The organism is Rhizobium sp. LC145, from assembly GCF_001005825.1.
Lineage (GTDB): Bacteria > Pseudomonadota > Alphaproteobacteria > Rhizobiales > Rhizobiaceae > Neorhizobium.
Genome location: NZ_LBHV01000012.1, coordinates 1 through 112,713, shown reverse-complemented (window position 1 = coordinate 112,713; position 112,713 = coordinate 1). Strand labels below are relative to the sequence as shown.

The following is a 112,713-nucleotide window of genomic DNA, read 5'->3' as shown; positions in this document are numbered from 1 at the left end:
ACCAAGCTTGCCGCAGCGATTGAAAATGCCCTCGCGCTCGAACCGGCAAACAGCATTTCGTTGAAACTGAATGGCGCGCGACAGACCGCCGCCACCGTTCGGCAACTTCTTGCAATGCGTGGATGACGCTTGGCCGGCAGCCATTCAGGAATGGGACAGGCCACCTTTGACGATCGAAAGGTGGTCACCGTGAATTCGGCTGAGGCTGCGATCGACGATATCGCAGATGTTCGACAGCCCATCAAGCCGCATATCGGGGGCAGTGACGGAGGGAGGGGCCCGCTCGAGGAGTTTCTTGAGCGAGTCAGCCAAGCGCACCCCGTCTATCGCGTGATCGGGATGCAGCATGTCGATCAAGCCGAGCTCACTTGCGCGCATGGCACGGATTAGTTGTTCTTTGCGCGGCAGTGTCCGTGGAATAATCAGCGCCGGTTTATCGAAAGACAGGATCTCGCAATAGGTATTGTAGCCACCCATCGCCACCACTGCTCTTGCCCCTGCGATCAGGTCTTCCATGCGATTGTCGAACTCGATGATCTCCAGCCATGGGATTTGCTCACCCTCCTGCCGGAAGTGTTGCCTCTGATCAGAGGGCATGTATGGTCCAAGCACGACGAGCGCTCGCTGGGTCAATGCCGGGTCGGCCTGGTAGGCATTGATGATGTCACGGATGAGCTCGCTGCCGTCGCCTCCGCCCCCCGTTGTGACGAGAACATAGTCATCCCGTTCCCGGATGTCTGCCCGGGGTTCTTTTGAAGCCTGCCTTTGTAGGAAGCCCACGAAGCTCATTTTCGCTCGTAATGTGGAAGGCACGTCAAGACCGATCAGCGGATCGTAAAAGTCGGGTGGCCCGTAGACCCAGATCTCGTCATAGAGCTGATCGACCTTGCGAATGACGTCGTTGCGCTCCCACTCGGATTTAAGAAGGTGGGGTGCGTCCATGACGTCGCGCAGGCCAAGCACAAGGCGCGTGCCGCGCGTCTTTAGATAGATGAGCGTGTCTTCCACCTCGCGCCGCAACCCCAATGGTTCCTTGTCGACGATGAAAATATCCGGCTCAAAGGTTTCAGCGGTATGCCGAATGATCGATTCGCGCATCTTCAGCGTGTCCTGAAAGGACACGTCCCCGTTCATGGACGTATAGTCGCCGTTCCGCAATTTGATGACACTCGGGATTTTGACGAAATCAACCCGCGCCCGATAATCGAAGGCGCCTGCAATGGTAGCTCCCGACATGATCAACACGTTTGCCTCATCAAAGCCGTCGACCAATGCATGCGCGATCGTCCTGCACCGGCGAAGATGGCCAAGACCGAAGGTATCATGGCTGTACATGAGAATTCTTGCGTCTTTGGGCTGCTGCGACATGCTCGAAGCTCTCCGGGTTGACCTTCATTTGATTGCTTCTCTTCCGGCTGCCGCCTGTGGCCGTAGCGAGATGGGAAGTCTGGGCGTTCTCACATAGTGATTCTTGGGTGCGTTGGGAGGGAGCTTATACTCGATTTATTTGCAATTTCTGCTCGACCACGCACCTCAGGCGACCGAACGGGACGCGGCCAGAATTCGTTGAGAACCGTGGTTGTGCCGAGATGTAGCGTTCTCCATAATGAGCTACAGGCTGGAGGTGATTTTTCGCAAACGGCAGAGCGGCAACGCCGGTAATGATGCGCCCACGCAGCCTATAAGCGCCTGAAACGCACCATGACGGCCAAAGCGCTGTGGAAAGAGGCGTGACCCTCAACGCGCTTGCCGACCACCTCGAACCGGCAAGGTTTAATTCTGGCGTTGCCGAACTGGATTACTAACTGCATCGCCGTGCCCGCCAATCAGGCAGCCGGCGCATCGCGCACCTTAGCCGTATCCGAGCACAGTCGCCTCCTCGCCTACTATGCACTCGCCTCCAGAAGCGGTGAAGCAGCCGGAAGCACCTGGCCATTTCCGGTGCAACATGCCGATGGTCGGCTTGCACGACCTCAAAACAGGTGTTGATCTCCTAAACGCTTGACACGTTCCGCCGACGTGGCATTGTAAAGCGGTTTAGTAAATCGCTTTACTCAACTGCGACTGCCACAGGGACATCATGTCTAGCAAGCGTGCCACAAGCCTGAAGGATGTCGCCGATGCGGCTGGCGTTTCAGTGGCGACCGTGTCGCGCCTTCTCAACGGCTCGCTGCAATTGCCCGCCGAAACCAAGCAGCGTATCGTCAAGGCCATCCAGGATCTCAAATACGAGCCGAACCCGCATGCTCGCAGCCTGAGTCGCGGACGCTCAGACACAATCGGGCTCGTCGTGCCCGATATCGGCAATCCGTTCTTCGCCACGCTCGTATCGGCGGTGGAGGAAGAGGCGGACAAACGCGGCCTTGCGCTCTCGCTCCACGTCACCCTCAACCGACCCGGGCGTGAGATTTCCTATGTGACCGCACTTGCCCGCAACCATGTCGACGGGCTGATCTTTATCACCAACCATCCCGATGACGGGGAACTGGCCGCGTTGATCAACCAGACGGGCAAGGTTGTCATTGTTGATGAAGACGTGCCGCATGCGATGGTTCCAAAGCTTTTTTCCGACAATGAGCAGGGCGGCTATCTCGCAGGTCGGCATCTTGTCGATCACGGGCATCGGCGTGTCCTTTATATCGGCGGTCCGCAGGAGATGATCAGCACCCGCCGTCGATCCCAGGGATTGGAGCGCGCACTTAAGGAACGGGGGGAGCCGTTTCAGATCATCCGCTACGAAGGCAGTTTTACGGTGGAGTTCGGCCGCGAGGCTGCGCGGCGCTTTCTCGATGAAGGCAAGCAGGCGACGGCGATCTTCGCCAGTTCGGACGAGATCGCGATCGGGCTGATCGAAGTGCTGCTGGCCGAGGGCGTCTCCATTCCCGATGAAGTCTCCGTCATCGGCTTTGACGACGTCGGGCCGCTGCATCTTTTCGCACCGCCTCTGACCGCGATACGTCAGCCCGTGCGGGCGCTCGGCGAACGCGGCCTGGCGCTGCTTCTGGAAACAAACTGGCAGGAAACCGAAAGCCTCAGGACCGAGGAACTGCTGCCGGTCGAAATCGTCGTGCGGAACTCCGTTGCACCGCCGTCGAAAATAAAAAAGCAACGACCATGAACCAAACCAGAGGACGAACACATGACTATTCTCACACGCAGGATGTTGACTGCCCTGGCCGCGACTGCCTTTGCCGGCATGTCCCTCGGAGCCATGGCCCAGGCCGCTGAAAAGACTTTCGCTCTTGTCCAGATCAACCAGCAGGCGCTGTTCTTCAACCAGATGAACGAGGGAGCCCAGAAGGCGGCTGACGCGGCCGGCGCCAAACTGGTCATCTTCAACGCCAACAACGATCCGGCCGCGCAGAACAGCGCGATCGAAACCTATATCCAGCAGAAGGTCGACGGCCTCGCCGTTGTGGCGATCGACGTCAACGGCATCATGCCGGCCGTGCAGCAGGCAGCAGCCGCCGGGATTCCGGTTGTCGCGATCGATGCCATCCTGCCGGAAGGCCCACAGAAGGCGCAGATCGGCGTCGATAACGCCAAGGCCGGCGCCGACATGGGCAAGTTTTTCCTAAATTACGTGAAGAGCGATATGGGCGGTAAGGTGAAGTACGGCGTCGTCGGAGCCTTGAACTCCTTCATCCAAAACGTCCGCCAGGAAGGTTTCGAGAAGACCGTCAAGGGCGCCGAGGGTGTCGAGACCGCGGGCGTCGTCGATGGCCAGAACATCCAGGACAACGCACTCGCGGCCGCCGAAAACCTGATCACCGGTAACCCTGACATGACCGCAGTCTACGCCACCGGCGAACCGGCGCTGATGGGTGCGATCGCCGCTGTCGAAAGCCAGGGCAAGCAGTCCGACATCAAGGTCTTCGGCTGGGACCTCACGGCGCAGGCCATTGCCGGCATCGACGCCGGTTACGTCACAGCCGTCATCCAGCAGGATCCGGCCGCCATGGGTGCGGCCGCAGTCGACGCGTTGAAGAAGATCTCGGACGGCGGTAGCGTCGAAAAGACGATCTCCGTGCCGATCACCATCGTAACCAAGGAGAATGTCGAACCCTACCGGGCCGTATTCAAATGATCTCTGACCGACAGCTCCCAACCGCTGTCGCAGGGGCCGGGGGAGGAGAAACTCTCCCCCGGCAGTCCGGCGAGAGCGACATTCGCCAGCCCAGAATTTCATTGAAGGGCATTCGCAAGAGTTTCGGTTCGCATCAGGCACTGCGCGGCGTCGACCTCGACATCTATCCGGGTGAATGCCTGGGGCTGGTGGGTGACAATGCAGCCGGCAAGTCGACGCTCACCAAGATCATTTCCGGTACCTATATTCCCGATGACGGCACGATCTCGATCGATGGACATGAGGTTCGGTTGGGTGGACCAGCCGATGCCCGTGAGCGCAATATAGAGATGGTGTTTCAGGACCTGAGCCTGTGCGACCATGTCGATGTGGTCGGCAATCTTTTCCTCGGCCGTGAATTGACCAGGGGACCGTTCCTCGATCGTCCGCGCATGGTGACCGAAGCTCGGGCCATGCTGGATGCGCTTGAAATCCGCATCCCACGCCTCGGCGCCAAGGTGGAAAAGCTCTCGGGTGGCCAGCGTCAGGCGATCGCGATCGCGCGTGCCGCCTCCTTCAATCCGAAGGTCCTGATCATGGACGAGCCGACGTCTGCTCTGGCAGTTGCCGAGGTGGAAGCCGTGCTCAACCTGATCAATCGGGTCAAGGCAAACGGCGTCTCTGTCATCCTGATTACCCATCGCCTGCAGGATCTCTTCCGCGTCTGCGACCGCATCGCCGTCATGTATGAAGGCACCAAGGTTGCCGAGCGCGATATCGGCAAAACCGACCTGCAGGACCTCGTGCAGCTTATCGTCGGAGGCAGACATTGAGCGCCTATACCGAACGCGCGGCCGGCTCCCCGGTCGCCGACTTCCTTTCCGAACATGCGCAGGTCCTGTCGATCACGGCGTTCTTCCTCGCCTGCCTCGTGTTCTTCTCCGCCACCACAGACACGTTCCTGACCCTGGGCAACATTCTCAACGTGCTGCGCCAGGCCGCCCCGATCCTTGTCGTGGCAGTGGCGATGACGTTCGTCATCATCACCGGTGGCATCGACCTTTCGGTCGGCTCGCAGGTGGCGCTGGTCAATGCGGTCGCCGCAATTATCCTCGCCATGGGCTATCCCTGGCCGACTGTGGTAATCGGCATGATCGCCTTCGGCGCACTCATGGGCATCGCGCAAGGGTGGTTTGTCGCCTATCAGGGCATCCCGGCCTTCATCGTGACACTTGCAGGTCTGTCGATCCTGCGTGGTTTCGCGCTCTGGCTGACACAGGGTTATTCGATCCCGATCAACGACGTGCCGGGGTTTTTCTGGCTCGGCCGCGGCGAACTTCTCGGGCTTCCGGTTCCGGCGGTAATTGCAGTGCTCGTGGCGGCGATCGGTTACGTGGTCATCGCCTATACGAAATACGGCCGTCAGGTCGTGGCCGTCGGTTCTAACCTTGAGGCTGCCCGCCGCGTCGGCATGCCGGCCAAGTGGATCGTCGCGTCGGTCTATATGGTGTCCGGCATTGCCTGTGCCCTGGCCGGTCTGCTGATCGCGGCACGCCTCGGCTCCGGCTCGTCCAACGCAGCCGTTGGCTTCGAACTACAGGTCATCGCGGCGGTTGTGCTCGGCGGTACGTCGCTGATGGGAGGCCGGGGCAGCATTCTCGGGACCGTGCTCGGCACACTGACCATCGCGGTCATCGGCAATGGGCTGATCCTGATGCATATCTCGCCCTTCTTCACGCAGATCGTAACCGGCGCGATCATCCTCGTGGCGATCTGGCTCAACACCAAGATCTTCACCACCAATTTCCGCTTCGGCGGCAAGAGGTGAGGGCGGAAATGAGTGAGCTTTCGCAAGCGCATATTCGCTCTGGCAAGGTAATGACGGTAGCGGGGGCAATCCCCGTCTCCGAGCTCGGTGTCACGCTCATGCACGAGCACATCCTCAACGACTGCCGCTGCTGGTGGCATGCGCCGAAGACGCCGGAGCGGCAGTATCTCGCCGACAGTTTCGTCTGCATCGAGATCTTGGGCGAGTTGCACCAAGATCCATTCATCAACAAGCACAATATCACGCTGGACGACGAGCCGCTGGCGATCATCGAACTCAAGGATTTCGCCAGGCATGGCGGGAATACCGTCGTCGAGCCGACCTGTCAGGGGATCGGCCGCGATCCGCGGGCGCTGAAGCGCATATCGCAGGGCTCGGGACTCAACATTGTCATGGGTGCCGGCTACTACCTCGGCTCTTCCCATCCGGCCAAGGTCGCCGGGATGACGATCGACGAGATCGCCGACGAGATCGTGGCCGAGGCGACCGTCGGTGTCGATGGCACCGACATCAAGGTCGGGCTGATCGGCGAGATCGGCGTCTCGTCGGATTTCACCGACCAGGAAGAAAAGTCGCTGAGGGCTGCAGCGCGGGCGCAGGCGCGCACGGGCCTGCCGCTGATGGTGCATCTGCCCGGCTGGCTCCGGCTTGGCAACAAGGTTCTGGACATCGCGGAACAGGAGGGGGCGGAGCTTGGTCATACGGTGCTCTGCCACATGAATCCGTCGCATGACGATCTCGCCTATCAGGCGGAGCTCGCTTCACGCGGCGCCTTCCTGGAATACGACATGATCGGTATGGACTTCTTCTATGCCGATCAGCAGGTGCAGTGTCCGAGCGACGAAGAGGCGGCGCGCGCGATCGTCAAGCTGATCGAGCGCGGCCATATCGGCCGCATCCTGCTCTCCCACGATGTGTTCTTGAAGATGATGCTGACCAGATACGGCGGCAATGGCTACGCCTACATACTCAAGCACTTTCTGCCGCGATTGAAGCGGCATGGGGTAACTGACGCGCAACTCGACATTCTCATGCGCGGCAATCCGAGATCGGTGTTCGAGGCGAAGGCCTGATCACCCAAGCAATGACAGAAATGGAACGATCATGACCAAAAAAGTCCTCCTCGTCGGCGAGAGCTGGATCAGCTCCGCCACCCATTACAAAGGCTTCGACCAGTTCGGCAGCGTTACCTTTCATCTCGGTGCCGAGCCGCTGGTAAAGGCGCTGGAAGGCAGCGAATACGAGCTGACCTACATGCCGGCCCACGAGGCGGTAGAGAAGTTTCCATTCGATATGGAGGGTCTTGATGCCTATGACGTGATTATCCTGTCGGATATCGGGGCGAATTCGCTTCTTCTGCCGCCCGCCGTCTGGCTGCATTCCAAGACGGTACCCAACCGTCTGAAGCTGATCAAAACCTGGGTGGAAAAGGGCGGCGGGCTACTGATGGTCGGCGGCTACTTCTCCTTCCAAGGCATCGATGGAAAAGCTCGCTGGCGCCGCACGGCGGTCGAAGACGTGCTGCCTGTCACTTGCCTTCCCTATGACGACCGCGTCGAGATTCCGGAGGGCGCAAAGGCCGTCGTCACCATGGCGGATCATCCGACGGTCGCCGGCATGTCCGGCGAATGGCCGCTGCTGCTCGGCGTCAACGAAGTTGAAGTGCGCGACCGAGCCGATGTCGAAGTCGTCGCCCGACTGCCGGATGATCAGGGCGGTCATCCGCTGCTCGTTACCGGCAGCTTCGGCAAGGGACGCAGCGCCGCCTGGACCTCGGATATCGGCCCGCACTGGCTCTCCCCGGCATTTTGCGAGTGGGACGGCTATGGCCGACTGTGGAAGAACGTTCTCGGCTGGCTGAGCGACACACGATGAGGTCCGGGCTCAGGCGAGCATCAGCGCGCTAGGACCGCCTGCAGCTCGTCACCGGTCGGGAAGGCTGACCGGGTACCACGGCGGCTGACGGTAAGCGCGGAGGCAGCAGTGGCATGGCCGATCGCGCGGATGTCCAGTTCGACGCCGCGCAAAGCGGCTGAAGCGAGCGCCACCGCCATGAACGTGTCCCCGGCACCGGTCGTGTCGATTGCGGTGGTGGCGGCAGCCGGAACGGTGGCGATCTCTGCATCCCGGCTTGCGAGCATCGCTCCGTCGCCACCGAGTGTCAGCACGACGTGGCGGACGCCAGATTGCAGTAGCTTTGCGGTCGCGGCGGTGTCTGACGAGCCTGTGAGACTTTGCGCTTCGCCCCGGTTCAAGAAGGCGATGTCTACCAGCGGCCAGAAGTCCGCGAAGTAAGGACGGAGCGGCGAAGGGTTGAACGCGGTGACGAGGCCGCGGCGTCGGGCTTCCTCGAGCAGGCTAAGGGTCGTCACCTGGCTGAGATTGCCCTGCAGGACCATGAGGTCGCCGGCAGCGGCTGTGTCGATTGCCGCGATCGCCTCGCCCGGCTCAAGCGAGCCGGCGGAATCGGTGGTCGTGACGATGGCATTTTCGCCGTCGGGCGTGGTGAAGATGATGGAGAAGTCGCTGGAGCGGCCGGCAAGAGCGATGAGCTTCGCCTTGACCGGTTCTGGCGCCAGTTGATCGCGAATGGTCTGGGCGCGGAAATCCTCGCCCACGGCCGCGACGAGGGTGGTGGCAAGGCCGGTTCTGGCCATGACCACGGCTTGGTTCGCACCCTTGCCGCCGAGGTCGCGGGTTTCCTCGCGACCAAGGATCGAAGCTCCGGCTTCCGGCATGGTCGAAACAGATATGGTTTCGTCGACGGCGACGTTACCGATGACATGAGCACGAACACGGGCAGGCATGGCAGGCCTTTGAAAGGAACAGACAATGCAGACGATATCGGATAATAATTCCAGCGCCATAAGGGAAATATTCGGCACTGACAAGGCGCTGATCGGGATGATCCATTGCTCGCCCTTTCCCGGCGCACCGCGCTATCGAGGGGCGGCGATGGACGCGATTTACGACGCTGCGATGCGCGATGCCGAAGCCCTGATCGATGGTGGCATGCATGGGCTGATCGTCGAAAACCATGGCGATATTCCTTTCTCCAAGCCGGATGATATTGGCCCGGAAACCTCCGCCTTCATGTCCGTCGTCACCGACCGGATCGTCCGCTCAGTCGGTCTCCCTACCGGCATCAATGTATTGGCTAACGCGCCGATCCCGGCCTTTGCCATCGCCATGGCCGGCGGCGCCAAATTCATCCGCGTCAACCAATGGGCCAACGCCTATGTCGCCAACGAGGGTTTCATGGAAGGCCGGGCGGCCGAAGCAATGCGCTACCGTTCGGCTCTCCGTGCCGAGCACATCAAGGTGTTCGCCGACAGTCATGTAAAGCACGGGGCACACGCGATCACAGCCGACCGGACGATCGAGGAACTGACCCGCGATCTCGCCTTCTTCGATGCCGACGCGGTGATCGCCACCGGCCAGCGCACGGGCAATTCGGCGACCGTCGAAGAGATCGAGACGATTGCTGCCGCGACCCATCTGCCGCTGCTCGTCGGCTCCGGTGTCACCAAAGAGAATATTGTCGAGATTCTCAAGCGCACCAACGGCGTCATCGTTGCCTCGTCGCTCAAGGAGGGTGGTGTCTGGTGGAACCCGGTCGAGCCCGCCCGTGTGAAGGCGTTCGTCGAGGCTGCGCGCCCAGCATTGGCTGCCTGAGATGAGTGAGATGCTTTCCGAGCAGATCCTGCGCGAGAACAAGGTCGTCCTCGATGCGATGGTGGGACACCGCTTCGTCGAGGACATCAAGGGCGATCGGCTGCCGAAGCATGTCTTCGAGCGCTACCTCGTGTTCGAAGGCGCCTTCGTCGACACGGCGATCTCGATCTTCGCCTTCGCCGCTGCGAAGGCTGAGACGATCGAGCAGAAACGCTGGCTGATCGGCGTGCTGGACGCACTTGCTAACCAGCAGATCGCCTATTTTGAGAAGACCTTTGCCGAACGCGGGATTGACCCTGCTGCCTTCGACACGTCCATTCCCGAAGTCGCGGCCTTCCGCGACGGTATGCTGGCGATCTCCCGTGATGGCGGTTATCTCGATACGGTCGCGGCAATGTTTGCCGCCGAGTGGATGTATTGGACGTGGTCGAAAGAGGCCGCCCGGCAGCCGATGAGTGACCCACTGCTGAAGGAATGGGTCGATCTGCATGCACATGAGGATTTCGCCGCGCAGGCACTGTGGTTGAAAGCGGAGCTCGACGCGGCCGGCCGGGTTATGAGCCCGCAGGAACGGTCCCGCCTGAGCGGCATATTCGGCCATGCGCAGGCTCTCGAGATCGCCTTCCACGACGCTCCTTATCTGTGAGGAAAACGCATGATCGAGATCGACGGCATCCGTCTCAATGGCAGACTTGAGACCTTTGCGACAATCGGCGCCACGCAAAAGGGCGGCGTCAATCGTCAGGCACTGACGGAAGGGGATCGTCGTGCCCGGCAGCTTCTTGCGGAACTCGCCTGGACGCGAGGCTTTTCAGTCTTTCAGGATCCGATGGCGAACCTTTTCATCCGACGTGCCGGGCGAGACGAAGGCCTGCCACCGCTGGTGATCGGCAGCCACCTCGACAGCCAGCCGGCCGGCGGCCGGTTCGACGGAGCACTCGGCACGCTGTCGGCCTTCGAGGTACTGGAAAGTCTGGAAGATGCCGGTATTGAGACCGAGCGTCCCGTGGTGGTCGTGGCATGGACCAATGAAGAGGGTTGCCGCTTTGCGCCGGGCTGCATGGGATCCATGGCGTTTTCCGCGGGCGAGATTCCTGGTGAATGGCGAAAGAAGCTTGCGACCGATGGTGCACCGTTAACCGACGAGTTGACGGCGACGATCGAAAGCCTGCCGAGGGCAACGATGATCCCCCTCGGCTTCCCGATCCATGCCTATCTCGAGGTACATATCGAGCAGGGTCCGTCACTTGAGGCGGATAATATCCCGATCGGCGTCGTCGGCGGCATCCAGGGGACGCGGTGGCTGGACGTTACCGTGACGGGGCAGACCGCACATGCCGGCACAACGGGCCTGGCATACCGGAGAGACCCGTTACGGGCGCTGACTGCAGCACTTTCCAGCCTCCATGAAACGATCATGCCGTCAGATCCTGACGCACGGTTCACCGTCGGGCGCATTTCGGTCGAGCCGGGCTCAGTGAACGCCATTCCCGACGTGGCACACTGCACGGTCGATATCCGCCATCCAAATCCGGGCCGGCTGGACGAACTCGAAGACCTGGTTGCTGCGACCATCACCAGTCAGTCCGAGCGGCAGCGCTGCTTGGTTGCAATTTCGCGATCCTTTGACATGCCGCCCTGTACATTTTCTACAGATCTGCAGGACGCGGTCGAACGGGCCGCAGCGGCGAAAGGCTTCAACAGCGTACGGATGCTGTCGGGAGCCTTCCACGATGCGCTGTTTGTCAATCGTGTCGCGCCCGCTGCCATGATCTTCGTTCCGTGCCGTGACGGATTGAGCCACAACGAGGAGGAATCCGTCGAACCACGACATGCCGTCGCTGGTTGCCAGGTGCTGGCGCAGGCCACCCTATTTCTCGTCAGATAAACTCACACCTGGCCGCTTCTGGCCAGTATCACCCGGTTACCTGATCATCCTGGTCAGTGTGACTGTCATCGATTTTCTGAGCGAGCGCCTGCGTCACCGTATCATCGGCATTTCGGAGCATGGGATATGAGCCACGCTGATTTTCAAACCGAAACGAATGCCGTTCATGATGCCAAGGTCCGTCTGCGCGGCGCATTCGAACGACCGCTTGTTGGCCGGCTGATGCCGTGGGCTATCGCTATCATTCTTTTGATCCCGCTTATCCTTGGTGCATTCGCTTTTGGTGCCACGCCAACAAGGTTTGCGGAAGGGTTATCGCGACTTGCTGGCATCATTGCCTTTATGTTCCCGCCGCACATTTGGACAACCTGGATGGAGTGGCAGGAGGTTCTGGAGGGACTTGGTCAGACGATCGTCATGGCCTTCCTTGGTACGTTGCTCGGTGCCGCCGCTTTACTTCCGCTCGCGCTGCTCGGCGCGAAAAACATCATCCCGTTCGGGTGACTCAGGCTTTTCTCGCGCCGAAGCTTCGACGCGCTGCGCGCGGTCGAACAGATATTCTTGCTTTGGTGTTCATTCGCGCTTTCGGGCTTGGTCCTTTGGCTGGTATCCTTGCCATCGCGGTTTCCGAGATAGGCACGTTTGCCAAGCTCTTTGCCGAGGCAATCGAAAATACGTCACGCAAGCCGGTCGATGGCGTGAAGGTCTCCGGCGGCAGCAACATGCAGGCGATCCGCTATGGGATCGTGCCGCAGGTTTTACCGGTGATCCTCTCGATCATTCTCTACAATTTCGAATCCAATGTTCGCTCCGGCACCATTATCGGGGTTGTCGGGGCCGGCGGCGTCGGGTTCCTTCTCGCCGACCGCATGCATGCCTTCCGATGGCCAGAAGCCTGGTCAATCATCTTTCTGATCGTTGCCATGGTCTATGTGATTGACTCCGCATCGGCTTCACTACGACGTCGGCTGATCCTGTAAACATTTCTAACGTGCGCGCTGAGCGAAAAATGGTTCCGAGGCGACGCGCTTGCCGCCGTGCTGGCTTTCATTCCTCTCACCCATTCGGTGTTCTGGGATCGATGGCCTACACGTTGATCGGCGGTACCGCAGTTGGAACGGTGATGATCTTGCTCTTCCTTCCTGCGCTCTATGCCGCATGGTTCCGCATCAAGCCGACCGAATACGAAAGCCAAGGGAAGCCGGCGGAGCAACTGGAGTTTCAAACTGTAATGGCTGCCGAATAGACGCTTGTAGCGTGGTGAGCGAAAAGGCGAACTCGTTAGTCGCCGAGGATTCTAATCGATTTTCGATATGATGGATATTTTATAAGCATTTTTCTATAAGAATAATTGATTTCCGATGTAATCAGTTTTCGATATGATAGGCCAAAAATAACTATCTTTCGATGATGTAACTTGTTTCTCGATGAGAAAGGAAGTCGGCATGCCAGCCAGCCTTGCAAATCCGGCGGTCTTCCAAGAGCGTATCGTGCCAACGGATACGGTTCCCGTCGGATTTGCCGCACTCGTCCAGAAATACGGGATCGCAGCCCCTGTTCGTCTCCCCTCGTGTGTCGCCAAAGGCTTCGTCTATGGCTCGAGGAGAGCACATGAGGATTGGACGATCTTTGACAAGCGCTTCACTCCAGAGGACAACCTACTCGGACATCTGTCTTTCGCGCTCAGGCACGAGACAATCGACCTGTTGATTTTGAAAAAGCTGTTTAACATCGTCCCGGCAAGTGAGATCGTTGCGCTGATCAAAGCCGAGCCGACAAGCAGTGCTACGCGCCGGATCTGGTTCTTCTATGAATGGCTGATCGGTACGCGCCTCGACATTCCAGATGCGGAACGGGGGAACTATGTTGAAGCGCTTGATACTGGGAGCTACTTTACATCCACCCCTGTGAACTCGCCCCGCCACCGCGTGCGGGACAATCTTCTCGGCACACCCAAATTTTGCCCCGTTTTAAGGCGCACCGAATACCTTGTCGAAACGGTCACCCGCCGCTGGGACGCTGAAGCCAAGGAACTCATCGGAAAAATCGGAAAAGGGCTCATCGCCCGTACGGCAAGTTTCCTCCTTCTGTCGGACAGCCAAGCATCCTATCAGATTGAAGGCGAACGCCCGCCGCGAAGCCGCCTCGAGCGGTGGATGCGGGCCGTCGCCCAAGCTGGAAAGCGGCCAATCACAGTGGATGAGCTCGTGCGCCTCCAGCACCTCGTCATCGAGGAGAACCGATTCATCAAGCACGGGCTGCGAGACGCCGGCGGCTTTATTGGTGATCGCAACTGGAACGGCGATCCTCTCCCAGAATTCGTTTCAGCCCGGCACGAAGACATTAACGGTCTTCTCGGAGGCATCATAGCCGGAGGAAACAGGATGGCGGAGAGTGGGGTTGACGCCGTGCTTCAAGCTTCCGTCATGGCCTTCGCCTTCCTGTTCGTCCATCCCTTCGAAGACGGAAACGGTCGCCTGCACAGATACCTCATACACCATGTCCTGTCCGAACGCGGATACACGCCTCCTGGCATGATCTTTCCTGTTTCTTCCGTACTTCTTGAACGTCAAGAGGAGTATAGCGCGCGTCTGCGCGGCTATACTGTACCGTTACTAACCTTTATCGAATGGGTGCCGACAGCGGAGAAAAACGTGCGTGTAGTCAACGAAACCGCCGATCTCTACAGGTTCGGAGACTACACGGAGTTGACGGAATTTCTTTATGCTTGCGTCGTACAGACGATCAGGCAGGACCTGCCAAACGAGATCGACCACCTCGCGCGCTTCGACGACGCGAAGGGACGCATTCAGAATTTTCTTGAGATGCCGGACGCGATGATCTCTAGCCTCGTTAACCTCATCCGTCAGAACGATGGTACGCTTTCCAAGAAGCGGCGAAGCCGCGAGTTCGAAAAGATGACCGACGAGGAGGTAAAGTCAGCGGAAGCGGTGGTTCGTGACGCTTTCGATATCGGTCGATCAGACGAGAACGGCGATCTTGAAATGGAGTGAGGTCGATGAGACTGGAAACGCAATCTATATTCTGTTCAACACAGGAGCTTCTGATGGCTGCGCAAACAAGGACTGCCGCAGAAAGCGAAGCAAAGGTTGCAGCGGCAACAAGCTCGTGCTTGAGCAAGCGAAAGCTGCCGGGCTCCTCGGTGCCGCAAAGAACACTCGTCTTTCAGGACGGGTGTCTTCGGAGTTGATCGAGGCGGCCAAGAAGCGCGCCCAAGTCACGTCGGACACGGAGTTGTTGGAACTGGCACTGTCGCGCTTGGCCATCGAAGATGACTTCGGCGCCCGCTTGGTCGGCCGGAAGGGCAGCATCCCAGCGGATATAGATCTTGGGATTTGATCTTTCCGGAACCCTCCGGTTGTTAAGCCCCAAAAGCACACGAGAACACTTAAGGGCCGCGCCGATAAGGATCTCCCTTGGGTTGCTGACGAACCCGCAATCGGGGGGCGCTGTTTCTGGATACCAGTGTCTACCTGGATGTGCTGCAGGGTAGATCGCCGGTTGAGGTCGATAGGCTGCTTACCTATCGTCTGTGCCACCATTCCTCTGTCTGTTTGTCCGAACTGACTCACGCCCTTGGCCGGCTCGGCCCAAAGAATGGATCGACGAAGGGAGTCCGCCAAACACTCGAGGCGACGGTAGAGGACATACCAGAGCACCGGCTTCATGCACCCGACGCTGCGACCTGGGGCAGGCCGGTGTGTTGGCGGGCCTCCTGTTTCGACTGAGCAATCTACCCAGGGGGACGGGCACGAGCGTCGATTCGTCAATGACGCCCTCGTGTTCCTGCAGGCACGTCAGTTGGGTGCGATTGTACTGACCGGCGACGTTCGCGATTTCGATTTCCTTACTCAGCTTCTGCCAACCAGGCGGATCATCCTCTTTCGAACTCCACCAGCGCGACCGCGATCACCATGAGCGTCACGGCTGACCCTGCTGACCAGGACGCGTTCGCCTATCGCTCTCAGACAAAAGCAGCCGCCGCCCGGACGTCATAGCGGATTAGGCGATGAACTCGCAGCCCCCGTCCCGCAGCGCTTTGTCCACCCATTCGCGATTGACCGTACCTGCCTCGGTCTCCGCCATCTGACGGGTTTCGGATTCGTGCTTCTTGATCGCAGCCTTCAGGATCTCCGCGGTATTCGCCTTGGGTACGGAAACGACGCCGTCGAGATCACCAAGGATCAGGTCGCCCGGCTCTATGACCGTGCCATTGATTGCGATCGGGAAACCGATTTCGCCCGGTCCCGTGCGGTACGGACCGCGATGTGTTGCGCCGCAGGCGAAGACCGGCAGGTTGCGCTCCAGGAATGCCTCGGCGTCGCGGATCGCCCCGTTTATCACGAAGCCGGCAACGCCACGGCGGATCGCATGGGCTAGCATCAGCTCGCCCATCAGCGAATTCGCCGTTTCGCCCGCAGCATCCACGACGATCACGTCGCCGGGTTTTGCCATGTCGATCGCCTTGTGTAACATCAGATTGTCGCCGGGGCGTGTTCTGACAGTCAGCGCCGGACCGGCGAGATTGCCGGATCGATGCATCGGCCTCAGATCGGCGCCGAGCGCGCAGATGCGCGACATGGAATCGCTGACATTGGCGACCGGAAGATTGCGGAACGATTCCACCAGTTCCGGCGCGGTACGATCCCAGCTCAGTTTGACTCTAAATCCGTATGTCATGGAAAACCTCAGGCAGACAGTTCGATAGGGCGGGCGAGCGAGCGTTCGTCGGGAGCATTTCCGTCGAGCACGCTGATGATGTGACGGGCAGCGATTTCGGCCATGCTGTCGGCCGAACCATGGGTAACTCCACCGATATGCGGCGTTGCGATCAGCGTGTTCAGCGCCCAGAGCGGACTGTCGGCCGGGGGAGGCTCTATGGAAAAACTGTCGAGCGCGGCGCCAGCGATTGTCCCTGCCGAGAGAGCTTCGGCTAAGGCCTGCTCGTTGATGATGCCGCCGCGTGCCGTGTTCACGATGACGGCTGATGGCTTCATCAAGGCAAGACGGCGCGCGTCGATCAGGTCGCGACTTACAGCCGTCAGCGGGCAGTGAATGCTGAGAATGTCGAGCGCCGGCAACATGGCGTCGATGTCGTCCGCCGATGCGAAGCCATCGGCTTCGGCGGCGCCGGGAGCGAACGGATCATGGACGACAACTTCCATGCCGAGCGCTTCGGCCATGCGGGCCGTCTCCCGGCCAATCCCGCCATAGCCGATGAGACCTATGGTGGCCCCGAGGATGTCTTTGCCCACGAAGGTCGGCTTTGGCCAGCCGCCATTCTTCACCGCTCTGTCGAGCGGCAGGATTTCCTTCACCAGCGCGAGAGCGAGCGCAATCGTATGTTCGGCGACGGCGCGGGAATTCGACCCCATCGCCCTGAGCACGGGTATCCCGCGTTTGGCCGCAGCAGCGATATCGACATTGTCGACGCCGACGCCATGCTTGGCGATGACCTTGAGATTGGGGGATGCGGCAATCACCTCCTGGGTAATGCGCCCCTGGCGCACCATCAGCCCATCGATCATAAGTTCGGCGGCGCGTTTCGCCACCACGTCGGACGGATCGTAGGGTGGCGAGAAGAACACGTCGACATCATGCTCGTTCAAGAGCCGGATCGCCTTTTCGGCGATCTTGTTATGGGTCACTAGAATGCGCCGTCGGCGTTCGCCGTGTTGCTTGTTTTGAATCATCAGGTGGCCCGTCCTTTCTCAAATCGCGCAAGAAGATTCCGGGCGCGCGTCACGATCGGCGCATCGATGAACTTTCCTTCCAGCATGAAGGCGCCGCGGCCTGCAGCGGCGTTCTCGCCATTGGCTGCGAGGACCTTACGTGCCCATTCGACCTCTTCCGGATTTGGCGCGAAGCATTCGTTGAGGATCGGCACGACAGAGGGATGAATGCAGCTCGCGCCGTCGAAACCGAAATCGCGCGCCTCCAGCGCGGCGGCCCGCAGCGCATCCTTGTCGGCGAAATCGACCGTGGTCCTAAGCATGCCGAAGGAGAGAACGCCAGCTTCCTTGGCGGCATAGTGGATCATCAGTTTGGGATAGCGCAGCACTTCAGGTGTCGGTTTGGCACCCATGGCGGTCGCCAGATCCTCGCCGCCGGCAGTCAAAGCGATGACACGCGGCCCCTGCGCGATGGCGCGGACCTCGAACAGGCCCTTCATGTCCTCGATCAGCGGCACGAAGGAGATCGGTGTGCGGTCGCCTTCATGCGCCGTCAGGGTTTTGTCCAAGCCCGCAAGAATATCCGGGCTGTCGACTTTCGGGATATAGACCGCGTCGGCGCCTGCAAGGGTCGCAGCGATAGCATCCTCTATGAGGCGATCCGACTGGTTGACGCGCACGAAGACCTGGCAACCGCCCCGTTTGATTTCCTGCACCCACTTCGCCAGACCATCGCGGGCCTCGGTTTTCGCCGCTTCCGGCACGGCATCCTCAAGGTCGACAATGACGACATCGGCGCCGCGCTGCCCCGCCTTTTCCAGGAAGCGGGGCGCATTGCCAGGTACATAGAGAAGCGAAGAGATCATTCCTCACCCCCCAGATCGCCCAAGGTCATGCCGATTTCCGCAAGGATCGCCTCGGTCTGCTCGCCGACTGCCGGCGCCGGGTGGCGGAAGACGCCGGGTGTCGCGGAAAAGCGCGGGAAGATATTGTGTTGCGGGATACTGCCGAGATCGGCATCCTCGACCTCCACCACGATCTCGCGCTCGGCGAAATGCCGGTCGTTGCTGATGTCGGCAATGTCATAGACTGGCCCGACCGTGGCGCCCGCCGCACGCATTCCGGCCAGAGCCTCGTCGCGTGTGCGGGTCGCGAACCATTCGCCGAGCGCGGCATCCACGAGTTCGCGATGCCTGACGCGCTCAATATTGGTGGAGAAGCGCGGGTCGTCCTTCATGTCGGGACGGCCGATGATGTCGAAGATCCGCATCGCGATCACTTGGGTGGATCCGGAAAGCGCGACATATTTGCCGTCGCTGCAGAGATAGACGTTGCGCGGCGAGACCGTGTTGGACCCGGAGCCCGACCTTTGCTTGACCTTGCCGGTCACGCGGTAGATCGAAGCTTCCGGCCCGAGCGAGGCGAAGATCGGCTCCAAAAGCGAAAGGTCGATAATCTGGCCGGCCGCATCTCCGCGCTCTCGGGCGAAGAGCGCCATCATCACCGCGTTCGCCCCGGTCAGCCCCGAGATCATGTCGGCCAAGGCCAAAGGGGGAAGGACCGGCTCGCGATCCGGAAAACCGGTGCGTGAGGCAAAGCCGCTCATCGCCTCGACCAGCGTGCCGAAGCCCGGAAGCTTGGCATAGGGACCGGTCTGGCCGAAGCCGGATATCCGCACGATGATGAGCTGCGGATTGAGCTCGAGCAGGCCTTCGGGTGAAAGGCCCATTTCCTCCAGCGTTCCGGGTCGGAAGTTCTCGATGAAGACGTCGGCCTTTTCGATGAGTTTCTTCAAGGCCTCCAGCGCTTTCGGCTGGCGCAGGTTGAGCGCGACCGAGCGCTTGTTGCGGCCATAGGTCTTCCAGTGCAGCGAATGGCCATTGTCGCGCCACTCCCGCAATGCATCTCCTTGCGGAGGCTCGACCTTGATGACGTCGGCGCCGAAATCGCCAAGCTGCAGGGAGAGCATGTTGCCGGCGACCACACGGCTCAGATCGACGACGCGGATGCCGTGCAGCGGGCCCTTCTGTTCCGGCTGGAAACGGATGGTTTTCTTAGTCTCTGCCATGTAAACCTCAATTCGCGCCGGGTTTTTCGGGGAAAACGGCGCAGTGTTCCTGAGGAATGCGCACGAGGATAGAATTCTCCTTCAGCTCCGAAGGCGTCTGGATGCGGAAATCCACTGCACCCGAACGCACCGCGTATTGCCAGACGGAGCCGAGATAGGTTCGCTGTTCGATCGAAACCCGCATCGTGTTGGGGCCGGTCTCGCCGGTGAGCTCGATCTTTTCCGGACGGATGGCGACGACGACGCTGCCATCCTTGCCGGCCGGGCCGGGCGGAGTGACGATCTCGCTGCCGTCCGCCAGCCGGATACGGGCCTTTTCCGTGCCGCTCTCGATCATCGTGCCGTCGAAGAAGTTGGACGAGCCGATGAAATCGGCGACGAAGCTGTCGGCCGGCCGCTCGTAGATATCGCGCGGCGTTCCGAGTTGCCGCATCCGGCCCATGCTCATCACCGCGATCCGATCGGAAACGGCGAGTGCTTCGGCCTGGTCGTGGGTGACGTAGATAGTGGTGACGTTCAGCCTTTCCTGCAGTTCGCGCAGCCAGACGCGAGCGCGTTCGCGCAGTTTCGCATCAAGGTTCGAAAGCGGTTCGTCGAGGAGCAGGAGCGGCGGGCGATAGACGAGCGCGCGGGCGAGCGCCACGCGCTGCTGCTGGCCACCGGAAAGCTCGAACGGATAGCGATCGGCATAGGGCAGCATCTCGACGAGACCGAGGGCTTCCTTGATGCGCTCGTCGCGCTCCGCCCTGCCGATCTTCCTGAGGATCAGCGGGAAAGCCAGATTCTCCGCCACCGTCTTGTGCGGCCAGAGCGCGTATGACTGGAAGACGAGACCGATATTGCGTTTTTCCGGCGGCACCGTGTTGTTCGGATTGCCGTCGAACAGCACCCGGTCGCCGATGCGGATCGTGCCCGAAGTCGCATGGTTGAGGCCGGCGACCGCAAACAGCGAGGTTGACTTGCCGCAGCCGGACGGTCCGAGCAGCGTCAGGAACTCACCCGATGCGACATGGATATTGAGGTTGTCGACGGCCGTGACGGAGCCGTATTTGATCGTGAGATTCTGGAGGACGAGATCAGCCATAGATTTTGGCTCCCATGACGCGGCGTGCGAGAATGACGAACGCGGCGGTTATGACGACTTGGATGGTTGCGAGGGCGGAGACCGGGCCATTGTCACCCTGGGCGACGAGCTGCAGCATGGTGGTGCCGATGATTTCGGAGCCGGGCTGGTAGAGGAAGGCCGCCGTCACGTACTCCTTGAAAAAGTGGATGAACAGCAGCGCGTAGCAGCTGAACAGCGCGGGTTTCAGGATCGGCACGATGATGCGGGTCACCGTCGTCCACCAGTCGGCGCCGGAGATGCGCGCACCGCGGTCGAGCTCTTCTCCGACCTGGGCAAGCGCCGGCGCAATGGCGCCGAAACCGACCGGGATATAGCGGATCATGAAGGCGAGGATCAGCACGGCAACGGTGCCGCGGATGATATCTGCCCCGGGAAGCCAGATCACCGCGTAGAAGAAGCCAAGGCCAGCGATGATACCCGGCAGCGAACGCGGGAAGAGCGCAATGTATTCCAGCGCCCGGCTGTGGCGGAAATCCGAACGCCGAGAGACGAGCGCGATCACCAGAATGAAGAACGTACCGATGGCAGCCCCGATCGTCGCGACGACGACGGAATTGACGATCGACCGCACATAGGTCGCCGATCCGAGCACATTCTCGAAATTCGCTGTCGTCATCACCTTCCAGAAGGGAATGAGCGGCGTCAGGAAGCTCACCGCCGAGCGCATGAAGATGCCGCCGAAGATCGAGATGATCGTCAGGAAGGCGAAGGCGAAGACGAAGAAAAAGGCCGGCCAGCGCCAGGCTCCGAGATCGAGCGTCGAAGGACGGCTTGCCTTGCCACGCACGGTGACGAAGCGGCCGGAGGATTTCATCAGGAAACCCTGCAGCCAGACGAGCAGCGCAACCACGATCAGCAGAATGACGGCCGCCGCGCCAACGATGCCGTATTCCGGCCGAACGGCGGCGTTGATGCCGGCATTATAGAGGAAGGTCGTGACCGTCTGAATGCCGGAGGGGCCGCCGAAGAGCAGCGGGATCGCCAGCATCTCGATGCCGACGACGAAGTTCAGCACCGCCGAATAGATGATCGCTGGGCGGATCATCGGAATGGTGACCGAGAACAGCGCCCGGAACGGCCCGGCACCGGTCGAGCGCGCCGCGTCTTCCAGCAGCGGGTCGGCCTTGGTGACGGCTGCAAGGCACATCAGATAAGTCAGCGGCGCCTGGCTGAGGCCCGCGACCACGCCCATGCCGGTGACGCTGTAGAGGTTCCATGGCGCGCCGCCGAGATAGGTCTTAGCGGCCAACGTCATGAAGCCGGAAGGGCCGTACATGGTGAACCAGCCAAATGCGATCACGAGGTTCGAGACGAAGAGCGGCCAAATGAAGATCTCGCCCAGCCACTTGCGGCCGGGAAGATTGGTGCGCCCGACAAGAACCGCCATGATCGTGCCGAACACCTGGGCGACGAGCATCGTCAAAGCGCCGAAGTAGAGCGTGTTGAAGAAGACGCCGGCCATGCCCGGTTCGCTGATGAGGCGGCTGAAATTGCCAAGCGTCAGGACCGCTGTATCGTCATAGAGGGGCTTGTCGAGAAAGGCCTGAAAGATGATCGGGGTGATCGGGCCGAACACGAGGATCGTCGTCAGCGCCGCAACGCCCCAGTAGATCGCACGCGATCGGTCTATTCCCCGTCCGGCCGTGCCGGCGTGGCTGATATCCGTCATCGAATTTTCCTGTCAGGGTTAGTGGGAGGGCTGCGTTGGCAGCCCTCCGTCACGGCTCAACGGCCGGCAATTGCAGCGTTCCACTTCTCCACGAAGGGACCCGCTTCGGTGATCAGGCGCTGGTCGAAACCGGCGATGATCATGTTTTCGTTTCCGATCTGACTGCCGATCTCCTGGAATGTGTAGCGGGCCTGATCTTCGGCAACGTCCTCGCGATAGGGAACGAGCCCGCCTTTGCCGACCTGCGTCTGGCCATCCTGGCTCAGCGCGTAGTCGACGAACAGCTTGGCCGAATTCGGGTTGGCTGCACCCTTGGGAATGCCCATGCCGCGCAGCATCATGATGGTGCCGTCGTCGGGGAAGGCAAAGCCGAGGATCTCGCCGCCCGGCTGTTCCAGGCGCGGGAAGATGGTGATGCCGGAAACGGCGATCCCCATCAGATATTCGCCGGTCGCGATCTTCTCGTTCATCGGGCCGCCGGAAGTCTCGCCGCGGATCATCGGGCCGATCTTGCGAAGCCCTTCCCAGGCCGTATCACCTTCCTTGTCCATATAGCTCCACCACGCGGCAAGGCCGAAGCTGTTGCGGGCCGCATCATAGGTCGTGATCTTGCCCTGGAAAGTGTCGGGGTCGGCGCTCGCAGCCTCCACCAGAGAGGCGAAACCCTTCGGACGCTGGTCTTCCGGCAGCAGCGCTGCGTTATAGGTGATGACCAGTGGATCGGTCGAAAGCACGTTCACGCCGGGGTAGGGATGGGCGAAATCCGGCAGATGGGCGACCTCGGGGCTCTTGTAATCCTCCATCGCGCCGTCCTTGCCGTAGGCGGCCCAGCGGTCGTTTGCGCCGGAAACCAGCACGTCGGCGGTGCGCGCGCTCGATCCTTTTTCGGCCTCCCAGCGCGAATGGACGGTGCCCGATCCGAGATCGACGGTCTCGACCTTTATCCACGGATATTTGGCATTGAACCCCTTGAGGATAGGCTGCCAATTGTTGTCGGCCATGTTGGAATAGATCATCAGGCCAGCTTCCGAGCGCGACCCTTCGATGATCTTGGAATAATCGGCCGGATAGTAGGACGGCACCTCCTGTGCCTGGGCGAAACCGGCAATGCCGGCAAACAATCCGGCCATGGCCGAAAGCGTGAAGAGTTTCATCAATTACCTCCCTTTCGATAGACGACGACTGCGCCGCGCCAGCTCCTCGCTGATTGCGACCGCAGTTTCCCGGACCACTTCGCATATGCGGTCGGAATGGGTGACGAACCGGACCTGGGGCCCGGAGATGTTAAGTGCGGCGATTGCCTTGCCGCCGACTCCGACGATGGGAGCAGCGGCGCCGGCCGCACCTTCGACGACGCCCATGGCGTTCAGGTAGAAGCCCGCTGTCCTGGCACTTTCGACGGCCTTGCGAAGGGTCGAATGTTCGGCGTCGGAAAGAGAAGCCGATGCGGCATAGGCATCGACTTCGGCATCGCTGCCGGCGGCCAGAAGAACGATCCCGCTTGCGACCTTGTGTGCCGGACGCGTCGGCCCGATGTCGCGGTCGTAGAGAATCTCCCGCTTCGGCAATACCTTGTTGAGATAGCGGATCGACTGGCTTTCCAGCACGGCGATGAAGCCGCTCTCTCCCGTCTCCTCAACGGCATTGGAGAGATAAGGGGACACCAGCGCGATCAGGGCGCCGTAGTTGCGCCCGTCTGCGGAGATTTCGCCGGGAAGTCTCAGAAGCTGGTACGTCCCGGTCGGCGTTCGATGGATATAACCGCGCTCGGTCAGCGATTGCAGCATGAGAAGCGCGCTCGACTTCGGCATCGCAAGTGCTGCAGCGATCTCCGAAAGGCTTGCACCCTCCGGTGAAGCCCCAAACCACTCGATCATATCCAAAACACGCTCGACGCCGCGTCCGCTCATCATGTATCCTTTGTTCAGTATATTGAACTAGTATAAGATACTGAAAATGGAAGGAGGGGTCAAGAGAAGTCGCAAATCTCAATCCCAGGAGAATGGAGCTCCCGTGCAAGCCTTGCCTTGCCAAGGACGGAACGATCGTGAAGGTAGCTGACACCGATCCGAGGCGAGATGGGGATGAATAGGGGCGGTCCGGGCTTGGGTCGCACGGTCAAATTCGCCAAGGACAACCTTCGCTCTGCGGCGAGGCATCATCAAACCTACGCTTGAGAATGTTGGCCATAGCCATGTAGCTGCTGGCATTACCGGATTACCGACGAGGTGGCAGATCGGTGCTTTCGCTACATGGCTTCACATTCGGTGGGAGGAAACTCCCGAGGTTATTTCAACATGATCGATAGCTTGCGTGGCAGCCCAGCGAAGGCCATCGAAAATACTGGCACGTCGCGAAGAGGCCAAACAGGGCACGATCCGTTATTGTATGATCGGCAGTTGTTTCAGGGGATTGGCGAGCGGCACACCGAGCGGCTCGAAATGACGCTCATTGGCCGTCAGAACAGTGAGGCGGTGCGCCGCGGCGGTGGCGGCAATGGCAATGTCCTCAAAGCCGGGGTTGTGAGCTCGCGCCTGGTCGAGGATCAGACCAGCGTGCCTCGCCTCCTCGATGCCGAACGACAGGATCCGCCCCTCATAGAAGTGTTCGACCGTGGCGAGCCAGCGGCGCAAGTTCTGCGCCTTCGTCGTCGCCCCGGTCCTTTCCGCGCGGGCAATGCCGGCCTCAATCTCGGCTATGGTAACGGCCGAAAGGTGGAGGCGGTCGCTATGCGCCCGTATCCACGCCGCGAAGGCCTCGATGCCAACCTGGCGCTTGGTCGGCGCGTCGGCCGACACGATATTTGTGTCCAGAAGATACAAGATCAGAAACCATTTTCGCGCAACGCACGGGCAGGCTTGCGCGACCGTTCGGGAATGTCTGCCGGCTCACCGGGAAAGGCCAGAAGCAGGTCGGCGAAATCCGGCACCCTGGAGACCCGTTGCCATTCGTCGAAGGAAACCAGCACAGCTTCCTTGCGGCCATGACGAGTGATAACGGTGGGCTCTCCGGCCACGGCCTGATCAACCACTGCAGAAAGCTTCGCCTTGGCGTCCTTGAGCTGGATTTCCTTCATGTCGCCTCTCCATATGACTATCAGTAGTCATATATGAGCCCGCTGGCCTGAATCAAGCGACGACCATAATCTCAAAGGGTTCCTTCCGATCGACGGGGGATATCTCATCGCCTGAGGCAGAACCTTGCTTCGGGTGCGGTAGGGCATCGCAGGAACCATCACCGGCCTCAATACAATCGATATCGTAAGCGCGGCAGTCCGTGGCGCGCGGCGCTTGCAACTGAGCCGGGACTGGGCAGGCGCACCGAAGGCATGCGGAGATTTCTACGGTTCAGTCTCGTTAAGCTGCGGTGGAGGCCAGCTGTCCACCACCGTAAGAGGCTACGCCAGTCGGTGCATCGTTACGGCCTATCTGACAAGGAGAGCGGCACGCTGATTGGCCGGCCAAAAATGATCCTCAAAACCATCGAACCAGCGCCGGACTCCTCAAAAGCTCAAGTAGGTTCCGTCGAGCACGGAAGGGCGTAAAGTTTCGAGTTGTCCGAGATATTCACAAGATCGGACCTCGAAAATCGCGGGCTCTCGATGTCAATATGGTTGACCTGCTTGTGTCATTGGAACGCGACAGATATCGAAACAGGAAAATTTCCACTGATCCAAAGCTGGTCGGATGCGTGCTCCATCAAATCCCCTCGTCCTGATCGGGCCTGTCATCCTCCTTCTTTTCGCGGCTACATTCCTCTGGGTCTGGGCCGGGGATCGCCGGCGCCGCCACCTTCTGTTTTTTGCCTTAGCCGCCGTTCTGTTTTGTTTCGGAAGTCTATCGCAGATGCTGGCGATTCCCGAGGGAGCAGGCCCAAACGCCATAGTGTCAGCATTGCTTTACACATCAAGCGTGTTGGTCCTGTGCGACGGTTTGCTAAGACGATCCGGGAAGCAGTTGCGCTGGTCAGAGTATGCCGCCAGCATCCTCCTCATCGTGGGCGGAATCGCCTACTTCTTCTATGTCGATCGCCAGCTCATTACCCGCATCTACCTGCTGAACTTCGGTTTTGGGCTGATTTGCCTCGCAACTTCCTGGCGTTTGCGCAGCCTTCGCCTTGGTCAAACGGCTGAACGTATCCTGTTCTGGATCTTACTATCCTTCTCGCTTCATTTCTTCCCAAGGACCATTTTGACAGTTGGTGTGGCTGCACCGGCCGCGAATGAGTTTGCGTCCTCGTCCTTTTGGCTGGCGCTGCAATTCTCGCTCGCGGTTTTGGGGGCGGCTCTCGCCCTGGCTCTTCTCCTGGTGGCTGCAAGCGATACGATCGAGGATCTGCGCCGCGAGCGGTCCCTGGATCCACTCACCGGTTTGCTGAACCGGCGGGGCTTCGACGAGATCGCAATAGAGCACTTGCATGTTTCGCGAACATGGCCAGTTAGCCTGATCGTGATCGACATTGATCATTTCAAGAAGGTCAACGATTCATTCGGACATCCTGTCGGCGACACTGTTCTCACGACCTTCAGCAGATTGTTGCTTGCGGCAGCAAGGCACGCTGACGTCTGTGGCCGACTGGGAGGCGAAGAATTCCTGCTACTTCTTCCAGATTGCGATGCCATGGGTGCGCGAACCATTGCTGAACGCCTGCGCACCAAAGTTAGGCTGACCTCGTTCAACGATTTGCCGAGGGATTGGCGGGTGACGGTGAGTATAGGAATAGCGGAGGCTCGTCGGGGAGAAGCTCTGTCGGATCTGATCGCTCGAGCAGACGAAGCCTTGTATGAAGCAAAGCGAGCCGGACGAGATCGCGTTCGCCTGTACAGAAAGATGGCCACCAGCGTCTAGGACGCTACCCGGGGAAACTCTCCAACCACAGTACGGACGGTTCGCTTCCCATTCTGGCTAATGTCAACGACTGGCGCACACTCAAGCGGAGCCACATCGCGACCTGACCTTGGATTCTGCCGCTTTGCGGTTCGCTAAAAATGATCAAGGCGGAACTGAACCAGCGGAAACGGCGGTCCTTAAAATTCAGCACCTCTTCCCCCAAACGCGCTGAAAAGGTCGCCTCGCGGTGAATGTTGGTGACTTATCCTCGGCGCCGCCCGAACCCAAACGATGCAGGAGAAAGCAGGAGTTGACCGCACCCATAGATACGAAACATACCTAAAAGGCAGGTCAGAACTTGAAGGAAACTCCAGGTCAGTTCCTCGCGAAAAATCAGCCTGAGCGCTGTTTGGCGCCTGACGGGCGAATAGGGGCCGCGCTCGGGCAGTCAGGATGTGGAAGACAGAGTTTGCCAACAGCAACGCCGATGGTGGAGGAGAATTTGCATGACGGTGGATGGAGAGAAGGCTGCTCGTGAAGTCCTGCTGGTCACAGGAGGGTCGCGCGGGATCGGCGCAGCGATCGTACGCGAAGCGGTGTCATTGGGTTATGACGTATGCTTCAGTTTCCTGCATGATCGAAAGGCAGCGGAAGAGCTCGTCTCATCGCTCTTGGTCAAAGACAATCGGGTACTTGCGTTCCAAGGCGATGTCGCGAATCCAGATTTCGGGGAAGCCTTTTTTCGCGAGGCGGAAATACAGCTTGGCCGACCGACTGCTGTCGTGAACAATGCCGGCATCACGGGAAAAATCGGCCACTTTGTAGACCTACCCTTCGAGATACTTCGGCAGACACTGGATGTGAATGTCGTCGGGACAATGCTTCTGTCTCAGGTGGCAGTCAGGCGTTGGCAAGCAGCAGGCTCCAAAGGCAGAATCGTTAATATCTCGTCGGTCGCCAGTACTATTGGGGCTCCTTCGGAATACGTCCATTATGCGGCCAGCAAAGCTGCCGTCGAAGCGTTCACCGTTGGCCTAGCGAAGGAGATCGCCGCAACTGGCATAAGGATCAATGCAGTGGCTCCCGGAACGACATTCACCGATATTCACGCCACCGGCGGAGACCCCGATCGTCCCCACCGTGTTGCTTCAAAGATACCGCTTGGTCGCTCTGCTGAGCCAGAGGAGATAGCGCGATGCGTTCTGTGGCTCCTGTCCCCGCACGCCTCCTACGTGACCGCAGCGGTGTTGCGAGCTGGCGGTGGACTTTGAAGGGCCATGGATCGGGAGCGAGCGGACAGCGGACCGTTCACGAGCTCGCGAGTATCGATAGCAATACTGGAGAAGCAATCGGTATCAGTCTGAGCATCGGCTCACCCCTCGGATCACTCGCGATCGCAGGAGCCGAAGGTAGAACGCCATAGTCACTGGAACGATTGATGCTAGAACAGCAACGCTTAGCGCGAATGCGCGCGCGAGCCGATCGCGAAGGACCGGGTACGAAGCAATCCGTCCTGTTAGACAAGGTTGAGTTCGTGGATCAGCGTTCAGCCTATAACCATATCAGCGAAGCACGAGGCGATCATCTTGTTTGCGCCTAGGGCTGTTGCCCACTTCGTAATCTCTGGTTCTTCACTCTTGTCAGCAACGCCACCCCAGACGTCCTTAAAGACGGGGAGACCCGACGAAGAGTCAAAGAAAAAGTAGCCTGGGTCTGCCACCGGGACATCGGCGTACACAACCGTCCAGGTTCCGGCCTGCATAAATTTCATGACGCTGATCTTCGATGGCTTAACGTTCTGTCTGAGGCTCTTGGCAACAAGCTTGGAGTAGTCTGCTTTGCGCTGCGCACTGAGGTTGGTGTCGACGCCTTTGCAGGGGTCAGCCGCCAATGCGGCATGGTGCGGGAGTAGGAGGACAGCAGTTAGACCGAATACGAGAAGCTGCCTTAAAAAGATGGCCATCTTGTTTTCCTCGCTCCATAACCTCTCGCAGGTAACCACAGAGGGCGTTCACCTGCAAGCTGCGCGGGAAGCCATCGCCGTTCTATATCGGAAGATGCTGTTGGATATAGGCGATATCCTCGCGGATGAGGATGTTGCCAGCCGCGGTGATCAATGTGGTAAATGGGCCGTCGTCCTGCCGAAAGATGGCGATGACTTGCTCGAAATTGACCACGATATTTACACCGTCCGATCGTGTGACTTTGAGCCATAAAGCCTGATTGTTCATCGGCACCTTCCACACAACTGCGCGGCACGCGCGAACCTTAAGGAACTGCGCGCTCAACGTCGCGCTGTTGGACGTAAACGCTCGCCATCTTCTGGCTGTCGGATTCGTACATGATCAGTGCCAGGCCTCCACATATGAAGACGATCATCAAGCCGACAATCGGCAGGAACGATTCATTGCTCTCGTGGTGGTGGTGTCGTGCTCTCGTTCGCATCAGAGTCCTCCCAGTTCTCGACTTGGGAAAACATGGATTGGTGGTAGTGGTTCCATTTTGGCTGTAGAAGCCGGACCGCCGCTACGGGTTAAACACTCCCTATATGGCGCAAGCCGGTAGAACATTCACATCGCAAAATGCGAATACCTCACAGGTCGGTAGAATGATTTTGCGTAAATTTCGGCTTTCGGCGCGGACCAGCGCATACTGCGATAAGAAATAAGCGTACGTCTCCGCCTGATGAAGGCCGCTCTCGAGGTTTTGTTGGCGTCGTCCGTCCCTATGGTGCAGACGCAGCCAATGTTCGATCTCTGGTAGATGCCGCGAGCCAGCCGCGGACATATCCCGGGCCAGTATCGGTCATGCATGCGGGACGTTGCATGTCGCCTGAAACCTCACGGCTCCTCGGTGGCAACTGGAAGATCCGGGAAGCAGGAACAGCTCATCCAGGAGAACGCAGAAGGCCCGCCAGATGACGCAAGGGCGAAAGGGACAAACGCGGGCTGGTTGACTTCACACGATCAGCCACGCCGCTTTGCCTCGCTTTCGGTCTTCCTCGTTGTAATATGACGCAGCCTGGGTGACCGATTTGTGCTGCGACTGCTGCATAGCTTCCTGCAGCGGGATGCCGCGATTGGCGGCTTCGGTTAGATAGCCGGAGCGCAGACCATGCGCGGAAAACTTCGCCGGATCGAGCCCGGCTTTCGCGCAACGGGATTTCAGGATCAGGTTGATCGATTGCGGGGTGAGGGGGCGGTGATCGACATTGCCCCATTGGTCGATCGGCCGGAACACGGGCCCGCTGGTGATCTTCGCCGCCGCCAGCCATTGTTTCAGCGCCGTGACCGGGCGGCCGATGATCAGCGACTGCGCGTCGTCGTCGGCCACGGTCGTCTTGGTACGGCCGAGCCGGATCACAAGGCAGGGCAGGGCAGAGGAAGCCGCGTCCTGCGGATCGGCTCGCACCGGTTCCTCGTCGACGAGATCCTCGACCCGCAGATTGGCGAGTTCCGAGCGGCGGCGGCCGCCGGAGGCGAAGGCGGTCAGCAGGATGGCGCGATCGCGGACCTCGGCCAGACCGGAACCAGCGCAGCTGGCCAGCAGCCTCGCCAGCACATCGCCGGTGACCGCCGCCTTGCTCTTGCGCTGCCGCGGCCGGCCGGTGGCCCGCACCGCCAGCCGAAGCGCGCTTTTCAGGGACGGCTCGGAAAAGAATCCGCCCAAGCCGCGCCAGCGGGTGAGGATCGACCAGGAGGTGAGGCGGCGCCGCACTGTGGAGGGCGCATGCGGCCCGGCGGCCTTCAACAGGCCTTGCGATCGCAGGCTGCTCTCGACCTCGGGCGGCATGCCATGCGTCGGGTCGTCTTGCCGCTTGACCGGATCCCACAGATGATGAGCCACGAACTTTAGGAGCAGCGATACCGGCGCCGGCCAGGGGAGGGGGCTGCCGGTCGCCAACCGGCACCAGGCCTGCAGATAGGCGAGGTCGGAGGTCAGCGCCCGCAGTGTATTGGCGCCCATGCCCTCATTGACAAGATGGCGCAGCGTCTCGATGTCCTGGTCGGTGAGGAGCTCGGCTAGTTCGTCCCGCCGCTCGATCGGCAGGACCGCGGCGAAGGTGTCGAGTTCCTGGGCGCGGCGATCGACGACACTCATTTCGGCGGGCCGTGCTCGTCGTAAAGATCGTCGTGTGCGGAGGTGGTGCCGGCCGGTACGCTGACCCGGCCCTCGGCCGCGAGTTTCAGGAACTCCTCCATCGTTCCTGCTTTTTTTGCGATAAAGGTCAAGGTTGCTATCGGCCTCTCATCGCCACAGATGATGATTTGGTCGCCGCGAGCTGCGAACTCGATCAACTCCTCAAGCCGCTCCGCCGCCTCGGCTATCTCTACTAAAATCCTCATTTGCAGCGCCCTTCACCAGACACGCTCATGGAGGACCGCATCGAACACCACATCCGTCGAGATGAAGGTGCAATGCTCGAGCCGCGCTTGGGCTGCCAGAATCCGATCCCACGGATCCCGGTGCTCCCAATCAAACGCGGCGGCCAGTTCGGCATGCAGATCGCTGATGGCGAGTGTCTGCAGCCCGCTGGCCGTCACAGCGGCCCGCAATTCCTGCGGCTTCAGGTCGAGCTTCTTCAGCCGCATCTTGTTATCCAGCTCGTAGAAGGACACGGCGCTGACCAGAATGGTGTTCGCCTTATCCTCGATCAGTGATCGGGCGGTCGCCGAAAGCCGATCGCTGCCGATCGTCCACCAGTAAACGGCGTGGCTGTCGAGCAGCAGCTTCATGCCTGGGGCTCGCGGCCTGCCGGCGCGCCCCGCCAGACGCCGGCATCGTCGTTCCAGTCGCCGGCGTCAATGGCGGCCTGCTCGGCGTCGACCGCATCGAACAGGTCGTCGGGTAGGCCGCGCTGCCGCAGCAGGCCGAAAGGACGTTTGCCGCCGGGGTCGGCCGGGCCGATGCGGGCATAGACCTCGTTGCCGCGCATGATGACAATTTCTTCGCCCTGGTGAGCCCGTTCGAGCACCTGCGCGAAATTCCTGCGCGCCTCGCTGATCTTGTAGCTAGTCTGCGGCATGATCGCCTCCGCTGTTGCCGTTGCGGCGAGAGTATCAGGCGGTTAGCTCTGGTACAACACATATGTACGCATCACTATCGATACATGGTTCCTATCGGTAGTGATGCGTGACGCAACCAGTCTGCGTAGTGAAGCCGAGAGGCCCAGAAGAGCGGTTGCCCTGAGGCATGTGCCGGACGAGATAATCGAGATTGCATGCACGCAATGCGAATTTCGGCAGGATCTGTCGAAAGCGGAGGTTCTCAAGACGTCCTCACCCGACGTGCTGCTCGAAATCCTTGTCAGGAACGCAACAAAGGACTGCGAGCATCGACGCGTTCAGTCACCATAAAATGCGCTTCCCTTAAGAATTCGGGAGCAACAGCCAAAATTAGAGTGAGGTAGCCGGCCGCATGGGAACTATCCTAATTGCAGGTTGTTCGGGGGGCTTCTTTCAACGAAAGGATTCCCCCATGTTTCTGAGAGTGGATAAACTGCAGGTGGATCTACCTGCTCCCGCCAGGGCTGACCCCAATGCGGCCGCTGCACTTCAAGAACTCCTTGGCGGCAAATACGGGGAGATGTCGACGCTCGGCAACTATATGTTCCAGAGCTTCAATTTTAGATCCAAAGAAAAATTGCGGCCTTTCTACAGCCTTGTCGCGAGCATAACCGCCGAAGAACTGGGCCACGTCGAGTTGGTCAGCAACGGCGTTGCAATGCTGGCAAACGGCCCAGACGTGCCTGACGGGGATGCCGGCGACGGCGGCGACATCTCCACCGCCCCTTTCGAGGACATGACAGACATACGTCTCGCCGCCAGCTTCCTCTCCGGTGGTGGTGGTGCCATGCCGATCAACAGCAATGGAGCCTCGTGGAACAACGACTTCATTACCACTACCGGCAACGTCATTCTCGACCTGCTTCATAACTTCCATCTGGAATGTGGCGCCCGGCTTCACAAACTCAGGGTCTACGAAACACTGTCGGATCCGACCGGCCGCGAGGTCTGCGGCTATTTGCTGGTGCGGGGATCTGTCCATGCCCATTCGTATGCGCTCGCGCTGAAGAAGATAACCGGAGTAGAAATTGAGAAGTTTCTGCCCGTCCCCAACATTCCGCTCGCCAATATCCCGGAATCACAAAAGTACCTCGAGGAGGGATCGCACCGGCGCCTTTATACCTTCAGCCCCAATGACTACAAAGAAATGGCGGGTATCTGGGCCAATGGTGAAGTGGCTCTGCCGGATGATCCACCTGGCGAATTAGAGGTCGTGGACGGCATGCCGGAAGGCGGCAAAATCCATCAGCTTGTTGGCGTTCCATCGGCCTTTACACCAGACTATGCTCCCGAGGAGATGTTCGAGATCGCAGAGAAACTCTACAAAGCGTCGCGATGAACAAGCTTGGCTGGCAAGCGTTAAGCAGCACCCGCGTCCAGCTTCTCCGACAGAGATCAAATGGCGCTTGGCGAAGCGTATGAGCGGCTGATAACGCTGCTCATATGCGGTGACACTCAATTACCTCCTGCACCCGGCATCCTGCCGGCACTGATCGTTGTTGGAGGCGATCGCCGGGCCGGCCGTGGCATCCTGCGAGGCGAGCCGCGCCGCCTGAGCGTCGGAAAAGCGCACGATCTGATAACTGGAGCCGTCAGCCGCATTACCGCTCTGGCAAGCCGCTGTCACGCATGAAGACAAGGCAACGATCGCGATCCGAAAGCTTGCGGAAATTCGCATTGTTCTTCTCCACGTTCTCGATGCGATTGAGTGCGTTCTTGGCCGCCTCGGTTCGCTTCTGCCGGCCGTAGAAATAGGCGGGAGCGGCTCCCCCCGGCTATGTCGGGCCTCTTGGATCGCACCAGTTTGCGATCGTGTAGCAGCTGCGAGGTTGATGGCCGCCGGTCCTATGAGGGGTTACTATCCCTGGCACTCTTTTCATTCATAACCTGTGGCAAGGAGCTTCACGGCAGTTTCGTCGTTCTCGTGAGCCGCGCTGGCATCTCCCAACCCGCACCGCGCGGTCATAGGGCCGGCGGTAGTGGCATGTCGCCGGCCCTATGCTTCCAATTCAATCTAGATCGCTTGTGCAATATGCTGCCGCCGCAATGCTGATAAACCGCCTGCGGCACAGAGACCCGGAAGGATTTCACTGCACGACTGGCCTCTCGGCTGCCCTGCCCACCAGGAGTCCTCGGCCGATGACGTCGGATCGCTCGCTGAAGCAGCAACGATCTCGCAAAGGCATGTGGATTTGCTGGCTCGTGCGTCCAGGTTTGCACGCAGTTTTGAGCCGAAATCGACATCTAATCTGATTCCCGAGGTGACTGGCTGACGAGTCCCGCTTGCTGATGGAATCGGGTAACTGGCGCTGGGGAAATATGGACTGCCCTATGCTTAGTAAGCTAGTATCCTTTGGGAACATAGTAGGGATCCTCCTTGCTTCCGTTGGCCGGAGCTGCTGGCTGGCCGGCTACCCAGAACGCAAGTTCCCATCTTGGTTCGCACACTGCCTGACCTCGAGCTACGGCTTTGCTAAATGAAGGCCGATCGCGCCTGTGCCTATGGTCAAAAGCTGGCCCGTAATCTTGCAATTGGCTATCGTGGGATTTGAAGACCAGCAGTGTTCTGGGAGCGAGGGTGGGTAACCTCAGAGTTTGCCTCCGCGAGCGGCTGCCGCCACGAAGGCCGATGTGAAGAGCAGATGGATAACCAGAAATAGCTTGGCAATGTCCCGCGCTTCACCGCTGACGACGCCCCAAATGTCGTTTGCCGCGACGGCGCCGAAGCCGACGATGTTCGCGAGCATGACGACGCGGAGCGTGGAGGGTTCGGCATTTCTCGAGAGCCAGTTCAGCACGGCGATGCCGAGGAACGGTCCGCCGAGAAGTCGTAGCAGCGCCAGCAATTCGGGTGCAGCATCCGTCGGCACGGCATCGCGGCCAAACTGTATCGGAAAGAACATCAGTGCAAGGCCGACAAGGCCAAGGTAAGCCGCGGATAGAGTAAGCGTCAGGTTGATCATGGTGCCTCCCGACCGGACAGGACGAGCCTAGTGGATTTGGCAGGGCTCGAATACCATTGGTGGAATTTTCGTGCCTGTGGTTCCAAAATCAGTCCGATCCAGCAGTACGCAGTTATTGCTTTCGTCTGGGGCACACCTCGTATGGAGCCTCCGGCAGTGGAATTACTCCGCCGAACGCAAAACGCTTTTCGCTAAGGTAAGTAGCGTAAAACGTGGCCGCAGGTGACCGGGCATCGGAGAACAATTTCCTGCTTTCCAAAACTTGTGTCCTGGGGGAAGTGACCGATACGGTATCCCACGAAAGGCACATCCCCCGAGATCTTGTCATCTCTCCTACGAGGTTGCGAGAATTCGGATGTTTCCGCTGCGCTCGAGCACGTCGACAACCACATTTTGGCCAGAGCGCCTTATCGCCACATCCGCGACTTCGCCGCCCACAAGCAGATGTCGCAAGGTGATTTCGTCCACGAATGCGGGAAGTTGCGGCTCGTTGAAGCTGATCTGCAGCGCCTGCGGGTCAAATTCCAATCCCAGACAGGCCTGTATCAGCGACAGGGGAGCTGCGGCAGCCCACGCCTGTGGCGAGCAAGCCACCGGATAAAAGGTCGGCCCTCGCGCTCGCTGGCGCGGCATGCCGCAGAAGAGCTCAGGAAGACGGCGCAGGTCGATGTAGGTCGAAGCTGTGAACAGGCCTTCGAAAATCCGTGCTGCGTCGCCACGAAAACCGTATCTGGCAAGACCACTGGCGATCAGGGCATTGTCATGGGGCCAGATTGATCCATTGTGATAGCTCATCGGATTGTAGCGTGCTTCGGTGGACGGAATGGTGCGAATTCCCCACCCGCAGAAGGACGAGCCCGTCATGAGCGTGCGTGCCACCACTCCGGCTCGTTCCGGATAGGCTATGCCGGTGAACAAAGCATGGCCGGCATTTGAAGAGCGGACGCGACATGGCCGCTTGTCTCCGTCGAGAGCGAGCACATAAGTGCCGATTTCCCCGTCAAAAAAACTGGTGTCGAATTTTTGACGGAAACTCTCGGCTTGGGCAAAAAGGCTGGCGGCGCGTTCTGTCTGGTCGAGCCGGCGGAATGTCTCCGCGGCCGCTTGCCAGGCGCCGTAGACATAGGCTTGAACCTCTGCGATCGCGATCGGACCTTTTGCCAAAGTGCCGTCAGCATGGAAGACGGAGTCCTGACTGTCCTTCCAGCCCTGATTCAACAGACCTTCCTCTGTCAGCCGGCCGTATTCGACGAAGCCATCGCCGTCGCGATCGCCATATTCTTCAATCCACACAAGTGCGGCCTCTATGTGCGGCAGGAGCCTGGCTATGGTCGCCAGGTCATCGGTTCGCCGCAGGTACGCTCCCGCCAGCATCACAAAGAGCGGTGTGGAGTCGATACTGCCGTAGTAGCGCCGAAACGGTACCTCACCGAGTTCGGCCATCTCGCCGCAACGGAGCTCGTGGAGAATTTTTCCCGGTTCCGCGTCCGAAGAAGGATCGAGCTCGGTTGCTTGGTTCGCCGCCAGATAGCCCAGAACACCGCGTGCGATCGCTGGATCGAGCCAGAGTGTTTCCATTGCTGTGATCAGCGCGTCGCGGCCGAAGACCGTGCTGAACCACGGAACACCTGCGTAAGGGTAGGGACCTTCCGGCGTATCGGTCATCAGCATGTACAGGTCCGAGACGCTGCGTCGCGCAACCTCGTTGAAGATCTCGTTCGAGGTGACGATCGAGGCTGCGCGCGAGGAGGAAGCTCGTAGTGCGCGGCGAGCATCCCGCAGGGCGAAAAAGAAAGAACGATAGCTCGGCTTGCTGCTGCCGGCTGGATCACACGCAATCTCCATGAAAAGCGATCGCGTTTCGTGCGGCGCGAGCTGCAGATCATAGATCACGTGGCCACTGCCAAGTTCGTCAGGCAATGGATCGAACGAGAGCCTTGTCGATCGTCTCATACGGTCGAGGCCGACATAGGCAAGGTCGATATGCCCGCGACCGATGACGGCGGGCAGGTGCTGCCCCTTCCTTGTTCTTTTGGTGCCCCTGACCTCAAAAAGGTCATCGAAGTCGGCTGCGAAGGAAATCTCGAGCCTGACATGCCGAGGCTGCTCGTCATAGTTCTTCACAGTCAACCGCTCGTGGCATGCGCCGTTCCACAGAAAACGTGAGCGACGCAAATGGATGAGATCATGGCTGAGAATCAGCTTCCCGTTCTCGTCGAAGAGGTCGGGGTTGGTAAGATCACAGGTGAGCATCGCGTTATCGTCGCGCAATGTCGACGACAGCAGCATCGGCCGCTTGCCATTGATGGTCAGGTAGAGATGAGAGAGATATCGCGTGTCGCGGTGGAAGATGCCCTCGGGGCTCCCCGGTCCAGAGAGCACGTCGGCATTGTGGTCAAAAACTGCGAAGGTATCACCGTGCTTCAAGGTTCTTGGCCGCCGCTCCTGGAGCGATGCCGTGGCCGGAATGAAAAACTGCGCAACCGCCGCGCCTTGTGCGGCGGCAGCCGGCGCGAGCGGGCCGTTGTAGAATACGGTAGACATGATCTGTTACCTCTTCTTATGCGACGACCTGTAGGTCCACGGCATGGCCGCTCGAACGGCGCAGCCGCGCCGCCCTAGTCCGAGTGCCTGGTAGTTGCCGGTAGATGTCCAAGTAGTCGCTTGCCATCCGCTCGGCAGTGAAGCGACGTTCAAATGTTGCGCGCACCTTTCGGCGGTCAAGCCGCAGCGCCCATTCGACATTCTCCGACGCTTCGATAATGCTGTCGACGAGAATACCCGATTGTCCGTTGTCGATCACCTCTGGCACCGAGCCGCAGCGGAAGGCGATGACAGGTGTGCCGCAAGCCATGGCCTCAATCATGACCAGTCCAAACGGTTCTGGCCAATCTATCGGAAACAGAAGGGCGCCTGCATTGCCAAGAAAGCTCGCTTTTTGATGCTCATTGATCTCGCCAACGAATTCGACATTCGGGTAACTTTTGACCATGGGCTCGATTACCGTCTCCCAATAGGCCTTGTCCGCATTGTCGACCTTAGCGGCGATCTTCAAGGGCATTCCGGCACGTGAAGCGATCTCGATGGCGCGATCCGGTCGCTTTTCTGGAGAAATGCGGCCGAGGAAGGCAAGGTAGTGTCCTTCCGGTTTTTCGGTAAAGGAAAGAACGTCGTCGGGAAGCCCGTGATAGACCGTGCCTCTCCAATTCACCGGCGGCATCGGCCGGCGTTGATCGTTGGAGATGGATACAACGGGTATGTCCGGGAAGGTCTGATAGAAAGGATGCAGGTCCGGCAGGTCGAGGCGGCCGTGCAATGTCGTTACTGTGCGATCGGCAAACTCGCGAATGAGCGGGAAGTGCAGGAGATCGATGTGGAAATGCAGGACATCGAATTCATGCGCCCGCCTGCGGATCTCCTCCAATAGCACGACATGATGCGGCAGATGATCTTTGACGGCCGGGTTCAACCTCAGGGCAACGTCCGAACAGCGTACCAGTTTGGCATTGGTGACCGAATCCCCGCTAGCGAAAAGGGTCACATCGTGGCCTTGGGCGACGAGTTCTTCAGTAAGATATGAAACGATGCGCTCGGTGCCACCATAGAGTTTGGGCGGTACGCGTTCTGCAAGTGGAGCAATCTGGGCGATCTTCATCGGCAAAACCTCCTCGAATGAGCAAAGCGTCGTCGGCAAAAATCAGGCCGCATCCTCAGCGAGGCATACGGCAGATCGGATGATTTCTAGAGCTTGATGATTGTCTGTAATGCCTTCCCTTCCGGTGGAAGCCGCTAAGGCGGCGCACCTGCCGCTGCAACCTGTCTTGGCATCCGAAAAGCGGCAGGTTCTGCGTTGGCGTGGATTGTCCGTCGCCGTCCAGCGCCTTCAGAGCGGCAAGCACCTCGTCATAGGAGGCGATCCGGCCGCTGCCAGGATGGCGTCGCCAGGCTGGCATCGATTCGACCGCGCAACTGTCCGAGGCCCAGGAGGCAAGAATGGCTCGCTTCTCATCGTTGGTGATGTTGTCGGCCATCAGCACGTCATGCGGATGTTCGAGATCTTGCGAATGCACGATGTGCGCAGTGCCGATCGCTTCGGTTTTATTCGTCGTGATATTTTGTTCGGTTTCCTCTCTCATCGTTTGGCTCCGGTGTTCGTCTGCCGGCGGGTGTCACCAGACCCGCCGGCGTCACATTCAATGCGATTTTTCGAACAGGCCGCGCGCGGCCGCCACCAACGTCTCGAGATGATCGGGATCGCGAACACCCTGTCGGTAGAGTTCGACTGTAATTGCTGCGATGCGTTCGGCCTCTTCGCAGTCTTTGGCGATATTGATTTTCGTTCTGATACTGTCGAATACGCGCTGACAAATCTGCAGATCGCGGCTCTCGAAGGGAGCTGACGATCTTTCCGCTACCGTCTGTCTCACGTCGACCTCCTTGGAGAAGGGGCCCGTCTTTTAAAAGAGACGGGCCGGATCGGTCACTTAGAAGTCCATTCCGCCGGTCGGAGGAAGCGCCTGTGCGGCGTCCTTCTTCGGCTTTTCGGCGATCATGGCTTCTGTGGTCACCAGAAGGCCGGCAACCGAAGCGGCGTCCTGAAGGGCGGCGCGGACGACCTTGACGGGGTCGATGACCCCCATCGCGTATAGGTCGCCATATTCGCTCGTCTGGGCGTTCCAGCCATAGGAGAAATCGGCTTTCTCACGAAGCTTGCCAACGATGATCGAACCTTCCGCGCCGGCATTTTCGGCAATCTGGCGGACTGGAGCCTCGATTGCGCGGCGGACGATGTCGATGCCGACACGCTGGTCTTCGTTCGGCGCCTGAAGATTTTCGAGGGCTTTGATCGCCCGAAGCAGGGCGACGCCACCGCCAGGCAGAATACCTTCTTCGACGGCAGCGCGCGTGGCATGCAGCGCATCGTCGACACGGTCCTTGCGCTCCTTCACCTCGACTTCCGTTGAACCACCGACGCGGATCACGGCAACGCCACCAGCGAGCTTGGCAAGACGCTCCTGCAGCTTTTCGCGGTCGTAGTCGGAGGTGGTCTCCTCGATCTGGGCACGGATCTGGGCCGTGCGGCCGTCGATCTCGGCTTTCGAACCGGCACCATCGATGATCGTGGTGTTCTCCTTCTCGATCGTGACCTTCTTGGAACGGCCAAGCATGTTGAGGGTGACGTTTTCGAGCTTGATGCCGAGGTCCTCGGAGATGACCGTGCCGCCCGTCAGGATGGCGATGTCTTCGAGCATGGCCTTGCGGCGGTCGCCGAAGCCGGGAGCCTTGACGGCGGCAACCTTGAGGCCGCCGCGCAGCTTGTTGACGACCAGGGTGGCGAGAGCCTCGCCTTCGACGTCTTCAGCGATGATGAGGAGCGGCTTGCCCGATTGCACGACAGCTTCCAGAACCGGCAGCATGGACTGGAGGTTGGAGAGCTTCTTCTCGTGAATCAGGATGTAGGGATCTTCGAGTTCGACCCGCATCTTGTCCTGGTTGGTGACGAAATACGGGCTGAGATAGCCGCGGTCGAACTGCATGCCTTCGACGACTTCGAGTTCGGTCTCGGCGGTCTTGGCTTCTTCGACGGTGATGACGCCTTCGTTGCCGACCTTCTGCATGGCTTCGGCGAGATAGCGCCCGATCTCAGTGTCGCCGTTGGCGGAAATGGTGCCGACCTGGGCGATTTCGGAATTGTTGGAGATCTTGCGGGCGTTGGCCTTCAGTTCCTTGACGACGGCGTCGACGGCAAGATCTATGCCGCGCTTCAGGTCCATCGGGTTCATGCCGGAGGCAATGGCCTTGGCGCCTTCCTTGACGATGGCCTGGGCGAGAACCGTCGCAGTCGTGGTGCCGTCACCGGCGACGTCGCTGGTCTTCGAAGCGACTTCGCGGACCATCTGGGCGCCCATGTTCTCGAACTTGTCTTCCAGTTCGATTTCCTTGGCGACCGATACGCCGTCCTTGGTGATGCGCGGAGCGCCGAAGGACTTGTCGATCACGACGTTGCGACCCTTAGGGCCAAGCGTGACCTTCACCGCATTGGCCAGTACATCGACCCCACGCAGCATACGTTCACGGGCATCGGTGCGGAATTTGACTTCTTTCGCAGCCATTTTTTCACTCCTTCAATAGGCAGCTTACTTTGACTGGTGGACGGAGCCTCAGGCGGCTTGTTTCTGCTCAGTCTGGGCTTCGATGACACCCATGACATCGCTTTCCTTCATGATCAGCATGTCCTCACCATCGATCTTGATCTCGGTGCCGGACCATTTGCCGAACAGAATTCGATCGCCGACCTTCACATCCAGCGCGACGACCTGGCCCTGGTCGTTGCGCGCGCCCGGGCCGATGGCAATCACCTCGCCTTGATGCGGCTTCTCTTTTGCGGTGTCGGGAATGATGATGCCGCCTTTGGTCTTCTCCTCAGATTCGAGGCGGCGGACGAGAATACGGTCATGAAGCGGTCGGAACGCCATGTCTTCCTCCTGGACAAACATTGATGATCACGCTCCCTGCCGGACCGGATGACCAGTCCGGGCGGGCGCCGATCCTCTTCTTCAAAGCAATCGGCGCGATCGATTTGGTTTTGCTGAATTTCGGTTTCAAGAGGTTGGATAAGAAAAATTAGCACTCGCCTGGCGCGGCTGCTAATGCTCTGGAAAGGAACAAGAAACTTGTTTCATGCGTTCCGTACCCGTTAGTTGCTGTGAAGTTTTGAGCAGCAATTTCCAACTGTCACGAAGCGGAGATGAAGCATGCGTTTTTCATCTGACCTGGGTCGTCAGCTCGACGGATATGGGCTGACCACCGCACATATCCTCTATCGCATTCCAGATTTCGAATCCGTCCTGCAGACCTATGTCTGGCAGGATTACGATCTCGCGCCCGACTTTCCCGAGATGCGGAGGTTTCTTGACTTTTGGCAGGAGAACCTCGACGGACCGCTACATTCCGTCCGCTATACCCACCAGCGTCTCATTGGCCCCAGCGAATGGCGCCGCGTCGATGGCGAGTTCAAGCTGCAATGAGACCTGAAGCGGGTTCTAAGCGAGCCACTGGAGGGGAGAGGCAGGCCAGCACCATGCCGCTGCCTCGGACGCGACTGTCTGCGCTGATGTCTAGCCTCTTTCCGAGACTTAGTGGCGTCGACATGGCCAATGTTTTGATCATCGGCACGACAAGTTTCCTGCGACAGCCCTGAAAGGTCGTAGCCCTGCGCGTTGGAAACTCAGGAAGAGCGCCAAGCCAAATTTTCCTCCGTCCCCTGCATCCGAAAAGTCTTTTGCAGGGGCTCGGCAATTTGATCGTCAAGAATTTCGCGCGAGTTTGGCGAGGGTCGATTTCATAGGCACTGAAAATGAAACGTACTTTATCGTGGCATCAGGCCGATAGAACGCACCTACCTGCAGTCCGTCCTTCATCCAATGATCCCATTCGAACTCTTCATCATCTTGTTCGGTATGGAACGGTACCGCTAGTTTGCGCAGCGCATCATCGCGATTGTGGATTGGTCCATCGGTGAAAGGGATAGGACCGGTGTAGGCGCGCCGCTTCGCTGCGGGTCTGTCATAGGCGAAAATACCCGACAAGATCGCCTTTCCTCCGTCTTTCGGCGGTCCATAGGCGTCGGTATAATTGGTGTGGAACTCGAATGTGAGTTCGATGCCGAAGGCGCTCAGCTCATAACCGGCGGTTCCATAGCCTCGCTGGGTTTTCCCTGGCATTTTGCCGACATCAAAACCGAGGGATGCAAGCAGGCCAGACAAACCGTCATGTTGTTCGGAATGCCCTAGATAGGGGAAAAAATCGCTCACATTCATATCAGCAGCTCCTGACAGCACTTTCTTTGGACCGGATCACAGATCGCTTCAGGGCAAGGCCTGGAATGAGTAATTGCGTAGGTGGGCTCCAGGACTAATGCGCGTTATTGAGGACATCTGAGAGAGATACGCACAGTAGTGCGAATTCGCTTGGCGCGCGCTCGGCGATGATACGCGGTAAGCGCGTGTCAGCCGTGACGAACCTTGATCCAGATTTTTGCGCTGCCAGTAGATAGGCGCAGTCATAAGCGGGGTGTGAAAGCGCAATGGAAAGCGCTGTCGTTTCCTCCAACAGTCCACTCATCGAAAGGAAATCGATGCCGGCGCGTTCGAGCAGCCTTGCGGCAAGCACCGCTTCGTCGCGCGAAAGCTCGCCACGCTGAACTTTCTTCCAGAGAATGTTGGCGCATTCTGGAATGATAAGTTCCGGGGCAACAAACCGGAAACGCGATCGCAAGCTGACGGCGTCATCGGTTCCTTCCTCCTCCACCACCCACTTGATGGCGATGCTGGCGTCAAGGACGAGCGTTTCCATCAGCGCTCGTCTCGGCCTTCTCGTAGCAGGGCCTCAGAGGGTGTCTGCTTACGGGATGCTGTCAGCTTCCGTAACTCCGCGGCAAGATCGTCGAAATCGGATCCGTCCTCGTTCGCCAGGGCTTGGCGCAGGATCTCGCGATGCTCTGCTTCTGCCGATCGCCCATGCCGGGCTGCCCGGATCTTAAGTCTTGAAATAAGTTCGTCGTCCAAATTACGGACGTGCAGGTTTCCGGGCATCGATTTGCCTCCGGTGATCTCATTGAGAGCAATGATAGCAAATCGGGCGAGATATTGCAAGAATGTCGCCCTTGCACTGCACCCGTTCCTTGTTGCCTCAGACAATCAACGGTCGGGATGGAAGTTGAGCGTCACCAAGTCGAACGCCCAGGGGTTAGATGGGTTTGGCCGGTGTGGATCGTCAGCCACGTGTTCATCGCAGTGCGGCTTAAAATAGATGAGAAAAGCTTTTCTCATCTTGACAACTGGTTTGCGCAAAGGTTTTCTCAATCAAAATTGAACGGGAGGACAAGCTGAGCATTCAACGCACCAGAATGGGACGGACAACAATCCATGATGTCGCTCGCGCAGCAGGCGTTAGTGTCTCCACCGTCTCCAAGGCGCTGAACGATAATGGCCGCATGGCGGTCGAGACACGCGCCCGGATCAAGCAGGTGGCGGAGGATATCGGGTTTCGCCCGAATGCGCTTGCTCGCGGCTTGCTCTTCAATCGTTCTTTCACGATCGGCCTTTTGACGAACGATACCTACGGCCGTTTCACCCTGCCCGTAATGGCTGGCGTGTCCGAGGCATTGGTGGACAAAGGCGTCTCGGTCTTTCTGTGTGCGATCGAAGACGACCCGGCTCTCGGCAAGATCCATGTCGATGCGATGCTGGACAAACAGGTGGATGGCATCATCGCCACCGGCAAGCGCATCGATCGTTCACTTCCTGTCGACCTGTCCGGGCTTCCCGTCCCGGTCGTCTACGCTTTCACCGAAGGCGCGCCGGACAGTGTCACCTTGACTTCGGACGATGCACAAGGGGCGGGGATTGCGACCGATTGGCTGCTTGGCCTCGGTCGCCAGCGGCTGGTGCATGTCACCGGCCCCCAGGACTTCGCCTCGGTGCGTGAGCGCGCCATGGCTTTCCGCATGCATGCCGGCGCTGAAGCCGAGGTGCTTTGCGGTGTCTGGGCGGAGCGTTGGGGGCATGAGGCCGTGGCCCAGCTCTGGGGAAGGGTTGGGGAAAAGCCGGATGGCATCTTCTGTGGCAACGACCAGATCGCACGCGGCGTGATCGATGCATTGCGTGAGCGTGGCGTGCGGGTGCCGGAGGATGTCTCGGTCATCGGCTTCGACAACTGGGAGATCATGGCCGATCAGGCGCGTCCGCCGCTGACTTCGGTCGATATGAACCTGAAGGAACTCGGCAGGGAGGCGGGACGCACCGTGCTGGCGCTCGCGGAGGGGAAAATCATCGAACCGGGCCTGCGCAAGCTGCCGTGCCGGCTGGCCGTGCGGCAATCCTGCGGAGGTGGGAGCGCCTGATTTGAGGTGAGGAGACGGGAGCGTCGTGGACGCCCCGAAATGAGGAGGAAATCATGCTCAAGAAACTGTTGTCTGTGACATGCCTGTTTTCTGTCGCAATGTGGTCCACCGCTTCGGCGGAAACGATTTCCATGTGGGTGCGCTCCGGCATCGGGGATTCCTTCAAGGAAGTGGTCAAGGCTTACAATGCCAAGGGTGGCGATACAGTCGAACTGACCGAAGTGCCCTTCGCCGAACTGGTTCAGAAGTATGCGACCGCCATTGCCGGCGGCCAGGCGCCTGACGCGCTCTCCCTCGACTTGATCTATACGCCGGCCTTTGCCGCGGCCGACCAGCTCGAGGATATGACCGACTGGGCGAAGTCGCTCCCCTATTTCAATTCGCTTGCGCCGGCCCATGTGAAGCTTGGCACCTACGATGACAGGATCTATGGCCTGCCCCTATCGGTGGAGACATCGATCTTCGCCTGGAACAAGGAACTCTACAGGAAAGCCGGGCTCGATCCGGAAAAGGCGCCGGCGACCTGGGAGGAGATCACCGCCAATGCGGAAAAGATCCGCGCGCTTGGCGGTGACACATATGGCTTCTATTTCTCCGGCGGCGGTTGCGGCGGCTGCATGATCTTCACCTTCACGCCGCTCGTCTGGGGGGCAGGTGCCGACATCCTGTCGGAAGACGGCAAGACGGCGACACTCGATACGCCTGAGATGCGCAAGGCGGTCGATTTCTATCGAAATCTCGTCGCCAAGGACACGGTTCCGGCGGGTTCGGCAAGCGACAACGGCGTCAACTTCCTGTCGATCACCAATGGCAAGATCGGCCAGCAGAGCCTTGGTGCCTTTGCCATCGGTACGCTGGTCACGCAGCACCCCGAAATCGATTTCGGCGTGACGCTGATCCCGGGGGTGGACGGCAATCCGTCCTCCTTCGCCGGCGGCGATAATTTCGTCGTGACCAAGGGGACCGCGCGGCTCGACAACGTGAAGTCCTTCCTGGAGTACATCTATTCCGTCGAGGGGCAGAAGATCATGGCCAAGTTCGGCAGTCTGCCGACGCGTTCGGATATCGCCGAGGAGGTGCTTGCCGGCCTCGATCCCCGGCTTGGCGTTGCCATGAAAGCGGTTTCGGTCGCCAAAACGCCCTATACGTTGCAGTTCAACGACCTCATCAATTCGGCGAACGGTCCGTGGGCCACCTTCATCAACGCCGCGATCTACGGCGACGATGTCGATGGCGCGTTCGCGAATGCCCAGTCGGAAATGCAGTCGATCATTGACACAGCGCAATAAGCGCCGACGCGGGGCGGGTCTCTCCCGCCCGAACCGCGGGAGGAGCCGCAAGGCTCCTCCCGCATCACCCAATCGAAAGCAAACCTACCATGACGATGCCCCCTGTCGCGTCCAGGCCGCCTCGTGCACGGCGCAGACGAAACAAATCGAGTTTGGCCGGCCTCATCTATATCGCGCCGGCCATGGCCCTGGTCACGGTGTTCTTCGTGATCCCCGTGTTGTTCACGCTCTGGATGAGCCTTCACCGTTGGCCGCTACTCGGTGCGCCGCGCTGGATCGGCCTGGGGAACTACGCCCGGATGCTGACGGACGCGCGTTTCTTTACCGCCCTTAGCTTCACGGCGCACTATACGGTGGTGGTCACGATCGCCATCTTCGCGGTCGCTTTTCCTCTCGCCTTTTTCGTGGAGAAGCAGAAGCCGTTTATTTCGGCCTATCGGACCGTCATCTTCCTGCCCGTTGTCGTCGGCCTTGCTTCGGCTTCGCTGCTGTGGGTGTGGCTCGCCAATGTCGACAGCGGACTCTTTGCGCCGTTGTTCCAGGCGCTCGGCCTGACGGCCGGGCGGGTAAACCTGCTCGCGACCTTCGACATAGCCTTCCTCACCATCATCATCATGGTGGTCTGGAAGATTGCGGGCTTCACCATGATCATTCTTCTGACCGGTCTACAGGCAATCCCGGCCGAACTGACGGAGGCGGCACGAATCGACGGTGCGCGCCGCTGGCAGCGCTTCCGGCACCTGACGCTGCCGCTGATGCGCCGCACGCTGGCGCTCGCCCTGATCCTGTCGATCACCGGCTCCATTCTCGCTTTCGACCAGTTCTACATCATGACGTCAGGCGGACCGCAGAACCGGATGATCTCGGTGGTCTACTATATCTTCAACCAGTCTTTCGTGTCCTTCAATCTCGGTTATGGCGCAGCGCTGTCCATCGCGCTTCTGGCTATCCTGGTCGCCATCAGCGTCGCGCAGCTCTGGCTGCTCAAAGTGGGAGAGGACCGCCCATGACGACTCGTCGGGAGATCCGCGCCCGCAAGACGTTCTGGAACCGCATCGCCTACCACGGGGTCGGCATTGGAACTGCGTTCTTCTTCCTTGCGCCATTCCTCGTCGGCTTTCTCGCTTCGTTCCGGTCGAACAGCGAAAACAGGCAGCCGCCGCTGCCGCCATGGCCAACCTCCGGCATCAGCATCGACGCCTACCGGGCACTGGACGGGTTCGGCTCCGGTGTCTGGCAGCATACTGTCAATTCGCTCATCGTATCGTTGGGCACCGTCGTCCTGACCGTGGTGGTCAGCGTACTCGCCGGCTACGGCTTCTCGCGCTACCGCTTCCCGCTCAAGAACGCGCTCTTCGTGCTGATCATCGCCACGCTGATGATCCCGTTCCAGTCGATCCTGACGCCGCTTTTCATCATCTTGGCGAAGCTCGGACTCAACAATTCGCTGTTCGGGCTGATGCTGATCTATGTGACGCTGCAATTGCCGTTCTCGGTCTTCATGATGCGCAACGCCTTCGATGCGGTGCCCAAGGAGATCGAGGAAGCTGCTCGGATCGACGGCGCGCGTGATCTGAGGCTGCTTGTCCGTGTGCTGATACCGCTTGTCATGCCAGGCGTTGCGACGGTGTCGATCTTTGCCTTCCTCAATGCCTGGAACGAGTTCCTGGCCGCCCTCGTGCTCTTGTCCAGCAATGAGAACTATACGCTTCCGGTTCTAATGACGGCAGTGCGTGCTGGACGGCTCGGCGCCATCAACTGGGGCGCCGTGCAGGCCGGCGTCACGGTGATGGTCGTGCCCTGCCTCTTCGTCTTCCTCCTCCTGCAACGCTACTACATGCGCGGTCTGATGGCCGGCGCGGTGAAATGAAGGAAAGTGAGCCTATGAGCAAGACCCGCAAAGACCGCCAGTTCCGCCCCGTCGCCGTCCCGGATGTCAAGGTTGCAGGATTCTGGGGCACATGGCAGGACGCCGTCTGCGATTCCACCGCCGAGACGCTGCTCGACCGCTGCGTGGAAGCCGGCATGGTCCGTGCCATCGATGTCGATCAGCCAAGTCCCGGGATCGTCATCCCGATCCTGGACTGGGGCGGAACGACACAGATGTTCTGGGACTCCGACCTCGGCAAGTCGATCGAGACCATCGCCTATTCCCTCTACCGCAAGCCGAACGCCCGGCTTGAGGCGCGGGCGGATGCGATCATCGATCTTTACGAGAAGCTACAGGACAATGACGGCTACCTGAACGCCTGGTTCCAGCGCGTGCAGCCGGACCGGCGCTGGACGAACCTGCGCGACCACCACGAACTCTACTGCGCCGGCCATCTGATCGAGGCGGCGGTCGCCTATTTCCAGGCGACGGGCAAACGCAAGCTGCTCGACATCATGTGCCGCTACGCCGATTACATGATCGAGGTTTTCGGCCATGGCCCGAGGCAAATCCCAGGCTATGATGGCCATGAGGAGATCGAGCTGGCGCTGGTCAAGCTCGCTCGCGTGACCGGCGAGAAGAAATATCTCGACCTTTCCAAGTTCTTCGTCGACGAGCGTGGGACCGAGCCGCACTTTTTCACCGCGGAGGCCGAACGCGACGGCCGGGACCCGAAGGACTATATCCAGAAGACCTACGAATACGGCCAGGCGCACCTTCCTGTTCGCGAGCAGAGGAAGGTTGTGGGGCATGCCGTGCGCGCCATGTACCTCTATTCCGGCATGGCGGACATCGCCACCGAATACAAGGACGACAGCCTGACGGACGCGTTGGACGCGCTCTGGGACGACGTGGTGACCAAGCAGATGTACGTTACCGGCGGGATTGGCCCGGCGGCCTCCAACGAGGGCTTCACTGATTACTACGATCTGCCCAACGACACGGCCTATGCGGAGACCTGCGCCTCGGTCGGGCTGGTCTTCTGGGCAAATCGGATGCTCGGCCGCGGGCCGGACCGGCGCTATGCCGACATCATGGAGCAGGCTCTCTACAACGGCGCTCTCCCGGGTCTGTCCATCGACGGCAAGACCTTCTTCTATGACAATCCCCTTGAATCGACGGGCAAACACCATCGCTGGAAGTGGCATCATTGCCCCTGCTGCCCGCCAAACATCGCGCGGCTCGTCACGTCGATCGGCTCCTATATGTATGCGGTGGCCGATGATGAAATCGCCGTGCATCTCTACGGCGAAAGCACATTGCGCTGCGAGCTTGCCAACGGCGCCAGGGTGTCGCTGAAGCAAACCACCAACTATCCCTGGGAGGGAAGCATCGCCATCAACGCCGAACTCGCAGAACCGGCGCATTTCGCGCTCTCGCTACGCATTCCGGAGTGGGCAGAGGGTGCGACGCTCAGCGTCAATGGGGAGATGCTGGACCTCTCGAAGATTACGGTCGACGGTTATGCTCGCATCGAGCGCGAATGGGGGGAGGGCGACAGGGTGGCCTTGTTCCTGCCGCTCTCGCTGCGGCCACAATATGCCAATCCGAAGGTCCGACAGGACGTTGGCCGTGTCGCGCTGATGCGCGGGCCGCTTGTCTATTGTGTGGAGGAGACCGATAACGGCAGCGACCTGAATGCCATCGTCGTTCCGAAGAGCCTGTCGCAGGCACAAACCGAGGTGCTGCCCACTCTCAACGGAGCGATTGCTATCGATCTGGCGGTTGAACGGGAGGATACGACCGCGTGGGGCGATGCACTCTATCGCACGGCGCCGGCAGGCCGCAAACCGGCCTCGATACGCCTCGTGCCCTACCATCTCTGGGACAATCGCGAGCCGGGCAGCATGCTCGTCTGGCTGCAGGCCGAGAAATAGGAACGGGTAATGACGAACCAAGCACACCCCACAAGTCTGACCTTGAGCGATGTGCGCAAGAGTTACGGCAGCCTTGCAGTCATCCACGGGATCGATCTGACGATTGGCGAGGGCGAGTTCGTCGTTTTCGTGGGGCCGTCCGGATGCGGCAAGTCGACGCTGCTGCGTATGATCGCCGGGCTAGAGGAAGTCACCGATGGAGAGGTTACCATCAAAGGGCGCGATGTCACCGACCTTGATCCTTCGGACCGAGGCATTGCCATGGTCTTCCAGTCCTATGCGCTTTACCCGCATATGACCGTCCGTGACAATCTGGCGTTCGGTCTGAAGATGTCGCGGACCGCCACGGCGGAAATCGATGGCCGCGTCGCGCAGGCGGCGTCGATCCTGAAGATTGAGCATCTGCTGGACCGGCGACCGGGACAGCTTTCCGGTGGTCAGCGACAACGCGTGGCGATCGGCCGGGCCATCGTGCGCAAACCGGATGTCTTTCTCTTCGATGAGCCGCTGTCCAATCTCGACGCGGAACTGCGCGTCTCGATGCGTATCGAGATCGCCCGTCTGCACCGTGACCTCGGCAATACGATGATTTACGTCACCCATGACCAGACGGAAGCCATGACGCTCGCCGACCGCATCGTCATCCTGCGTGACGGCCGAATCGAGCAGGTCGGCACGCCGCGACAGGTGTACGAGGATCCGGCCAATATCTTTGTCGCCGGCTTCATCGGCTCCCCACGTATGAACCTGCTGGAAGGGGTTTGGACTGAGGGCCGTATTCGGATAGGCGAGGCGCTATTGCCAGCCCCGATGCTTCAGAACAAACCCTCCGAGGGAACGACCCTGAAATTCGGCATCCGGCCTGAGCATATTGAGATCGCGGTGAGCGACAAGGACGGACCGCCAGCAATTGTGGAGTTCACCGAATATCTTGGCGGCACCTGTTACGTCTATTGCCGCTTGGCGGACGGGCAAAGCGTCACCATTGAAAGCCGGGGCGATAGGCAGCCTGCAAACGGCGATTTTGTAAAGCTTGCGTTCCCTGCCGCCCGAAGCTTTGTCTTCAATGATAATGGCATGCGCATGAGGTGATTTGTTGCCTGGAGAATGCCGCCACCGCCACTAACGGTGGCCCGTCCGAGACACAATCTTGGAGCCACGAGCGCGTCACATACCAGAGACGGTTCTGAGATAGGTGCATCCTGTCAAATTTAAATCGGCCGGGCTTTCGATTTAAATTGGACGGATAACCAGTTAAAATGGCCGTAGTATTGTCTAGCGGCAGGGCACACACATAGGCGGCAATTCTTTTCTGGGCGCAGGATCAGGCCCGAGGAGGCTTAGGTGGAGGACTGAGGGTTGTTCACCGGCCATGGGAACAAGGCGAAGGCATCCGCCGTTAAGATCACAGATCAAGAAAAGGAGGTTGCATATCATGGCTCAGGAGGCTCGACCTAACAATCGCAAGGAAGGCGAAGGCCGAGATAGTACCAAACCGGGTACTATTGTTGCCGGTCCCGACGCACATGAGCGGGAACGTGTCGGTAAGGCACCGACGAACCATCGTGATGGGCTGAAGAAGGACGGCCTGGCTGAGGGCAACCCCAAAATCGTCCGTGATCGTTCCTGATAACGTGCGTATAAAACAGTGATCCACCCCGGCTGCCGGGATGGATCACTATGATGATGTTTCGAAGCCCTTATGCGGCGAGGTCGAAACGATCCGCGTTCATGACCTTGGTCCACGCGGCGACGAAATCCCTGACGAACTTCTCCTTGTTGTCATCCTGGGCATAAACTTCCGCATAGGCCCGCAGAATGGAGTTCGAGCCGAAGACGAGGTCAACGCGCGTGGCGGTGAACCTGGTCGCTCCGGTCTTGCGATCGCGGATTTCGTAGAGGTTGTTGTCCACGGGCACCCAGGAATAGGCCATGTCCGTCAGCGTGACGAAGAAATCGGTCGTCAGTGCGCCGACGCGATCGGTAAAGACGCCTTGCGAGGTACCACCGTGATTGGTGCCCATCACCCGCATGCCCCCGATCAGTGCCGTCATTTCCGGCGCGGTCAGCCCCATGAGCTGAGCGCGGTCGAGCAACAGTTCTTCGGGACTGACCAAGTAGTCCTTCTTCTGCCAGTTGCGGAAACCGTCCGCGAGCGGTTCCAGCGGCGCAAAGCTTGACGCATCGGTCTGCTCAGCAGTCGCGTCGCCGCGACCGGCAACGAAGGGTACTTCGATGTCGAAGCCGGCCGCCTTGGCGGCCTGTTCCACGCCGTAATTGCCTGCCAGCACGATCACGTCGGCAAGGCTGGCGCCGAACTCGCCCGCAATCGGCTCGAGCACCGAGAGAACTCGGGCCAGACGTTCCGGCTCATTGCCTTCCCAGTCCTTCTGCGGAGCCAGACGGATACGCGCTCCGTTTGCGCCACCGCGGAAATCCGAACCACGATAGGTGCGAGCGCTGTCCCATGCGGTGGAGACCAGGTCGGACGCCGAAAGACCCGAAGCAGCGATCCTCGTCTTGACGGCGTTGACGTCGTAGTCCTTGCGGCCAGCCGGAACCGGATCCTGCCAGATAAGATCCTCGCTAGGCGCGTCGGGCCCGTAATAGCGCGTCTTGGGGCCCATGTCGCGATGAGTGAGCTTAAACCAGGCGCGGGCGAAGGCATCCGAGAATGCCTCGAAATCATTCATGAAACGCAGTGAGATTTCGCGATAGATCGGGTCTACCTTCAACGCCATGTCCGCATCGGTCATCATCGGATTGTGGCGGATCGAAGAATCTTCCACGTCGACCGGCTTGTCCTGTTCGGTGATTGAAACCGGCTCCCATTGGGTCGCGCCGGCCGGGCTTTTCACCAGATGCCAGTCGTGTTCGAACAGCATCTTGAAGAAGCCGTTGTCCCATTTGGTCGGCTCCGAGGTCCAGGCGCCTTCAAGACCCGAAACAACGGTGTTGCGGCCGATGCCACGGCCCTTCGTGTTCATCCATCCCAAGCCTTGGAATTCCGGGCCGGCAGCTTCTGGATCGGGGCTGAGATCGAGCGGGTTGCCGTTCCCGTGGGTCTTGCCGATCGTATGGCCGCCAGCGGTCAGCGCTACCGTCTCTTCGTCGTTCATACCCATGCGTGCGAAGGTTTCGCGCATTTGGGCGGCAGTCGCAAGCGGATCGGATTTACCGTTAACGCCTTCGGGATTGACATAGATGAGGCCCATCTGCACGGCCGCAAGCGGGTTTGCCAGCGTGTCGGGCTTGGCAACGTCTCCATAGCGGCCGTCGCTGGGGGCCAGCCATTCCTTCTCGTCGCCCCAATAGGTATCCTTTTCCGGATGCCAGATGTCCTCGCGACCGAAGGCGAAGCCGAACGTCTTCAGGCCTGCAACGTCATAGGCGATCGTGCCTGCGAGCGCGATCAGGTCGGCCCAGGAAATCTTGTTTCCGTACTTCTTCTTGATCGGCCACAGCAGGCGGCGACCCTTGTCGGTATTGACGTTGTCTGGCCAGGAATTGAGCGGAGCGAAACGCTGGTTGCCGGTATTGGCACCGCCACGCCCGTCGGACGTGCGGTAGGAGCCTGCGGCATGCCAGGTGACGCGCGCCATCATGCCGACATAGCTGCCCCAATCCGCCGGCCACCAGTCCTGGCTGTCGGTCATCAGGGCACGCAGGTCGGCCTTCAGCGCCTCCACATCGAGCTTCTTGAGCTCTTCCCGGTAATTGAAGGTCTTGCCGAGCGGGTTGGACTTGGTGTCATGCTGGTGCAGAATGTCGAGATTCAGCGCGTTGGGCCACCATTCCGTGACGGATTTGCCAAGGGCGGTATTGCCGCCGTGCATGACCGGACACTTGCCGGCTGACTTCGTTGTTGCGTCCATGTTGTTCTCCGATGGATTGCCCGAGATGGAAAGCCGCGGCTGAACGTGGCTCGCAGGCTCCGCGCTTTCCAAAGCGACGATAGCCGTTGAGATTCACCAGCTGCCCGACTGCGATAATCGACCCTTGCTATAATTTCCAATTGTATCTTCTAAAAACCCCGATATGACAGGATTATGATTGGAGTGACGATAAAGCACCTGCGCTACTTCGAAGCCTTGGCGAAACTGGGCCATTTCGGACGTGCGGCTGAGGCATGCACTGTTTCCCAGCCGGCCTTGTCCGTACAAATTAAGGATCTCGAAGAGCTGATCGGTGCTCCCCTGGTGGAACGAGGAGGGCGGCAGATCCGCCTCACGAGCCTTGGCGAACAGTTTGCACAGAGGGTTCGGGAAATTCTTCGCTCGGTCGATGAACTTGAGGAGTTGGCCCGTGCGGCGGATGGCCCGCTGACTGGCCAGCTTCGCATCGGTGTCATCCCCACGGTTGCCCCTTATCTCCTGCCTGGCGTTATCAAGGCACTTATCCAGAGTTACCCCGGCCTGGAACCCAGACCGCGCGAGGCAACCACGCACAAGCTGATCGGCAATCTCCTGGAAGCCCGGCTCGATCTCGCGATCGTCGCGTTACCCGTTTCGGAGGCCGCGTTGACGGAAATGCCGCTTTTCGATGAAGAGTTCGTCCTGGTGCGGCCCTTGGAGGACGCCGGCAAGCCGGTGCCCAGTTCCAACAAGCTTCATGAGATGAAGCTGCTATTGTTGGAGGAGGGCCACTGTTTCAGGGAGCAGGCTCTTTCTGTCTGCAATATCACGGATCCTTCGCCGCGTGAGTTGATGGAGGGCAGTTCGCTGTCCACTCTCGTCCAGATGGTCGGCGCCGGGATCGGGGTTACACTCATCCCGCAAATGGCGGTCGCTGCGGAGAGCCGATCTTCCAACGTCTGCATGTTTCGCCTGCGTGAACCGCGTCCGTCCCGAACGATTGGTATTGTTTGGCGAAAGACCAACCCATTGGCGTCGCAGTTCGCTCAAATCGCCGATATCGTTCGCGAGGTCGGGTTGCACAAACAACGCGAGATGCACGATCTTCTCCGCGCTTGAACTGGAAGAGGCCGAGCCGATTTGCCGCAATGGGGCCACTTTTGAACGGTCCGTTTCGGGCGCCAAGGATGACATAGCCGCCGTAGAGCGCAGGCTTATCTCAGTGACCGCTTCCGGCCGAGGCTGTGTGGAAACTTTGATTGGAGTTTTATCCGACCGAACCGTAGCGCCGTGTTCCCCGCTCTCAGTGGAAATCAACACTCCATAGCCTCTAAGACCCTCCTTTTGCCGGAGAAGACGCTTGCAGCTCTCCGGTCACGGCATTGGTCAGCTTTCCCTCGTTCATATCTCTTTTCAAACGCAAACCATCAAAATGCTGGCCGCCACCGTGGCACAGTCAGCCCTCGTGCCTTGGCCCAAACTCGACGTTTGCAACCGCCCTGTCAATAACATTAAGATTGCACAATAACGCTATCGTGGTTAGTGTGCGAAACAATGTTAAAAAGAGACATCAGCATCAACGATTCGCAGTTTTCGGAAGCGCTCGAGCGCTATCTGGGAGAACTGCTTCATGAGCGCATCGATGTTCGCCCGTTCGAGGGTACGCGCAGCTTGCCATCCTTTATCGGACGAACCTACACCCTCTATGAAGCCCGCATTCTAGGCCGGCATTGCATCATCGTCGCGAGGCTCGAAGACACGGGCACTCCCGCCGACATCGCCAAGCACATCGACATCGTCCGTAATGCCACCAATGCGACGGTGGCTTTCGCCACCACGACTATCAGTGCGCACAACCGGTCGCGGCTCATCGGTCAAGGTGTCCCCTTTATCGTTCCCGGCAACCAGCTCTACATGCCCGATCTAGCGCTCGATCTGCGCGAGCATTTCCGTGCGCCACGCCACCGGCAGGCGGACGACCTGTCCCCTGCCGCCCAAACCGTCCTTTTTCATCACATCCTGCACCCCAACAGGAGCGTGACAACACCATCACTCCTGGCTGAACGTCTGCATTACTCGGCTATGTCGATCGGCCGAGCGTTCGACGATCTGGTCGCCGCCGGCCTCGCTGAAACCATCAGGCACGGAAAAGAGAGACGCATTCACTTCAAGGCAGAAGGGCGACACCTCCTGGAGGAAGCCACACCACTTCTGCGCAGTCCGGTTCGATCATTGAAATGCGTGCGCGGAGACGCCTCCGGCGCGCACCTGAAGTTGGCCGGGGAAACGGCACTATCCCACCTAACGGAACTGGCTAGCCCACGTATCGACACTTTCGCCGTCGCTGCCAGCGACTGGAAAGCGATTTCGCAAACTGCGAACCTGGCCGAAACAAACCGCGACGAAGCTAACTGCATCATCGAGACATGGTCCTACAATCCGGCCGCCTTGTCCGACACCCATACAGTGGACGTCCTGTCCTTGTACGCACAATTCCGGGGTCATCGCGACGAGCGTGTCGCCATGGCTGCGGATCGACTTTTGGAGAACCTGACTTGGTAACCGGCATCGATAAATTTCAAAAATACTTCGCTGGCCATGAGGACCACTACGCCATCATCGGTGGCGCGGCCTGTGACCTCCTGTTTGATGAAGCTGGCCTCGATTTCAGGGCCACCAAGGATATCGACATGGTGCTCTGTGTTGAGGTGGTCGATGCCGCCTTCGGCACTGCTTTCAAAGAATTTCTGGATGCTGGCGGCTACCAGGCACGCGAGCGTAGCACTGGCGAAAAGGAATTCTACCGCTTCCACAAGCCTACGGACCAGGGCTTCCCCTTCATGATCGAGCTGTTTTCCCGCAAGTCCGGCACGCTCGACCTTTCGGAAAATGCAGAACTCACCCCCATTCCGGTCGAGGAAGACATCGTCAGCCTCTCGGCCATTCTGCTCGACGACGGATATTATGAAGCGTTGCAGTCCGCGAAGCGAAAGATCGAGGGCGTGACAGTCATCGACGAAACACTCCTCATTCCCTTCAAAGCGCGGGCATTTCTCGATCTGTCCGCAAGAGCCGAAGCCGGGGAGAAGATCGACAGCAAAAACATCAAGAAGCACCGCAATGATGTGGTACGCCTGACCCAGCTTCTGCCCGGAGATTCATCGATTACTTTGCCCGATCAAATTCTCGACGACATGCGCCGCTTCCTTGATCTGGCCGAGGCCGACGCAACTCTCGACCCGAAAACTCTCAACGTACCGTTTACCCGTGACGAGGCGATCGCCCTTCTCAGGTCAGCCTATAAGCTGGCAGCTGCATGAGCCGAACCCTCATCTACAGCTTTACTCCGCCATCGCTGGGTCCAGCGCCTGACGCGACCATAGAGTTGAACGTCTCGAGATCGAAGACGCCGGCATTTGCGAGGTGCTTCAAACGCCGGGCGCCGCTTACGGAGCAAGTCGATCCTAGATGCTCTGCTGTCGCCGACCGGCGTAGGTATGACCGATTTAAGGACGCAAAGCGGTCACCGCGTATGATCACCGGCTGTGACATTTGCTACATCATCCCGGATTTTTACAATAGGGTAGGAACGGCATAGTGGTGGAGAGCAGACCAAACGCGAATGGAGGTGCGATGCGACTGATGGAATTCGTAGCTGTTGTCGGGATGATGCTTGCATCGTCCAGCGCCGCAGCATTCGCCGAGGGATTTGAAACTCATGATCTCACGACGATGGAGAAAACCGTCGCAGCCAAATTTGACAAGCAGGCATACCATTGGGCGACCCCTGCTAATATGAGCATCTCCTGCTGCGGGGCGAATGAAGATGAAATCGTTTCGGTGACTGTCGATCGACAAACAGACGAGATCGGCAAGGCGAACCGGACTGATGAAGCCTACATCGCCGAACTCGAGAACGTCTGTGCGAACGGGATTTGCAGGATCGAGAAGATCGACGCAGGAACAGCCATCGCCAGGCAGATCACCCTCCGAAACCTTGGTGGCGGCCAATCAGGGGTAAACATTTTCGCGGTGAAAGGTGGCGACAGGCTGATAATCAAGTCCTCCGCAAAGACCACAGAGGCAGCCAGGAACAACGCTGCGAAGGTTTTGGAGGTCCTAAAGATGCCGCTCATAGGGCAGTGACTTCTTCTTCAGAATGGCTCATCGTCCCTTAAGTGACAGCGCTCGGAGGGTGGCGCGTGAATTCGGACGGATTTGACAGCGTTTCAATAGCTTGACGCCTTCAGCGTCGAAATGAAACGTCCGGTCGCCAGTTCGTATCACATAAATGCGAATTATGTGCTCGAGCTATCGGTAAGCCAATCGGCGAACCGTTTGGCGAGGCGGCGCTGAGTGCCGCTCTTGGGATAGGCGAGGTAGTGGCCGATATAACGACTGTCCCGACAGCTGGCGAAGGGTCGAACCAGCCGACCGTTCTCCAACTCGCGTCTTGCAAGAGATGTTGATTCCAATGCGACGCCAAGTCCGTTCGCCGCAGCATCGACCGCGAGGAAACTTCTATCGAAGCTCATCGCCGGAAGAGGAGGAGGGCCGAGATTGTTCAACTCGAACCAGTCTATCCATTGAATGCGTTTCAGGTCGCTCCGTATGAGTGGCACGCGCGCGAGGTCGCGAGGAGACGAGAGCCGCTCTGCCATTTCGGGAGAGCAGACAGGGGAAATGACCTCCTCTCCGAGTGGCACGACGATCAGGTCCTCGCGATTCGAGGGTTCGCCGTACACGATGTCGACGTCGAAGAGCCCGTCGACGAAACGAGCATAGTTCGTACTTGCGGCGACCCTGACCTCCACCCCTTCATTGTGCTTGAGAAAATCCGGAAGCCGAGCCGAGAGCACTTGGGCCGCATAGCTGGGGGCGCAGTGAACGCGAAGAAGATGTGTCTTGTTGGATGAAATCATCTCAACACCGCGACGCAGCTCCTCGAACGCGGCTGAGGCATGGCCCTGCAAGGTCTGACCCGCTAGCGTCAAGATTACCTTTCTGGTGCTCCGCTCGAACAAGGACGTCCCAAGGTCTCTCTCTAGCTTTGAAATCGCGTGGCTCACCGCGCTCGGCGAAAGATGAAGTTCCTCTGCAGCAGCCCGGAACGACGCCAGCCGAGCAGCGGCCTCGAAGATGCGGACAGCGGAAAGAGAGGCCATCTGTAACATCGGATTAGTGAAGCAGATTCACCTACCGTTGTAAACTTCGCGTTTGTCGAACCCCGGCAAGTGCGTCAGGTTCGAGCCCGCGAAGCCAATTGGCTCGTTTTGATTTGCCAGATGCATGGGAAGCATCGGGAGGAGATTACATGCTTTTAAAAGGGAAGACCGCGGTCATTTCTGGCGGCGCGAGCAGGCGCGGTATCGGCCGCGCGACCGCACAGCTATTCGCCGAACATGGCGCTCGGGTCGCCATCCTTGACATTGACGCGGACGCCGCGGCGGACGCCGCCTCCAACCTGCCGGGCGTCGAAGCGGGCCGCCACATCGGGCTCCACTGCGACGTCGCCAACAGGGCATCCTGCGGAGAGGCCGCAGCGAACGTTATCGAGGCGTTCGGGTCGGTCGGTTCTCTGATCAACAACGCCGGCATCACCCAGCCCGTCACCACGCTCGATATCACGGAAGCCGACTGGAACCGTATCGTGGCCGTCAACATGACCGGCGTCCTCTTCCTCAGCCAGGCGTTCATACCGCACATGCGCGACAACGGCGGCGGCTCGATCGCCTGCATGTCCTCGGTCTCCGCGCAGCGCGGCGGCGGCATCTTCGGCGGGCCGCATTATTCCGCTGCCAAGGCCGGCGTGCTCGGTCTCGCCAAGGCCATGGCGAGAGAATTCGGCCCCGCCGGCATCCGCGTCAATTCCGTCACTCCCGGTCTCATCCAGACCGATATCACCGGCGGCAAGCTCACCGATCAGATGCGAACGGATATCATCAAGGGCATCCCCTTGAGCCGGCTTGGTGAAGCGAGCGATGTCGCGAACATCTACCTGTTCCTCGCATCGGATCTTTCGGCCTATGTCACGGGCGCCGTGATCGACGTCAACGGCGGCATGCTGATCCATTGAGCGGCTTTGCCGATTACCGTGCCTGAGTGGAGGATATTCCGGCGATGAACCAGATGGGTCACAACATCAGCCTGAGCGAGCGTGCTCGACGCATCAGGCGCCACGCATTGAGGATGGGCGAGGTCCAGGGGCAGGGCTACATTGCTCAGGCGCTCGGCGTCGCCGACGTGCTGGCGGTCTCTTACTTTCATGCCACCAATTACCGGCCGGAAGATCCGGAATGGGAGGGCCGCGACCGTTTTCTCCTGTCGATCGGCCACTATGCCATCGCTCTCTACGCAGCGCTAATCGAAGCGAAAATCATTCCCGAAGACGAACTCGAAACCTATGGCACGGACGACAGCCGTCTGCCGATGTCCGGCATGGCGGCGTATACGCCTGGAATGGAGATCACCGGCGGCTCGCTCGGCCACGGCCTCGGGATAGCCGTCGGCATGGCGCTGGCGCTGAAGCGAAAGAAGTCGCAGGCCTTTGTCTATAACCTATTCTCCGACGGCGAGCTCGACGAGGGCTCAACCTGGGAGGCGGCGATGTCGGCGGGGTCCTACAAGCTGGACAACCTTATCGGCATCGTAGACGTCAACCAGATGCAGGCCGACGGCCCATCGGTCGGCGTTCTTAACTTCGAGCCGCTCGGACCGAAATTTGAAGCCTTCGGCTGGTTCGTCCAGCGCGTTGATGGCAACGACATCGAGGGGCTCGTGAAGGCCTTTGATGCAGCCCGTAATCATGCGGAGGCCAAGCCTCGCATTATCATCTGCGACACCACAATGGCCAAGGGCGTCCCATTCCTCGAAGCGCGCGACCGCAACCACTTCCTGCGCGTCGAGCCGCATGAATGGGCGGAAGCCATCAGTGTCATCGATGCGGGAGTGGAAGCATGAGACGCTCGAAATACATCCGTCCGTCACACCTGGAAAATGGCGGCGGCCGCCCAAGACTGACCACGTCAGCGATGATCGCCTCCATCGCCGGCCCCGATCAGCCGACCAGGGCCGCGCCGTTCGGTCACGCATTGGTGGCGCTCGCGCAGAAGGACGACCGGATTGTCGGCATGTCTGCCGATCTGGCGAAATATACCGACCTTCATATCTTCCGGGCGGCCCACCCGGACCGCTTCTACCAGATGGGCATGGCCGAGCAGCTTCTGATGATGTCGGCCGCGGGGATGGCGCGGGAAGGGTTTCAGCCCTGGGTCACGACCTATGCCGTCTTTGCGTCGCGTCGCGCCTATGACTTCATCTGCCTTGCCATCGCCGAGGAAATGCTCGACGTGAAGATCGTCTGTGCCCTTCCGGGGCTGACGACCGGATACGGACCAAGCCATCAGGCGACCGAAGACCTCGCGATGTTCCGCGGAATGCCCAACCTCACCATCATCGATCCGTGTGACGCGAGCGAGATCGAACAGGCCGTTCCGGCGATCGGCGCCCATAAAGGCCCGGTCTACATGCGGCTGCTCCGGGGCAATGTGCCGCTCGTCCTCGATGAGTACGGCTATAAGTTTGAACTCGGCAAAGCCAAGCTGATCCGCGACGGACGGGACACGCTGATCATCTCGTCGGGGCTCATGACGATGCGTGCGCTCGAAGCTGCCAAGCAGCTTCAGAAGGATGGCGTGGACGTCGCCGTGCTGCATGTCCCGACAATAAAGCCGCTCGATGAGGAAACGATCATTGCCGAATGCCGCAGAGGCGGCCGTCTTGTGGTCGTCGCGGAGAACCACACGGTGATCGGCGGCCTCGGAGAAGCCGTCGCCGGCACGCTGATGCGCGCCCGTGTCGCACCGCCGGCTTTTCGCCAGATCGGTTTGCCGGACCAGTTCCTGGAGGCAGGGGCCTTGCCCACGCTTCACGACCAATATGGTCTTTCGACCGAGAAGGTCACAAGTGCGGTCAAGGACTGGCTGTTGACTTAGAAGACGACCGATCCGCTGAGGAGAACGGATCGCAAGCACAACCAAGCTTACGATGGAGGATAAGATGAGCTTGCAGATGAACAGAAGACTTTTCCTGACCACCACCGTCTGTGCTCTCGCCGCTCCTGCGGTGGTATTGTCGAGCCGGTCGGCAAATGCAGCCACGACTACGCTGACGCTCGGCCATGGCGCAGCGCCTGGAAACCCCAGAACCGTCGCGGCCGACAAGTTCGCCGAACTGGTCAAGCAGAAGACCGAGGGACGCGTCCAGATCAATGTCGCGGGGGCGGAAACGCTCGGAAGCGACTCGGCGATGCTGACCAGCCTTCGCACCGGTGCGCTCGATTTCACGGCCAATAGCCAGGGAGCCGCCTCGGCCATCGTGCCGGAACTGAACGCGCTTGGCCTGCCGTTCCTGTTCGAGAATACGGACAAGGCGATGGCCGTGCTGGGCGGCCCGGTAGGCGCTGAACTCAACAAGCGCTTCGAGGCGGTCGGTGTCGTGCCGCTGGACTGGTGGGACAACGGGATCCGGCACCTCACCAACTCCAAGCGAACGGTCACCTCTCCAGCGGATCTGGCCGGCATGAAGATACGGACGCCGGCTGACCCGATGACGATCGACATCTTCCAGGCTCTCGGAGCGGGCACCGAGCAGATCGCGTTCGGCGAGCTGTATATCGCCCTGCAGCAGGGCGTGGTGGATGGTCAGGAAAACCCTCTCGCGAACATCGAAAGCTCCAAGCTTCAGGAGGTCAACAAGTTCATCAGTCTGACCGCCCACAAGTGGGAGGCGACGCCATTCCTCATGTCGAAAATCGCCGAAGCTCGACTTGGCAAGGATTTGGAGGCCGTCCGGGCGGCTGCGAAGGAAGCCGGCGAACTGCAGCGGAAACTCTCGAACGAGAAAGCCGCCGAGGTGCTCGACAAGTTCAAGACCAATTCCGCGGTAGAAGTGGTGGAGGTCGATCACGCCGCCTTCGTAAAGGCGACCGCTTCGGTAGCTGATGCTTGGAAGAAGAAGCCGTTTGGCGATTTCGTCGCCCAGGTGGAAGCCGCAGCGAGGGGCTGAGGCCCTCCTTTCGATCCGGAGGCCTCATGAGCAGGATATATTCAGCCGTCGATGCAGTCGCCGGCGCCATCGTCGCATTCTCACGCCTTGTCATCATCGTCAGCGGCATCGCCCTGACGGTGGTCACTACTGCAAACGTGCTCTTTCGATATCTGTCGGCTAGCGGCGGTCTCTCGTTCGCGCAGGAACTACCCATGCTGATCTTCCCGTGGTTCATCATCGCGGGCATCGTTATTGCCGCGCACGCGGGTGGCCATATGGCGGTCGAATGGTTGTACGACAAGCTTGACGGCAAGGCGCGGAAGGCTGCTTTAATCCTGGCCAACACGATCAGCGTCGTCGCCTTCCTGACACTCGCATACCAGGCCACGGTCGTCGCCGAGATCGCAGGCGCAGAAAGAAGCCCCGTCCTGCAACTTCCAAACAGCATCGGCTATTACTCGCTTTCGATAGGCGCGGTCCTGGTTTCCATCGTCACCATCGCGGCCACGACGCGCGTGCTTCGCTTGGGGTGGGACTATCGCCTTCAAATCAAGCCGGAGGAGATCGTGCTTTGACCCTCGTCATGATCGTCTCCTTCTGCGTCCTCATGGTGCTTGCAGTCCCCGTCGGCTACGCTCTCATCATCGCCGCCGGATTCGGTGTCCTTTTCAACGGATATGTGCCGCTTTCCGTGGTCGCCCAGCAGGTCTACGACCAGACACAGTCGTTTCCGATGCTGGCGCTGCCGTTCTTCATGCTGGCGGGCACCCTGATGCTCGGGGGCGAGTTGGGCCGTCAGCTTCTGGAACTCGCATCCCGTATCATGCAGCGCTGGAGGGGTGGGCCGCTATCGACCACGGCCGTATCTTCGGTCGTGTTCGGCGGGGTTTCCGGTTCCGCGGTCGCAAACGCCAGTGCACTCGGTTCCGTCCTGATCCCCTGGCAGAAGAAGCACGGCTTTCCCCCGGCACTATGCGCGGCCAATAACGCGACCTCCGCGGTTATCGACGTGCTCATTCCTCCGTCGATCCCCATGATCCTCTACGCGCTGATCAGCGGAGTAAGCGTCGGCGACCTGTTCATTTCAGGCATAGTGCCCGGTTTGATCATGGCGGCGAGTTTTGCTTTCGTTTGCTGGTTCATCTCGGTTCGCCGCGGCTACTCGGCGCAATCTGCAAAGGTCAGAAAACGTGACCTCGCCAGGCTTGCACTGCAGAGCTTTCCGGCGATCCTCCTGCCGATCCTGATCATCGTCTTCCTTCGCTTCGGCTTTGCCACGCCGACCGAGGTGTCGGTGCTCTCGGTTGTCTACTCGCTGCTGCTCAGCCTCCTGTTCTACCGGGATCTGACATGGAAGCGCTTCTGCGAAAACATGGTTGAGGCAGGCGTCGCGACCGGGGTGGTCATGCTCGTCATCATGGGGAGTGCTGCGGTCGGCTGGGTGCTGACTTTCGACCAGACGCCTCAGCACATGGCGGAATGGGTCGCGGCGCATATCTCCAGCCCGATCGCCATCATTCTCATGATGAACGTGATCATGCTGGTTGTCGGCATGCCGCTCGACATGCCCCCTGCGATCCTGCTTCTCGGGCCGGTCTTCCTGCCGCTTGCCGATGCTATTGGTCTCGACCGGGTCCAGCTTGGCCTCATGATGGTGATCAACCTGGGGATTGGGCTCTACACGCCCCCGATCGGCACGACCCTGTTCATCTCGTCGTCCATTGCGAAGGCCCCTCTGGGAACGACGACGAAGGAGCTGTGGCCTTATTTCGGCATGGCCATGCTTCTCCTTCTTGCGGTCAGCTTCATTCCCGCATTGACGATTTATTAGGGCCTGTACGGTGAGCGAAGTATCTCTGTTCCCGGGTGCCGGCACTCTTTAAGGCCGATCTGTTACATGTGCGCCCGGGACGATTTATCGGCTGTCCTTCCCGAAAATGGAATCATTGCTCAAGATTTTTACGAGGTTGAAATCGGAGCCAAAGTTCTCTTCTGCTTTGCAGTGGCTTTACGGACTTGATGTCCGAATAATGAACATCTATAGATTGGCTGAGCCGTGGACGGTCCTCATAAGTCCACATCATGTCGCGCAAGCAGCTAGAGCCCATTTATATGAAAAAGCTACTCAACTCGCCCACCTCCTATGTCGATGATGTCCTTGAAGGTTTGGTGGCGGCCAATCCTGGTTTTGTTCTGGATGGACAGAGTCTAAGGGTGATCCGCCGCGCATCCGGTGCGGTCAAGGGTAAGGTCGGCATCGCCTCGGGCGGCGGCTCGGGCCACCTTCCTCTTTTTACCGGTTACGTAGGCCAGGGGCTGCTATCAACATGTGCTATCGGCAACGTGTTCGAAGGACCCAATCTGCAATCATGCATGGACGCCATCTCGCTTGCAGAAGGCGGTGAAGGCGTCCTGCTGTTGTTTGGAAATTACGGCGGTGACAAAATGAACTTTGCAATGGCGAGCGAGATGCTCGAAGAGGAAGGCATCCGGACCCGCACGGTTCTCGCGACTGACGATATAGCCAGCGCCGCACCAGACGAGGCAGCCAAGCGGCGAGGAGTTGCCGGTCTGATCTACGCTTACAAGATCGCGGGAGCGGCCGCGGAGGCTGGCCACGATCTGGATAGCGTGGCGGCGTTCGCGCAAAAGACCGTCGAGGCAACTCGTACCATTGGATTGGCCCTGAACTCATGCATCGTGCCCGGTTCTGTTGGTCCAACATTTCAGATCGCAGATGATGAAATCGAAATGGGAATGGGTATCCACGGAGAGCCGGGCATTTGGCGCGGCAAGCTGAAGCCGGCGGGCGAGCTGGTTGAGGAGATGCTTGAGCGTCTTCTGGCGGAGCTTCCGGTAAACGAGGGCAAACGCGTGTCCATCCTCGTCAACGGTCTCGGCGCGACACCTCTCGATGAACTCTACATCATTTTTGCCGAGGCGAAGAAGCGACTGGATGCTTCGGGTTACACGATCGTTCAGCCGATGGTCGGCAATTACGTGACGTCGATGGAAATGGCCGGTGTCTCGATCAGTCTTTTGGCGCTTGATGACGAACTGGCACATTTTCTGGCGGCTCCGGCCGACTCCCCTTTCTGGAAGATCTGAACCATGGACATGAACCAAACACATCTGAAGGGCGCATTAGACAGAATCATCGCCGACCTGCCCGCGATTGAACAGGAGCTCAATGCCGCCGATGCCAAGCTGGGAGACGGCGACACAGGTGGCATGTTCGCGCGCGTTATCGGAGCAATGCACGCAGCGGAGGTGCCCTCAAATAGTGACCTCGGAGCGACACTCTCGGCCTACGCCCGGGCAACGGCTGCCGCCACGGGCTCCAGCCTCGGCACGCTTATCGCGACCGCAATGCTTACCATTGCGAAGCAGACCAAGGGCCGGATGGAAATCGAATGGTCTGAACTTGGCCCGTTGCTCGAGCAGGCACGTGATGCCATGTCGGCCCGGGGCGGAGCCACTTTGGGAGATAAAACAGTTCTGGATGCTCTTGACGCCGTTGCTCGCGCGATCAAGGGGTTAAGCGATCCAGCAACAGTTCATTCGGCGGCGCAGGCTGCCGCTGTCGCAACCCTTGAGGACTTTCGCAATCGTCCCAATAAGATTGGAAGGGCACGAATGTTTGCTGAGGCTTCAATCGGACACGACGATCCGGGTATGTTGGCTGTGGTCAGGGTGATCCAAGCGATAGGGAGATAGGTTGTGAAGAACAACGAGATAGGCGCGACAGACATGGCTCATGCAGAGGCGACCGGCCAAATGCTGTCGTACTTCAAAATGATGGCGGTGCTGGAGTGCTTCTCTCGTAGTGACAAGGCTCTGACGGTTTTGCAGATCTCCAAGCGCACGGAACTGCCAAGGACGACCGTGCATCGTTTGGTCAGTTCCCTCAAGACATTGGGGCTTCTGGAGCAGGATAGGGATAGAGAGCGCTACCGCCTGGGGCTGAAGCTGTTTGAGCTGGGCAATACGGTGCTTGCGAATATGGACGTTCAGCGCGAGGCCGAAGAAAGCATCAATACGCTGTCTAATAAGACAGGGCTCGCGGTGCATCTCGGCGTCTTCGATGGTCACGGGATTATCATGGTGAGCCGCAAGGATTCCAAAGGGCTCAACAATATCATAACTCTGGAAAGTGCTGCTGCGCACTGTAGTGCGACCGGGAAGGCTGTTCTGGCGCATCAGAGTGAAGCGGTCATCAAGCGTGTGATCAGCGAAGGGCTTCCGGCCTTCACCACCCATACGATCACCGATCCCGACGCCTTGCGCTCCGAATTGCGCAAAACGTTGGAACGCGGTTATTCGATTGATGATTGCGAGTATGAAGATTGGCGGCGCTGTGTGGGGGCGCCAATCTGGAACGCGAGTGGACGCATCTTCGCCGCGATCAGTGTCACAGGTGAGAAGGAACGGTTTACCGAGACCTCGATCCCCGAATTCGCAGCCCTGATCAAACAGCAAACGCGACTGATCGCGCAACGTCTGGGCGCTGATCCCGATCTATATGATTGATGACGAAAATTCGATATCGGTCGCTTCTTTCTCTTGACCGTGAACAACATGTCCATTATTCAGACATTGTGTTCATTTAATGAGGAAGCGATGTCGACCGATCAGTTCTTCGGGGTAATCCCGCCCACTACCACTCCCTTTAGCGCGGAAGGCGAAATCCTGTACAACCAGCTGGGCGCACAGATCGACTGGATGGTCGGTTCCGGTGTCCATGGGATCTGCGTCGGAGGATCGTCTGCAGAGGGGCACACCCTGGACGCCAACGAATTGCAGCGACTGCTTGAAACGTCTCGTGACGTTCTTGCCGGCCGGGTGCCGCTCATCGCCGGCATCATCATCAACTCCACTCGTCAGGCCGTCGATCGCTCAAAAATGGCTCGTGAGGCCGGCGCTGTGGCGCTTCAGGTTACGCCACCACACTATGTTTTTAGGCCTTCCGACGATGCGCTGGTCGACCATTTTCGAGCAATCGCCGACGAAAGCGGCCTCCCGGTGCTCATCTACAACGTTGTGCCGTGGTGCTATCTCGGTCCGGCGCTCCTCAAGCGGATCATGACCGAGGTTCCGGGTGTCATCGGTGTGAAGCAATCCAACAGCGATCTCAAACTGACGGCCGATCTGATGCTCGATCTGCCAGAAGGCAAGCTCGTCTTCACGGCGGTTGACGCTCTTCTTTATCCGAGCTTCGCGCTTGGCGTACATGGTACCATTGCAGCTAATCCCGCTGCTGCACCGAAGGCCGTCGTGAAGCTTTGGGACTTGGTCAAGGAAGGCAAGCACACCGAAGCAAAGGCACTCCACGCCGATCTGCTGCGTTTCTGGAATGCCCTCATTACCGATGATCTTCCCGCAAACATAAAGTACGCGCAATCGCTTCAGGGCGTCCCTTTTGCTCTGCCGCGCGCTCCTATGAAGGCGCCTGACGAAGCTCGCAAGGCGCTGATCGCTGACGCCCTGAAGGCGATCCCTCACTAAGGCTGATTTGAATGAAATAGTGTCCCCGCCCAGGGCGGGGACAGATAATCGATAAGACACGAACTGGGAGGATCCTTGATGAACAAACTGCTTATTTCGACACTCGTCGCCACAGGGCTCATCAGCAGCACAGCTACGCAAGCCCAGGACTGGCCAACACGTCCTGTGCAGATGGTCGTGGTCGCGGGAGCCGGTGGAGGTTCGGACTATACGTTCAGGCTTCTGGCGGCTGAACTCGAGGCTGCGCTTGGTCAACCAGTCCCGGTGATCAATCAGGCTCAAGCGTCCGGTATCGTCGGCTATACCACCTACACGTCTGCTGCACCTGATGGCTATACGCTGGGCCAGCTTTCACCGATCGCGCAGTTCACCTTGCTGGGACAAGCCAACTTCCGGCCTGAGAATTTCACCGCGATTGCCCAGTTCAATGCCGACCCGTCGGCGATCCATGTTTCTGCGGACAGCGAGTATCAGGATCTGGGCGCTCTTATCGCCGGCATCAAGGCTGATCCCGGATCATTCAACATTTCCTGTGGCGGCACGTGCAATGCCAGCTGGGATATTCCATTTGTTTCGATGCTCCTGGGAGAGGGTGTCGATGTCACGAAGCTCAACTTGATCCCGGCTCAGGGATCGGCGGCAGCGCTGCAGGAGCTGGCTTCGGGCGGTCTTGACATTGTGCTGTGCTCTGTGCCCGAGACCACCGCTCTCGCAGACGCTGGCGTGGTGAAGACGTTGGCAGTGATGAGCGATGAACGCGTTGCCATCAATGACTCGATTCCGACGGTGAAGGAAAGCATAGGCACGTCCTACGTTGGCGGAACGTGGCGCGGCGTTGGCGGGCCTGCTGGAATGGACCCAGCGGTAGTCGCTCGGATCGAAGAGGCAGTTGCCGCGGCCGTCAAGAAGGAGAGTTTTGTGAAGGGTATGCGTGATCGTGGCTTCGGTATCGCCTATCGCAACCATGAGGATTTCACCAGATTCCTGACCGAGCACTTTACCGAAACGGAACGCGTTCTCAACGCAATGTCAGGTAAGTAAACGCTTTTGGCGGCGGGGCAGTCGTTCTGCGCCCCCGCCGCCTCCGACCAGGCCAATATCATACAGTATGACTTTGGTGCCTGTGCAATGAGGTTCATCATGACCAATCGATTTCTTGGGCTAGGCTTCGTCGCGGTCGGTGCAGTGATCCTGTTCTTGTCCCTGCAACTCCCTCAGCCCATGGCTGCGACCCGTATTGCGTATGGACCCGGTTTCTTTCCCACGATCCTCGGTGCGGTCGTGACGATTGCGGGCCTGCTGATGGCGATCATCAACCCAGCTGATGCCTTCGAAGAAGACGAAGAACACGATGCCTTCGCCTGGAGACAGTACATCCGGCCGGCTATCGTGGCAGCAGCTGCGCTTGTCTATATTTTGTTCTCTACACAGCTCGGCTTTCTGATCCTCGCACCTATTATCCTAACGATGCTGTTGGTCATGGGCCGCGTGGTTCTTTGGCAAGCGTTTCTGATCGGCATTGCGGGGCCGGTTATCATCTACATCCTGTTCGCCAAGCTGCTCCTTGTACCGCTACCACTTGGCTTGCTTGCGCCTATCGGAGCATATCTATGATAGAGAACATCACGGCGGGTCTCGCCCTGCTTTTCGATCCTTTTGTGCTGTTGGTCATGGTCGCAAGTGCCGCATTCGGTTTGTTCATGGGCGCGCTCCCAGGACTGACGGCGACAATGGCGGTTGCCTTGCTCGTTCCAGTTACTTTCTACATGGATCCCGTGCCGGCCGTCGCGGCGATGGTCACCGCCTCTGCGATGGCAATGTTTTCGGGAGATATTCCATCCGTTCTTTTGCGGATGCCGGGAACACCAGCATCCGCAGCCTACACAAACGACGCCTTTTCGCTGACAAAGAAGGGGCAGGCCCATGTTGCCATGGGCATTTGCTTGCTGACCTCTGCAATAGGGGGGCTATTTGGTGCGATCGTTCTGGCAACCTTAGCGCCACCGCTAGCAAGTGTAGCCCTCAGATTCTCATCATACGAATATTTCTGGCTCTGCCTTCTTGGTCTGACAACGGCAGCTTTCATGATCAGCACGTCAAGGCTGAAGGGCGCAATTTCGCTGGCGCTTGGCCTTTTCACTGCTACCGTTGGTATCGATCCGGTCAGTGGCGTTCCACGCTTTACGTTCGGCAGCACTGCGATCATCGGTGGCTTGTCGTTAGTGCCTGTGATGATCGGCCTCTTTGCGTTCGCAGAAATCTTTCGCTTCTATTCGCGACGAAATCAGCCGGTTAAGCTGGAGCAGAACAAGATAAAAGGCGTATTTGAAGGACAGGCAGGGATCCTTTGGAAGGAGCGGCGCGCTATCGCACAGGGCAATCTCCTGGGAACGCTGCTAGGCATTCTTCCTGGTGCCGGCGCGGATATCGCCGCTTGGATTTCCTATTCCGTCGCCAAAAGGTTCTCCCGCAATCCGGAGGAGTTCGGCCGAGGCTCGAAGGAAGGCTTGGCCGCGGCAGGAGCTGCCAATAATGCAGCCGTCAGCGGTGGGTTCATCCCATCACTGGTATTTGGAATTCCAGGTGATGCCATTGCCGCAATCATCATCGGTGTTTTGTTCATGAAAGGGGTGAACCCCGGCCCGACAATCTTTCTTAACAACCCGTCCGTTGTTTATGCGATCGTCGGCACGTTCTTCATGGCAAACATTCTGATGATTCCGTTGGGCTGGGTCGCCATCCGCCTGAGCCGGCTCATGCTGTCCGTAAGGCTGAACATTCTCATGCCGATCATCTTCATCTTTTGCCTGATCGGCGCCTTCGCGATGGAGAATTCCATTGCGGCGGTGGGCGTAGCGCTTGCTTTCGGTGTGATTGGTTTCGCGATGGAGGCTAACCGTTTCCCCTTGGCGCCATTCGTGCTGGGCATCGTGCTGGGACCACTGTTGGAGCAGAATTTTCTGACGTCGATGATGAAATCGAACGGAAACCTAGTTGCGTTTTTCGATCGCCCGATTGCTGCAAGCTTGGCCGCGCTAACCATACTGATTTGGGTATGGCCCCTCGTGAACCTGTTCCGCGCTCGTCGATCGGCGCCGCAAATGTGAAGAGGCGATGAACGCCATGTCCTGTTGGCGTTCGGACAAACGTCAACCGGATCTGGATTCCGAACAGGATGTTCGGACCGGCAGTGAGGCACAGGGCCCATGCTCCAAGCTTTCCGTCCACGCGTGGATTTGTCAAACAGTCCACCTAAAACGTGATCTTGGCGTAGGCACCTCCGTCAGGGTTATTTCCTACTTCCAACCGCGCATTGTGCCCTTCCGCAATGGCCTTAACGACCGTGAGACCAAGCCCGGAACCGCTTAGACCACGATCGTTAAGCCTCTCGCTTCTCCAGAACATATCGAAAGAGGAGTGCTGCACATAGTCCGGTAGTCCCGGACCTTTGTCTCGAACGGAAATGAATGACTGCCCGGCTTCATCCAAACCGGTATGAACATCGATTGGACCGCAATCCCCCGCGTATCTACGCGCGTTTTCGAGCAGAGCAAGGAGAGCCTGGCGGAAACGGTCCGGATCGATTTTCGCCGGTGCGGGTTGGAGGTATGTTCGGAAATCGAGGGCGTCGCCTGCGGAGGCCTGAAACAAACTCACCGTCTCCAAAACATGCAACGCCAAGTCTGTTGTCGTAGTTGCTGTGACAAAGCTGGTCGTGCCTGCCAAAGAAAGCGTGTTCAGCTGGTCTACGAGACGGGACATGCCCTGTGCTTGCACCAGCAGAGCTCGCAATCGTTCCTCGCTGGCAGGAAACACACCGTCGGACATGCCCTGTAGATTACCCTGCAACACGGTAAGCGGCGTGCGCAATTCATGGGCGACAGCCCGCGTATTGAATTTCAAGCGCGTTTCCAACGCGAGCAATTCGCTGGCCATGCTATTGATCGTTACAGCAAGCGCTGCCACCTCTTTGGTTGCGCCGGGTTCTACAGTGACCTGGAAATCGCCTTGTCGAATCTTTTCCGCGGCCGCAGTCAATCGCGTTAGCGGCGCCACGATCCTGTAAGCCAAGACTACCCCGATTACACTTGAGATAACGATCAGTGCAAAGCCGAAACCCAAAACACCCTCGACAGGCGATGCCTCTGTTGCCTCCTCTAACTGCGGGTAAAGGGGCGCAAGCGCCGCAAGGGCCTTTGGATCGGGAACCTCGCCCATATTTAGGCTCACCCAAGCCGATCTTGCATCTTGAGGTAGTCCGTCGAGGGCAGTTACCTCAGCGTGATCAATGTACCAATCAACTGCGACGTAAAGCGCCGCTATAGTTGCAAGTTGAATGACTGACGTTAATGCAGCTGTTGTGATTGAGAGGGTCGGCCTAGACACCTGTCGACCTCGCGAAACGATACCCGATACCGCGGACTGTGGTTATGTACCCCTCTTGGCCAAATTCTGCGAGCTTCCGCCGCAGATTGCCAATATGCGTGTCAATGGTGCGATCAAGGGCGTCGCTTTCGGGTAAACACGCGTCCAGTAAAGATGCTCTTTCGAACGTCTTAAAGGGAGACCTTAACAAACAGACCAAAAGGCGGAATTCTGTTGCGGTCAGCGGCAGTTCAACCCGTCCTTTCTCCGTTGATGCAATCGCGATGTGCGAATCCAGTTGGACTTCGATGTCGTCGTGCCGGATAACCTCGCTAGCGGCAACGCCTCTGGTTCGCTTTAATACGGCCCCCACACGTGCCACGACTTCCTGTGGGTTGAATGGTTTCGTGACGTAGTCGTCAGCGCCGAGCTTCAGACCGAGCAATTTGTCCGTACTGTCATCCATCGCCGACAAGAATATCACCGGCACGGTGGAATTCCCTCGAACCTTTGTCAGAAGATCGAAGCCGTCAATATCTGGCAGGCCGATGTCGAGCAAGATCAGGTCCGGCTGTAATCTCTGTACATGGGTGAGAGCCGAAAGGCCTGTTGATGCTTTGGTCGTCCTATAGCCAGCTCTTGCAAGATACCTTTCCAAGAGCGACGCTATATCTTCGTCGTCCTCGACCACCAGCACGAGAGATGAAATCATAGTCAAACTCACTGATTTTGACATGCCCTTCCCCGGTTCTCCGTGAAATCTTGACAATCGGGCGAGAGAACGTGGTCCTCAACGAGGAGCCACCGATGAGTGTAACTGACCTCAACCACGTTCAAAAAGCAATTTCGAAAACCGCGGACGACAAAACATGCCATTTGCTTCCACAGGCGCTTATACTTTTGGGCTTTGTTTCCCTGATTTTTGCAGCGATGCCAGAACTTGACCTGATTGTAAGTCGTTTTTTTTGGGAGCCCGCCGCTGGCTTCGATTTCAATGAAAACAGCTTCCTCGTTGCGTTTCGTGACACCAACAGGTTTCTACCTTGGATCGTGATAGGAATTGCGGCGGCGCTGTTAATTCCAAATCCATTTCTTAGGCACCTGAAAAATCCACCTGCACCGCACAAGTTGGTGTTTTTGATTACTTTCTTTGCAGCGGGTCCGGGGTTTGGCGTTCACCTGATCAAGATGCTTGTTGGTAGAGCGCGTCCAAGAGCACTTGAAGAATTTGGTGGCAGCGCACTTTTCACGCCTCCGTGGGAACTCACCGACCAATGCGCAAGGAATTGTTCCTTCATCTCGGGAGAGGCGGCAAGCGCCTTCGCACTGCTCACGCTTGTTGTATTCATCAGGCCCAAATACTCGACACTTTATCTCGGGGCGGTTGGCATTGTCGCGGCAGCCTTTTCATTGAACAGAGTAGTGTTTGGAGCCCACTTCCTGTCAGATGTGGTTATCGCTTGGAATGTGATGTTCGCTTTGGCGGTGCTACTCTGGCGATCGTTCTCACGAAACGCTCCGCAGATCGATGCCATATTCGCCAGGGAATCCCGTTTGACCTAAGAATCCGGTGATAAACAAATACATTCATCAGCCGATAGGGTGATCAATCATATAAAATCAACAACCTATGATCTGATTTCTCTGCCATATATATCAGCCTATAGCCTGAGAAGACGCAGGTTCGGATCCGCGCTCGCCGATCGGCGCCGCAAATGTGAGGAGGCGATGAACGCCATGTCCTATTGGCGTTCGGGCTGGTTCTCGCGAATTCGGCAGAACTCATGTATGCTCAGGAAAGCAAGCGCGGAAGATGTACTATGACCGTCTATAACCTCCTGATGAGTTTTGGTTTTGTTGTTATGATCGGTGTCATGGTGAAGGGCTTTTGGGGTGTCACTAGCGTGAAGCCTCTTGAGCAGCCCGATAATGCGCAAAGTGACGCCGCCCCGCCGCCCTGATCGGCAACACCGCCATAACATGCGCATTCCCGTTGGCCAGGAAGCTCACGACGTTCAGGCCGCCTTTGCGTATCGATGATTCATTCAATTGCGCGCGGGCCTGTCTACGGGGATAAACCCATTGCAGCACGCTCCACGATCATTCGAGCCGCTCCGGCATAGGATACCGTCAGCGGCACGCCCATGCCGGATGTGAGACAATGAATAATATGTTAGCCTGCACATCCTGCGGAAGAGATCAGACCGAATCCGTCGTCCACCTGGGTTCGTACATTCTCCGATGTGCTGCTTGCGGCGATGTGATCGTTGCGACATCGTTCATAGCCGTGATCGACTCAGATCATGAGTGCTCAGCCTTTATCGATCCAGGCCCCGGACAAGCCCTTTTGCCGCACGCCTTTGTCGCACGGGGACCACTCCGACTGATCGCAACGGCAATCAGTGCCGCAGCGAGCGATGGAACACTGATACGCCTGATCTTTGAACCAATGGATTGAAGCCCGGGGAGGAGGTGAGATGCAGGACGCACGCCGCTGGGCGGTTTTCCTCTATTTCTTCAGGCGCAGTTTGTCCTATGCCGTTTCGCCTGCCCGTCGTTGAGGTTTCATCTACGCCTGACGAACGGCAGTCCGCTGCCGGATCGGCGGAACGCCTGCCGTCTTCATTTTCTCTCTGCGGGCGCCTTGGAGTCGTTTCCTATGCCTGGCGCCCACCTGTCCTCAGCCAGCGGAGCTGTTCCACGGAGCGATCGGTTGGGCGGCAGGGAGTGGAAGGATTGCTCCAGTCGGTTTGCGCGACGAGGCGCGCATCCTGAGGGCGTCGCGTTTCGGAGGCGTTTTGAACAGGCGGCCATACTCGCGTGTGAATTGCGAGACGCTCTCATAGCCCACCTCAAGCGCGGCGCTGGTAGCCGTAAAACCTTGCTCCAGCATCAGCCGGCGCGCTTCAATCAGACGCAACCGCTTCTGGTACTGACCTGGGGAGAGCGATATCATGTGCTTGAAGTGCTTATGAAAGGCAGTGAGGCTCATGCCCGCTGCCGCCGCAAGCTCCTCGACCCGGATCCGCGATCGATAGTCCTGCCTCAGGATCGCGATTGTAGCGCCGAGACGGCTTGCATAGCTGGTCGGATCGGCAAGCGCCCGCAGCGCTTCGCCATGCTGCCCCGACAGAAGCCAATAGTGCAGTTCCCGAATAATTCCATCGTGGAGAAGCGGTGTCGCTTCGGGTCGATCCAGCAGCCGCATCAGGCGCAATGCACAATCCAGAACGGCGGCGTTGGTGTCCTCGGCAAAGAGAGTGCGTGTCCGGGAAGGACGTGGAGGCCGGACACCGCCCAGGTGGGCGGTCAGTTCGCCAAGGACTCTCAGTTGAAGTTCGACAGCGACGGCGAGGTAGGGCTCGCTCCGGCTGGCCTGCACGACACGCCCGACAACCGGCATGTCGGCGCTCACGATCACCGACTGCCCGGCGGAGAAGGTTCGTTGCTCCCGACCCACGGTCATGAGCTTGGCGCCCTGCAGAACCAGGCAAATCAGCGGCCGGTAGACGGAATGGAGATCGCCGCGCGGCGTCTCGATGCACATCATCCGCAGCCCGGGAACGGCAGTCAGAGCAAGCCCATCAGCGTTTGCGTGGGCAGCGGCATAGATCCGAACGGCCTCTTTGAGTGCGTCCATGGGGGTCTCCAGCGATCCGGCTCGAATATAGCGTAGACGCAGATGGAATTCATCCAAGCTACAGGATTAGGCAAGTTTTACGCATAGCTTGGCAAGTTCGTGGGTCCCCCAGGCCGTATGGATGTCCCCACAGTTTTATCGAGCAGGAAAGGGACTCCGATGACTGAACGAAGCGATGTACCACGACGGGCTGTTCTGACGGCGGCGGCTCTGGTTCCAGCCGTGATGGCGATGGGCACGGCCAGCGCTCAAACCGCCCGGCCGGCGCAGGCGTCGAACGGCAAGGTCGTGCTGGTGACGGGCTCTTCCAGGGGGATCGGTGCGGCGACCGCCAAGCGTCTGGCGGGTGACGGCTACGCGGTCACGGTCAATTGCGTGGCCAACCGCGACCTTGCCGCCGGCGTCGTTCGAGAGATCGAAGCCGCCGGTGGACGCGCCATCTGGGTCCAGGCCGACGTCAGCGATCCTGCCGCGGTTCGGCACCTGTTCGATGAGAACGACCGCGCCTTCGGCGGCGTCGACGTGGTGGTGAGCAACGCCGGCATCATGCGGCTGGCGCCGTTCCGCGACATGACGGATGAGCATTTCGACAGGATGTTCGCCGTCAATGCCAAAGGCAGTTTCAACGTGCTGCGCGAAGCGTCGCGGCGCGTGCGCGACGGCGGGCGCATCATCACGCTTTCTTCGAGCATCGTCCAGCTTCGGTCTCCCACCTATGGCCCCTATGCGGCGACCAAGGCGGTCCAGGATATGTACGCGAGTGTCCTTGCAAAGGAACTGGGCACACGGAAAGTCGCCGTCAATGCGGTCGCACCGGGGCTGGTCAATACCACCCTTTTCACCGACGGAAAGACCGAACAGCAAATTCAGGGCTTCGTCGATCGCACGCCGATGGGACGTCTCGGCGAGCCTTCCGATATCGCCGATACGATCGCTGCGCTCTGCAGCGGCGACGGCGCCTGGATCAGCGGGCAGACGGTCTTCTCGAACGGCGCCGTCGTCTGACCTGGCTCTTCGGGGCAGGTGGCGTTCATCCTTGCTCGGTGGCGGTCGGCAATTGACCGCCACCTCCGCCGCTAGGTCGTCAGCGGATATGAAGTCTCAACCGATCAATATGAATCATCCCGCCAGAATTTGTGTGCGCGTAGCTCCGAAGCGCAAGCCATCCGAACAGTGCCACCATCCGGCGCGCTTCTGAAGCCTCGCCGGCGCGGCGAGGCGCAGAGCCGCCAACAGCAATTCGCGAGCGCCGAGCAGGGCAGGGGTGAGTTGGCCAGCGTAGCCGGCGATCGAACCGAGCCAGTTCTTTATTCATCCGGGCAATGCCATCGGCGGTCATTTCCTTGATGCTCTTGGGCTTGTTCGCCCGATCAATCGCAGGGAGGTTGAATGACGAAGTGAGAGCGCGTAGCGCTCCATAACCGTCTCGGCGGCGGCGGTCGCAAAGGCGGCTGCCTGCTTCGAATGGCCCGGTTCGGGCGCGTTCAAAGAAAACATTGGCAAGGGCCGGTATCTATGATAGGTTACATGTAACCGATAAAGCCGGAGAAAGACATGGCCTCTGCGTCGAAGCCAAAGCCGTCACGCGTGAAGGTGGGCCAGCATCGCGCCCGGTTGCGCGCTCAGGGGCTGCGCCCGATCCAGATCTGGGTGCCGGATGTGCGTGCGCCGTCATTCAGGGCTGAGGCGCATCGCCAATCGCTTTCGGTTGCGACAAGCGCGCAGGCCGCTGCTGATCAGGCGTTCATTGACGCTGTTACGGATTGGGGCGATGAATGAGACGTGGCGATATCTGGACGGTCGCCGGCGGTAACGACTATGCGGGCAAGCCGCGCCCCGTGGTGATCGTCCAGGATGACAGTTTCGACGGGACGAGTTCTGTCACGATCTGCGCTTTCACATCGGATACGACGGAAGCACCATTGTTCCGGCTTCCCGTCGCGCCGAATGAGCGCAATGGGCTGCGCACAGTCTCGCGCTTGATGGTGGACAAGATTACCACCGTTCCGAAATCAAAGATGGGTGGTCAGGTCGGGCGACTGGACGATGAGGAAATCGTGCGACTCAATCAGGCGATGCTGGTGTTTCTGGGTCTGGCCGCGTCGCCGAGGGCGCGGGGAGAAGGGTAGAAGGATAGATTTATGACAGGGCAATGACTCGCGCCCATGTCGAAAAACGGAATTTACGGCCGATGCGTCGCCATGCCCGATGACGAACTTTTTGATCTTCACTGCCCGAATCTCTTGCCGCTTCATGTCTATCTCGATCGTGGTCGTTACTGCACCTCATTTACATAGCGGTGGTGAGCCGTGGTTGCGCGATGTGCGGAGATCAATACCGGTGTGGCCAGCTGATCATATGCCACTTCATCAATTGTCAGCACCGCGGCTGGAAGGGTCAGTTCAAGCCAGCGAGCGTCGGCCTCTGTTGCGAGATCGGCGCCGATCTGCTCCCGGATCGCTGAAATCCGGATGCCATAATGTTCCAGCAGGTGCAGGTAGAAGAGTGGTGGTATGTCTTCCGGGCGATCGGGAAAGTTGGGAACCCGCGATCTGGCAAGCGTCAGCGTCTCATGCATGATCGGTCGATCGTCGACGTTTCTAACGCGATGGAAAACGATGACGGGCGAGCCTTCGTCGATCTGAAGCTTTTGCGCATCACCGGCAGAGGCTATGCCATGATCGAGTGACGTGACGGTCGTCACGGACTTGCTGAGCGATCCGTCGAGGCCGTGCAGGCGGAAGTACTGGAAAAACAGCCTCAGACTATGTTGCGGCTTGCGGCCTGTGACGACGGTGCCCGTTTTCCGGCGCCGGCTGAGCAGACCGTCATTGGTGAGATCCATCAACGCACGGCGGATGGTGCCGACGGCGACCCTGTAGGTTTGCGACAGTGCCACTTCACTGGGCAGAACGGAGCCCGGCTGTAGCTCGCCGAGCATGATAGCCTCGGTGATCTGCCGCTTCACCACTTCATATAGCGGCAGAGACAGCTCGCTGAGCCCGGCTGCTTCTGATGAATTATTAGGCAGTTCCGGCAATGATTTGCCTCTTCTTTGGAGTTGACTCGTGCTATCGATCTACGCAGTATTACTATATAGTTTATATTAAAGCGCAAGCTGAGGAGGCGGGCGCTACGGTGCCGAGGACACTGCGATGACCAAGCAGCAACCCGCCTTGCAGCAAGACTTCATCATGTCTGCCATGGCAGCGATTGAGCGCGATGTCGAGATCGCTATCCAGGATTTAGCGCGGATGGTCGCGGTGGATACGTCATTTCCGCCTGGCCTTGGTTATGACGCCTTTGCGGATCTAATGATTGAGCTTCTGGCGCCCCTCGGCTTCCATTTCGATCGGGTGACGGTGCCGCAAGACCTCTGGCACGTGGCGGGTGGTCCGGCGGCGGGTAAGCGGACGAACCTGATCGCAACCCGTGAAACCGGCCACCCGGTCTGCGGCCTTTATTATCACGTCGATACGGTTCCCGTCGCACCGGGCTGGACGCGCGATCCTCTCACCCTGACGATCGAAGACGACAAGCTTTATGGCTTGGGCGCGGCCGACATGAAGGGTACGATCGCGGCGACCCTTCTGGCGCTTCGGGCCGCGAAGGAAAACGGCGTGCCGCTCTTCTATGATCCGATGCTGCTCCTGTGCACGGACGAGGAGGGCGGGCTCCATCCCGGCATTCGCTACCTGGCGGAGCAGGGCATGCTGAAGGGGCACATCGTCAATTTCAACGGAACGGCGGCGCCGCGCATCTGGGCCGGCTGCTTCGGCATCTTCAATTTGCAGGTGACGATCACCGGCCATGCCGTCCATGCCGGCGAAGGCAATCGGACCGGTGCCGGCGTTAACGCCATCGAAGGCGCTCTGCCGGCTCTCAATGCCCTATTGGAGCTGAAGCCGAAGGTGGCGAGCCGGGCGTCCAAACTCGCGCCGCCCCCGCATGCATCCGGCCCGCTGAGGCCGCAACTGACGATTTCGGCAGTCAACGGCGGAACGGCCGGTGGCCAGGTTCCGGCCGAAATCAAGATCCTCGTCAGCCGCCGCTATGCGCCGGAGGAAAGCTATGAGGAGGCGCGCGCCGAAATCGAAGTGGCAGTCACAGACTGCCTTGTCGGGACCGACCTCAGACTCGCTATCGATCTTGTCGGCCATCTGATCCCGACCGACGACCCTGACGGCCCGCACTGGCCGCGCTGGCAAAAGGCGCTGTCGCTCGGCTTCGGCTACCGGCCGGAGGATTTCAGCAAATGGGGCGCCGCCAGCTGTTCGGACTTCGGCTACGTCCAGAAAGCCGGCTTTGGCCCGGAGGTTCTCTTGGGTGGGCTTGGCCGGCCGGAGAGCTGCATCCACAGCCCCGAAGAGCACACGACCCGCCAGGACATCATAGCGCTCGCCAAGAGCATCCTTGCCTATCTCGCGGCCGATTTTGCCGCGGACTGCATTCCTGAAAACAGCAACTAATACGCAAAAAGGGGAACTACACATGCTGGAAATGAAACGTCGCTTCTTCCTGGCCGGCACCGCCGCCATTCTTGCCGCGCCCTCGCTCAGCATGGCGCAGTCTGCAACGCCGGCCAAGGGCGGTACGTTGCGGATTTCCGTGGATCAGGCGGCAAGCGTCATCCATCCGCTGCTGACGCGCGTCAATCCGGAATATCTGGTCACCGAGCTGCTTTACAGCAATCTGACCCGCCTCAAGGTCGACATGTCGGTGGAGCCTGATCTCGCCGAAAGCTGGACGCCGAATGACGGCTTGACCGAGTGGACCTTCAAGCTGCGCAAGGGCGTCACCTTCCATGACGGCTCTGCCTTTACCGCGAACGACGTCGTGGCGACGTTCAAGGCGATCCTCGATCCGGCAACCGCCTCGCCCGGCCGCAACAATGTCGGCCCGATCTCCGATATCGTCGCTATCGACGATGCCACCGTGCTGTTCAAATTGTCGGGACCCTATGCGGACTTGCCAGTCGCGATGGCCTATACCAATGCCCGCATCATCCCGGCGGCAATTGCCACCGGTGACCTGAAGAGCCTGTCCACCAAGGCAGTCGGAACCGGTCCGTTCAAGCTCGTTTCCTACGAGCCCGATCGCCTTATCGTCGTCGAACGAAATCCGAACTACTACGACCCGGCACGTCCGTATCTCGATCGCATCGAGGTCCAGGTCTTCCCGGATATCTCGGCGGAAGGGTCGGCGATGATCGCCGGCAATGTCGACATCATCTCGACGCTCCAGCCGACGGAATACATGCGCCTCGAAGGCAATGATGGCGTCGACGTGCTGCGCACGCCGTCCGGCCAGTTCTGCAACGTCAACTTTGGCTGTGATACGGCCCCCTTCAATGACGTTCGCGTTCGCCGGGCGATTGCGCTCACTGTCGATCGTGAGGCAATGGTCGGATTCGTCACCGAAGGGTTCGGAACCCCCGGAAATGATACGCCGCTTAACGCATCCTACCGCTTCTTCAAGGATGTCGCGAAGCGTGAGAAGAACATCGAGGAAGCCAAGAAGCTCCTGGCTGAGGCCGGTTTCCCGAACGGTCTGGAAGCGACCCTCGTGGCATCGGACCGTCCGGCCGTTCGCACGCAGCTTGCGGTCGCACTCAAGGAAATGGCCAAGGAGGCCGGCATCACCATCAATGTCCAGACCATGCCGCATGCCACCTATCTCGAGCAGGTCTGGAAGAAGGGCAGCTTCTACGTCGGCTTCTACAATATGCAGCCGACGCCTGATGGCATCTTCAAGCTTCTCTATACCTCGGATGCCTCCTGGAACGAGACGCGCTGGAACAACAAGGAGTTCGATGCCCTGGTGGCCGAAGCTCGAGGCACTACGGACGAAGCCAAGCGTACCGAGCTCTATACCAAGGCTCAGGAACTGATGAACGAGGAAGTTCCCTCGATCATCCCGTCCTTCTTCGACGTGCTGGCTGCCAAACGCAGCTGGGTCAGCGGGTTCGAAGCCCATCCGCGCGCATCGGTTTTCCGCCTCGACCACGTCTCGCTCACCGACGAGGCGCGCAAGCGCGGCTGATTTTTACCGCGTCGCGCGTCCCCGAAGGCGCGTGACGCTGCAAGATCCTCGAGTTTGCGCCGACCGCTGGACACCTTTGAAGCGTCCGGCCTTGACCTGCAAGGAACACAGCCGTGTCTCCCAATTACATAGCCAAGCGGCTGGTGATGATCGTCTATACGCTCTTCATCGTTTCGCTCATCGTCTTCGCCATCACGCAGATCCTCCCGGCCGATGCCGCGGTGATGATGCTGGGTGAAAACGCCACGCAGGAAGCGCTCGATGCGCTGCGCCAGACCATGGGACTCGATGCGCCCATATGGCAGCAATACGCGACATGGTTCTGGCATGTGCTTCAAGGCGACCTCGGCACCTCGCTGCGGACCGGCCAGCCGGTGGGCCCTGCCATGTTCGAGGCCCTCGGTCGTTCGCTTCTTCTGGCCTTCCTGTCGATCGGCCTCATGCTGATCATCGCGATCCCACTCGGCATCGTCGCCGCCGTCCGGCGCGGCAAGGTCGCCGACATGGTGGTCAGCCTGGTTTCCTATGCCGGTGTGGCGCTTCCCGAATTCGTGACCGCCACGGTCGCGGTTCTCGTATTCGCGGACTGGATGAAGTGGTTGCCGCCGACCGGCTATGTGCCGCTGACGGAGAACTTCGCCAGTGGCATTGCCCACCTTGTCCTTCCCGTCTGCGTCATCTCGGTGATCCTGATCGCCCACGTATCGCGCATGGTGCGCTCCGAGCTCGTGGATGTGCTGCACACGGATTATATCCGCGCCGCTCGGCTGAAGGGGATCTCGCGCGGCGACGTCCTGCGCCGCCATGCGCTGCGCAATGCACTTCTACCGACCATCACCATCGTGGCGCTTGACGTCGGTTATCTGCTCGGCGGTGTCATCGTGGTGGAAGAGATCTTCGCGATCCCGGGCATCGGCCGCCAGCTGATCGTCGCCATTCAGGCGCGCGACCTGCCGGCCATCCAGGCGGGGGTGCTGATCATGGCCGCCACCTACTCCATCGTCAATTTCATCGCCGACATCCTCTATGCCTGGCTCGACAAGCGGATCCAGTATGACTGAGTTCATGAAACGTCTCCTGCGCACGCCGCAAGGCTTCATCGGTCTCGCCCTCGTGTTGCTTGTGTTGCTGATCGTCGTGTTCGGTCCCATGATTGCGCCGCATGATCCGGAAAAACTGTCGCCGCTCGCCCGCTACAAGGGGCCGAGCCTCGATTACTGGCTCGGCACCGATCAATACGGCCGGGATATCTTCAGCCGCCTCCTGATCGGCGCACGCGCCACCGTCGTTATGGCCGTGCTCGCCACCATTGCCGGAACGCTGGTTGGCGCCTTCATCGGCACGACCTCCGCCTTCCTCGGCGGAAGGGCTGATGAACTGATCATGCGCACGATCGACGCGATCATGTCGATCCCGAGCCTCCTCTTCGCTCTGCTGGTGGTCAATCTGCTCGGCTCCAGCACGGTCAACGCGCTGGTGGCGGTGGCCATCGCCTTTGCCCCGGGCATGGCACGTATCACCCGAAGCGTGGCGCTCTCGGTACGCAAGCAGGATTACGTCAATGCGGCGATCGCCCGTGGCGAGAGCTCCGCCTATATCATCCGCCGCGAAATGCTGCCCAACGTGATCGCGCCGATCATCGTCGAGATGACCATCCGCGTCTCCTTCGCCGTGATGCTGTTCGCAACGCTCAGCTTCCTTGGGCTCGGGGCCCAGCCGCCGGCTGCCGAATGGGGCCTGATGGTCTCGGAAGCGCGCCGCTACATGCATCTCTCCGCCGGCATCCTGATCTGGCCGAGCGTAGCGATAGCCGTCGTTGCCGTCGGCTTCAATCTCCTGGGCGACGGACTTCGCGATGCCCTCAATCCGCGAACCTGAGGTCAAGACCATGACGAACACGGAAGAACACCCGGCCCTTTCCCCGGTTCTCGCGATCGAGAACTATTCGCTGGATTACGAGACGGCGGACGGGCCCTATCACGCGCTGAAGAACATCGGCCTTACTATCAATCGCGGCGAGATTCTCGGTCTCGTCGGCGAGTCCGGCTCCGGCAAGACGTCGCTCGCCTGGTCGATCATGCGCTATCTGCCGAAAAACGCCCGCGAACCCAGTGGTCGCATCCTGCTCGGCGGCGACAATCTTCTCGAAAAGTCGGGGAGCGAGATCGAGGCTTTCCGCGGCCGACGCATCAGTATGGTGTTCCAGGACCCCAGCACGTCGCTCAACCCGACGCTGTCGCTCGGCACCCAGCTCTCGGAAGTGCTGGTCCGCCATCGCGGCCTGACCCGCCAGCAGGCCTGGAAGGAGGGTGAAGCGCGGCTTGCCCATGTTGGGCTCAAAACCCCGGCGCAGATGATGCACCGCATGCCGCATGAGGCATCCGGCGGCGAGAAGCAGCGCGTCGTCATCGCATCTGCCTTCGCCTGCAATCCGGAATGCATCATCTTCGACGAGCCGACCACGGCGCTCGACGTCATCACCTCGCGGCAGATCCTCGACCTGTTCGTGGAGCTGCAGGCCGAAACCGGTGTCGCCTCGCTCTACATCTCCCACGACCTCGCGCTGGTAGCGCGCACCGCAAGCCGCGTTGCGGTCATCAGGCGTGGCGATATCGTGGAACAGGGGACGGTGCGCGAAATCTTCGCCAATCCGAAAGAAGATTATACCCGAGAGCTGATCGCCGCGGTTCCCGATCCAGCCCGCCGGCTGGTGAAGGACGATGTCGCGACGGCGGAAACGCCGCTCGTGAAGGTCGAGAATGTCAGCGTTCATTTCGGCCGCAAGCCGTTCCTGGCGGCATTGACCGGCAGGAAGACCGAACGCGTCACCGGCAACAATGCCATCAGCCTCAGCATTGATCCAGGCGAAATCCTCGGCATCGTCGGCGAATCCGGTTCCGGCAAGTCGACGCTCGCTAAGGCGATGACCGGCCTCAACCGGTTCGAGGGCAGGATCTGGTTCGACGGCCGCCAAATCGGCGGCCTTGCCGACATGGACGCCGCCTATCGCAAGGACGTGCAGATCATCTTCCAGCATCCCGACGCCTCGCTCAATCCGCGCCAGAAGATTTCGGAAATCCTGTCGCGTCCGCTGAAACTGTTCGGCGACACGGCCGATCTCGACAAGCGGATCGGCGACATGCTGGAACAGGTGCGCCTGCCGCGCACCCACGTGCAGCGCTACCCGCACCAGCTCTCGGGGGGCGAGAAGCAGCGCGTCGCGATCGCCCGCGCATTCGCGTCGAAGCCGAGGCTCGTCATCTGCGATGAGATCACCTCGGCGCTCGACGTCTCGGTGCAAGCCTCGATCGTCGAACTGCTGCTGGAACTGCAGAAGGCGAGCGGCACGGCCTATCTCTTCATCACCCACGACCTCAACCTGATCCGCCAGATCGCCCACCGGATCGCCGTCATGTATCGCGGCGATCTGATCGAGGTGGTTCCGGCGGCCGAGATCGAGAGTCCTGATCGGGCGGAATATACCCGCCGCCTGATCGAGGCGGTGCCGCGCGCCGCCGCTCAGTACCAATGATATTTCATCAAGGAGCATGACAATGGACCCGAAGTCCCTGTTGGACCGGATCGACGAAAAGGCCTGCCTCGATTTCCTGTCGAAGATGGTCCAGCACAAGAGCCATTCGGAAACCGACGGCGAGCGCGAGCTCGCCCGCTGGATGGCGAAGGAGCTTGAGAAGATTGGCGTCGAAGCCGAACTCCAGCCGTTTGACGAAGGCCGACGCTTCAACGCCATCGGCCGCCTCAAGGGCACCGGCGGGGGCAAGAGCCTGCTGTTCAACGGTCATCTCGACACCAACCCGGTGACCGAGGGCTGGACGGTCGATCCCTATTCCGGCCTCGTCGACGATAAGTTCATCTACGGCATCGGCGTCTCGAACATGAAGGCCGGTGATGCCGCCTATTTCTGCGCCGTGAAGACGCTGCTCGATGCGGGCGTCAAGCTGAAGGGCGATGTCGTCCTGACATTCGTCGTCGGCGAGTTGCAAGGCGGCGTCGGCACGCTCGCGGCCATCAGGCACGGCGTCAAGGCGGACTATTTCATCAACAGCGAGCCGAGTGACCTTGTCGCCGTCACCATGCATGCGGCGGCGCTCAGCTATGTCATCGAACTGACCGGCGACACCCGCCACCTCTCCAAGCGCGAGGAATCGGTTGACGCCATTGCGGCCGCCTGCGACATCATCCCGCGCATCAACGGCATGACCTTCAGCGATGCGAAGAGCGATGTACACCGCTCGATCAACCGCGGCCATGTCGGCGTCGTCCATGGCGCGCTTGGCCGTAACTTCGAGGAATGGCGTCCACCCCAGGTCGCCGATTTCGTCCGCCTCAAAGGCTCTTGCCGCTATGCGCCGGGGCAGACGCAGGAAGGCGTTCTGGCCGACCTCGACAAGGAACTGAGGGCACTGGAAGGCCGCTTCCCCGGCCTCACGGCCAAGCTGGTTCCGGAAATGATCGAAGGCCGCCCACTGATGCCGCCCTTCGAGGTTTCGCCGGATTCGCGCATCGTCAAGTCGATCAACGCGGCTTACGAAGCCGTGCGCGGCGAAAAGCAGCCGACCGGCGCGATCACGCCGACTCGCTTCTACGGTACCGACGCCGGCCATCTCTACAAGGAGCTCGGTATGGAAGGCATCGTCTGCGGTCCGGGCGGGCGCTACAACACCATGCCGGACGAGCGGGTCGATATCGTCGATTATCTGGACATGATCCGTGTCTACATGCTGACTATCCTCGATATCTGCGAGGTGGCCTGACCATGTTTTCCCGGGCGGAATTCGATCGCCGCATCGCTCTTGCCCGGGACGCCATGGCGTCCGCGGACGTCGATCTTCTGCTGGTCGACAGCGGCGAGCTGCTGGCTTGGCTCACCGGCTATACCGTCTCCGAAACCATGTATCGCGCGGCCTTCCTGCCGCGCGAAGGCGATGCCTGGTTCACGCTGAGGGCGCTCGACGAGGCGCCTTGTCGGGAAAAGAGCTGGATTGCCGACGTCGTCGGGTTCGCCGATACCGAGGAAGCGCAGGCGGCGGTCGCGGACAGCGTCCGCGGTCACGGGTTCGGCAAGGCCCAGATCGGCCTCGACACCAATTCCTACAGTATGAGTGCTCAGACCTTCATGCGGCTGCAGGAGCTTTTGCCTGAGGCGACTTTCGTGCCGATGCCGGGGATCAGCGACAGCCTGCGCTGGGTGAAATCGGAAGAAGAGATCGCCGTACTGAAGCAGGCGTCCGCGATCGCCGACAGGGCTATGCTCGAAGTCGCCAATCAGTCCCGACCCGGCATGACGACGCGCGATGCGGCGGCAATCGCCTCCGGTGTCTTCCTGCGTGAGGGGGCCGATACGGGTGAGGTCGGACCGGTGGTCAAAGCCTCCGGCGGCCATGAATTCCTGCACGGTGTCTTCAAGACGGAGGCGATCGGCGAGGGCGATATCCTGCATGTCGAACTGATCCCGCGCGTCGGCAATTACGGCGCGCGATTGATGCGGCCGATCATGGTGGGAGAACCATCTCCGGCGCTGCGGGCGGCGGCAGGAAAATTGATCACCCTGCAGGACAGCCAGATCGCAACGATGGAGCCCGGCGTTTCTGCGCGTGAAGTCGATGCCATCATGCGCCAGGGTGCATTGGAAGCCGGCTTGCGACCCACCTACGAAAACGTCACGGCTTATACGCTCGGCCTCTATACACGAACGCCGCGCACCAGTGATTTCTCCCGGGTCTTCCTGCCGACATCCGATTGGGTGCTGGAGGAGGGGATGGTCTTTCATCTCTATGCGACGGCTCAAGGTCTCGGCTTCAGTGAGACGGTCGTTGTCGGAAAAGCTGGAGGCGTTCGCCTCACTGAAAGCCCGCGGTGTATTCTAACGACCAGCTTTTACAAAAAAAAGCATGGAGCCCGTTGTTGTGCGTGATGCACGGCCGCCGGCTTCGGCGCCAGTTACCCGCGGCTCGATGCGATCATCAGGATCCGACTGCCATTCTGAGTCGGGACGATCACTTGGCAAAGCGGGTGCATCGTCGTCTTGAATTCGCTCAGGCACGTTCGACGGAAGTCATCGCCGAAAGCCCGGGCCGCCTTGAGCGGCTGGTGCGCGCTGTTCGATGCTGAGGCGCTGGACGAGAAGGAGGCGATGGGGATCGTGACAGCGTGGGGTGAGGCCGCTCGCACGGGGGCCGAATTGTCGGCATGTGCTACGACAAAGTGAGCGTCAAGCGAGGTGACGTGTCCGCTTCGCGCCTCCATGTCGATCATTTATCAACGCGGCCTAAAAGCGGACGAATATTACTCCGATAGGATCACTGCTGGCAGATAGTTCGAATCCTGCCGGGCGCACCATTAATACCGCGCTCTTTGCGGACGCCGAAGTGCTCGATATAGATGCCGCTCTCCGTCAGCCGGAAATCGGGGTGATAAGGACCGCGGGCATCTTCGGGCAGCGGGCCTCCATAGACAGGCTCGTATTCGAATGCGATGCCGTGGCGATAGAGCCAGTTGGAAATCTCCCATTCTTCAAAGCTTCTGACGAGGTCGCCATTCAGGGTGCGAAGCTCATGGGCCTCCACCCACTGGAAATAGCTATCCTGCGTCTTGAAGTCCCATTCGCTTTTGTACGGCCAATAGAGCTCTGAAAACCAAACTAGTATCAGCTTGCCAAGCCCGGCCTTGGACGCGACTTCGTTGAGAAGAATGTCCCTGACCAGCACGCGGAACTTGGCGTCATCACTGGCATGGTCGGCGAGCGCCGGACCCTTGACCTCAACCTCGCGGATGATCCGGTTGCCAAGCGCGTGAAAGGTCAGCGCGTCGACGTCTACGCCGGCCCGTTCCTTGATGCGTTCGGCCATCTCGGCGGCGGCGTCTTTTACCGAAGGCGAGGAGCAGGATTTCGTCTGGTTTGCGGATGCCGCGTTCGACGAGATAGGCGGCCTTTGCCACGATGACACTGGTCTTGCCGGAACCGGCGCCGGCAAGAACGAGCGTTGCGTCCTCGTCTGTCACGACGGCAAGGCGCTGCTCCGGCGTCAGCGGGTTCTTCTCGATCGTGTCGAAAAAGCCCTTCATGTCGGCAAGGTCGGAATCGATGAAGCGCTGGATGGCGGTGTGGCGCGTTTCGTCGGGATGTTCTTGGAAGGCGCGGACAATTTCAATGAGCTTCTGCTGATCCTCTGAGAGGACGCTGTCAGGGATGGTCTCTGGTAGTGATTCGATGACGGTCGTTGCGCGCGCCAGGAAGGGGGAGAGAAGGCAGGCGGCGGGGCTGGCCGAGGCGCGCGATGACTTCGGATAGCGCGGTCAGTTCGTCTTGTGCCGTTTCGAATTGTTTGAGGAAGTGGGCGGAAAGGCTTCGTTGGCTGCAGAGATGAAGCCGGCGGCATCGTGCTGTGTGACGCCCGCCAGGCTTGCGATCTGGCCGCCGGCCAGCGGCACTTCTATCGTGGTGAAACCCAGCGTGCTGGTGATCTGCGCTGGTCCCGCCCAGGACGAAAAGGCGCTTGGTGACGGCTGCCAAGAAAGTTGATGCCTGTGGCGGTCTGCTCGGCAGCCCATGAGGCATGGCCGAGGGAGCGAAGAATCGCTCCGGGCCATTTGCGTCTCTTGAGCTGCTTTGGCGCTGTCATGTTCACGCGCCTCCGCCGGCTATTAGCGTGGCCTGTGCGGCGCGGAATGCATCCTGCAGCGCCTTGTGATTATCGAGGCCTTCAAGGGCATAGAGGTTGAGAAACTGACGCCCGGCAAACAGTTTGCGGTCGACGGGGCTCAGGTCTGCTTCGTCGCATACGCCTTGCCAGAGGTTGGCAATGGTTGTGATCTGATGTTCGATCAGCGCGGCGGCTTCCGCTTCTTTCAGGTGATAATCCGGCGCGGCAGCGAGCAGAGTGGCGAGCGTGCTCGCGCGGCCCTCGCCCTTGATCAGCATGGCCTGTGTGGCTTCGTTGCCCGTGCGGCCTTGCGGACAGATGTCATAGGCCGGCGTGAGCGTCAGCATCCTGCCGTCCCAGAAGGCTGCATGGTTGCGGGCGTGGTCGTCGGTATTGCCGCACAGCACGTTGAAGCAGATCCGTCCGTAGAGCTCCTTCAGCGTGTCCTTCGGGTCAGTGAAGCGGTGGCGGATGAGTTCGGCCAGGTCTTCGTAGGAGGCATAGCGGGCCATCATTTCATCAAGACCCAGCATGGTCAGGGCTGAGACCATGGCTTGTCTCGTCCAGCCATCCTTTGTGGGCGTGCGGTCGAAGCGCTCGATAAGCAGCACATCCTTGTGGGCGGCACGGGTCATCGACACGGGCGCGGCGTTGAGCCCGCAGGCGGCTGCCAGCTTCATTGCGATGAATTCAGCCTTCACGACGCTGTAGGTGTCATTGGCTGCCGAGAATTTAGCGATGAATTTCTTTGTGCCGTCATCAATCAGCGCCTTGGGGCGCGCCCCGCCAATCGACGTGCCGTGATTAAGGGCCTGATCGAGTGCCGGGGTCAGGGGGACGCCTTTTTCAATAAGGGCGGCTGCCTCCATGAGTTCGTCGAGCGAGGCCTGTGCGGCAAGGCGGGGGACATACTCTGTGGCAGATGCCTGGAAATCGAGGGCGCCAATCCGGTCGGAGCCTGACTGGAGCAGAAAGGTCAGCTCGCTGATCTCCGGCACGCCGGCAGCGTCGGGCTTTTTGCCCGTCAGCCTGTTGATGATGACACGGCGGCCCCAGGCATCCGGCGAGCCGTCGCGGATGCAGCTTGCCATCGACAGGCCGTTGATGGGCGCGATGACGCCTTCTTGGAGGGGGAGTTCAGGTTCATAGAGGGAAATGGCGCTCTTACGGCGCCGGTAGCTGGCACCGTAGGTAAAGAGCAGGCGGTCGCCATCCTGGTCGAGGCGGCCGGCCACCACCGGATCTGTTGCCCCGGGCAGCCACATCCAGACAAAGGCTTCTGTTGCATCCGCCTTAGAAGTCATCGTCGACCTCCTTCACGGCGTGGCGGACGCTCTTCGGCAGCAGGGTCAGTTTTTCGTCGAGGCGGGTATTGTGCATCTGGAGCGTGCGCTCGTCATAGTCGAATAGGCGCACGCCGACGAGTGAGGCGACCTCGAAGACGATGCCGATCTCAGGGCCCGGGGCGCCTTTTTCGATACTGGAAAGGGTGGTGCGGCTGATGCCGGCGCGGTCGGCCAGTTCCTGTGCGGTCAGGCCGCGTTCGGCCCGGCCGACCCGGATCAGCTTGCCGAGCATGGCGAGTGCTTGGTGCGTGACTCTCGAGTAGCTTCTCTGACGGGGCACGGTTATACCTGTTTTGTTCATTTGAGTGGACGTGAGGCCTTCTCATGTCCAGAATTTTGTACATTGTCATGGGACTAGTAAACAGTCAAGTTATGTTCATTTGATTGGTCATAAGGGGGGTTCGCGGCCAAAATTTTGTACATAGCAGGACTGAGGCCGGGCGGCGGCAATGCGATAGAGTGATCGTAGCTTTCGGCAAGTTCCGGCGTGATCTTTCCATCGACACCATAATTCACAAGTCCGCGATGGATCGCCAGCTTGACGGTGCGGCCCGAGGTACCGGATGAAAAGACCGTAAAGCTAACCCTTTCGAGCCCGTCGGTCGCCCTTATCGATTATCTTGCGCTGCCGGAATCCGTCATCGTGCCGGCGGCATGGCTTGCAAAGAATGCCGATAATCTCACCGCCTCGCCGGTTGGTGCCGGTCCCTTCAAATTCGCTGGCTGGACGCGCGGTCGAGAGATCGTCGTCAAGAAATATGACGGTTATTACAAGCCCGGCAAGCCGGATTTGGACGAGGTCCACTACGTCTTCTACAGCGACGAGAACACGCGCGTGAACGCGCTGAAATCGGGCGATGTCGATATCATCGACTACGTTCCGGCCAAGGATGCCGCCGATCTTGAAAAGGAATCCGATACCGAGCTCTTGCGGAACACCGGCCTGTTCATGGGACTGCAGTTCAATACAAAATTCGAGCCATTTTCGAAACCGGAAGTTCGCCAGGCAGTCGCCTATGCCGTCGATCGCAGCGTCATCATCAATACAGCCTTCAACGGCCTGGGCAGCCCGATCTACGGCATTGCCATTCCCAAGGGCTACATGGGCTATTCCGAGGCCAAGGCGAACTATTTCTCGCATGACATTGAGAAGGCCAAGGCACTTCTCGCCAAGGCCGGATATCCGAACGGCTTCGAGGCACGATTGCTCGCCTCGTCGCAATATAGTTTCCACCAAAATACGGCGATCGCCATTCAGTCAGAGCTTGCGAAATCGGCATCAAGGTAAAACTCGACCTGCCGGATTGGGCAAGCCGCATGGCCAAGGCAACCGCTGCAGACTACGATTTTACCGTGCTTGGCAGTCTCGGGGAGATCACCGATGCCGACTGGCTGAGCAATTACTACTACGGTGGCGATAAGCTCGTCCGAACCAACAATTCGCCGTATTTCAACGGTCCGCAGATCAACGAGCTGCTCGATAAGGGCAGGGCAACCGTCGACAAAGACGAGAGAGCGAAAGTCTACGACGCCTTCGTCGACAGAGCGCTCGAATTGTCGCCGCTCGTTTACTTCATGTGGCGCGAGCAGAACTATGCGATCAGGAAAGGTGTGACCGGTTTTACGAACATGCCCGGCTTCCTGACGTTCCAGTCCGGCCTCAGCATCGAGAACACCAAGGTCGAATGAAACCAGAGGGTACCGGAAGGATGTCTATCCGGTGGCCTTGTCCCTCACGGTCCCAGCAAGTTAGCAACCATCCACGTTTTACGCAGGCGCTCGAGGCAGCGCAGGTGGCAATGAGTAGGCGTGCTAAGGATTGTGATGAACGGGAAGTCACGCTATCGCGCTGGCGGTTCGATCCACAATAGCGGCTTGTGCCGGGGGAAGGGGCTAGTTCAATGGCTTGGCTCAAGACCTCAGGGCGTCGTCGGTTCTGATCCGTTTCAAGAGCTAACCCATTCAGATGGGCCTGACATCCCCTTGATTAGGAAAGACCGTACCAGGCGCCGCGGCCGGCACCGTGGAGGACGAGGTGCCCTTGATCCACGAGTGCCTTGAGATGATCCTTGATGGTATGACGGCTTGCATCGGTGATCCGTGCAGCCTCCGCGACCGTGATCCGCCCGTGCTCGCGCGCCAACTCGAGCAATGTAACGGATAATTCCGGCATGTTGGCGAGGATAATACGCTCGCGCTCCATTTTCTTCTCAAGCCGCGTCTTCTGCCGATGCAGGGCTCTCAAAAAGAACTCGATCCAGGGGTTCCAGTCTGGTTCGGTGCTGCGGATCGTTCCCTGCGTGCGCCGTAGCGAGATGTAATAGCTCTCCTTGCTTTGCTCGATGATACTTTCGAGCGAGCTGTAGGGGACGTAAGCGTAGCCGGCCCGCAGGAGCAACAAGGTGGTCAGAATACGCGATAGGCGGCCATTGCCATCCTGGAATGGATGGATTTCGAGGAAAACGACAACGAAGATCGCGACGACTAAAAGTGGATGGAGCCGCTTTTCTCGCCCTTGCTCATCCAGCCAGGCGATCAGTTCTTCCATTCGACGCGGCGTATCGAACGGCGATGCCGTTTCGAAAACTATGCCGAGGCTCTTGCCCTGTTCGTTAAACGCCTCCACATTGTTGGAGAGGGTTTTGTATGCGCCGCGATGCCGCTCGTCCTTTGTCGAATGCGCAAGAAGGTCGCGGTGGAGCTGACGGATATGATTCTCGGTGAGTGAAATAGCTTCGTAAGCACTGAAGGTGGTCTCCATCACCTCCGCATAGCCGGCAACCTCTTGCTCGTCGCGTGTCGTAAACGACCCCAGGCGAATGTTTGCCAGCAGCTTTTCGACCTCTCGGTCGGTAAGGCGTGCCCCTTCGATACGTGTGGAGGAACCGACGCTTTCGATCGTGGCGACACGCCGGAGGCCGGACAGCCGCTCAGGAGCGATCCGGCCGATCGCACGCCAAGCACCCTTAAATTCGTCGATTTCGGCGATCAGCGACAGGATTTCGGGCGTGATCCGGACGGTCGCCGTATTTAGAAATTCCATTTGCCCATCCATTCCCATCCAAATCTTGAGACGCTGTCATGCACTATTTATCCATCCATTTCCATCCAATTTCCACGAGAGAGTTTGTCGCGTGAGCAAAATGCCGAATAGGCGTGCTCGTCGAAGGCTTGGACAACCAAGCTGCGCGTGCTCAGCTCCGATGTCTCAGAGCGTTGACGATTAGTGCCATCGCGGGGGACATCTGCCGTCGGCTGGGATAGTAAAGGTGGTATCCCGTGAACGGCTCACTCCAATCGTCGAGGACAGCCTGCAACTCTCCAGACCTGATATGTCCTTCCACGAGATCCTCCGGTATGTAGGCAATCCCGTATCCTTTGACGGCGGCATCGATCTGGGAGATCGATGAATTGAAGCTGAGCTGCCCGTTGACCCTGACCCGCAACTCCCGCCCGTCCTTCTCGAATTCCCAGGCATAGAAGCCGCCCCATGTCGCTTGCCGCGTATTGATGCAGACATGGCTGACAAGATCCTGCGGCATGTTGGGAATTCCGTGCCTGACGAGGTATTCCGGGGAGGCGACGGCCCGCAGCCTCCAGTCAGGGCCGATGCGCACGGCGATCATGTCCTTGTCGACGCTCTCGCCGAGCCGGACGCCGGCATCGAAACGTTCCTCGACGATGTTGCGCATCCCGTTGTCGCTGTAGAGCTCGACCTTGACGTCAGGATTGTCGGACAGGACACGACTCAGCTTAGGCCAGACCGTCGTCTGGAGAGCATGATCAGAGAGCGTCAGGCGCACTGTGCCCGACGGCTTCTCCCGGAAAGTCACCAAATCTGCCAGATCTGCTTCGATCCCCTCAAATCTCGGAGAGAGCGACTGTAGTAGGCGCTCGCCAGCCTCCGTTGTTGCCACGCTGCGGGTGGTCCGCGTCAGCAGGCGAACTCCCAGCCGCGCCTCCAACTTCTTGATCGTATGGCTGAGAGTGGACTGAGAGGTACCGAGGTTGGCCGCGGCCTTGGTGAAGCTCTGCTCCCTCGCCACCTCGATGAACCACAGCAAATCCTTCACATCCTCCCGCAGCATGGCGGCCCAGGCTCCTATTGATGTTCTGTATCGATAACTTCATGCGGATTAGCACGGATTGTTCGCAAAGTCGCCCGGCAATATCTTTCTCTCGCAAGTCGCGCAACGCGAGCACGCAAGGATCCATGACATGAGCATAACCTTTGAAGATGGCGTCGAGAGCCAGAAAGCCGCTTGGGGAGCAGTATTCTCCATGACGCTTTGCGTCTTCGTTCTGATCGCCTCCGAGTTCATGCCGGTCAGTCTTTTGACACCGATTGCGTCGGGCCTCAGCATCTCCGAGGGGCAGGCGGGGCAGGCGATCTCGATCTCCGGAGTCTTTGCGGTCATCACGAGCCTGTTCATCGCGACGATCACGCGCCGGCTCGACCGGAGGATCGTCGTTCTTGGACTGACGTCTCTGCTGACGATCTCCGGCCTTATCGTGACATTCGCACCAACCTATTCGGTTCTCATGTCCGGCCGGGCACTTCTTGGCATTTCGATCGGAGGCTTCTGGTCGATGTCGACGGCGATCGTCATGCGGCTTGTATCCGGAAGCCAGGTGCCCGCAGCGCTTGCCCTGCTCAATGCCGGGAATGCGATAGCCGCGACCATCTCGGCTCCGGTCGGCAGCCTTTTGGGCGCCTATATCGGCTGGAGAGGGGCGTTCTTCCTCGTAGTTCCGATCAGCCTACTTGCGATCCTCTGGCAGTTTATCAGCCTTCCCTCGCTGCCTGTGCGGGACAGCCGGTCTACGCCGAACGTGTTCAGACTGCTCCGGCGTCCACCGGTCATTGCTGGAATGATGGCAATCCTGCTCCTCTTCATGGGCCAGTTCGCGCTCTTCACCTATCTCCGGCCGTTTCTGGAGCAGGTGACCCACCTCGACATAGAGACGCTTTCGCTCACCCTCCTCATCATGGGCCTTGCTGGGGCCGGCGGCACCTGGATGATCGGCAGACTGCTGAGGCAGCGTCTGTTCAGCATCCTTGTTGTCATACCCTTGGTGATGGCGGGCCTTGTCCTGTTCATGATCGCGTTCGGAGACCGGGAAATCGCGGTGTTGGCCGCACTCGCGGGCTGGGGCTTCTTCGGTACTGCCGCTCCTGTAGGCTGGGGAACCTGGCTCAGTCGATATCTCGCCGATGATGCCGAGGCAGGAGGAGGGCTGCAGGTCGCTGTCATCCAGCTCGCAATCACGGCGGGAGCATCGATCGGCGGCCTCCTCTTCGACGCCGTGGGCTGGTGGTCGGCCTTTCTCCTCAGCGCAGCCTTGCTTCTCGGTTCGTCTCTAGCGTCGGTCGTCGCCTGGCACACCGTCAGGAGGGCCTCATGAGCAATCGATTGCATCCGATGAAGCGCCGCACCGTGCTGGCACTAGGGGCTTCTGCCCTCGCTCTGCCGAGGCAGGGCCTGAGCCAGACAGATCCCAACAACCAGGAGCCGACAGACGTGAAGATAAAGCTTACTTTCAACGACCGAACGACGACGGCGACGCTCTATGACAATCCATCCGCCCACGACTTCGCTTCCATGCTGCCGCTCGATCTCGAGATTAAAGACTACGGATCGAACGAGAAGATCGCCTACCTGCCGCGGAAGCTGACAACGCAAGGAAACGGGCCATTCTCGAACGAGCGGCCATACGACCTCTGCTACTACATGCCCTGGGGAAACCTCGCGATGTTCTACGCCGACTACAAGCATCCGGGCCTCGTCCGGCTTGGTCGCTTCGACGACGGCTATGAAGCGCTTCACGTGCCTGGGGAATTCCCGCTGCGCATCGAGCGCATCCAATGACACTCAATCCATCCAGACAGGAGACTTCCAAATGAGCAAGCGCATTGAGACGCAGGACGGCTTCGATTCGAGCAGGCGCGGCCTGATGAAAGCAACTGGTGTCGCCGTCGCGGCCATGAGCCTCATCCCGGCGGCTGCCGCCACCCAGGCCCTGGCTCAGACCGCGGAATGGGACAAGACCTTCCCCAAGAGCGACAAGGTCGACCATCAGAAGGTCTCGTTCAAGAACCGGTATGGCATCACTCTGGCGGGAGATCTCTACCTCCCCAAGGAGCGAGGGGACGGTACGCTGGCCGCCATCGTCGTCAGCGGGCCGTTCGGCGCGGTGAAGGAACAGTCGTCCGGGCTTTATGCGCAGACGATGGCAGAACGTGGATTTGCAACGCTAGCCTTCGATCCATCATATACCGGAGAGAGCGGCGGCGAACCGCGTAACATCGCCTCGCCGGACATCAACACCGAGGACTTCAGTGCGGCGGTGGACTTCATCGGGCTGCGGTCAGAAGTCGATCGTGAGCGCATTGGCGTGATCGGCGTCTGCGGCTGGGGCGGCATGGCTTTGAATGCCGTTGCAGTCGACAAGCGCGTCAAGGCAGTCGTCGCCAGCACCATGTACGACATGACGCGGGTCATGTCCAAAGGTTACAACGACAGTGTTTCCCTAGAGCAACGCACGCGGACGCTGGAGCAGTTGAGCCGGCAGCGTTGGGCCGATGCGGAAAAGGGTACTCCCGCGTACCAGGCGGCGTACAACGCCGAAGTCGGTCCAGGTGCGCCGCAGTTCATGGTCGATTACCACGACTACTATTCAACGCCCCGCGGTTATCACAAGCGCGCTGTCAACTCGGGCAACGCCTGGTCGCAGACCACGCCGATCTCGTTCATGAACATGCCAATTCTGACCTACATCGCGGAGATCTCGCCGCGTCCGATACTGATCATCCACGGCGAGAAGGCTCACTCACGCTACTTCAGCGAAACCGCCTTCGCAGCCGCCGCGGAGCCGAAGGAACTGATGATCATTCCGGACGCAAACCATACCGACCTTTACGACCGCATGGACAAGATTCCCTTCGACCGGATAGCCGAGTTCTTCGGTCAACATCTGGCATAAGCTGGCTCGCGGTCGAGGTAACCATAGGCGGCGAGGTGATTTTCTGGTCACAACGCCGTCTCGCTTCTCATCAGGAGACACGAAATGACAGACAATATCGATGGCAAGACCATCGTCATCACGGGCGCCTCGAGCGGCATGGGTGCCGCAGCCGCCCGGTATCTCGCAGCCAAGGGCGCCAACGTAGTCCTTGGAGCGCGCCGCTCCGATCGGATCGACGCCCTGGTCGCCGAACTCAGTGAAGCCGGCCACAAGGCCACTGCCGTAGTCACCGACGTGACGAGGCAAGAGGACCTACGGAAGTTGATCGACACGGCTGTTGAGACCTACGGACGGGTCGATGTGCTCATCAACAATGCGGGCGTCATGCCGCTCTCGCCCATGGATCGATTGAAGGTGGACGAATGGGACCAGATGATCGACGTTAACGTCAAGGGCGTCCTTTACGGCATCGCCGCAGCGCTCCCCCATATGAAGGAGCAGAGGTCGGGCCACATCATCAATCTATCCTCCGTGGCCGGCCACAAGCTCTTCGGCGGCTCGGCCGTATATTCGGCGACCAAGTTCGCAGTCAGGGCATTGTCGGAGGGGCTGCGGCAGGAGATGGCGCCTTACAACATCCGCACTACGATCATCTCGCCCGGAGCCGTCAAGACGGAGCTGCTTGACCACATCAGCGAGAAGGACGTGCAGCAGGCGAACCAGGATTACGTCGGTCAGGTCGGCGTACCAGCCGACACGTTTGCCAGGATGGTTGCCTTTGCAATTAACGAACCCGAGGATGTCGCGGTGAATGAGATCCTGTTCCGCCCGACGGCGCAGGAACTTTAAACCAGCCTTAGACCGCCTTCGTCTTTGCAGTGTCGCCGAAGTTTGATGTCGAGATCCGATAGATCCTATCAGAAACGGCGTTCTAACCCTGCGTTTCCTCGCTCCTATCTCATGGTGGTTGGTACACCATCGAAAGGATGACGCCCGTGAAACTTCTGGCAGCCGCCACCCTCACTCTTGCGACCATCGCATCTTCACCCGCCTCCTCCCAGCAGAGTTCGACCATGACCAGATCGACAAGCGTGTCTTCGAACGACATCCGGAGCGTTTCCCCCGTTCTCGGGCGATACGAGAAGGAAGACGTCGTCGAAGGCCTTTGGGCCCGCCCGCAGCTTTCCGTGCGCGATCGTAGCGTCGTCACTGTCGCCATCCTCGTCGCCCGCAGTCAGGCCGCCGATCTTCCACTTTACATGAACCTTGCGCTCGACAATGGCGTGACACCCAAGGAACTGTCCGAAATCATCACTCATCTCGCATTCTATGCGGGCTGGACGAACGCGACGTCGGCGGTGGCTGTCGCCCATGACATCTTTGCCGAGCGGAACATCGGTGCGGATCAGTTGCCTGAAGCTTCTCCGGATCTCATGCCGCTCAACCAGGAGGGCGAGGCTGAACGTCAAAAGGCGGTCCAAGGCCTGCTGGGCGATGCGTCGCCTGGGCTGGCGGACTTCACGACGGATCCACTGTTCAAAGATGTCTGGCTGCGACCGGATCTCTCGCCTCGCGACCGCAGTCTGGCGACCATCACGTCCCTGATGGCCAACGGTCAGGTGGCCCAGCTCGCAGGCCACCTCAATAGGGCGCTCGACAACGGGCTCACGCCCGAACAGGCAGGCGAGGTCGTCACCCAGATCGCCTTCTACGCCGGCTGGCCGAATGCCTTCTCGGCGGGGCCTGTCGTCGCCGAAGTGCTCAAGAAGCGCCGGCAGTGACCGAACCAAGTGTATCGAACAAGAAGGATCGGCAATATGAAGAAGACCCTCATCGCTGCTACCCTTTCCACCATGGCATTAGCCGACGCGCCTGCAGCTAGATCTGAAAACATTACCGTCAGCCCCGTCGGCGCCGCGGCATCTGTCCTCGCCGATCCTAAGAACTTCACAGGCAACGTCGTCGTCGATATGCTTCTGCCCAGCTCACTATCGACACCAGCCTCATCCGGCCTTGTCACCTTCGAACCCGGTGCTCGAACAGCGTGGCATAGCCACCCGCTTGGTCAGATGCTGATTGTCACAGCAGGTAAAGGGTGGGTGCAACAGGAAGGCGAGGAACGTCAGGAGATCCGTCAGGGAGAGACCGTCTGGATCCCGGCAGGTGTCAAGCACTGGCATGGTGGGACTGCGCAGAACGCCATGAGTCACTACGCCATCACCTACATCCAGGATGGCAAGAACGCCGAGTGGTTGGAACTCGTTTCTGACGAGCAGTATTTGGCCAGGTAGCGTTGGATCATTCGGGCGTAATGATCCAAGGAAAAGGTCCGAACCGGTGGCGGAAGGTGGAGAACTGGTGGGCATACGGGGATCAAAGATAGCGCTCCCCCACCCGGCCGGAAGCTTGGGCATGCAGGGCGGCTCGCACATAGATCTGACCACGCCAGGTATGCCACGGTGCCTTCCTTCCTTCATGTTGTAGTTGTGGTGCGGGACGGGCTATTCGGCGGCCTGCCGAACCGCGCGGCACTTGGCGAAGCCGTCGCTAATGATGTCCTTGGGCAGGTCGCGACCAATGAAGACAAGACGCGTGATCCGGTCCTCATTTTCCTTCCACGGCCGTTGATGGTCCCCTTCAAGCAGCATATGGACCGCCTGGACGACGAAGCGGACGCTGTCGCCGGCAAACGAGATGATTCCCTTCATCCGCAGCATATCCATGCCGAACGACTGAACCGTAGTTTGCAGCCAGTTCAGGAATCTCCCCGGATCCATAGGCTCCCGTTCGACGAGCGAGAAGCTGGTGACATGGTCGTCGTGCTCGTGCTCGTGCTCCTCGTCCAGAAAGTCCGGCTCCACTTCAAGGATACGATCGAGATCGAACGCCTTGCGGTCCAAGATACTCGCGATGTCGACGCCGCAGCGTTGAGCTCTGATGATGCTGGCAACCGGGTTGATGCGCCGGATTCGTTCCTCGACGGCCAGCAGCTCGGCATCATTCACCAGATCGGTCTTGTTGAGGATGATGGTGTCGGCAAAGGCGAGTTGCTCCTGCGCTTCATGCGCCTGGTCGATTTCACCGAGGAGGTGCTTGGCGTCCACGACCGTAATGATGGAGTCCAGCCGTGTCTTCGAGCGAACGTCTTCGTCGACGAAGAAGGTCTGCGCCACCGGCGCCGGGTCAGCGAGGCCTGTCGTCTCGATGAGAATGCCATCAAACCGATCCCGCCGGCGCATCAGGCCTTCGATGATGCGGATCAAGTCGCCTCGAACCGTGCAGCAAATGCAGCCGTTGTTCATCTCGAACACGTCCTCGTCTGACTCGACGATGAGGTCGTTATCGATGCCGACCTCGCCGAACTCGTTGACGATGACGGCGAACTTCTTTCCGTGCGGCTCCGTCAGGATTCGGTTCAGAAGCGTGGTTTTGCCGGCGCCGAGGTAGCCGGTCAGAACTGTGACCGGGGTCGGTTCAAGGTTTTGCTGTGACATAGGCACCTCCAGATTTGCGCAGCGTATTCGGCGTTTTGGCAAACGTTATACCATAACATTTATGTTGACGAGCGTAATAACATTACCTAAGCAGTCGCTGTCAATCCCCGAGGACCCGATGGGCGACATTTGGCGGCCGGCAGGCCTCTTCGAGACAACGGAGCGCAGGTTCCTGGATGTTTGGCGGACTGTTCAAACGGCGCAAGGGCGCCCGAGAGACTTTCGAGGAGCCTATTGTGAGGCGTCTTTACGATTCCACACCGGTAACATTGCTGACCGGCTTTCTGGGATCCGGGAAGACGACCTTGCTCAACGATATCCTTGCTGACGCCCGCATGGCCGGCACTGCCGTCATCGTCAACGAGTTCGGTACCGTTCCCATCGATCATGATCTGGTGCGCACCGGTTCGGAAACCTATTTCCGCACCACGACCGGCTGTATCTGCTGTACGGCAACAAGCGACATCAGGGCATCACTGCACGAACTGCACGAAACATGGATGCGGAGCGAGATCCTCCCTTTCCAGCGGGTCGTGATCGAGACGACCGGGCTTGCCGACCCGGCGCCCATTATCAACAGCATCATTCCTGGTGGTTCACCGGCCATGGGACTGAGGGATCACGTGGTGGCCCGGCATTTTCATCTTGCCCGCGTCGTGACGACGTTTGATGTGCTCGACGGCCGTTCAACGCTCGACAGTTTCATGGAAGGCTGGAAGCAGCTCGCATTTGCCGATCATGTGGTCCTAACTAAGACCGATATCGCCGATGGCAACCATGATTGGCCAGCTGAACTCAAGGCTCTCAATCCTGCGGCGGCCTATCATGATCGCCATCGACGGGAATTTGATCTGTTAGGGCTATTCGGAGCGGGCGCTTACTCCGTCACCGGAAAGGCCGAGGATGTGCCTGGGTGGCTTGCGATCGAGAGACTTGCCGCGCACCCGGACCATGCCCACGACCCCAACCGGCACGGCGACGAAATCGAGGCCATCAGCTTGAGCCACGACGTGCCCCTCTCGCCTCAGGCGGTCGAGACCTTCCTGCATATCGTCACGACCAATGTCGGATCTGGCCTCCTACGCCTCAAAGGCATGTTCGCGCTCGCGGACGCTCCAGACCGGCCCCTCGTGGCACATGCGGTGCAACATCGTCTTTACCCGCTCCAGCGTCTGGAGAGATGGCCGGATGATGACAGGCGCAGTCGTGTCGTCCTCATCGGCCAAGATATGCCGATCAAGCCCATACGGGATCTGTTCGAAGTGCTGGCCCCGCGTCGGGCGAGAAAAAAGAAGGGAACGGCATGAGCGAGGCCTTCGTCAATCCCCTGGCACGGAACGGACCGTCGGTCGTCAGCAGTGCTCGCTCTATCAAGTTATGGGCGCGCAAGCTGCTCTCGCTACCCGACGAGGCCGTTGTTTCGGTAAGCGAGCTCGCCTGCCACGTGCCCGGCTGCCCTCCGAAGGAGACGGTTATGCTGGTCATGCAAGGCGGGCGAACGATGCAGGTTTCGATTCATAAGGCGATGCGGGAGGTCCGACTTCAGGATCTCGCTGCCGCTCTTGTTTCAGACTGGGAGGGAGGCTGAATGCCTCGGTTGTCAGGTATCCCTCACCGCAGGCGTATCGGGGTCGTTCTCGCGACTGCGACAGTCGTGCTCGTATCGGAGAAGCTCGCTCGCAGCGACGACTTCGAGCGGAGCATCTCCGCACTTGCAGAGGCATCGTATAGCCATCTGCGAGTGGCTCATGCCTGTCGGCCGGTGTTGGGGGAAGCCCGCTACTACGAGGCGCGGGTGGCTGTCGAAAACGCCTTGCGGGCCGCTGGCTTACCCATGCACTTAGCCGTCTCATCGGCAGAAACAATGGTGTCGGAAGCACGCGTATCAGCGTCCGGTGAGCCTCGTGAAGAGTTGACGAACTGTCCCGTCGAGTTTGTCAGGACGAAGGCAGTGATCAATCGGCTGCGTGAGCAGATCGATGCTTTTTCTCGCCTGAACCCTCGGTAGGGCCTCGCCACGTCAGACACGACCTTTGAACCATCTCATGAAATCGAGAACCCCACCATGCGAACATCAATCCCCTCGGTGAATGTAACGCTCCTGAGTGCAGTTGTTTTGGCTGCAACTGGTCTCGTTGGGCGACAGACGCTCGCGGCCGAGACAACCTACCCGCTCACTCTGCAGAACTGCGGCCGCTCCGTGACTTTCGAGAAGGCACCGACGCGGACCGTATCGATCGGCCAAAGCAGCACCGAAATCCTTTATCTGCTTGGCCTGGCCGACAAGGTCGCGGGCACTGCACTCTGGGTCGGGCCGGTTTTGAAGGGCTACGAGGATGTCAACGCCGAGATCGACCGTCTCGCGGACAACGATCCGAGCTTCGAGAGTGTGCTTGCCAAGAAGCCGGATATCATCACCGTGCAGTTTCAGTGGCAGATCGGCCCGGAAGGGGTTGTGGCCAAGCCCGAGCAGTTCGAGGAACTTGGTATTCCCGTCTACACCTCTCCGTCCGATTGCGCCGGTAAGGAAAACACCGCCGCCAGCGACGGTGTACGTCATCAGGCCTTCACTATGGATCTCGTCTATCAGGAGATCCGCGAACTGGCGCAAATTTACAACGTCCAGGAAAAAGGCGAGGAGGTCGTCGCCGACCTGAGGAAGCGCGAGGAAGCGGCCCGCGTCATGGTCGCATCAGCCGAGGGCAAGCTGTCGGCCGTCTTTTGGTTCTCGAGTGCCGCCGAAGCCGACCCCTATGTCGCGGGCAAGAATGGTGCCCCCGGATACATTATGTCGGCGCTCGGTATCGAGAATATCATCACGGCCGACGACGAATGGCCGACCGTAGGCTGGGAAACCATCGCCAAGGCTGACCCGACGATCATTGTTGCCGGCTCCATGGAGCGGCGGCGATATCCGCTGGACAGTCTTGAGGCCAAGCTCAACTTCCTCAAGTCCGATCCCGTCGCAAGCCTCATGCCCGCGGTGAAGAATGGGCACGTCTTTGCCATGGACGCACAGGCCATGAACCCGACGATCCGCACGATCGACGGCATTGAGGCGCTGGCCGATAGCATTGCCAAAGCCGGTCTGGGCCAGTGAACCGGATGGTCGCATCGATCGGACGCACGGGCGCGGCTTTCGCCGCGCTCGTCGTTCTCATGACCGTGCTCTGGTTTGGTGCGGCGATCGGGGAAACGGCGATCCCGTTCTCGGCCGTTGCGCAGACGGTTGCAAATCGTCTCTGGGATGCCGGATATCCTCTGGATCCACTCGACGAGGGGATCATCTGGAGCTATCGGCTTAGCCGGGCTGTGGTCGCCGCCTCCTGCGGCTCGGCTCTGGCGCTCTCCGGCGCCGTGCTGCAATCGCTGCTGCGCAATCCGCTGGCCGATCCCTATATCTTGGGCATCTCTGCTGGAGCCTCGACAGGCGCCGTCACCGTCGCGATCCTTGGGTTTGGAGCCAACATGTTGACCTTGCCGCTCGGTGCCTTTCTCGGTGCACTTATCGCTTTCCTGCTGGTGAGCGTGCTCGCACTGAAAGCCGGGCGCACCACGGCGGCGATCATCCTGGCCGGCGTCGCAGGTTCGCAGCTGTTCAACGCGCTCACATCTTTCATTGTCACCAAGGCGGCGACGGCCGAACAGGCCAGGGGCATCATGTTCTGGTTGCTCGGCAATCTTTCCGGTGTGCGCTGGCCGGATGCTTCGCTGGCCGTGCCTGCGGCACTGGCCGGCCTTTTGATCTGCCTTCTCCATGCGCGCACGCTTGATGCCTTCACTTTCGGTTCTGAGTCGGCGGCCTCTCTCGGCATTTCTGTCCGCCGGACCTATCTGGTCCTAGTCGGAGCCGCCGCGATGATGACGGCCACCATGGTCTCGATCGTCGGATCGATCGGATTCGTCGGCCTCGTCATTCCGCATGCCGCGCGGATGCTCGTGGGTGTTCGCCACGGTGTCCTACTTCCAGCATCCGCGCTGATCGGTGCCGTCTTCATGATTGTCGCCGATATCCTCTCGCGCACGCTTATTCCCGGGCAGGTCCTGCCTATCGGCGTCATCACCGCGCTCATCGGCGCTCCCGCCTTTGCTCTTATTCTCAGTCAGAAGAGGGCGCGCGCATGACGCTTTCAGTCAACAGCGTTTCCTGGGCCGCCGGAGGGATCGAAATCCTCACAGACGTCTCGCTGACGGTAGAGAAGGGCGAGTTCCTCGGCATCATCGGTCCCAACGGTTCCGGGAAGACGAGCCTGATGTCGCTGCTTGCCGGCATCCGTAAACCGAAGTCGGGTGCAGTCTTCCTGGATGGCGCACCAATCGGGGAGCTTGGTCGGCGTGCCGTCGCCCAGCGTCTGGCGTTCGTCGAGCAGCAGGCGGAGACAGGGGAACGAATAACGGCGCGGCAAGCGGTCGAACTCGGCCGCACGCCTTTTCTCGGCGCGCTGTCGTCTTGGTCGTCCGAAGACGACCGGATTGTCGATGGCGCCCTCGAAAATGTCGATATGATGCATCTGGCCGGGCGGTCCTGGCACACCTTGTCGGGCGGCGAGCGACAGCGGCTGCACATTGCCCGCGCGCTTGCGCAACAACCGGAGATCCTGCTACTCGACGAGCCGACCAACCATCTCGATATCGGCCATCAGATCAGCTTGCTCGATCTTGTGCATCAGCAGGACCTGACCGTCGTTGCGGCCCTGCACGACCTCAATCACGCGGCCTTGTTCTGCGACCGGATCGCAGTGATGCAGGAGGGGCGCCTTGTGGCGCTCGGCGCGCCGCGCGCCGTTCTGACAGAGGAGCGCATCGGCGCAGTCTTCGGCGTTGATGTCGAGATCGAGCAGTATGATGGCGGCACTTGTAACATCCGCTTCCTGACGCGGCAGGCGCAAAGGCGTGTGTCGACAAGACAGCGCAGAAACTTCTCCACAATAGGAACCTGAACCGATGGACATGCGCAATCATGATCTGAAGGAAGATATTCGGGAGTACTGGTCGCGGCGCTCGGCGACCTTCGACCTCGCCTTCGGCCACCGCATCCCACCGGGTCCGGAACTGGACGCCTGGGCGGCTGCCGTGCGCGAGGCGATCGGACCGGCCCCACAGAAGGTGCTGGAACTCGCCTGCGGTACCGGCGAGGTGACCAATGTCCTCCTTTCGCTCGGCCATGAGGTAATGGCGCTCGATTTCTCCGAGGCCATGCTCGGCGTTGCGCGCACCAAACATGCCGGCAATGAGCGCGCCCACTTTATCCTGGCCGATGCCGAGCGGACGATGGAGCCCGATCAGACCTATGATGCGGTGATCTGCCGCCATCTCGTCTGGACATTGACGGAGCCGGAACAGGCACTCTCTGACTGGTTTCGCGTGCTGAAACCGGGTGGAAAGCTACTTGTCTTCGACGGCGACTGGACGAAGCCGACGCCCGTCGGGCGGATTGCAAGTCTCGCGGTCCGCGCGATCGAGTGCTTTATCGGGCACGATCCCTACTACGACGGAGCCATGAGCGAGAAACATGCGAACATCATGACGCGCCTGCCGTTCAGCGACGGGCTCACTGCCGAAGGTCTGAAACCTCTCGTTGAGGCCGCCGGCTTTTCCAATATCCATTTTCCTTCCCACCTGCCGATCGCGGTTGCGCAGCGCAGCACCCCCGACCTGAGAAACCGGTTGCGGACGCGGTTGTACCGCCGCTTTGTCCTAACGGCATCTCGCCCCGAGGACGCCGCAGCGCGAGCGCATCGAGATCAACCTTAACGCCGCAGCGTAGGGCAGACTGCGCGTCTCAGCCTCTCAGTGTTGCCAAGACGATGACCATCGCGAGAGCAGTGTCCAGCACGAAGCAGAACTCTGCCATCGACCGTACGACGACCTTGTTCTTGACATGGTGATAGACGTCCCAGCCAGCATGTGCGACCAGTCCCGCCGCGACCAGCAGCGCTCCCACAAAGGGACTGATGAAGAGGGCCACGGTGGCTAAACCACCGAAGACGACCATTGCGATGGCTTGCAGCGGCAGTTCGCGGTTAGGACGTCTCAGAGCCCGGATCACGCCATAGACCGCAAAGAGGGCGGCGACGATAAGCATCGCCCATGTCGCATCAAACGGTATGAGGCCGAACCTTGCGACGGTGATCACTGCCACCGATAGCAGGAATACTGGCCAGGAAACCCATGGAATCTCCAAGGCAGCCGCTGCCAGGTACACAAGGCCTGAGGCGACGACGATCGCAGCTAAGTCCGTGCCATGCTCCGAACCATTGAGCAGATCGATCGAAACGAAAACTGCGAATGCCAGGCCAATAGCCGCGGGCCACCATTGTATCGACCGCCAGCCCGACGTGGGGGATTCGGGCGCTGACTTTGATGTTTCCGATGTTTCAGTCATGATTGCTCCTCCTTGCGGTGGCGCGGTCCTAGGCCGACCACCAGTGCGAACACTAGCAGGCGCACAGAGTTGGCAGGAATGACAAAAGGATGCTAATTCCTGCCAGTGCTGTATCATGTCGTCATTACCGTCTATCAGGACTTCGAATTGCTGGATGCGACCGGCCCGGCGTCCGTTTTCGCATCCGCCAATCACGCACTCGCGGAAGATGGAGAGCCTGCACGCTATACCGTGCATTTGGCCTCGCCGACTGGCGGGGCGGTGCCGAGTAGCAGCGGTGTCGTCGTCGAAACCAAAGCACTGACGAAGGTGCCACGACGGATTGACACAATCCTGGTGGCCGGGGCGGAGGCCGGCGCGGTCACCGCAGCGACCCGGACGCCGGAATTACGGTGGTGGTTATCGCGGAGCGCCTCGTCCGTCAGACGACTCGGGTCGGTTTGCGCCGGCACCTTTGTGCTCGCAGCGGCGGGACTGGTAGACGGCAAGCGTGTTGCCACACACTGGAGCGCCTGCGAACCGCTCGCGCGACTCTACCCCTCCCTTACGGTCGACGCCGATGCACTCTATGTCGTCGACGGCAACGTCTGGACATCGGCCGGAGTGACCACCGGTATTGACATGGCCCTCGCCATGGTCAGCGAGGATCTCGGCAGCGCGCTTGCAAGTCGGGTCGCCAAGCGCCTCGTCCTCTACGCACGCCGCCCCGGCTATCAGTCTCAGTTCAGCCCGCTGCTGCGTGCCCAGGCGAAAGCCGATGGTCCTTTTGCCGATCTCCTGGTGTGGGCACAGGCCAATCTCGATACCGCGCTGGACGTGCCGAGCCTTGCGGCCAAGGTCGGCCTCTCGGAGCGGACGTTTTACAGACGGTTTGTCGCTGCGATAGGCGAGACGCCGGCACAGTATATCGAGACCGTGCGGCTGGACGCGGCGCGTATCTTGCTCTCCCAAGAACTCCCGTTGAAGGAAATCGCAAGGCGGGTGGGACTTGCGCCGACCGCTCGCTTCACGCAGGTCTTCCAAAGACGCTTCGGCGTGACGCCTCGCCTTTTCCGCGAGACCCATACGAGCAGGTGAGCCGTGCTAGATGCAAAGCTCAGCTTAACTCATACTACGACAAATGTCCGTCAACGGGCCTGGAGTACAGAAGCAGTCGGTTCGCTTCCGCCCTCTCGACCGCCGGGCGGCGAGGTGCCCCACTTCGGTGGTTCAGCCATGTCTGTGTGCGCGCTTTCCTCGATTTTCTCGTCGCGAAGATGGCCGAGCACGAACCGGCACGACCCCTTCTTGCAAGCCGGCTGTAGAGCTTGACTATCCTCTCGCTCAAAAAATCAGCATCACGACGGCCGCGAGAGCCATCACACTGGTTGCCGCCCATCCGAATAGCAAAACAGGAAGCGACACCGTAAAGCGGCCCATCTGATCGCGACGGCTGGCCACGATCATCATTCCCGCCATGATCGGAACCGCCACAAAGCCATTGATCACCGCGCTCCAGAACAACGCCTTGATGGGATCGATTGGCGAAAAACCGATGCCGAGCCCGAGAAGGACGGCGACGGTGATGACCGCATAGAACCCGATCGCCTCCCACGGCTTGTTCTCGAGACCGCACTTCCATCCCTGTGATTCACCGAATGCGTAGGCGGCGGAACCGGCCAGCACCGGCAAGGAAAGCAGCCCGGTGCCGATAATGCCGAGGCTGAACAGCATGAAAGCGAAATTTCCAGCAATTGGTCGGAGGGCCTCCGCCACATCGGCAGCGCTGCCGATTTCGGTCTTTCCTGCCTCATGCAGGGTTGCCGCCGTGCTCATCATGATGGCGATCGCGACCAGGTTGGAAATCGCCATGCCTGCAAAAGTGTCTAGGCGTATTCGCTTCAACTCCTTTTTGGCCTGGTCAGGCGCCTCGGTCAGCGCTTTGGCTTTTGGGTGCTGATCGATTTCCTCGACTTCCTGCGAGCTTTGCCAGAAGAATAGATAGGGGCTGATGGTTGTTCCTAGAATCGCGACGATGACGGTGAAGCTTTCGCCGGTAAGCGGAAAGGACGGCAGCACAAAACCTTGCGCTGCAGCCAGCCAATCGACCTCTGCTACGAAGAGGACGGCCACATAGGACAGCAGGACCAGCGTGAGCCATTTCAGGTACCGCGCATACCGTTCGTAGGAGATGAACAGCTGAAGTCCCAAAGACACAAGCGCAAAGAAGATCGTAAACGGAAAGGCTGGTCCTCCCACCACCAGTTGAGCGGCCGCACCCATTGCAGCGAGATTGGCGCCGATGTTGATCGTATTGGCCGTGAACAGAAGGACAACAAGCAGAAGCACTATCGATTTCGGAAGGACATCGCCCAGGTTTTTGGCGAGGCCGCATCCGGTGACGCGGCCAATTTTGCCACTCACGAGCTGAACTGCCGTCATCAACGGATAGGTCAACAGCATCGTCCAGAGCATGTTGAAGCCAAATTGGGCGCCAGCCTGGGAATAGGTAGCTATACCGCTTGGATCGTCGTCGGCTGCTCCCGTGACGAGACCCGGACCGAGTTGCTTGAAAACGGCAGCTCGGCGCCAACGTCGGAGGGGCTTCTTGGAGATTTCTTCGCCTGGGATGATACGATCTAAGACCGAGTTCAAGGATGATCCTCTGTGGAATGGATGATCAACGTGCCGTCGTTCTGCTGGTTCCTTGCCACAGCCGCCTGTACTGACGTTGAGATCGCATGTTCTGCACGGGTCAGTCAGCCCTTGCCGAAACGCGTCGGTGATTGATCCAGAAAAGACCGCGGGCGCGCCAGCCGACGTTTCCACAGGTTATCTTCCGCACCATCAGCGGCGAGTAAGTCTTTGCTATCGGGCTTCTGCCTCAGAGTTCCCCGCTGTCAATCCTTTGCCGACCCCGGCTCCGCTATCTTGCGATTCTGCTTGGCAAGCATGCTGGCCGGCGTGATATTGGCAGCGGCCGACATCAACTTGTTCTTCCAGCCCGCAACAACATCGCCTTCGCCGTCCATCATGGCCTCGTAGCCGATCTTCGCCACGAAGGCAGGATCATCCTTTTTCACCTGGCCGAGCTTCGTATCCATCAGGTCGGCGCGCTCGAAGAATTCGGTGTCTGTTGCGCCGGGCATCAGGCAGGTGACCGTCACACCGGTATCCTTCAATTCCTCGCGCAGAGCCAGGGAGAAGGAGTTGATGAAGGCTTTCGTGCTGTTGTAGACCGCCTGGAACGTACCGGGCGTGAAGCCGGCGATTGAGCCGGTGAAAAGGATACGGCCCCGGCCTTGCGCCCGCATGCGGTTTCCGATGTCGTGAACGAGGGCCAGCGCACCGCTGATATTGGTATCGACGACCCGTTGCATGGCATAGATGTCTTCGTCGAGAAAGCCGCTGCCGAGGCCCCGGCCCGCATTGGCCATCAGAAGGTCGACCGGCCGGCCGAGCGCGGAGATGCCCGCCACGAAACGGCGCACGCCATCCCGGGTGGAAAGATCCACCTGCATGGCTTCGACCTCCACGCCGAACTCCCTGAGCTTCATTGCCGCTTCCTGAATCCGCGGCTCGTCGGCTGCGATCGCAAGGTCGTAGCCATCCTGCGCGGCGCATTTGGCCAATTCGTAGCCGATACCGGTTGATGCCCCGGTGACGACCGCAAGGCCCTTGCTTGATTCAACGGGGTTCATGGTCTTCTCCTCTACGGTTTCATGACGACCTTAATGCAGCCGTCCTGCTTGTCGCGGAAGGTCTTGTAGAGGTCGGGGCCTTCTTCCAACGTCGCGCGGTGCGTGATGACGAAGGACGGGTCGATCTCGCCTCTCTCGATGCGCCCCATGAGGGTCGGCAGATAATGCTGCACCGGCGTCTGGGCCATCCGGAACGTCAGGCCGCGATTGATGGCCGAGCCCATTGGAACCTTGTCAAGGAACCCGCCATAGACGCCGACGATGGAGACGGTGCCGAAGTTGCGGCAGCAATGGATCGCTTGGCGCAGAACATGTGGTCGGTCGGTGCCCATGAAAGTGGCGACCTTGATCCGGTCCCAGCGCGAATCCCAACTCGCCGAAGCATTCGCTTCCGTGCCGACCGCATCGATACAGGCGTCCGCGCCGCGGCCATGGGTCAACTCCATGATCCGATCGTAGATATCCTCTTCCAGGAAATCCAAGGTCAATGCACCTGCCGAGGCTGCGAGCGCCAGCCGTTCCGGCACCGTGTCGATCGCAAGCACCCGCTCGGCCCCAAGCAGGAAGGCGGAACGGATTGCCATCTGGCCGACGGGGCCGCAGCCCCAGACGGCGATCGTATCTCCTGGCTGGATATCGCAGAACTCGGCGGCCATGTAGCCGGTCGGAAAGATGTCGGAGAGAAAGAGTACCTGTTCGTCCGAAAGCCCCTCCGGAACCTTAATGGGCCCGACATCCGCATAGGGAACGCGCAGATACTCTGCCTGACCGCCGCTGTAGCCGCCAAGCAGATGCGAATATCCGAACAGGCCGGCGGGCGAATTGCCCCAAAGCTTGGTGACCTTACTGCGGT

The 112,713-nt window shown here is 59.6% G+C and carries 117 protein-coding genes and 3 pseudogenes (1 of these 120 only partly in view); 73 read left to right on the top strand and 47 right to left on the bottom strand.

Annotated features, from left to right (window positions below; all coding sequences use genetic code 11):
* Positions 1–126, top strand: the 3' end of a protein-coding gene (locus YH62_RS25305) for a glycosyltransferase (protein ID WP_046797081.1). It extends 1,020 nt beyond the left edge of the window; only the last 126 of its 1,146 coding nucleotides appear in the window; the start codon falls outside the window, past its left edge; the stop codon is at positions 124–126.
* A gap of 18 nt (positions 127–144) precedes the next feature.
* On the opposite strand, the gene YH62_RS25300 is transcribed toward YH62_RS25305, so the two are convergent.
* Positions 145–1,368 carry a glycosyltransferase family protein gene (locus YH62_RS25300; protein ID WP_046797080.1) on the bottom strand — a complete coding sequence of 408 codons (1,224 nt, stop codon included), beginning with the start codon at positions 1,366–1,368 and terminating at the stop codon, positions 145–147.
* Between the two features lie 712 nt (positions 1,369–2,080).
* Between YH62_RS25300 and YH62_RS25295 the strand changes: the two genes are divergently transcribed.
* Genes YH62_RS25295 through YH62_RS25270 form a run of 6 tightly spaced genes read left to right on the top strand, consistent with a single transcriptional unit; the run spans position 2,081 to position 7,769 of the window.
* Positions 2,081–3,118: a LacI family DNA-binding transcriptional regulator gene (locus YH62_RS25295; protein ID WP_046797079.1), complete on the top strand. Its 1,038-nt coding sequence runs from the start codon at positions 2,081–2,083 to the stop codon at positions 3,116–3,118.
* Positions 3,119–3,139: 21 nt separating this feature from the next.
* A complete protein-coding gene (locus tag YH62_RS25290; protein ID WP_046797078.1) occupies positions 3,140–4,087 on the top strand; it encodes a substrate-binding domain-containing protein in 948 nt (315 codons plus the stop codon).
* Positions 4,084–4,899 carry an ATP-binding cassette domain-containing protein gene (locus YH62_RS25285; RefSeq protein WP_046797077.1) on the top strand — a complete coding sequence of 272 codons (816 nt, stop codon included), beginning with the start codon at positions 4,084–4,086 and terminating at the stop codon, positions 4,897–4,899. The genes YH62_RS25290 and YH62_RS25285 overlap by 4 nt, the downstream gene beginning before the upstream one ends.
* Positions 4,896–5,894, top strand: coding sequence for an ABC transporter permease (locus YH62_RS25280; protein ID WP_046797076.1), 999 nt, complete (start codon positions 4,896–4,898; stop codon positions 5,892–5,894). Before YH62_RS25285 ends, YH62_RS25280 begins: the two co-directional genes overlap by 4 nt.
* An 8-nt stretch (positions 5,895–5,902) precedes the next feature.
* Positions 5,903–6,967, top strand: coding sequence for a phosphotriesterase (locus YH62_RS25275; protein WP_046797075.1), 1,065 nt, complete (start codon positions 5,903–5,905; stop codon positions 6,965–6,967).
* Positions 6,968–6,998: 31 nt separating this feature from the next.
* Positions 6,999–7,769, top strand: a complete 771-nt coding sequence (locus tag YH62_RS25270; RefSeq protein WP_046797074.1) for a glutamine amidotransferase — start codon at positions 6,999–7,001, stop codon at positions 7,767–7,769.
* A gap of 20 nt (positions 7,770–7,789) precedes the next feature.
* Here YH62_RS25270 and YH62_RS25265 read toward each other — a convergent pair whose 3' ends face one another.
* A complete protein-coding gene (locus YH62_RS25265; RefSeq protein ID WP_046797073.1) occupies positions 7,790–8,701 on the bottom strand; it encodes a PfkB family carbohydrate kinase in 912 nt (303 codons plus the stop codon).
* 25 nt (positions 8,702–8,726) lie between these two features.
* Between YH62_RS25265 and YH62_RS25260 the strand changes: the two genes are divergently transcribed.
* The 9 genes and pseudogenes from YH62_RS25260 (at position 8,727) to YH62_RS30905 (ending at position 15,396) form a co-directional block, all read left to right on the top strand.
* Positions 8,727–9,569, top strand: a complete 843-nt coding sequence (locus YH62_RS25260; protein ID WP_046797072.1) for a BtpA/SgcQ family protein — start codon at positions 8,727–8,729, stop codon at positions 9,567–9,569.
* A gap of 1 nt (position 9,570) precedes the next feature.
* On the top strand, positions 9,571–10,215 hold the full coding sequence (locus tag YH62_RS25255; RefSeq protein WP_046797071.1) for a TenA family protein: 645 nt from the start codon (positions 9,571–9,573) through the stop codon (positions 10,213–10,215).
* A gap of 9 nt (positions 10,216–10,224) precedes the next feature.
* A complete protein-coding gene (locus tag YH62_RS25250) occupies positions 10,225–11,457 on the top strand; it encodes a Zn-dependent hydrolase (RefSeq protein ID WP_046797070.1) in 1,233 nt (410 codons plus the stop codon).
* Positions 11,458–11,583: 126 nt separating this feature from the next.
* Positions 11,584–11,961, top strand: coding sequence for a hypothetical protein (locus tag YH62_RS30590; protein ID WP_197082552.1), 378 nt, complete (start codon positions 11,584–11,586; stop codon positions 11,959–11,961).
* Between the two features lie 95 nt (positions 11,962–12,056).
* Positions 12,057–12,437: an ABC transporter permease subunit gene (locus tag YH62_RS30585; RefSeq protein WP_197082551.1), complete on the top strand. Its 381-nt coding sequence runs from the start codon at positions 12,057–12,059 to the stop codon at positions 12,435–12,437.
* A 45-nt stretch (positions 12,438–12,482) separates the two neighbouring features.
* Positions 12,483–12,703, top strand: a pseudogene (locus YH62_RS29735) (hypothetical protein); the annotation flags it as partial.
* Positions 12,704–12,902: 199 nt separating this feature from the next.
* A complete protein-coding gene (locus YH62_RS25240; protein WP_046797069.1) occupies positions 12,903–14,471 on the top strand; it encodes a Fic family protein in 1,569 nt (522 codons plus the stop codon).
* 53 nt (positions 14,472–14,524) lie between these two features.
* A pseudogene (locus YH62_RS25235) lies at positions 14,525–14,817 on the top strand (hypothetical protein).
* A pseudogene (locus YH62_RS30905) lies at positions 14,807–15,396 on the top strand (hypothetical protein). The pseudogenes YH62_RS25235 and YH62_RS30905 overlap by 11 nt, the downstream one beginning before the upstream one ends.
* A gap of 84 nt (positions 15,397–15,480) precedes the next feature.
* Here the strand turns inward: YH62_RS30905 and YH62_RS25230 are convergent.
* The 10 genes from YH62_RS25230 to YH62_RS25185 all read right to left on the bottom strand — a co-directional run bounded on the left by YH62_RS25230 (position 15,481) and on the right by YH62_RS25185 (position 25,089).
* Positions 15,481–16,158 carry an RraA family protein gene (locus YH62_RS25230; RefSeq protein WP_046797068.1) on the bottom strand — a complete coding sequence of 226 codons (678 nt, stop codon included), beginning with the start codon at positions 16,156–16,158 and terminating at the stop codon, positions 15,481–15,483.
* Between the two features lie 8 nt (positions 16,159–16,166).
* On the bottom strand, positions 16,167–17,171 hold the full coding sequence (locus YH62_RS25225) for a hydroxyacid dehydrogenase (RefSeq protein ID WP_046797067.1): 1,005 nt from the start codon (positions 17,169–17,171) through the stop codon (positions 16,167–16,169).
* Positions 17,171–18,016: a CoA ester lyase gene (locus YH62_RS25220; protein WP_046797066.1), complete on the bottom strand. Its 846-nt coding sequence runs from the start codon at positions 18,014–18,016 to the stop codon at positions 17,171–17,173. The genes YH62_RS25225 and YH62_RS25220 overlap by 1 nt, the downstream gene beginning before the upstream one ends.
* Positions 18,013–19,218 carry a CoA transferase gene (locus YH62_RS25215; protein ID WP_046797065.1) on the bottom strand — a complete coding sequence of 402 codons (1,206 nt, stop codon included), beginning with the start codon at positions 19,216–19,218 and terminating at the stop codon, positions 18,013–18,015. Before YH62_RS25215 ends, YH62_RS25220 begins: the two co-directional genes overlap by 4 nt.
* A gap of 7 nt (positions 19,219–19,225) precedes the next feature.
* Complete coding sequence (locus YH62_RS25210; RefSeq protein ID WP_046797064.1) at positions 19,226–20,302, bottom strand: ABC transporter ATP-binding protein; 1,077 nt, start codon at positions 20,300–20,302, stop codon at positions 19,226–19,228.
* Complete coding sequence (locus YH62_RS25205) at positions 20,295–22,013, bottom strand: iron ABC transporter permease (RefSeq protein ID WP_046797063.1); 1,719 nt, start codon at positions 22,011–22,013, stop codon at positions 20,295–20,297. Before YH62_RS25205 ends, YH62_RS25210 begins: the two co-directional genes overlap by 8 nt.
* Before the next feature lie 56 nt (positions 22,014–22,069).
* The gene (locus YH62_RS25200) at positions 22,070–23,167 is read right to left on the bottom strand and encodes an extracellular solute-binding protein (protein WP_046797062.1); all 1,098 of its coding nucleotides are present in this window, start codon (positions 23,165–23,167) and stop codon (positions 22,070–22,072) included.
* A gap of 3 nt (positions 23,168–23,170) precedes the next feature.
* Positions 23,171–23,926: a helix-turn-helix domain-containing protein gene (locus YH62_RS25195; protein WP_046797061.1), complete on the bottom strand. Its 756-nt coding sequence runs from the start codon at positions 23,924–23,926 to the stop codon at positions 23,171–23,173.
* Positions 23,927–24,394: 468 nt separating this feature from the next.
* Positions 24,395–24,835, bottom strand: coding sequence for a PIN domain-containing protein (locus tag YH62_RS25190; RefSeq protein ID WP_046797060.1), 441 nt, complete (start codon positions 24,833–24,835; stop codon positions 24,395–24,397).
* A gap of 2 nt (positions 24,836–24,837) precedes the next feature.
* Entirely contained in the window at positions 24,838–25,089 is a 252-nt protein-coding gene (locus tag YH62_RS25185) for a type II toxin-antitoxin system Phd/YefM family antitoxin (RefSeq protein ID WP_046797059.1), read from the bottom strand.
* A 769-nt stretch (positions 25,090–25,858) separates the two neighbouring features.
* Here YH62_RS25185 and YH62_RS25180 point away from each other — a divergent pair.
* The gene (locus YH62_RS25180) at positions 25,859–26,860 is read left to right on the top strand and encodes a GGDEF domain-containing protein (protein ID WP_245282190.1); all 1,002 of its coding nucleotides are present in this window, start codon (positions 25,859–25,861) and stop codon (positions 26,858–26,860) included.
* Between the two features lie 488 nt (positions 26,861–27,348).
* The gene (locus tag YH62_RS25175; protein ID WP_046797057.1) at positions 27,349–28,113 is read left to right on the top strand and encodes an SDR family oxidoreductase; all 765 of its coding nucleotides are present in this window, start codon (positions 27,349–27,351) and stop codon (positions 28,111–28,113) included.
* 275 nt (positions 28,114–28,388) lie between these two features.
* Here the strand turns inward: YH62_RS25175 and YH62_RS25170 are convergent, their stop codons facing one another.
* The 7 genes from YH62_RS25170 to YH62_RS25145 form a co-directional block, all read right to left on the bottom strand.
* On the bottom strand, positions 28,389–28,805 hold the full coding sequence (locus tag YH62_RS25170) for a hypothetical protein (RefSeq protein ID WP_046797056.1): 417 nt from the start codon (positions 28,803–28,805) through the stop codon (positions 28,389–28,391).
* Positions 28,806–28,887: 82 nt separating this feature from the next.
* On the bottom strand, positions 28,888–29,073 hold the full coding sequence (locus YH62_RS25165) for a hypothetical protein (protein WP_046797055.1): 186 nt from the start codon (positions 29,071–29,073) through the stop codon (positions 28,888–28,890).
* Between the two features lie 37 nt (positions 29,074–29,110).
* A complete protein-coding gene (locus YH62_RS30330; RefSeq protein ID WP_156177003.1) occupies positions 29,111–29,287 on the bottom strand; it encodes a hypothetical protein in 177 nt (58 codons plus the stop codon).
* A gap of 513 nt (positions 29,288–29,800) precedes the next feature.
* Positions 29,801–30,943, bottom strand: coding sequence for a site-specific integrase (locus YH62_RS25160; protein WP_046797054.1), 1,143 nt, complete (start codon positions 30,941–30,943; stop codon positions 29,801–29,803).
* Positions 30,940–31,140 (bottom strand): prevent-host-death family protein, encoded by a 201-nt coding sequence (locus YH62_RS25155; protein ID WP_245282189.1) that lies wholly within the window; start codon positions 31,138–31,140, stop codon positions 30,940–30,942. The genes YH62_RS25160 and YH62_RS25155 overlap by 4 nt, the downstream gene beginning before the upstream one ends.
* Before the next feature lie 60 nt (positions 31,141–31,200).
* Positions 31,201–31,578, bottom strand: coding sequence for a type II toxin-antitoxin system VapC family toxin (locus YH62_RS25150; protein ID WP_046797052.1), 378 nt, complete (start codon positions 31,576–31,578; stop codon positions 31,201–31,203).
* Entirely contained in the window at positions 31,575–31,868 is a 294-nt protein-coding gene (locus YH62_RS25145) for a type II toxin-antitoxin system prevent-host-death family antitoxin (protein WP_046797051.1), read from the bottom strand. Before YH62_RS25145 ends, YH62_RS25150 begins: the two co-directional genes overlap by 4 nt.
* Positions 31,869–32,320: 452 nt before the next feature.
* Here YH62_RS25145 and YH62_RS25140 point away from each other — a divergent pair, with 452 nt between their 5' ends.
* Positions 32,321–33,247, top strand: a complete 927-nt coding sequence (locus YH62_RS25140) for a manganese catalase family protein (protein WP_046797050.1) — start codon at positions 32,321–32,323, stop codon at positions 33,245–33,247.
* A gap of 120 nt (positions 33,248–33,367) precedes the next feature.
* On the opposite strand, the gene YH62_RS30325 is transcribed toward YH62_RS25140, so the two are convergent.
* The 8 genes from YH62_RS30325 to groES form a co-directional block, all read right to left on the bottom strand.
* Complete coding sequence (locus YH62_RS30325; RefSeq protein ID WP_046797049.1) at positions 33,368–33,586, bottom strand: hypothetical protein; 219 nt, start codon at positions 33,584–33,586, stop codon at positions 33,368–33,370.
* Positions 33,587–34,496: 910 nt separating this feature from the next.
* Entirely contained in the window at positions 34,497–34,871 is a 375-nt protein-coding gene (locus tag YH62_RS25130; protein WP_046797048.1) for a hypothetical protein, read from the bottom strand.
* Positions 34,872–35,204: 333 nt separating this feature from the next.
* Entirely contained in the window at positions 35,205–37,415 is a 2,211-nt protein-coding gene (locus YH62_RS25125) for an amylo-alpha-1,6-glucosidase (RefSeq protein WP_046797047.1), read from the bottom strand.
* 16 nt (positions 37,416–37,431) lie between these two features.
* Positions 37,432–38,526, bottom strand: coding sequence for a glycosyltransferase family 4 protein (locus YH62_RS25120; protein ID WP_046797046.1), 1,095 nt, complete (start codon positions 38,524–38,526; stop codon positions 37,432–37,434).
* A 55-nt stretch (positions 38,527–38,581) separates the two neighbouring features.
* The gene (locus YH62_RS25115; protein WP_046797045.1) at positions 38,582–39,007 is read right to left on the bottom strand and encodes a hypothetical protein; all 426 of its coding nucleotides are present in this window, start codon (positions 39,005–39,007) and stop codon (positions 38,582–38,584) included.
* Positions 39,008–39,064: 57 nt separating this feature from the next.
* Positions 39,065–39,298: a hypothetical protein gene (locus YH62_RS29725; protein WP_082118507.1), complete on the bottom strand. Its 234-nt coding sequence runs from the start codon at positions 39,296–39,298 to the stop codon at positions 39,065–39,067.
* A 57-nt stretch (positions 39,299–39,355) separates the two neighbouring features.
* The gene (gene groL, locus YH62_RS25105) at positions 39,356–40,984 is read right to left on the bottom strand and encodes a chaperonin GroEL (RefSeq protein WP_046797043.1); all 1,629 of its coding nucleotides are present in this window, start codon (positions 40,982–40,984) and stop codon (positions 39,356–39,358) included.
* 48 nt (positions 40,985–41,032) lie between these two features.
* Entirely contained in the window at positions 41,033–41,347 is a 315-nt protein-coding gene (groES, locus tag YH62_RS25100; protein ID WP_046797108.1) for a co-chaperone GroES, read from the bottom strand.
* 23 nt (positions 41,348–41,370) lie between these two features.
* Here groES and YH62_RS31070 point away from each other — a divergent pair, with 23 nt between their 5' ends.
* Entirely contained in the window at positions 41,371–41,499 is a 129-nt protein-coding gene (locus YH62_RS31070) for a hypothetical protein (RefSeq protein ID WP_280950081.1), read from the top strand.
* A 127-nt stretch (positions 41,500–41,626) separates the two neighbouring features.
* Positions 41,627–41,899, top strand: a complete 273-nt coding sequence (locus YH62_RS25095; RefSeq protein ID WP_046797042.1) for an usg protein — start codon at positions 41,627–41,629, stop codon at positions 41,897–41,899.
* Between the two features lie 279 nt (positions 41,900–42,178).
* Here YH62_RS25095 and YH62_RS25090 read toward each other — a convergent pair whose 3' ends face one another.
* The 3 genes from YH62_RS25090 to YH62_RS25080 form a co-directional block, all read right to left on the bottom strand.
* Complete coding sequence (locus YH62_RS25090) at positions 42,179–42,691, bottom strand: hypothetical protein (RefSeq protein WP_046797041.1); 513 nt, start codon at positions 42,689–42,691, stop codon at positions 42,179–42,181.
* Positions 42,692–42,785: 94 nt separating this feature from the next.
* Complete coding sequence (locus tag YH62_RS25085) at positions 42,786–43,226, bottom strand: type II toxin-antitoxin system VapC family toxin (RefSeq protein ID WP_046797040.1); 441 nt, start codon at positions 43,224–43,226, stop codon at positions 42,786–42,788.
* Positions 43,226–43,465 (bottom strand): hypothetical protein, encoded by a 240-nt coding sequence (locus YH62_RS25080; protein WP_046797039.1) that lies wholly within the window; start codon positions 43,463–43,465, stop codon positions 43,226–43,228. Before YH62_RS25080 ends, YH62_RS25085 begins: the two co-directional genes overlap by 1 nt.
* A gap of 314 nt (positions 43,466–43,779) precedes the next feature.
* Between YH62_RS25080 and YH62_RS25075 the strand changes: the two genes are divergently transcribed.
* The 6 genes from YH62_RS25075 (at position 43,780) to ugpC (ending at position 50,963) form a co-directional block, all read left to right on the top strand.
* Positions 43,780–44,775, top strand: coding sequence for a LacI family DNA-binding transcriptional regulator (locus tag YH62_RS25075; protein WP_245282187.1), 996 nt, complete (start codon positions 43,780–43,782; stop codon positions 44,773–44,775).
* Positions 44,776–44,828: 53 nt separating this feature from the next.
* Positions 44,829–46,064, top strand: a complete 1,236-nt coding sequence (locus YH62_RS25070; protein WP_046797037.1) for a sugar ABC transporter substrate-binding protein — start codon at positions 44,829–44,831, stop codon at positions 46,062–46,064.
* 89 nt (positions 46,065–46,153) lie between these two features.
* Entirely contained in the window at positions 46,154–47,074 is a 921-nt protein-coding gene (locus YH62_RS25065; protein ID WP_046797036.1) for a sugar ABC transporter permease, read from the top strand.
* Positions 47,071–47,934, top strand: a complete 864-nt coding sequence (locus YH62_RS25060) for a carbohydrate ABC transporter permease (RefSeq protein WP_046797035.1) — start codon at positions 47,071–47,073, stop codon at positions 47,932–47,934. The genes YH62_RS25065 and YH62_RS25060 overlap by 4 nt, the downstream gene beginning before the upstream one ends.
* A gap of 14 nt (positions 47,935–47,948) precedes the next feature.
* Positions 47,949–49,871 carry a glycoside hydrolase family 127 protein gene (locus YH62_RS25055; protein ID WP_046797034.1) on the top strand — a complete coding sequence of 641 codons (1,923 nt, stop codon included), beginning with the start codon at positions 47,949–47,951 and terminating at the stop codon, positions 49,869–49,871.
* A gap of 9 nt (positions 49,872–49,880) precedes the next feature.
* Positions 49,881–50,963 (top strand): sn-glycerol-3-phosphate ABC transporter ATP-binding protein UgpC, encoded by a 1,083-nt coding sequence (gene ugpC / locus YH62_RS25050; protein WP_046797033.1) that lies wholly within the window; start codon positions 49,881–49,883, stop codon positions 50,961–50,963.
* Between the two features lie 608 nt (positions 50,964–51,571).
* On the opposite strand, the gene katG is transcribed toward ugpC, so the two are convergent.
* A complete protein-coding gene (katG, locus tag YH62_RS25040; RefSeq protein WP_046797031.1) occupies positions 51,572–53,746 on the bottom strand; it encodes a catalase/peroxidase HPI in 2,175 nt (724 codons plus the stop codon).
* A 174-nt stretch (positions 53,747–53,920) separates the two neighbouring features.
* On the opposite strand from katG, the gene YH62_RS25035 reads away from it, so the two are divergent.
* The 4 genes from YH62_RS25035 to YH62_RS25020 all read left to right on the top strand — a co-directional run bounded on the left by YH62_RS25035 (position 53,921) and on the right by YH62_RS25020 (position 57,871).
* Positions 53,921–54,844, top strand: a complete 924-nt coding sequence (locus YH62_RS25035; RefSeq protein ID WP_046797030.1) for a hydrogen peroxide-inducible genes activator — start codon at positions 53,921–53,923, stop codon at positions 54,842–54,844.
* A gap of 435 nt (positions 54,845–55,279) precedes the next feature.
* Positions 55,280–56,287 (top strand): MarR family transcriptional regulator, encoded by a 1,008-nt coding sequence (locus tag YH62_RS25030; RefSeq protein ID WP_046797029.1) that lies wholly within the window; start codon positions 55,280–55,282, stop codon positions 56,285–56,287.
* A complete protein-coding gene (locus tag YH62_RS25025) occupies positions 56,281–57,045 on the top strand; it encodes a hypothetical protein (RefSeq protein ID WP_046797028.1) in 765 nt (254 codons plus the stop codon). Before YH62_RS25030 ends, YH62_RS25025 begins: the two co-directional genes overlap by 7 nt.
* A 322-nt stretch (positions 57,046–57,367) precedes the next feature.
* Positions 57,368–57,871 carry a hypothetical protein gene (locus tag YH62_RS25020; protein WP_137326678.1) on the top strand — a complete coding sequence of 168 codons (504 nt, stop codon included), beginning with the start codon at positions 57,368–57,370 and terminating at the stop codon, positions 57,869–57,871.
* Positions 57,872–58,023: 152 nt separating this feature from the next.
* On the opposite strand, the gene YH62_RS25015 is transcribed toward YH62_RS25020, so the two are convergent.
* Complete coding sequence (locus YH62_RS25015) at positions 58,024–58,899, bottom strand: LysR substrate-binding domain-containing protein (protein WP_046797026.1); 876 nt, start codon at positions 58,897–58,899, stop codon at positions 58,024–58,026.
* 140 nt (positions 58,900–59,039) lie between these two features.
* Between YH62_RS25015 and YH62_RS25010 the strand changes: the two genes are divergently transcribed.
* The 13 genes from YH62_RS25010 (at position 59,040) to YH62_RS24950 (ending at position 71,385) form a co-directional block, all read left to right on the top strand.
* The gene (locus YH62_RS25010; RefSeq protein WP_046797025.1) at positions 59,040–59,801 is read left to right on the top strand and encodes an SDR family NAD(P)-dependent oxidoreductase; all 762 of its coding nucleotides are present in this window, start codon (positions 59,040–59,042) and stop codon (positions 59,799–59,801) included.
* A gap of 44 nt (positions 59,802–59,845) precedes the next feature.
* Positions 59,846–60,685 (top strand): transketolase, encoded by an 840-nt coding sequence (locus YH62_RS25005; RefSeq protein WP_046797024.1) that lies wholly within the window; start codon positions 59,846–59,848, stop codon positions 60,683–60,685.
* Positions 60,682–61,719 (top strand): transketolase family protein, encoded by a 1,038-nt coding sequence (locus YH62_RS25000; RefSeq protein ID WP_046797023.1) that lies wholly within the window; start codon positions 60,682–60,684, stop codon positions 61,717–61,719. The genes YH62_RS25005 and YH62_RS25000 overlap by 4 nt, the downstream gene beginning before the upstream one ends.
* Positions 61,720–61,783: 64 nt before the next feature.
* Positions 61,784–62,791: a TRAP transporter substrate-binding protein gene (locus YH62_RS24995; protein WP_046797107.1), complete on the top strand. Its 1,008-nt coding sequence runs from the start codon at positions 61,784–61,786 to the stop codon at positions 62,789–62,791.
* Positions 62,792–62,817: 26 nt separating this feature from the next.
* A complete protein-coding gene (locus tag YH62_RS24990) occupies positions 62,818–63,348 on the top strand; it encodes a TRAP transporter small permease subunit (protein ID WP_046797022.1) in 531 nt (176 codons plus the stop codon).
* Positions 63,345–64,604, top strand: coding sequence for a TRAP transporter large permease subunit (locus YH62_RS24985; protein ID WP_046797021.1), 1,260 nt, complete (start codon positions 63,345–63,347; stop codon positions 64,602–64,604). Before YH62_RS24990 ends, YH62_RS24985 begins: the two co-directional genes overlap by 4 nt.
* A 251-nt stretch (positions 64,605–64,855) precedes the next feature.
* Positions 64,856–65,881: a dihydroxyacetone kinase subunit DhaK gene (locus YH62_RS24980; protein ID WP_245282185.1), complete on the top strand. Its 1,026-nt coding sequence runs from the start codon at positions 64,856–64,858 to the stop codon at positions 65,879–65,881.
* A 3-nt stretch (positions 65,882–65,884) separates the two neighbouring features.
* Entirely contained in the window at positions 65,885–66,490 is a 606-nt protein-coding gene (locus YH62_RS24975) for a dihydroxyacetone kinase subunit L (RefSeq protein WP_046797020.1), read from the top strand.
* A gap of 3 nt (positions 66,491–66,493) precedes the next feature.
* A complete protein-coding gene (locus YH62_RS24970; RefSeq protein WP_052760512.1) occupies positions 66,494–67,303 on the top strand; it encodes an IclR family transcriptional regulator in 810 nt (269 codons plus the stop codon).
* Positions 67,304–67,351: 48 nt separating this feature from the next.
* Positions 67,352–68,278: a dihydrodipicolinate synthase family protein gene (locus YH62_RS24965; RefSeq protein WP_245282184.1), complete on the top strand. Its 927-nt coding sequence runs from the start codon at positions 67,352–67,354 to the stop codon at positions 68,276–68,278.
* A 78-nt stretch (positions 68,279–68,356) separates the two neighbouring features.
* The gene (locus YH62_RS24960) at positions 68,357–69,319 is read left to right on the top strand and encodes a tripartite tricarboxylate transporter substrate binding protein (RefSeq protein WP_052760511.1); all 963 of its coding nucleotides are present in this window, start codon (positions 68,357–68,359) and stop codon (positions 69,317–69,319) included.
* Positions 69,320–69,418: 99 nt separating this feature from the next.
* A complete protein-coding gene (locus YH62_RS24955; RefSeq protein WP_170986315.1) occupies positions 69,419–69,892 on the top strand; it encodes a tripartite tricarboxylate transporter TctB family protein in 474 nt (157 codons plus the stop codon).
* On the top strand, positions 69,889–71,385 hold the full coding sequence (locus YH62_RS24950; RefSeq protein ID WP_046797017.1) for a tripartite tricarboxylate transporter permease: 1,497 nt from the start codon (positions 69,889–69,891) through the stop codon (positions 71,383–71,385). Before YH62_RS24955 ends, YH62_RS24950 begins: the two co-directional genes overlap by 4 nt.
* 145 nt (positions 71,386–71,530) lie before the next feature.
* Here the strand turns inward: YH62_RS24950 and YH62_RS24945 are convergent, their stop codons facing one another.
* Together YH62_RS24945 and YH62_RS24940 are read right to left on the bottom strand one after the other, a co-directional pair.
* Positions 71,531–72,496, bottom strand: a complete 966-nt coding sequence (locus tag YH62_RS24945; protein WP_052760510.1) for a HAMP domain-containing sensor histidine kinase — start codon at positions 72,494–72,496, stop codon at positions 71,531–71,533.
* A gap of 160 nt (positions 72,497–72,656) precedes the next feature.
* Positions 72,657–73,379: a response regulator gene (locus YH62_RS24940; RefSeq protein WP_245282183.1), complete on the bottom strand. Its 723-nt coding sequence runs from the start codon at positions 73,377–73,379 to the stop codon at positions 72,657–72,659.
* A 71-nt stretch (positions 73,380–73,450) separates the two neighbouring features.
* On the opposite strand from YH62_RS24940, the gene YH62_RS24935 reads away from it, so the two are divergent.
* The 3 genes from YH62_RS24935 (at position 73,451) to YH62_RS30900 (ending at position 75,101) form a co-directional block, all read left to right on the top strand.
* On the top strand, positions 73,451–74,206 hold the full coding sequence (locus tag YH62_RS24935; protein ID WP_052760509.1) for a phosphatase PAP2 family protein: 756 nt from the start codon (positions 73,451–73,453) through the stop codon (positions 74,204–74,206).
* Between the two features lie 257 nt (positions 74,207–74,463).
* The gene (locus YH62_RS30320; protein WP_156177001.1) at positions 74,464–74,604 is read left to right on the top strand and encodes a hypothetical protein; all 141 of its coding nucleotides are present in this window, start codon (positions 74,464–74,466) and stop codon (positions 74,602–74,604) included.
* Between the two features lie 200 nt (positions 74,605–74,804).
* Positions 74,805–75,101 carry a hypothetical protein gene (locus YH62_RS30900; RefSeq protein ID WP_082118506.1) on the top strand — a complete coding sequence of 99 codons (297 nt, stop codon included), beginning with the start codon at positions 74,805–74,807 and terminating at the stop codon, positions 75,099–75,101.
* Between the two features lie 222 nt (positions 75,102–75,323).
* On the opposite strand, the gene YH62_RS24930 is transcribed toward YH62_RS30900, so the two are convergent.
* A complete protein-coding gene (locus YH62_RS24930) occupies positions 75,324–76,283 on the bottom strand; it encodes an AraC family transcriptional regulator (protein ID WP_046797015.1) in 960 nt (319 codons plus the stop codon).
* Between the two features lie 159 nt (positions 76,284–76,442).
* Here YH62_RS24930 and YH62_RS24925 point away from each other — a divergent pair, with 159 nt between their 5' ends.
* The 3 genes from YH62_RS24925 (at position 76,443) to YH62_RS24915 (ending at position 78,412) form a co-directional block, all read left to right on the top strand.
* Positions 76,443–77,288 (top strand): SDR family oxidoreductase, encoded by an 846-nt coding sequence (locus YH62_RS24925; RefSeq protein ID WP_046797014.1) that lies wholly within the window; start codon positions 76,443–76,445, stop codon positions 77,286–77,288.
* 549 nt (positions 77,289–77,837) lie between these two features.
* Positions 77,838–78,062: an antitoxin MazE family protein gene (locus YH62_RS24920; RefSeq protein ID WP_046797013.1), complete on the top strand. Its 225-nt coding sequence runs from the start codon at positions 77,838–77,840 to the stop codon at positions 78,060–78,062.
* Positions 78,059–78,412, top strand: a complete 354-nt coding sequence (locus tag YH62_RS24915) for a type II toxin-antitoxin system PemK/MazF family toxin (RefSeq protein WP_046797012.1) — start codon at positions 78,059–78,061, stop codon at positions 78,410–78,412. Before YH62_RS24920 ends, YH62_RS24915 begins: the two co-directional genes overlap by 4 nt.
* Positions 78,413–78,558: 146 nt before the next feature.
* On the opposite strand, the gene YH62_RS24910 is transcribed toward YH62_RS24915, so the two are convergent.
* Positions 78,559–79,323 carry a GntR family transcriptional regulator gene (locus YH62_RS24910; RefSeq protein ID WP_046797011.1) on the bottom strand — a complete coding sequence of 255 codons (765 nt, stop codon included), beginning with the start codon at positions 79,321–79,323 and terminating at the stop codon, positions 78,559–78,561.
* Between the two features lie 115 nt (positions 79,324–79,438).
* On the opposite strand from YH62_RS24910, the gene YH62_RS24905 reads away from it, so the two are divergent.
* The 7 genes from YH62_RS24905 (at position 79,439) to YH62_RS24875 (ending at position 88,260) form a co-directional block, all read left to right on the top strand.
* Entirely contained in the window at positions 79,439–80,752 is a 1,314-nt protein-coding gene (locus YH62_RS24905; RefSeq protein WP_046797010.1) for a M20/M25/M40 family metallo-hydrolase, read from the top strand.
* A gap of 22 nt (positions 80,753–80,774) precedes the next feature.
* Positions 80,775–82,325 carry an ABC transporter substrate-binding protein gene (locus YH62_RS24900; protein WP_046797009.1) on the top strand — a complete coding sequence of 517 codons (1,551 nt, stop codon included), beginning with the start codon at positions 80,775–80,777 and terminating at the stop codon, positions 82,323–82,325.
* A 113-nt stretch (positions 82,326–82,438) separates the two neighbouring features.
* Positions 82,439–83,386, top strand: coding sequence for an ABC transporter permease (locus YH62_RS24895; RefSeq protein ID WP_046797008.1), 948 nt, complete (start codon positions 82,439–82,441; stop codon positions 83,384–83,386).
* Positions 83,379–84,203, top strand: a complete 825-nt coding sequence (locus YH62_RS24890; RefSeq protein ID WP_046797007.1) for an ABC transporter permease — start codon at positions 83,379–83,381, stop codon at positions 84,201–84,203. Before YH62_RS24895 ends, YH62_RS24890 begins: the two co-directional genes overlap by 8 nt.
* 10 nt (positions 84,204–84,213) lie before the next feature.
* Entirely contained in the window at positions 84,214–85,857 is a 1,644-nt protein-coding gene (locus tag YH62_RS24885; RefSeq protein ID WP_046797101.1) for an ABC transporter ATP-binding protein, read from the top strand.
* Positions 85,858–85,879: 22 nt separating this feature from the next.
* Positions 85,880–87,100 (top strand): M20/M25/M40 family metallo-hydrolase, encoded by a 1,221-nt coding sequence (locus YH62_RS24880; protein WP_046797006.1) that lies wholly within the window; start codon positions 85,880–85,882, stop codon positions 87,098–87,100.
* Between the two features lie 2 nt (positions 87,101–87,102).
* Positions 87,103–88,260: a Xaa-Pro peptidase family protein gene (locus YH62_RS24875; protein WP_046797005.1), complete on the top strand. Its 1,158-nt coding sequence runs from the start codon at positions 87,103–87,105 to the stop codon at positions 88,258–88,260.
* A 385-nt stretch (positions 88,261–88,645) separates the two neighbouring features.
* On the opposite strand, the gene YH62_RS29175 is transcribed toward YH62_RS24875, so the two are convergent.
* The gene (locus YH62_RS29175) at positions 88,646–89,194 is read right to left on the bottom strand and encodes a hypothetical protein (RefSeq protein WP_082118505.1); all 549 of its coding nucleotides are present in this window, start codon (positions 89,192–89,194) and stop codon (positions 88,646–88,648) included.
* On the opposite strand from YH62_RS29175, the gene YH62_RS30895 reads away from it, so the two are divergent.
* Positions 89,181–89,519, top strand: a complete 339-nt coding sequence (locus YH62_RS30895; RefSeq protein WP_245282182.1) for a hypothetical protein — start codon at positions 89,181–89,183, stop codon at positions 89,517–89,519. The two genes, YH62_RS29175 and YH62_RS30895, sit on opposite strands and share 14 nt — an antisense overlap.
* Positions 89,520–89,642: 123 nt before the next feature.
* On the opposite strand, the gene YH62_RS24860 is transcribed toward YH62_RS30895, so the two are convergent.
* The 3 genes from YH62_RS24860 to YH62_RS24850 form a co-directional block, all read right to left on the bottom strand.
* Positions 89,643–89,897, bottom strand: coding sequence for a hypothetical protein (locus YH62_RS24860; protein WP_046797003.1), 255 nt, complete (start codon positions 89,895–89,897; stop codon positions 89,643–89,645).
* Between the two features lie 73 nt (positions 89,898–89,970).
* Entirely contained in the window at positions 89,971–91,293 is a 1,323-nt protein-coding gene (locus YH62_RS24855; protein WP_046797002.1) for a type II toxin-antitoxin system HipA family toxin, read from the bottom strand.
* On the bottom strand, positions 91,283–91,567 hold the full coding sequence (locus YH62_RS24850; RefSeq protein ID WP_046797001.1) for a helix-turn-helix domain-containing protein: 285 nt from the start codon (positions 91,565–91,567) through the stop codon (positions 91,283–91,285). The genes YH62_RS24855 and YH62_RS24850 overlap by 11 nt, the downstream gene beginning before the upstream one ends.
* A gap of 312 nt (positions 91,568–91,879) precedes the next feature.
* Here YH62_RS24850 and YH62_RS30890 point away from each other — a divergent pair, with 312 nt between their 5' ends.
* Both YH62_RS30890 and YH62_RS30885 read left to right on the top strand, forming a co-directional pair.
* On the top strand, positions 91,880–92,623 hold the full coding sequence (locus tag YH62_RS30890; protein ID WP_245282191.1) for an ABC transporter substrate-binding protein: 744 nt from the start codon (positions 91,880–91,882) through the stop codon (positions 92,621–92,623).
* A gap of 29 nt (positions 92,624–92,652) precedes the next feature.
* Positions 92,653–93,024: a hypothetical protein gene (locus YH62_RS30885; RefSeq protein WP_052760505.1), complete on the top strand. Its 372-nt coding sequence runs from the start codon at positions 92,653–92,655 to the stop codon at positions 93,022–93,024.
* A gap of 298 nt (positions 93,025–93,322) precedes the next feature.
* On the opposite strand, the gene YH62_RS24840 is transcribed toward YH62_RS30885, so the two are convergent.
* A complete protein-coding gene (locus YH62_RS24840) occupies positions 93,323–94,378 on the bottom strand; it encodes a Fic family protein (protein ID WP_245282181.1) in 1,056 nt (351 codons plus the stop codon).
* A 151-nt stretch (positions 94,379–94,529) separates the two neighbouring features.
* A complete protein-coding gene (locus tag YH62_RS24835; RefSeq protein WP_046796999.1) occupies positions 94,530–95,423 on the bottom strand; it encodes a LysR family transcriptional regulator in 894 nt (297 codons plus the stop codon).
* Between the two features lie 130 nt (positions 95,424–95,553).
* On the opposite strand from YH62_RS24835, the gene YH62_RS24830 reads away from it, so the two are divergent.
* The 6 genes from YH62_RS24830 (at position 95,554) to YH62_RS24805 (ending at position 100,592) form a co-directional block, all read left to right on the top strand.
* Positions 95,554–96,741 (top strand): MFS transporter, encoded by a 1,188-nt coding sequence (locus tag YH62_RS24830; RefSeq protein ID WP_046797100.1) that lies wholly within the window; start codon positions 95,554–95,556, stop codon positions 96,739–96,741.
* Positions 96,738–97,205, top strand: a complete 468-nt coding sequence (locus tag YH62_RS24825) for a cyclophilin-like fold protein (protein ID WP_046796998.1) — start codon at positions 96,738–96,740, stop codon at positions 97,203–97,205. Before YH62_RS24830 ends, YH62_RS24825 begins: the two co-directional genes overlap by 4 nt.
* A gap of 31 nt (positions 97,206–97,236) precedes the next feature.
* Positions 97,237–98,319: an alpha/beta hydrolase gene (locus YH62_RS24820; protein ID WP_046796997.1), complete on the top strand. Its 1,083-nt coding sequence runs from the start codon at positions 97,237–97,239 to the stop codon at positions 98,317–98,319.
* 84 nt (positions 98,320–98,403) lie between these two features.
* Positions 98,404–99,150 (top strand): SDR family oxidoreductase, encoded by a 747-nt coding sequence (locus YH62_RS24815; RefSeq protein WP_046796996.1) that lies wholly within the window; start codon positions 98,404–98,406, stop codon positions 99,148–99,150.
* Positions 99,151–99,287: 137 nt separating this feature from the next.
* Positions 99,288–100,082 (top strand): carboxymuconolactone decarboxylase family protein, encoded by a 795-nt coding sequence (locus YH62_RS24810; protein WP_046796995.1) that lies wholly within the window; start codon positions 99,288–99,290, stop codon positions 100,080–100,082.
* Positions 100,083–100,118: 36 nt separating this feature from the next.
* Complete coding sequence (locus YH62_RS24805; protein ID WP_046796994.1) at positions 100,119–100,592, top strand: cupin domain-containing protein; 474 nt, start codon at positions 100,119–100,121, stop codon at positions 100,590–100,592.
* 210 nt (positions 100,593–100,802) lie between these two features.
* Here YH62_RS24805 and YH62_RS24800 read toward each other — a convergent pair whose 3' ends face one another.
* A complete protein-coding gene (locus tag YH62_RS24800) occupies positions 100,803–101,795 on the bottom strand; it encodes a GTP-binding protein (RefSeq protein WP_046796993.1) in 993 nt (330 codons plus the stop codon).
* Positions 101,796–102,031: 236 nt separating this feature from the next.
* Here YH62_RS24800 and YH62_RS24795 point away from each other — a divergent pair, with 236 nt between their 5' ends.
* From YH62_RS24795 to YH62_RS24765, 6 genes are all read left to right on the top strand, one after another.
* A complete protein-coding gene (locus YH62_RS24795) occupies positions 102,032–103,102 on the top strand; it encodes a GTP-binding protein (protein ID WP_046797099.1) in 1,071 nt (356 codons plus the stop codon).
* On the top strand, positions 103,099–103,383 hold the full coding sequence (locus tag YH62_RS24790) for a hypothetical protein (RefSeq protein WP_046796992.1): 285 nt from the start codon (positions 103,099–103,101) through the stop codon (positions 103,381–103,383). Before YH62_RS24795 ends, YH62_RS24790 begins: the two co-directional genes overlap by 4 nt.
* A gap of 477 nt (positions 103,384–103,860) precedes the next feature.
* Positions 103,861–104,895 carry an ABC transporter substrate-binding protein gene (locus YH62_RS24780; protein ID WP_082118502.1) on the top strand — a complete coding sequence of 345 codons (1,035 nt, stop codon included), beginning with the start codon at positions 103,861–103,863 and terminating at the stop codon, positions 104,893–104,895.
* Between the two features lie 5 nt (positions 104,896–104,900).
* Positions 104,901–105,920: an iron ABC transporter permease gene (locus tag YH62_RS24775; RefSeq protein WP_170986314.1), complete on the top strand. Its 1,020-nt coding sequence runs from the start codon at positions 104,901–104,903 to the stop codon at positions 105,918–105,920.
* Complete coding sequence (locus YH62_RS24770; protein WP_046796989.1) at positions 105,917–106,735, top strand: ABC transporter ATP-binding protein; 819 nt, start codon at positions 105,917–105,919, stop codon at positions 106,733–106,735. Before YH62_RS24775 ends, YH62_RS24770 begins: the two co-directional genes overlap by 4 nt.
* A gap of 4 nt (positions 106,736–106,739) precedes the next feature.
* Positions 106,740–107,549: a methyltransferase domain-containing protein gene (locus tag YH62_RS24765; RefSeq protein ID WP_046796988.1), complete on the top strand. Its 810-nt coding sequence runs from the start codon at positions 106,740–106,742 to the stop codon at positions 107,547–107,549.
* Between the two features lie 28 nt (positions 107,550–107,577).
* Here YH62_RS24765 and YH62_RS24760 read toward each other — a convergent pair whose 3' ends face one another.
* Positions 107,578–108,180 carry a hypothetical protein gene (locus YH62_RS24760; RefSeq protein ID WP_046796987.1) on the bottom strand — a complete coding sequence of 201 codons (603 nt, stop codon included), beginning with the start codon at positions 108,178–108,180 and terminating at the stop codon, positions 107,578–107,580.
* A 105-nt stretch (positions 108,181–108,285) separates the two neighbouring features.
* On the opposite strand from YH62_RS24760, the gene YH62_RS24755 reads away from it, so the two are divergent.
* Positions 108,286–109,257, top strand: a complete 972-nt coding sequence (locus YH62_RS24755) for a GlxA family transcriptional regulator (protein ID WP_245282180.1) — start codon at positions 108,286–108,288, stop codon at positions 109,255–109,257.
* Positions 109,258–109,503: 246 nt separating this feature from the next.
* Here the strand turns inward: YH62_RS24755 and YH62_RS24750 are convergent, their stop codons facing one another.
* From YH62_RS24750 to YH62_RS24740, 3 genes are all read right to left on the bottom strand, one after another.
* Positions 109,504–110,814: an Nramp family divalent metal transporter gene (locus YH62_RS24750; RefSeq protein ID WP_348625790.1), complete on the bottom strand. Its 1,311-nt coding sequence runs from the start codon at positions 110,812–110,814 to the stop codon at positions 109,504–109,506.
* 245 nt (positions 110,815–111,059) lie between these two features.
* Positions 111,060–111,860 carry an SDR family NAD(P)-dependent oxidoreductase gene (locus YH62_RS24745; protein ID WP_046796986.1) on the bottom strand — a complete coding sequence of 267 codons (801 nt, stop codon included), beginning with the start codon at positions 111,858–111,860 and terminating at the stop codon, positions 111,060–111,062.
* Between the two features lie 11 nt (positions 111,861–111,871).
* Positions 111,872–112,713, bottom strand: an 842-nt coding sequence (locus YH62_RS24740) for a zinc-binding dehydrogenase (RefSeq protein WP_046796985.1), incomplete at its 5' end; no start/stop codon positions are given.

Coding starts and splice junctions, on each gene's coding strand:
- YH62_RS25080 (WP_046797039.1), bottom strand. CDS start 43,465: ATGCCCGGAAACCTGCACGTCCGTAATTTGGACGACGAACTTATTTCA.
- YH62_RS24980 (WP_245282185.1), top strand. CDS start 64,856: ATGTCGCGCAAGCAGCTAGAGCCCATTTATATGAAAAAGCTACTCAAC.
- YH62_RS25230 (WP_046797068.1), bottom strand. CDS start 16,158: ATGACATACGGATTTAGAGTCAAACTGAGCTGGGATCGTACCGCGCCG.
- YH62_RS25240 (WP_046797069.1), top strand. CDS start 12,903: ATGCCAGCCAGCCTTGCAAATCCGGCGGTCTTCCAAGAGCGTATCGTG.
- YH62_RS25115 (WP_046797045.1), bottom strand. CDS start 39,007: ATGAGAGAGGAAACCGAACAAAATATCACGACGAATAAAACCGAAGCG.
- YH62_RS30895 (WP_245282182.1), top strand. CDS start 89,181: ATGCGTTCGGCCATCTCGGCGGCGGCGTCTTTTACCGAAGGCGAGGAG.
- YH62_RS24805 (WP_046796994.1), top strand. CDS start 100,119: ATGAAGAAGACCCTCATCGCTGCTACCCTTTCCACCATGGCATTAGCC.
- YH62_RS25180 (WP_245282190.1), top strand. CDS start 25,859: ATGCTGGCGATTCCCGAGGGAGCAGGCCCAAACGCCATAGTGTCAGCA.
- YH62_RS25270 (WP_046797074.1), top strand. CDS start 6,999: ATGACCAAAAAAGTCCTCCTCGTCGGCGAGAGCTGGATCAGCTCCGCC.
- YH62_RS25215 (WP_046797065.1), bottom strand. CDS start 19,218: ATGGCAGAGACTAAGAAAACCATCCGTTTCCAGCCGGAACAGAAGGGC.
- YH62_RS24765 (WP_046796988.1), top strand. CDS start 106,740: ATGGACATGCGCAATCATGATCTGAAGGAAGATATTCGGGAGTACTGG.
- YH62_RS24900 (WP_046797009.1), top strand. CDS start 80,775: ATGCTGGAAATGAAACGTCGCTTCTTCCTGGCCGGCACCGCCGCCATT.
- YH62_RS24820 (WP_046796997.1), top strand. CDS start 97,237: ATGAGCAAGCGCATTGAGACGCAGGACGGCTTCGATTCGAGCAGGCGC.
- YH62_RS25075 (WP_245282187.1), top strand. CDS start 43,780: ATGGGACGGACAACAATCCATGATGTCGCTCGCGCAGCAGGCGTTAGT.
- YH62_RS25000 (WP_046797023.1), top strand. CDS start 60,682: ATGAGACGCTCGAAATACATCCGTCCGTCACACCTGGAAAATGGCGGC.
- YH62_RS25120 (WP_046797046.1), bottom strand. CDS start 38,526: ATGAAGATCGCCCAGATTGCTCCACTTGCAGAACGCGTACCGCCCAAA.
- YH62_RS24840 (WP_245282181.1), bottom strand. CDS start 94,378: ATGGAATTTCTAAATACGGCGACCGTCCGGATCACGCCCGAAATCCTG.
- YH62_RS25140 (WP_046797050.1), top strand. CDS start 32,321: ATGTTTCTGAGAGTGGATAAACTGCAGGTGGATCTACCTGCTCCCGCC.
- YH62_RS30900 (WP_082118506.1), top strand. CDS start 74,805: ATGAATAATATGTTAGCCTGCACATCCTGCGGAAGAGATCAGACCGAA.
- YH62_RS25275 (WP_046797075.1), top strand. CDS start 5,903: ATGAGTGAGCTTTCGCAAGCGCATATTCGCTCTGGCAAGGTAATGACG.
- YH62_RS24800 (WP_046796993.1), bottom strand. CDS start 101,795: ATGTCACAGCAAAACCTTGAACCGACCCCGGTCACAGTTCTGACCGGC.
- YH62_RS30325 (WP_046797049.1), bottom strand. CDS start 33,586: ATGCGAATTTCCGCAAGCTTTCGGATCGCGATCGTTGCCTTGTCTTCA.
- YH62_RS25170 (WP_046797056.1), bottom strand. CDS start 28,805: ATGGCCATCTTTTTAAGGCAGCTTCTCGTATTCGGTCTAACTGCTGTC.
- YH62_RS30590 (WP_197082552.1), top strand. CDS start 11,584: ATGAGCCACGCTGATTTTCAAACCGAAACGAATGCCGTTCATGATGCC.
- groL (WP_046797043.1), bottom strand. CDS start 40,984: ATGGCTGCGAAAGAAGTCAAATTCCGCACCGATGCCCGTGAACGTATG.
- YH62_RS25030 (WP_046797029.1), top strand. CDS start 55,280: ATGTTAAAAAGAGACATCAGCATCAACGATTCGCAGTTTTCGGAAGCG.
- YH62_RS25070 (WP_046797037.1), top strand. CDS start 44,829: ATGCTCAAGAAACTGTTGTCTGTGACATGCCTGTTTTCTGTCGCAATG.
- YH62_RS31070 (WP_280950081.1), top strand. CDS start 41,371: ATGATCACGCTCCCTGCCGGACCGGATGACCAGTCCGGGCGGGCGCCG.
- YH62_RS24975 (WP_046797020.1), top strand. CDS start 65,885: ATGGACATGAACCAAACACATCTGAAGGGCGCATTAGACAGAATCATC.
- YH62_RS25060 (WP_046797035.1), top strand. CDS start 47,071: ATGACGACTCGTCGGGAGATCCGCGCCCGCAAGACGTTCTGGAACCGC.
- YH62_RS24860 (WP_046797003.1), bottom strand. CDS start 89,897: ATGGGCTGCCGAGCAGACCGCCACAGGCATCAACTTTCTTGGCAGCCG.
- YH62_RS24930 (WP_046797015.1), bottom strand. CDS start 76,283: ATGGACGCACTCAAAGAGGCCGTTCGGATCTATGCCGCTGCCCACGCA.
- YH62_RS24960 (WP_052760511.1), top strand. CDS start 68,357: ATGAACAAACTGCTTATTTCGACACTCGTCGCCACAGGGCTCATCAGC.
- YH62_RS25095 (WP_046797042.1), top strand. CDS start 41,627: ATGCGTTTTTCATCTGACCTGGGTCGTCAGCTCGACGGATATGGGCTG.
- YH62_RS24945 (WP_052760510.1), bottom strand. CDS start 72,496: ATGGGCGAGGTTCCCGATCCAAAGGCCCTTGCGGCGCTTGCGCCCCTT.
- YH62_RS30330 (WP_156177003.1), bottom strand. CDS start 29,287: ATGCGAACGAGAGCACGACACCACCACCACGAGAGCAATGAATCGTTC.
- katG (WP_046797031.1), bottom strand. CDS start 53,746: ATGGACGCAACAACGAAGTCAGCCGGCAAGTGTCCGGTCATGCACGGC.
- YH62_RS25175 (WP_046797057.1), top strand. CDS start 27,349: ATGACGGTGGATGGAGAGAAGGCTGCTCGTGAAGTCCTGCTGGTCACA.
- YH62_RS25145 (WP_046797051.1), bottom strand. CDS start 31,868: ATGCCGCAGACTAGCTACAAGATCAGCGAGGCGCGCAGGAATTTCGCG.
- groES (WP_046797108.1), bottom strand. CDS start 41,347: ATGGCGTTCCGACCGCTTCATGACCGTATTCTCGTCCGCCGCCTCGAA.
- YH62_RS25035 (WP_046797030.1), top strand. CDS start 53,921: ATGATTGGAGTGACGATAAAGCACCTGCGCTACTTCGAAGCCTTGGCG.
- YH62_RS24830 (WP_046797100.1), top strand. CDS start 95,554: ATGAGCATAACCTTTGAAGATGGCGTCGAGAGCCAGAAAGCCGCTTGG.
- YH62_RS24925 (WP_046797014.1), top strand. CDS start 76,443: ATGACTGAACGAAGCGATGTACCACGACGGGCTGTTCTGACGGCGGCG.
- YH62_RS24920 (WP_046797013.1), top strand. CDS start 77,838: ATGGCCTCTGCGTCGAAGCCAAAGCCGTCACGCGTGAAGGTGGGCCAG.
- YH62_RS25195 (WP_046797061.1), bottom strand. CDS start 23,926: ATGATGAGCGGACGCGGCGTCGAGCGTGTTTTGGATATGATCGAGTGG.
- YH62_RS25200 (WP_046797062.1), bottom strand. CDS start 23,167: ATGAAACTCTTCACGCTTTCGGCCATGGCCGGATTGTTTGCCGGCATT.
- YH62_RS25285 (WP_046797077.1), top strand. CDS start 4,084: ATGATCTCTGACCGACAGCTCCCAACCGCTGTCGCAGGGGCCGGGGGA.
- YH62_RS25295 (WP_046797079.1), top strand. CDS start 2,081: ATGTCTAGCAAGCGTGCCACAAGCCTGAAGGATGTCGCCGATGCGGCT.
- YH62_RS24835 (WP_046796999.1), bottom strand. CDS start 95,423: ATGCTGCGGGAGGATGTGAAGGATTTGCTGTGGTTCATCGAGGTGGCG.
- YH62_RS25220 (WP_046797066.1), bottom strand. CDS start 18,016: ATGATCTCTTCGCTTCTCTATGTACCTGGCAATGCGCCCCGCTTCCTG.
- YH62_RS25005 (WP_046797024.1), top strand. CDS start 59,846: ATGAACCAGATGGGTCACAACATCAGCCTGAGCGAGCGTGCTCGACGC.
- YH62_RS24875 (WP_046797005.1), top strand. CDS start 87,103: ATGTTTTCCCGGGCGGAATTCGATCGCCGCATCGCTCTTGCCCGGGAC.
- YH62_RS25265 (WP_046797073.1), bottom strand. CDS start 8,701: ATGCCTGCCCGTGTTCGTGCTCATGTCATCGGTAACGTCGCCGTCGAC.
- YH62_RS24995 (WP_046797107.1), top strand. CDS start 61,784: ATGAGCTTGCAGATGAACAGAAGACTTTTCCTGACCACCACCGTCTGT.
- YH62_RS25185 (WP_046797059.1), bottom strand. CDS start 25,089: ATGAAGGAAATCCAGCTCAAGGACGCCAAGGCGAAGCTTTCTGCAGTG.
- YH62_RS25260 (WP_046797072.1), top strand. CDS start 8,727: ATGCAGACGATATCGGATAATAATTCCAGCGCCATAAGGGAAATATTC.
- YH62_RS24825 (WP_046796998.1), top strand. CDS start 96,738: ATGAGCAATCGATTGCATCCGATGAAGCGCCGCACCGTGCTGGCACTA.
- YH62_RS24935 (WP_052760509.1), top strand. CDS start 73,451: ATGAGTGTAACTGACCTCAACCACGTTCAAAAAGCAATTTCGAAAACC.
- YH62_RS24855 (WP_046797002.1), bottom strand. CDS start 91,293: ATGACTTCTAAGGCGGATGCAACAGAAGCCTTTGTCTGGATGTGGCTG.
- YH62_RS24880 (WP_046797006.1), top strand. CDS start 85,880: ATGGACCCGAAGTCCCTGTTGGACCGGATCGACGAAAAGGCCTGCCTC.
- YH62_RS24815 (WP_046796996.1), top strand. CDS start 98,404: ATGACAGACAATATCGATGGCAAGACCATCGTCATCACGGGCGCCTCG.
- YH62_RS24775 (WP_170986314.1), top strand. CDS start 104,901: ATGGTCGCATCGATCGGACGCACGGGCGCGGCTTTCGCCGCGCTCGTC.
- YH62_RS24885 (WP_046797101.1), top strand. CDS start 84,214: ATGACGAACACGGAAGAACACCCGGCCCTTTCCCCGGTTCTCGCGATC.
- YH62_RS25290 (WP_046797078.1), top strand. CDS start 3,140: ATGACTATTCTCACACGCAGGATGTTGACTGCCCTGGCCGCGACTGCC.
- YH62_RS24850 (WP_046797001.1), bottom strand. CDS start 91,567: ATGCTCGGCAAGCTGATCCGGGTCGGCCGGGCCGAACGCGGCCTGACC.
- YH62_RS25090 (WP_046797041.1), bottom strand. CDS start 42,691: ATGAATGTGAGCGATTTTTTCCCCTATCTAGGGCATTCCGAACAACAT.
- YH62_RS24810 (WP_046796995.1), top strand. CDS start 99,288: ATGACGCCCGTGAAACTTCTGGCAGCCGCCACCCTCACTCTTGCGACC.
- YH62_RS24950 (WP_046797017.1), top strand. CDS start 69,889: ATGATAGAGAACATCACGGCGGGTCTCGCCCTGCTTTTCGATCCTTTT.
- YH62_RS25205 (WP_046797063.1), bottom strand. CDS start 22,013: ATGACGGATATCAGCCACGCCGGCACGGCCGGACGGGGAATAGACCGA.
- YH62_RS29175 (WP_082118505.1), bottom strand. CDS start 89,194: ATGGCCGAACGCATCAAGGAACGGGCCGGCGTAGACGTCGACGCGCTG.
- YH62_RS24940 (WP_245282183.1), bottom strand. CDS start 73,379: ATGTCAAAATCAGTGAGTTTGACTATGATTTCATCTCTCGTGCTGGTG.
- YH62_RS25010 (WP_046797025.1), top strand. CDS start 59,040: ATGCTTTTAAAAGGGAAGACCGCGGTCATTTCTGGCGGCGCGAGCAGG.
- YH62_RS24965 (WP_245282184.1), top strand. CDS start 67,352: ATGTCCATTATTCAGACATTGTGTTCATTTAATGAGGAAGCGATGTCG.
- YH62_RS24790 (WP_046796992.1), top strand. CDS start 103,099: ATGAGCGAGGCCTTCGTCAATCCCCTGGCACGGAACGGACCGTCGGTC.
- YH62_RS25065 (WP_046797036.1), top strand. CDS start 46,154: ATGACGATGCCCCCTGTCGCGTCCAGGCCGCCTCGTGCACGGCGCAGA.
- YH62_RS25250 (WP_046797070.1), top strand. CDS start 10,225: ATGATCGAGATCGACGGCATCCGTCTCAATGGCAGACTTGAGACCTTT.
- YH62_RS25150 (WP_046797052.1), bottom strand. CDS start 31,578: ATGAAGCTGCTGCTCGACAGCCACGCCGTTTACTGGTGGACGATCGGC.
- YH62_RS25160 (WP_046797054.1), bottom strand. CDS start 30,943: ATGAGTGTCGTCGATCGCCGCGCCCAGGAACTCGACACCTTCGCCGCG.
- YH62_RS25020 (WP_137326678.1), top strand. CDS start 57,368: ATGGAATTCGTAGCTGTTGTCGGGATGATGCTTGCATCGTCCAGCGCC.
- ugpC (WP_046797033.1), top strand. CDS start 49,881: ATGACGAACCAAGCACACCCCACAAGTCTGACCTTGAGCGATGTGCGC.
- YH62_RS24745 (WP_046796986.1), bottom strand. CDS start 111,860: ATGAACCCCGTTGAATCAAGCAAGGGCCTTGCGGTCGTCACCGGGGCA.
- YH62_RS24780 (WP_082118502.1), top strand. CDS start 103,861: ATGCGAACATCAATCCCCTCGGTGAATGTAACGCTCCTGAGTGCAGTT.
- YH62_RS24955 (WP_170986315.1), top strand. CDS start 69,419: ATGACCAATCGATTTCTTGGGCTAGGCTTCGTCGCGGTCGGTGCAGTG.
- YH62_RS24915 (WP_046797012.1), top strand. CDS start 78,059: ATGAGACGTGGCGATATCTGGACGGTCGCCGGCGGTAACGACTATGCG.
- YH62_RS25015 (WP_046797026.1), bottom strand. CDS start 58,899: ATGTTACAGATGGCCTCTCTTTCCGCTGTCCGCATCTTCGAGGCCGCT.
- YH62_RS25165 (WP_046797055.1), bottom strand. CDS start 29,073: ATGAACAATCAGGCTTTATGGCTCAAAGTCACACGATCGGACGGTGTA.
- YH62_RS25130 (WP_046797048.1), bottom strand. CDS start 34,871: ATGATCAACCTGACGCTTACTCTATCCGCGGCTTACCTTGGCCTTGTC.
- YH62_RS25085 (WP_046797040.1), bottom strand. CDS start 43,226: ATGGAAACGCTCGTCCTTGACGCCAGCATCGCCATCAAGTGGGTGGTG.
- YH62_RS24890 (WP_046797007.1), top strand. CDS start 83,379: ATGACTGAGTTCATGAAACGTCTCCTGCGCACGCCGCAAGGCTTCATC.
- YH62_RS24760 (WP_046796987.1), bottom strand. CDS start 108,180: ATGACTGAAACATCGGAAACATCAAAGTCAGCGCCCGAATCCCCCACG.
- YH62_RS24990 (WP_046797022.1), top strand. CDS start 62,818: ATGAGCAGGATATATTCAGCCGTCGATGCAGTCGCCGGCGCCATCGTC.
- YH62_RS25225 (WP_046797067.1), bottom strand. CDS start 17,171: ATGATTCAAAACAAGCAACACGGCGAACGCCGACGGCGCATTCTAGTG.
- YH62_RS30885 (WP_052760505.1), top strand. CDS start 92,653: ATGGCCAAGGCAACCGCTGCAGACTACGATTTTACCGTGCTTGGCAGT.
- YH62_RS25125 (WP_046797047.1), bottom strand. CDS start 37,415: ATGTCTACCGTATTCTACAACGGCCCGCTCGCGCCGGCTGCCGCCGCA.
- YH62_RS25055 (WP_046797034.1), top strand. CDS start 47,949: ATGAGCAAGACCCGCAAAGACCGCCAGTTCCGCCCCGTCGCCGTCCCG.
- YH62_RS25300 (WP_046797080.1), bottom strand. CDS start 1,368: ATGTCGCAGCAGCCCAAAGACGCAAGAATTCTCATGTACAGCCATGAT.
- YH62_RS30320 (WP_156177001.1), top strand. CDS start 74,464: ATGACCGTCTATAACCTCCTGATGAGTTTTGGTTTTGTTGTTATGATC.
- YH62_RS25255 (WP_046797071.1), top strand. CDS start 9,571: ATGAGTGAGATGCTTTCCGAGCAGATCCTGCGCGAGAACAAGGTCGTC.
- YH62_RS24905 (WP_046797010.1), top strand. CDS start 79,439: ATGACCAAGCAGCAACCCGCCTTGCAGCAAGACTTCATCATGTCTGCC.
- YH62_RS24770 (WP_046796989.1), top strand. CDS start 105,917: ATGACGCTTTCAGTCAACAGCGTTTCCTGGGCCGCCGGAGGGATCGAA.
- YH62_RS25210 (WP_046797064.1), bottom strand. CDS start 20,302: ATGGCTGATCTCGTCCTCCAGAATCTCACGATCAAATACGGCTCCGTC.